The sequence below is a fragment of the Aquimarina gracilis genome (assembly GCF_035285365.1).
Classification (GTDB): Bacteria; Bacteroidota; Bacteroidia; order Flavobacteriales; family Flavobacteriaceae; genus Aquimarina; species Aquimarina gracilis.
Genome location: NZ_JAYKLX010000006.1, coordinates 1 through 115,343, shown reverse-complemented (window position 1 = coordinate 115,343; position 115,343 = coordinate 1). Strand labels below are relative to the sequence as shown.

General features: G+C 34.9%; 100 protein-coding genes and 1 pseudogene (1 of these 101 running past the window's edge). 52 read left to right on the top strand and 49 right to left on the bottom strand.

The window, feature by feature from the left end:
- Positions 1–849, top strand: the 3' portion of a protein-coding gene (locus U6A24_RS13315) for an MORN repeat-containing protein (protein WP_324180478.1). Its footprint begins 18 nt before the window's first position; the window shows 849 of its 867 coding nt (coding positions 19–867); the start codon falls outside the window, past its left edge; it ends in the stop codon at positions 847–849.
- Positions 850–910: 61 nt separating this feature from the next.
- On the opposite strand, the gene U6A24_RS13310 is transcribed toward U6A24_RS13315, so the two are convergent.
- Entirely contained in the window at positions 911–2,302 is a 1,392-nt protein-coding gene (locus U6A24_RS13310) for a right-handed parallel beta-helix repeat-containing protein (protein WP_324180477.1), read from the bottom strand.
- A gap of 184 nt (positions 2,303–2,486) precedes the next feature.
- Positions 2,487–2,639: a winged helix-turn-helix transcriptional regulator gene (locus U6A24_RS13305; RefSeq protein WP_324180771.1), complete on the bottom strand. Its 153-nt coding sequence runs from the start codon at positions 2,637–2,639 to the stop codon at positions 2,487–2,489.
- A gap of 368 nt (positions 2,640–3,007) precedes the next feature.
- Here U6A24_RS13305 and U6A24_RS13300 point away from each other — a divergent pair, with 368 nt between their 5' ends.
- Together U6A24_RS13300 and U6A24_RS13295 are read left to right on the top strand one after the other, a co-directional pair.
- Complete coding sequence (locus tag U6A24_RS13300; RefSeq protein ID WP_324180476.1) at positions 3,008–3,760, top strand: hypothetical protein; 753 nt, start codon at positions 3,008–3,010, stop codon at positions 3,758–3,760.
- Between the two features lie 15 nt (positions 3,761–3,775).
- On the top strand, positions 3,776–4,612 hold the full coding sequence (locus tag U6A24_RS13295) for a tetratricopeptide repeat protein (RefSeq protein WP_324180475.1): 837 nt from the start codon (positions 3,776–3,778) through the stop codon (positions 4,610–4,612).
- Positions 4,613–4,870: 258 nt separating this feature from the next.
- Here the strand turns inward: U6A24_RS13295 and U6A24_RS13290 are convergent, their stop codons facing one another.
- Positions 4,871–7,921 (bottom strand): T9SS type A sorting domain-containing protein, encoded by a 3,051-nt coding sequence (locus U6A24_RS13290; protein ID WP_324180474.1) that lies wholly within the window; start codon positions 7,919–7,921, stop codon positions 4,871–4,873.
- A gap of 385 nt (positions 7,922–8,306) precedes the next feature.
- Positions 8,307–8,723: a hypothetical protein gene (locus U6A24_RS13285; RefSeq protein ID WP_324180473.1), complete on the bottom strand. Its 417-nt coding sequence runs from the start codon at positions 8,721–8,723 to the stop codon at positions 8,307–8,309.
- A gap of 137 nt (positions 8,724–8,860) precedes the next feature.
- Here U6A24_RS13285 and U6A24_RS13280 point away from each other — a divergent pair, with 137 nt between their 5' ends.
- The 6 genes from U6A24_RS13280 to U6A24_RS13255 all read left to right on the top strand — a co-directional run bounded on the left by U6A24_RS13280 (position 8,861) and on the right by U6A24_RS13255 (position 15,091).
- Positions 8,861–9,988, top strand: coding sequence for a helix-turn-helix domain-containing protein (locus U6A24_RS13280; protein ID WP_324180472.1), 1,128 nt, complete (start codon positions 8,861–8,863; stop codon positions 9,986–9,988).
- Between the two features lie 96 nt (positions 9,989–10,084).
- Complete coding sequence (locus U6A24_RS13275) at positions 10,085–11,617, top strand: amidohydrolase family protein (protein ID WP_324180471.1); 1,533 nt, start codon at positions 10,085–10,087, stop codon at positions 11,615–11,617.
- 169 nt (positions 11,618–11,786) lie between these two features.
- On the top strand, positions 11,787–12,893 hold the full coding sequence (locus tag U6A24_RS13270) for a type 1 glutamine amidotransferase domain-containing protein (protein ID WP_324180470.1): 1,107 nt from the start codon (positions 11,787–11,789) through the stop codon (positions 12,891–12,893).
- A 308-nt stretch (positions 12,894–13,201) separates the two neighbouring features.
- On the top strand, positions 13,202–13,969 hold the full coding sequence (locus tag U6A24_RS13265) for a helix-turn-helix domain-containing protein (protein WP_324180469.1): 768 nt from the start codon (positions 13,202–13,204) through the stop codon (positions 13,967–13,969).
- A 131-nt stretch (positions 13,970–14,100) separates the two neighbouring features.
- Positions 14,101–14,331, top strand: a complete 231-nt coding sequence (locus U6A24_RS13260; protein WP_324180468.1) for a hypothetical protein — start codon at positions 14,101–14,103, stop codon at positions 14,329–14,331.
- Positions 14,332–14,362: 31 nt separating this feature from the next.
- Entirely contained in the window at positions 14,363–15,091 is a 729-nt protein-coding gene (locus tag U6A24_RS13255; protein ID WP_324180467.1) for a trypsin-like serine peptidase, read from the top strand.
- Between the two features lie 109 nt (positions 15,092–15,200).
- Here U6A24_RS13255 and U6A24_RS13250 read toward each other — a convergent pair whose 3' ends face one another.
- Both U6A24_RS13250 and U6A24_RS13245 read right to left on the bottom strand, forming a co-directional pair.
- Positions 15,201–17,438, bottom strand: coding sequence for an NAD(P)-binding protein (locus tag U6A24_RS13250; protein WP_324180466.1), 2,238 nt, complete (start codon positions 17,436–17,438; stop codon positions 15,201–15,203).
- 68 nt (positions 17,439–17,506) lie between these two features.
- Positions 17,507–18,310 (bottom strand): hypothetical protein, encoded by an 804-nt coding sequence (locus U6A24_RS13245; protein ID WP_324180465.1) that lies wholly within the window; start codon positions 18,308–18,310, stop codon positions 17,507–17,509.
- Positions 18,311–18,422: 112 nt separating this feature from the next.
- Between U6A24_RS13245 and U6A24_RS13240 the strand changes: the two genes are divergently transcribed.
- Positions 18,423–20,453 (top strand): sensor histidine kinase, encoded by a 2,031-nt coding sequence (locus U6A24_RS13240; RefSeq protein ID WP_324180464.1) that lies wholly within the window; start codon positions 18,423–18,425, stop codon positions 20,451–20,453.
- A gap of 21 nt (positions 20,454–20,474) precedes the next feature.
- Here U6A24_RS13240 and U6A24_RS13235 read toward each other — a convergent pair whose 3' ends face one another.
- The 3 genes from U6A24_RS13235 to U6A24_RS13225 form a co-directional block, all read right to left on the bottom strand.
- Complete coding sequence (locus U6A24_RS13235) at positions 20,475–21,374, bottom strand: EamA family transporter (protein ID WP_324180463.1); 900 nt, start codon at positions 21,372–21,374, stop codon at positions 20,475–20,477.
- 555 nt (positions 21,375–21,929) lie between these two features.
- Entirely contained in the window at positions 21,930–22,628 is a 699-nt protein-coding gene (locus tag U6A24_RS13230; protein WP_324180462.1) for a LytR/AlgR family response regulator transcription factor, read from the bottom strand.
- Between the two features lie 4 nt (positions 22,629–22,632).
- The gene (locus tag U6A24_RS13225; protein ID WP_324180461.1) at positions 22,633–24,321 is read right to left on the bottom strand and encodes a histidine kinase; all 1,689 of its coding nucleotides are present in this window, start codon (positions 24,319–24,321) and stop codon (positions 22,633–22,635) included.
- 155 nt (positions 24,322–24,476) lie between these two features.
- On the opposite strand from U6A24_RS13225, the gene U6A24_RS13220 reads away from it, so the two are divergent.
- From U6A24_RS13220 to ggt, 6 genes are all read left to right on the top strand, one after another.
- Complete coding sequence (locus U6A24_RS13220; RefSeq protein WP_324180460.1) at positions 24,477–25,469, top strand: TolB-like translocation protein; 993 nt, start codon at positions 24,477–24,479, stop codon at positions 25,467–25,469.
- 24 nt (positions 25,470–25,493) lie between these two features.
- Complete coding sequence (locus U6A24_RS13215; RefSeq protein ID WP_324180459.1) at positions 25,494–26,375, top strand: DUF5050 domain-containing protein; 882 nt, start codon at positions 25,494–25,496, stop codon at positions 26,373–26,375.
- Between the two features lie 24 nt (positions 26,376–26,399).
- Complete coding sequence (locus U6A24_RS13210) at positions 26,400–27,380, top strand: TolB-like translocation protein (protein WP_324180458.1); 981 nt, start codon at positions 26,400–26,402, stop codon at positions 27,378–27,380.
- Between the two features lie 27 nt (positions 27,381–27,407).
- Positions 27,408–28,607, top strand: coding sequence for a serine hydrolase domain-containing protein (locus U6A24_RS13205; protein WP_324180457.1), 1,200 nt, complete (start codon positions 27,408–27,410; stop codon positions 28,605–28,607).
- Positions 28,608–28,633: 26 nt separating this feature from the next.
- Positions 28,634–29,533 (top strand): TolB-like translocation protein, encoded by a 900-nt coding sequence (locus tag U6A24_RS13200; protein ID WP_324180456.1) that lies wholly within the window; start codon positions 28,634–28,636, stop codon positions 29,531–29,533.
- Between the two features lie 87 nt (positions 29,534–29,620).
- A complete protein-coding gene (ggt, locus tag U6A24_RS13195; protein WP_324180455.1) occupies positions 29,621–31,315 on the top strand; it encodes a gamma-glutamyltransferase in 1,695 nt (564 codons plus the stop codon).
- 63 nt (positions 31,316–31,378) lie between these two features.
- Here the strand turns inward: ggt and U6A24_RS13190 are convergent, their stop codons facing one another.
- Positions 31,379–32,710 carry an alkaline phosphatase D family protein gene (locus U6A24_RS13190; protein ID WP_324180454.1) on the bottom strand — a complete coding sequence of 444 codons (1,332 nt, stop codon included), beginning with the start codon at positions 32,708–32,710 and terminating at the stop codon, positions 31,379–31,381.
- 828 nt (positions 32,711–33,538) lie between these two features.
- Between U6A24_RS13190 and U6A24_RS13185 the strand changes: the two genes are divergently transcribed.
- The 3 genes from U6A24_RS13185 (at position 33,539) to U6A24_RS13175 (ending at position 38,680) form a co-directional block, all read left to right on the top strand.
- Positions 33,539–36,829: a VPS10 domain-containing protein gene (locus U6A24_RS13185; RefSeq protein ID WP_324180453.1), complete on the top strand. Its 3,291-nt coding sequence runs from the start codon at positions 33,539–33,541 to the stop codon at positions 36,827–36,829.
- Between the two features lie 246 nt (positions 36,830–37,075).
- The gene (locus tag U6A24_RS13180) at positions 37,076–37,936 is read left to right on the top strand and encodes a LytR/AlgR family response regulator transcription factor (protein WP_324180452.1); all 861 of its coding nucleotides are present in this window, start codon (positions 37,076–37,078) and stop codon (positions 37,934–37,936) included.
- Positions 37,937–38,020: 84 nt separating this feature from the next.
- Complete coding sequence (locus U6A24_RS13175; protein ID WP_324180451.1) at positions 38,021–38,680, top strand: hypothetical protein; 660 nt, start codon at positions 38,021–38,023, stop codon at positions 38,678–38,680.
- Positions 38,681–38,897: 217 nt separating this feature from the next.
- On the opposite strand, the gene U6A24_RS13170 is transcribed toward U6A24_RS13175, so the two are convergent.
- On the bottom strand, positions 38,898–40,106 hold the full coding sequence (locus tag U6A24_RS13170) for an FG-GAP repeat domain-containing protein (RefSeq protein ID WP_324180450.1): 1,209 nt from the start codon (positions 40,104–40,106) through the stop codon (positions 38,898–38,900).
- A 445-nt stretch (positions 40,107–40,551) separates the two neighbouring features.
- On the opposite strand from U6A24_RS13170, the gene U6A24_RS13165 reads away from it, so the two are divergent.
- The 3 genes from U6A24_RS13165 (at position 40,552) to U6A24_RS13155 (ending at position 42,605) form a co-directional block, all read left to right on the top strand.
- Positions 40,552–41,571: a hypothetical protein gene (locus U6A24_RS13165; protein ID WP_324180449.1), complete on the top strand. Its 1,020-nt coding sequence runs from the start codon at positions 40,552–40,554 to the stop codon at positions 41,569–41,571.
- Positions 41,572–41,705: 134 nt separating this feature from the next.
- Entirely contained in the window at positions 41,706–41,924 is a 219-nt protein-coding gene (locus U6A24_RS13160) for a hypothetical protein (RefSeq protein ID WP_324180448.1), read from the top strand.
- Positions 41,925–42,083: 159 nt separating this feature from the next.
- On the top strand, positions 42,084–42,605 hold the full coding sequence (locus U6A24_RS13155) for a Crp/Fnr family transcriptional regulator (protein ID WP_324180447.1): 522 nt from the start codon (positions 42,084–42,086) through the stop codon (positions 42,603–42,605).
- A gap of 721 nt (positions 42,606–43,326) precedes the next feature.
- On the opposite strand, the gene U6A24_RS13150 is transcribed toward U6A24_RS13155, so the two are convergent.
- Genes U6A24_RS13150 through U6A24_RS13140 form a run of 3 tightly spaced genes read right to left on the bottom strand, consistent with a single transcriptional unit; the run spans position 43,327 to position 45,539 of the window.
- Positions 43,327–43,971: a hypothetical protein gene (locus tag U6A24_RS13150; protein WP_324180446.1), complete on the bottom strand. Its 645-nt coding sequence runs from the start codon at positions 43,969–43,971 to the stop codon at positions 43,327–43,329.
- 11 nt (positions 43,972–43,982) lie between these two features.
- Positions 43,983–44,966 (bottom strand): YCF48-related protein, encoded by a 984-nt coding sequence (locus tag U6A24_RS13145; RefSeq protein ID WP_324180445.1) that lies wholly within the window; start codon positions 44,964–44,966, stop codon positions 43,983–43,985.
- Complete coding sequence (locus tag U6A24_RS13140; RefSeq protein WP_324180444.1) at positions 44,967–45,539, bottom strand: DUF4251 domain-containing protein; 573 nt, start codon at positions 45,537–45,539, stop codon at positions 44,967–44,969. It abuts the gene before it with no gap.
- A 169-nt stretch (positions 45,540–45,708) separates the two neighbouring features.
- On the opposite strand from U6A24_RS13140, the gene U6A24_RS13135 reads away from it, so the two are divergent.
- Positions 45,709–46,914, top strand: a complete 1,206-nt coding sequence (locus tag U6A24_RS13135; RefSeq protein ID WP_324180443.1) for a multidrug effflux MFS transporter — start codon at positions 45,709–45,711, stop codon at positions 46,912–46,914.
- Positions 46,915–46,956: 42 nt separating this feature from the next.
- Here U6A24_RS13135 and U6A24_RS13130 read toward each other — a convergent pair whose 3' ends face one another.
- Positions 46,957–47,133, bottom strand: a complete 177-nt coding sequence (locus U6A24_RS13130) for a hypothetical protein (protein ID WP_324180442.1) — start codon at positions 47,131–47,133, stop codon at positions 46,957–46,959.
- A gap of 320 nt (positions 47,134–47,453) precedes the next feature.
- Between U6A24_RS13130 and U6A24_RS13125 the strand changes: the two genes are divergently transcribed.
- Positions 47,454–48,041, top strand: a complete 588-nt coding sequence (locus tag U6A24_RS13125; RefSeq protein WP_324180441.1) for a YceI family protein — start codon at positions 47,454–47,456, stop codon at positions 48,039–48,041.
- A 6-nt stretch (positions 48,042–48,047) separates the two neighbouring features.
- On the opposite strand, the gene U6A24_RS13120 is transcribed toward U6A24_RS13125, so the two are convergent.
- The 14 genes from U6A24_RS13120 to U6A24_RS13055 all read right to left on the bottom strand — a co-directional run bounded on the left by U6A24_RS13120 (position 48,048) and on the right by U6A24_RS13055 (position 59,418).
- Positions 48,048–48,584 (bottom strand): 4'-phosphopantetheinyl transferase family protein, encoded by a 537-nt coding sequence (locus U6A24_RS13120; protein WP_324180440.1) that lies wholly within the window; start codon positions 48,582–48,584, stop codon positions 48,048–48,050.
- Positions 48,581–48,835, bottom strand: a complete 255-nt coding sequence (locus U6A24_RS13115) for an acyl carrier protein (protein ID WP_324180439.1) — start codon at positions 48,833–48,835, stop codon at positions 48,581–48,583. The genes U6A24_RS13120 and U6A24_RS13115 overlap by 4 nt, the downstream gene beginning before the upstream one ends.
- Before the next feature lie 5 nt (positions 48,836–48,840).
- The gene (locus U6A24_RS13110; RefSeq protein ID WP_324180438.1) at positions 48,841–50,121 is read right to left on the bottom strand and encodes a beta-ketoacyl-[acyl-carrier-protein] synthase family protein; all 1,281 of its coding nucleotides are present in this window, start codon (positions 50,119–50,121) and stop codon (positions 48,841–48,843) included.
- Positions 50,111–51,010: an alpha/beta hydrolase gene (locus U6A24_RS13105; protein WP_324180437.1), complete on the bottom strand. Its 900-nt coding sequence runs from the start codon at positions 51,008–51,010 to the stop codon at positions 50,111–50,113. Before U6A24_RS13105 ends, U6A24_RS13110 begins: the two co-directional genes overlap by 11 nt.
- The gene (locus tag U6A24_RS13100) at positions 51,007–51,453 is read right to left on the bottom strand and encodes a 3-hydroxyacyl-ACP dehydratase FabZ family protein (protein WP_324180436.1); all 447 of its coding nucleotides are present in this window, start codon (positions 51,451–51,453) and stop codon (positions 51,007–51,009) included. Before U6A24_RS13100 ends, U6A24_RS13105 begins: the two co-directional genes overlap by 4 nt.
- 12 nt (positions 51,454–51,465) lie before the next feature.
- Positions 51,466–51,951 (bottom strand): hypothetical protein, encoded by a 486-nt coding sequence (locus tag U6A24_RS13095; RefSeq protein WP_324180435.1) that lies wholly within the window; start codon positions 51,949–51,951, stop codon positions 51,466–51,468.
- 11 nt (positions 51,952–51,962) lie between these two features.
- Positions 51,963–52,754: an SDR family oxidoreductase gene (locus U6A24_RS13090; RefSeq protein WP_324180434.1), complete on the bottom strand. Its 792-nt coding sequence runs from the start codon at positions 52,752–52,754 to the stop codon at positions 51,963–51,965.
- Between the two features lie 32 nt (positions 52,755–52,786).
- Positions 52,787–53,839, bottom strand: a complete 1,053-nt coding sequence (locus tag U6A24_RS13085; protein ID WP_407654043.1) for a type III polyketide synthase — start codon at positions 53,837–53,839, stop codon at positions 52,787–52,789.
- Between the two features lie 6 nt (positions 53,840–53,845).
- Complete coding sequence (locus tag U6A24_RS13080) at positions 53,846–54,574, bottom strand: methyltransferase domain-containing protein (RefSeq protein WP_324180432.1); 729 nt, start codon at positions 54,572–54,574, stop codon at positions 53,846–53,848.
- Positions 54,568–55,695 carry an NAD(P)/FAD-dependent oxidoreductase gene (locus tag U6A24_RS13075; protein WP_324180431.1) on the bottom strand — a complete coding sequence of 376 codons (1,128 nt, stop codon included), beginning with the start codon at positions 55,693–55,695 and terminating at the stop codon, positions 54,568–54,570. The genes U6A24_RS13080 and U6A24_RS13075 overlap by 7 nt, the downstream gene beginning before the upstream one ends.
- Before the next feature lie 80 nt (positions 55,696–55,775).
- Positions 55,776–56,468 carry an OmpA family protein gene (locus U6A24_RS13070; RefSeq protein ID WP_324180430.1) on the bottom strand — a complete coding sequence of 231 codons (693 nt, stop codon included), beginning with the start codon at positions 56,466–56,468 and terminating at the stop codon, positions 55,776–55,778.
- Between the two features lie 26 nt (positions 56,469–56,494).
- On the bottom strand, positions 56,495–56,977 hold the full coding sequence (locus U6A24_RS13065) for a lipocalin family protein (RefSeq protein WP_324180429.1): 483 nt from the start codon (positions 56,975–56,977) through the stop codon (positions 56,495–56,497).
- A gap of 195 nt (positions 56,978–57,172) precedes the next feature.
- Positions 57,173–58,510: an MFS transporter gene (locus tag U6A24_RS13060; protein WP_324180428.1), complete on the bottom strand. Its 1,338-nt coding sequence runs from the start codon at positions 58,508–58,510 to the stop codon at positions 57,173–57,175.
- An 89-nt stretch (positions 58,511–58,599) separates the two neighbouring features.
- A complete protein-coding gene (locus tag U6A24_RS13055) occupies positions 58,600–59,418 on the bottom strand; it encodes a M48 family metallopeptidase (RefSeq protein WP_324180427.1) in 819 nt (272 codons plus the stop codon).
- Positions 59,419–59,825: 407 nt separating this feature from the next.
- Here U6A24_RS13055 and U6A24_RS13050 point away from each other — a divergent pair, with 407 nt between their 5' ends.
- Genes U6A24_RS13050 through U6A24_RS13035 form a run of 4 tightly spaced genes read left to right on the top strand, consistent with a single transcriptional unit; the run spans position 59,826 to position 69,192 of the window.
- The gene (locus U6A24_RS13050) at positions 59,826–62,714 is read left to right on the top strand and encodes a caspase family protein (protein WP_324180426.1); all 2,889 of its coding nucleotides are present in this window, start codon (positions 59,826–59,828) and stop codon (positions 62,712–62,714) included.
- The gene (locus U6A24_RS13045) at positions 62,711–63,544 is read left to right on the top strand and encodes a gasdermin (protein ID WP_324180425.1); all 834 of its coding nucleotides are present in this window, start codon (positions 62,711–62,713) and stop codon (positions 63,542–63,544) included. The genes U6A24_RS13050 and U6A24_RS13045 overlap by 4 nt, the downstream gene beginning before the upstream one ends.
- An 18-nt stretch (positions 63,545–63,562) precedes the next feature.
- On the top strand, positions 63,563–65,326 hold the full coding sequence (locus U6A24_RS13040; RefSeq protein WP_324180424.1) for a hypothetical protein: 1,764 nt from the start codon (positions 63,563–63,565) through the stop codon (positions 65,324–65,326).
- A complete protein-coding gene (locus U6A24_RS13035; protein WP_324180423.1) occupies positions 65,323–69,192 on the top strand; it encodes an AAA family ATPase in 3,870 nt (1,289 codons plus the stop codon). The genes U6A24_RS13040 and U6A24_RS13035 overlap by 4 nt, the downstream gene beginning before the upstream one ends.
- 63 nt (positions 69,193–69,255) lie before the next feature.
- On the opposite strand, the gene U6A24_RS13030 is transcribed toward U6A24_RS13035, so the two are convergent.
- From U6A24_RS13030 to U6A24_RS12985, 10 genes are all read right to left on the bottom strand, one after another.
- Positions 69,256–71,658 (bottom strand): glycoside hydrolase family 31 protein, encoded by a 2,403-nt coding sequence (locus tag U6A24_RS13030; protein WP_324180422.1) that lies wholly within the window; start codon positions 71,656–71,658, stop codon positions 69,256–69,258.
- 167 nt (positions 71,659–71,825) lie between these two features.
- Positions 71,826–73,736, bottom strand: a complete 1,911-nt coding sequence (glgB, locus tag U6A24_RS13025; RefSeq protein ID WP_324180421.1) for a 1,4-alpha-glucan branching protein GlgB — start codon at positions 73,734–73,736, stop codon at positions 71,826–71,828.
- A gap of 9 nt (positions 73,737–73,745) precedes the next feature.
- Entirely contained in the window at positions 73,746–75,377 is a 1,632-nt protein-coding gene (locus U6A24_RS13020; RefSeq protein WP_324180420.1) for a phosphotransferase, read from the bottom strand.
- Positions 75,378–75,383: 6 nt separating this feature from the next.
- Positions 75,384–77,324: an alpha-1,4-glucan--maltose-1-phosphate maltosyltransferase gene (locus U6A24_RS13015; RefSeq protein WP_324180419.1), complete on the bottom strand. Its 1,941-nt coding sequence runs from the start codon at positions 77,322–77,324 to the stop codon at positions 75,384–75,386.
- 191 nt (positions 77,325–77,515) lie between these two features.
- On the bottom strand, positions 77,516–78,787 hold the full coding sequence (locus U6A24_RS13010) for a glucose-1-phosphate adenylyltransferase (RefSeq protein ID WP_324180418.1): 1,272 nt from the start codon (positions 78,785–78,787) through the stop codon (positions 77,516–77,518).
- Entirely contained in the window at positions 78,784–80,199 is a 1,416-nt protein-coding gene (locus U6A24_RS13005; RefSeq protein WP_324180417.1) for a glycogen synthase, read from the bottom strand. Before U6A24_RS13005 ends, U6A24_RS13010 begins: the two co-directional genes overlap by 4 nt.
- A gap of 190 nt (positions 80,200–80,389) precedes the next feature.
- On the bottom strand, positions 80,390–81,196 hold the full coding sequence (locus U6A24_RS13000) for a DNA alkylation repair protein (RefSeq protein WP_324180416.1): 807 nt from the start codon (positions 81,194–81,196) through the stop codon (positions 80,390–80,392).
- 124 nt (positions 81,197–81,320) lie between these two features.
- The gene (locus U6A24_RS12995) at positions 81,321–81,635 is read right to left on the bottom strand and encodes a hypothetical protein (RefSeq protein WP_324180415.1); all 315 of its coding nucleotides are present in this window, start codon (positions 81,633–81,635) and stop codon (positions 81,321–81,323) included.
- A gap of 142 nt (positions 81,636–81,777) precedes the next feature.
- Positions 81,778–82,479 carry a helix-turn-helix transcriptional regulator gene (locus U6A24_RS12990; protein WP_324180414.1) on the bottom strand — a complete coding sequence of 234 codons (702 nt, stop codon included), beginning with the start codon at positions 82,477–82,479 and terminating at the stop codon, positions 81,778–81,780.
- Positions 82,479–83,792, bottom strand: a complete 1,314-nt coding sequence (locus U6A24_RS12985; RefSeq protein WP_324180413.1) for a cation:proton antiporter domain-containing protein — start codon at positions 83,790–83,792, stop codon at positions 82,479–82,481. The genes U6A24_RS12990 and U6A24_RS12985 overlap by 1 nt, the downstream gene beginning before the upstream one ends.
- 227 nt (positions 83,793–84,019) lie before the next feature.
- On the opposite strand from U6A24_RS12985, the gene U6A24_RS12980 reads away from it, so the two are divergent.
- Positions 84,020–84,898, top strand: coding sequence for a pirin family protein (locus tag U6A24_RS12980; protein WP_324180412.1), 879 nt, complete (start codon positions 84,020–84,022; stop codon positions 84,896–84,898).
- Positions 84,899–84,906: 8 nt separating this feature from the next.
- Here the strand turns inward: U6A24_RS12980 and U6A24_RS12975 are convergent, their stop codons facing one another.
- Positions 84,907–85,473, bottom strand: a complete 567-nt coding sequence (locus U6A24_RS12975; RefSeq protein ID WP_324180411.1) for a hypothetical protein — start codon at positions 85,471–85,473, stop codon at positions 84,907–84,909.
- 426 nt (positions 85,474–85,899) lie between these two features.
- The gene (locus U6A24_RS12970; RefSeq protein WP_324180410.1) at positions 85,900–86,811 is read right to left on the bottom strand and encodes a DUF6268 family outer membrane beta-barrel protein; all 912 of its coding nucleotides are present in this window, start codon (positions 86,809–86,811) and stop codon (positions 85,900–85,902) included.
- 295 nt (positions 86,812–87,106) lie between these two features.
- On the opposite strand from U6A24_RS12970, the gene U6A24_RS12965 reads away from it, so the two are divergent.
- A complete protein-coding gene (locus tag U6A24_RS12965; protein WP_324180409.1) occupies positions 87,107–87,838 on the top strand; it encodes a hypothetical protein in 732 nt (243 codons plus the stop codon).
- A 74-nt stretch (positions 87,839–87,912) separates the two neighbouring features.
- On the opposite strand, the gene sthA is transcribed toward U6A24_RS12965, so the two are convergent.
- Both sthA and U6A24_RS12955 read right to left on the bottom strand, forming a co-directional pair.
- Positions 87,913–89,337, bottom strand: coding sequence for a Si-specific NAD(P)(+) transhydrogenase (gene sthA, locus U6A24_RS12960; RefSeq protein WP_324180408.1), 1,425 nt, complete (start codon positions 89,335–89,337; stop codon positions 87,913–87,915).
- Positions 89,338–89,389: 52 nt separating this feature from the next.
- A complete protein-coding gene (locus U6A24_RS12955; RefSeq protein ID WP_324180407.1) occupies positions 89,390–91,360 on the bottom strand; it encodes an adenylate/guanylate cyclase domain-containing protein in 1,971 nt (656 codons plus the stop codon).
- A 216-nt stretch (positions 91,361–91,576) separates the two neighbouring features.
- On the opposite strand from U6A24_RS12955, the gene U6A24_RS23220 reads away from it, so the two are divergent.
- Positions 91,577–91,930 carry a DUF3307 domain-containing protein gene (locus tag U6A24_RS23220; protein ID WP_407654040.1) on the top strand — a complete coding sequence of 118 codons (354 nt, stop codon included), beginning with the start codon at positions 91,577–91,579 and terminating at the stop codon, positions 91,928–91,930.
- 45 nt (positions 91,931–91,975) lie between these two features.
- The gene (locus U6A24_RS12950; RefSeq protein WP_324180406.1) at positions 91,976–92,896 is read left to right on the top strand and encodes an alpha/beta fold hydrolase; all 921 of its coding nucleotides are present in this window, start codon (positions 91,976–91,978) and stop codon (positions 92,894–92,896) included.
- A 47-nt stretch (positions 92,897–92,943) separates the two neighbouring features.
- Here the strand turns inward: U6A24_RS12950 and U6A24_RS12945 are convergent, their stop codons facing one another.
- Positions 92,944–93,522, bottom strand: a complete 579-nt coding sequence (locus tag U6A24_RS12945) for a carboxymuconolactone decarboxylase family protein (protein WP_324180405.1) — start codon at positions 93,520–93,522, stop codon at positions 92,944–92,946.
- Between the two features lie 127 nt (positions 93,523–93,649).
- The gene (locus U6A24_RS12940; RefSeq protein WP_324180404.1) at positions 93,650–93,868 is read right to left on the bottom strand and encodes a (4Fe-4S)-binding protein; all 219 of its coding nucleotides are present in this window, start codon (positions 93,866–93,868) and stop codon (positions 93,650–93,652) included.
- Positions 93,869–93,948: 80 nt separating this feature from the next.
- Between U6A24_RS12940 and U6A24_RS12935 the strand changes: the two genes are divergently transcribed.
- From U6A24_RS12935 to U6A24_RS12925, 3 genes and pseudogenes are all read left to right on the top strand, one after another.
- A complete protein-coding gene (locus U6A24_RS12935) occupies positions 93,949–94,821 on the top strand; it encodes a LamG-like jellyroll fold domain-containing protein (protein WP_324180403.1) in 873 nt (290 codons plus the stop codon).
- A 21-nt stretch (positions 94,822–94,842) separates the two neighbouring features.
- Positions 94,843–95,925, top strand: a complete 1,083-nt coding sequence (locus U6A24_RS12930; RefSeq protein ID WP_324180402.1) for an adenylate/guanylate cyclase domain-containing protein — start codon at positions 94,843–94,845, stop codon at positions 95,923–95,925.
- Between the two features lie 210 nt (positions 95,926–96,135).
- A pseudogene (locus tag U6A24_RS12925) lies at positions 96,136–96,672 on the top strand (DUF4494 domain-containing protein); the annotation flags it as partial.
- 186 nt (positions 96,673–96,858) lie between these two features.
- On the opposite strand, the gene U6A24_RS12920 reads toward U6A24_RS12925, so the two are convergent.
- Positions 96,859–98,787 carry a DUF5018 domain-containing protein gene (locus tag U6A24_RS12920; RefSeq protein ID WP_324180401.1) on the bottom strand — a complete coding sequence of 643 codons (1,929 nt, stop codon included), beginning with the start codon at positions 98,785–98,787 and terminating at the stop codon, positions 96,859–96,861.
- A gap of 239 nt (positions 98,788–99,026) precedes the next feature.
- Positions 99,027–99,215, bottom strand: coding sequence for a hypothetical protein (locus tag U6A24_RS12915; protein WP_324180400.1), 189 nt, complete (start codon positions 99,213–99,215; stop codon positions 99,027–99,029).
- A gap of 283 nt (positions 99,216–99,498) precedes the next feature.
- Between U6A24_RS12915 and U6A24_RS12910 the strand changes: the two genes are divergently transcribed.
- The 3 genes from U6A24_RS12910 (at position 99,499) to U6A24_RS12900 (ending at position 102,188) form a co-directional block, all read left to right on the top strand.
- Positions 99,499–99,807, top strand: coding sequence for a hypothetical protein (locus U6A24_RS12910; protein ID WP_324180399.1), 309 nt, complete (start codon positions 99,499–99,501; stop codon positions 99,805–99,807).
- 19 nt (positions 99,808–99,826) lie between these two features.
- Positions 99,827–100,204 (top strand): hypothetical protein, encoded by a 378-nt coding sequence (locus U6A24_RS12905; protein WP_324180398.1) that lies wholly within the window; start codon positions 99,827–99,829, stop codon positions 100,202–100,204.
- A 139-nt stretch (positions 100,205–100,343) separates the two neighbouring features.
- Positions 100,344–102,188 carry a PLP-dependent aminotransferase family protein gene (locus tag U6A24_RS12900; RefSeq protein ID WP_324180397.1) on the top strand — a complete coding sequence of 615 codons (1,845 nt, stop codon included), beginning with the start codon at positions 100,344–100,346 and terminating at the stop codon, positions 102,186–102,188.
- 153 nt (positions 102,189–102,341) lie between these two features.
- Here U6A24_RS12900 and U6A24_RS12895 read toward each other — a convergent pair whose 3' ends face one another.
- Both U6A24_RS12895 and U6A24_RS12890 read right to left on the bottom strand, forming a co-directional pair.
- Positions 102,342–103,031, bottom strand: coding sequence for a uracil-DNA glycosylase family protein (locus tag U6A24_RS12895; RefSeq protein WP_324180396.1), 690 nt, complete (start codon positions 103,029–103,031; stop codon positions 102,342–102,344).
- Between the two features lie 5 nt (positions 103,032–103,036).
- Positions 103,037–103,855, bottom strand: coding sequence for a hypothetical protein (locus U6A24_RS12890; protein WP_324180395.1), 819 nt, complete (start codon positions 103,853–103,855; stop codon positions 103,037–103,039).
- A gap of 364 nt (positions 103,856–104,219) precedes the next feature.
- Between U6A24_RS12890 and U6A24_RS12885 the strand changes: the two genes are divergently transcribed.
- The 14 genes from U6A24_RS12885 to U6A24_RS12825 all read left to right on the top strand — a co-directional run bounded on the left by U6A24_RS12885 (position 104,220) and on the right by U6A24_RS12825 (position 114,571).
- Positions 104,220–104,372, top strand: coding sequence for a hypothetical protein (locus tag U6A24_RS12885; protein WP_324180394.1), 153 nt, complete (start codon positions 104,220–104,222; stop codon positions 104,370–104,372).
- A 40-nt stretch (positions 104,373–104,412) separates the two neighbouring features.
- Positions 104,413–106,221, top strand: coding sequence for an ATP-binding protein (locus U6A24_RS12880; protein WP_324180393.1), 1,809 nt, complete (start codon positions 104,413–104,415; stop codon positions 106,219–106,221).
- 12 nt (positions 106,222–106,233) lie between these two features.
- On the top strand, positions 106,234–106,902 hold the full coding sequence (locus tag U6A24_RS12875; protein WP_324180392.1) for a response regulator: 669 nt from the start codon (positions 106,234–106,236) through the stop codon (positions 106,900–106,902).
- Positions 106,903–106,937: 35 nt separating this feature from the next.
- Positions 106,938–107,201, top strand: a complete 264-nt coding sequence (locus U6A24_RS12870; protein ID WP_324180391.1) for a YegP family protein — start codon at positions 106,938–106,940, stop codon at positions 107,199–107,201.
- Between the two features lie 947 nt (positions 107,202–108,148).
- Positions 108,149–108,355 (top strand): hypothetical protein, encoded by a 207-nt coding sequence (locus U6A24_RS12865; RefSeq protein WP_324180390.1) that lies wholly within the window; start codon positions 108,149–108,151, stop codon positions 108,353–108,355.
- Entirely contained in the window at positions 108,355–108,603 is a 249-nt protein-coding gene (locus U6A24_RS23215) for a DUF4236 domain-containing protein (RefSeq protein ID WP_407654038.1), read from the top strand. The genes U6A24_RS12865 and U6A24_RS23215 overlap by 1 nt, the downstream gene beginning before the upstream one ends.
- 392 nt (positions 108,604–108,995) lie before the next feature.
- Complete coding sequence (locus tag U6A24_RS12860; RefSeq protein WP_324180389.1) at positions 108,996–109,403, top strand: hypothetical protein; 408 nt, start codon at positions 108,996–108,998, stop codon at positions 109,401–109,403.
- A 3-nt stretch (positions 109,404–109,406) separates the two neighbouring features.
- Complete coding sequence (locus tag U6A24_RS12855) at positions 109,407–110,681, top strand: ECF transporter S component family protein (RefSeq protein ID WP_324180388.1); 1,275 nt, start codon at positions 109,407–109,409, stop codon at positions 110,679–110,681.
- Positions 110,681–111,604, top strand: a complete 924-nt coding sequence (locus U6A24_RS12850; RefSeq protein ID WP_324180387.1) for a hypothetical protein — start codon at positions 110,681–110,683, stop codon at positions 111,602–111,604. The genes U6A24_RS12855 and U6A24_RS12850 overlap by 1 nt, the downstream gene beginning before the upstream one ends.
- Positions 111,601–112,257, top strand: a complete 657-nt coding sequence (locus tag U6A24_RS12845; RefSeq protein WP_324180386.1) for an HAD family hydrolase — start codon at positions 111,601–111,603, stop codon at positions 112,255–112,257. Before U6A24_RS12850 ends, U6A24_RS12845 begins: the two co-directional genes overlap by 4 nt.
- Positions 112,258–112,266: 9 nt before the next feature.
- Positions 112,267–113,322 (top strand): type I restriction endonuclease, encoded by a 1,056-nt coding sequence (locus U6A24_RS12840; RefSeq protein WP_324180385.1) that lies wholly within the window; start codon positions 112,267–112,269, stop codon positions 113,320–113,322.
- A gap of 11 nt (positions 113,323–113,333) precedes the next feature.
- Positions 113,334–113,717, top strand: coding sequence for a hypothetical protein (locus U6A24_RS12835; protein WP_324180384.1), 384 nt, complete (start codon positions 113,334–113,336; stop codon positions 113,715–113,717).
- Positions 113,718–113,759: 42 nt separating this feature from the next.
- Complete coding sequence (locus tag U6A24_RS12830) at positions 113,760–114,266, top strand: thermonuclease family protein (protein ID WP_324180383.1); 507 nt, start codon at positions 113,760–113,762, stop codon at positions 114,264–114,266.
- A gap of 32 nt (positions 114,267–114,298) precedes the next feature.
- Positions 114,299–114,571 (top strand): hypothetical protein, encoded by a 273-nt coding sequence (locus tag U6A24_RS12825; RefSeq protein WP_324180382.1) that lies wholly within the window; start codon positions 114,299–114,301, stop codon positions 114,569–114,571.
- Positions 114,572–115,343 lie beyond the last annotated feature (772 nt).

The window sequence follows — 115,343 nt, the reverse complement described above, 5'->3', positions numbered from 1 at the left end:
AATCGTATTTTATATGGTTTACTTACCATAGCAATCATTGGAGCTGTTTTTAGTATGTTCCAAACCAAAAAATTACATAAAAAATTAAAAGAAAGCCAGATTAAAGAAACTCAAGCAGCGAGTAAGATTGCATTTCAAAATAAGCTGCTACAAATAGATTCGATGTTGGTAAAAGGGCAATACAAATCTGCAATTGATGCCTATAAAAAGCAGTTTGATACCGTAGTAGATAATTTTAGTACAGATGTTAAACTTCGAATTGAGCTGGCACAACAATTAATGGATTTCAGTATAGGAACAAGTATCAATGATTCTATTTCGGATGAGCAACAAAAATTGGATTCGATAAATGCCAACTATGCTGCGACTCCTTTTGAAATACGCAGATATGATTCATTGAATTTTGTCTTAGAAAAGACAAGGGTACAACTTAGCCGTATGAAAAAGCAATTGCAAAAAAAATCAGGAGGGCAATATCTCACATTTAAGAATACCAAAAAGCATAAATTGCATTATGTGGGTCAGGTTCGTAACAATAAAGCTAATGGTTATGGAATTGCTCTTTTTGACACAGGTAGTAGGTATGAAGGAGAGTGGCAAGACAATTTAAGACATGGTGAAGGATCTTTTTATTGGCCCGATGGAGAATCTTACCAAGGAGAATATCAAAATGATCGCCGTAATGGGATGGGTACCTATTTTTGGCCTAATGGCGAAAAATATACCGGGCATTGGAAAAATGATCAACGTGATGGAGAAGGAGTGTTTTATGGTAAAGATGGTAAAATTGTAACCCAGGGCGTATGGAAAGATGATAAATTAATTGAAGAGAATAAAGACAAAAAATGAATACAAAAGTTGTTATCGCATTAAAGAAACAAAAAGTAAATAGTAACCCCTTTTTACTTTTTTAAAACCCATCTATCACACACTGCATAGAATAAGGTGTAGTATCGGATAAAGGAATTTCTTCAAGCGTATCTTCTACATAATTTCCACTTGCAAAACCTGTAACATCATTGAAACGATACGTCCAACAAAATCTAAGATTAGGGTGATCTTCAGAATAAGTGACCAGGTTATCTACTAATACTACATCGTCAAATTCGCTAAAGGCCAAAAAGTAACCAAGAAACTTATTACGGCGTACATCGGCATCAGAACTTTTGTACATATACATGCCGCAGCTATTACAAACATTTTCATGTACATAGGTAGCTCGATTATGACCTTTTTCCCCTCCGCTTGAATACTGAATATAACCCAACCTTCCGTTAACCGATCCCGTTACCATTGTAATGGTATTTCTTGCAATAATATTATGGGTGGTATGCCAACTTACAATGGGACCATCGACATAGGTGTTTCCATCACCCTGTTCCATTACATTATCCAAAATATATACATTTTCTCCAGTTGCATTTACAATATCTCCCCCTGTATTGTGATGAAAATAATTGTTCTGTATCAAAATATCTTCATCAATACGGCCGGGACCTTCAATATCTACGCCAAATTGCGGAGTTGTTCCGTTAATATGATGGATTTCATTATCTCTTATTTCTATACGAATACCACCAACAATAGAAATACCTTGTCGTCTATTGTTATAGATGTTATTATTTTTAAAAGTAACGTCTTTTGCATCTACTACCAGAGAACCATCCCCGGTTAAACTATGCATTTTCATGTCTTGAATTAGTACTTGATTACTATCATTCCATACGCAGATACCATGACCTTCATCATGAACTGTACTTCCGTCGGTTTCACGAGGAGTAAAGATATGTGTATCACGATCTCCTATAATGGTACCTCCTCGAATGATAATATTATTTCCGTCTAGGCTGATAACACAATAATTCCATTTGTTATTAGTATCTATTCTCAAAACGGCATTTTCACTGAATACAAATTCTGTATCACCATGAATCTCAATACCGCCTTGGTAGATATCATTCACATCTTCGCCAACCAGGTATTCGCCATTAGGTAGAATAACACGACTATAACCTTCTTGGTGAGCCCAATCAATTGCTGCTTGTAAATTGGCTGTAGTTTTTATTGCATTTGTGCCATTACTGGGGATATCCCATTGAGTTAAATCAATAGTATATTCATTATTGTTTGGTATATTGGGTAATTGGGCTTCAAAGAGCATCTCAGGTAATCCATTGGCGTCGAGGTTCTCTTCATCTGCTCCAGAATTTGAACCACCTGAATCAGAATCCAAATTTTCGTTGCTGCAGGAAATGAATAAAATTCCTAAAAAAAACAATAGATAACAGCTTATATTTTTCATGGGGACTTATATTAAACAAACAATTGTAATATATTAAATAGAAGAATAACGGCAAAACAAATTATGAAGAAGAACTTCAATATATTTTCATGAAGTTATAAAACTACGACCAATAACGGCAGACTTTTTAAGAGATAATTAATAGGGGTAAACGAAGGTTAAAAACAACTAAAATTTAAGACATTCAAGGATTAGCAATGATTTCCCCTTTCTCATTAGTGACCATCATTCCCCATTCTGCAATTGAGATGAGCACCGGAACCAACGTTTGTCCAAAAGAGGTTAACTCATATTCTACTTTTAAAGGAGGCTTCTTTGTATATACTTTTAGGGTAATTAATCCGTACTACTGTTTGTTTATGATTTGATTTTTATTGGAATATTGTGAGGAGAAGGGTTACATTTTATACCCAAGTACTGCTATCTAACTTTTTTCTATTATTCTTTTTGGATTCAGGTACCAATACTTGGTTTACTTATGAAGCGCAAGCAAAAAAGAGAAACCATGTAGTTTTTATTGTGATTAATCTGTTAAGATTTGATAATTAATTAGAAGATTATTTTTTTGGTGGTATCTGAAGGGTTTAAAGTGAAAGAAAAAACAGTCTCCTATCGATTTTAGAATAAAAAATAAAATTATTGTAACACAAGTCATCACTTATTGTCAAATATACTAGTACAACATCAATCAAAATATTTAGTATAATGAAAACAAAATCTTTTATTACGCTCTTATTGAGTATATTTCTTTTATTCAATTTTGAATCTTTTGCTCAAGAAACCATTACTGATTCACAATGGCAAGAAGATCTGAAGTTTTTACAAAAAGAAGTACATAATAATTTTCCCTTTTTATTCAAGAAAATAAAACAAGAAGAATGGGATGCAGAAGTCGAAAAGCTTCATAATCAAATCCCAAACCTTAAAGAACACGAAATAAAAGTTGGCTTATCTCGAATTGTTTCAATGTTTCAATATGGACATACTCAAATTACATTTGGCACTGTAGCCAAATACGGGGTGTTACCTGTAAATCTTTATCATTTTAAAGATGGTGTTTATATCGAGGGTGTGCAAAAAGCTCATCAAAAAGCATTAGGAGCCAAGGTATTAAAGGTAGAGAGAATGGAAATTGAAAAAGCGCTTTCTGCCGTTCGGCCAGTTGTTCCTGTAGAAAATGATCAATATTTTAAAGCCTATGGATTACGATTTTTAACGGTTCCCACAGTACTTCATGCGCAAAGGGTGATTCCTAAACTTTCAGATAAAGTAACATTAACTTTAGAAAAAGAAGGAAACGTTTTTGAGTATACCTTTCCAACAATTCCATTAAAGGATTTGTCTAGAGATTATAATTTAACTATTCCTAATGACATGTGGTTGAGTGCTAGAAAAAATGACAAAACACCTTTGTATCTTAAGCATTTAAATGAAAAGTTTTATTACTATGAGTATTAAGCAGACACCAAAACAGTGTACGTACGCCAAAGTTCTGTTTTCAATCATAACTCAGAAACGCTAGAAGGTTTTTATAAGCGACTTTTTGCATTTATCGATACCAATGAGGTAGAAAAACTAGTGTATGATGTACGCCTTAATGGGGGAGGTAACAATTATAACAATCCTCCTTTAATTAAAGGATTATTGGCGCGACCCAATATAAATAAACGAGGAGCCTTTTATTATATCATTGGTCGCAATACATTTTCGGCCTGTCAAAATCTAACCAATGAGATTGAAAATTATACCGAAGCCATAATGATTGGAGAGGCCACTGCTGAAAACAAAAACTTTTATGGCGATACATCTCCTGTTGTTTTACCCAAATCGAAAATAAAAGCATATTTATCCTTTGCATGGTGGCAGGATATGCCGCAATGGGAAAATAAAGATGCTACAATACCGCATTTCGGAAAAGAAATGACCTTTGACGAATATCGTAATAATGAAGACCCTGTATTAGATCTTGCTATGAAGATGGATATCGATAATGTAATCATTGATCCTATGGATCATTTTACAAAATTATTCATGGCTGGCAAGATGGAACAGTTGGCAAAGGACACAGCCCGAATTGTAAAAGATCCATTATATGCACACATACCCTTTAATAAAGAGTTTAACCGTATAGGCAAGTTATTACTGAAACAAGGACAATATGATGGCGCTTTATATGTATATAATATGACGGCAAAATTATATCCAGATTCTCCAGAAATATGGAAAAGTTTTGGTGAGGCACTACAAGCAGCCGGTAAAGTTGATGATGCCAAAAATGCATTTGCAAAAGCAAAACAATTACATAAATAATATGCGTTCGATATAAAAAAAACATCCGTCAGAGTGATTTTCTCCATGTCGTCTTGAGTAGAGTCGAGAGGCTACTATGAAATACCCCCAAATAGTGTCTAACTTTTTGGGGGCACTTCAAATTAACGGCTTTTTAGAACTAAATTCTTGCATCTAGTTAAATACAACTAACCAGAGTTTGATACAACCAAAAACAAAAAAGCTGTCTAAAAACTTTTAGACAGCTTTTTAATTAGGAAATATATTTAATTTACATATTTATCGTTTGATAAAACGTTTTGTTACTGCCAATCCTTTAGAAACAAATCTAACAAAGTACATTCCAGACGCAAATTCTGATACATCTACAGAAAGTACATCCTGATTAGGGTTAATTTTCTTGGCTATAGCACCGGCAGAGGAGAAGATCGTTATTTCTTCAAAACTTCCTGCTTTAATTTCGATGTTTAGTCGCGTACTTGCTGGGTTTGGATAGAGATTAATAGTTTTAAGAGCATTTTCTGTAAACGTTCGTAATTCGGTTCCGTTCTCTGGTTTTTTTGTTGGTATAGGGTTCTGAAACCTTGCATTATCACCAGAAACTATGATTTGATCAAAATATACTTGATCGTTATTTACACTAGCATCACAACGAATACGGAATCTATTGTTGGCATTAAAATTAAAGTTTGAAGCATTCATCACAATAGTATCTGTAAAAAATGAACCATTATTAAAATCTGTACCAGTAACATATTGACCTATTACTTCATAAGAGGATCCATTAAAGAACTCAACAAAGTAGTCTTCTCCGTTTTCCATACCCACGGCAAACGTATGGAACTCTATTGAAACTTCTGTATTACCAGTTAAATCTAAAGTAGGCGACACAGCATTAGAAGAGGCACTATTATCACGAAGTCTAATCGAGAAATCACCTTCAAAAGCACGAGCACTATTATTAATTCTTGCGCAATCGCTTCCGCCATCGGTCCATCCATCAAAACCTGTTTCAAAGAAGTATGCCGCTATGACACCACCACCGGGTCCACCATTGCCTTCTTGAAGATTAATCGTATAATCTTCAACCTCTCCAAAAGTAAATGTTTCACAAGAGGTAGGTATCCCATTATATTTCATAGAAACTCTCATCCGTACCGAAGTTAAAGAAGTCCCTGTTGGTACCGTAAAAGAACCGGTATTAGTAGCATCAGTAGAAGGAGATTTGGACCATACCAATTCTCCTGAATCTGTAAAAGCTCCATTGTTATTATAATCAATCCAAACCGCATACGCTTCGGCATAGACTGTTCCTGTCCAAGTGGGTGTGACTGTAATACTGTAAGTCTGACCTTCGCTTAAATTCGTAGAAATGTTGCTAAAGTCAGAATAGAATTGAGCTCCAGAAGCGTTATTAATTGTATTTAATTCTACACGACTAATAAACTCATCACTTACATTGGTACTGGCAGAATCACAATAGGTTACACTACTTCCATCTATAGTGGTAAACGAAGTCGTGCCAGCATTAGAGACATTACCAGCAGCATCTTGTGCAGTAATAGAAACATTATACGTGGTTAATGGAGAAAGCCCGGTTAGTGCAAATGAAGTGTTGGTTGATGTACCAGCAGCACTACCATTAACAGATATATTATATTGAGTAACGCCTACATTATCGGTAGAAGCGGTCCAGTTCAATGTAGCACTATTGCTAGTGATAGCACTGGCTACTATATTAGACGGTGCCGAAGGAGCCTGTGTATCAGGAGGCCCAGCTTGTACTTGAAACTTTCCTACCACTCCTTTACGTCCACCATTAAAATATTCATTGATAAACCAAAACGAAGAGTCGTCTGATGGGTCTATATCCATTTTACTATAATCTCCGTAGCGGAAACTTGGTATATTTCCGGTTCCGGCTGCAATCAGTTGTTCAGTTCCGGTCATTACACCTAAGGGGTCGGTACTTAACCTTGACGTATAATAAGAGCTAACTCTTACGGTTGATGATGTGCTTGGACCCGACATAGAAGTATATCCCAAACCTATATTTCCTTGGCTATCCATGGCCATACTTGCGTTCCAGGCATGTCTGCCATCTGGAGCGGTATACGTTCCTTCCTGATATAGAGACCATGGTTGGTTATCACCGCTTTGACGAAATTCATACCAACGAACACCAGCCAATTTACCAGATCCACCATCGGTATCTACAACAAAGTTAAATACGGCAGAATTGTGGGTTGGAAATTTTCTGAATTGCGCCTGATTCATAATGGTAGCTTGCAATGCATCAATAGTGGCTCCTCCACCTGGTTGTGGCAAGTTAGAGAAACTTCCTCCATCAAATACCCCAATAAAAGGTGTTACTGTGATTTCTGTGGGGTTTGATATGGTGGAGTTATTGGTATTATTCCAGTCTACATCTGCAGTCCAAACTTTGATGTGGTCGACAGATACTCCAGACCATGCATTATCCTGCATATATACAATGGTAGCGCCTCCAGGAGCAGGCATATTACCATCGGTTACATTTAATGCTTGTGGGCTAAAAAATCCACTAGTCGCTATCCCAGGAAGATTAAAGCCTATAATTTGTGCGTTAGGATCCCCTGCTAGCATCGCATCTCTTTCTAGCGCCCATAATTTATTACTACTATTCGTGTTATCTGTTATATAGTATCCATCACTCCAAACCGATAATTTTTGATAATCATTGATGGCAGAAATATTATATACAAACCATCCTGCGGTTAACGGGTTAGGACCATCAGATACTGCTACTTGTGCCCCTGATCCCAAAAAGGAAACGACCCATCGGTCTGCCGCATTATCATAAGAAACGGTAAGATCACAACATCCTCCCGAAGGAAATATAGCAGGGTTAGGCGCTGTTTGACCTAAAAGTTGATTCCCTGATTTGTCATAAATAGTAAAACCGGTGTTGAAAACCACAAATACATGATTTGGACCAATAGCTACAGAAGGATCAGTTGGTTGCGATCCCGATGTATATCCATCAAATACAAGACTAGGTGCTTTGGATTGTCTACTTTGTGACTTTTGATTTTTGGTTAGCGTAAAATAATCATTGGTAGTCTGCGGATCTTTACCGGAAACAACAGGATTGCCTTGAGACCGTTTGTCTTTTGCTTCTTTAAACGAATTGTCTGATGGAATAAGATCATTTGGTCTTGAAGACATTGGTGAAACATACTCGACTGATGAAATTTTACCATGATAAAAGGCTTTGTTTTCATTTTTTTGCCCATAGGTCATCACAGTGACCCATAGCAACACGAAGGTCGCTAGATAAGTTGATTTCATTTGTGTTAGTTTTAAAAGTTATATGTTAAAATTAAACAAACACTATGGTAACTCAACGTTCAAATCTGATTTTTTTTGGTATTAGAATCTCATCTTTCTTGTATCGTAAAATATTGTTTTTCAAATGATTAATTGCGTTTTGTGAAAAAACAATAGTAATTTGGAGGTCATCACGTAGTGTGAAAATTAACATTTTAGGAAAATCTGTTAAATAATGATAAACAAAACTTTGGATGTTATTTTTTGCTGAAGGGTGAAGTACTTATTTGTAGTTGTGAAATGAAAAAAAAATTAATATGAGGCGGAATAACTGATAAGAAAACTTACGTAATACATAAGTATGAGGAGAGGTTTACTATCAAACTCCAATGTTATTATTGAAGTTTCATTCCTTCAACTGTAGCGCTTTCAACTCTAAAAAAGTCGCAATAGCTTCTTTCTGCAGATCAGAAATGCTACTTTTATTTTTTGTGCGACTGGTGATTCCTTCAAGATTCTCAAGTGCTAAAGATGTATGCCAATCTACCTTTTTATCAAGATCAAATACCTTGATTGCCCCTGTTTTATGAGACTCCAGCGAGCTTTGATGACAACTACCACAATGGGTGATAAGGACACCTCTGGTGATTTCAGAGCATTCTTCGAATGAACCTGTATCTGCTGTAGAATTATCGATTTTTGAATCTGTTTTTGATGTGATATCTACGATTTCAGAAGTGCCCGTGTCTTTTGTACAAGTTCGCAAAGAGAAAGCGACAAGTACAACAACAAAGGGTAATATTTTAGTATAGTAATTGATCATTTTTTTGTACCTAGTAAATTACAATATTCTTTCTTAAACTCTTCTTAATTAACATCTTGCTAAGTTTATTATGGGTAAATCAAGTGCATTGTAGTGTTAAAAATTTTTACTACTTATATTTGGAGCAAAAATTATAGGTGAAATTAGTCTACGATTTTCTATTCATCGCAGGAATGCTTTTTGCAAGTGTCTATATTTATATTCTTTATAAGTCTAAAGATCGTGGACTACACAAATCAATTTTGATCGCCTTTTTTGGCGCATTAATATTTGTAATATTAGAGTCTTATGCTTCTATACATAAGGTCACCACTTTGTTAAGGGTTAGCATTTTACCCACCCAGGGGATTAAACTTGCCTTGGCGCCACTATTGCTTTTTTATATACAATCTTTGTTTTTAGATGATAAAAAAGTGCTGAAACGCATGATGATCCATTTAGTGCCCTTTGCTCTTTTTATGATTTTTGTGTCGCTTCCATATCTAATAGGAGTGGTTACTGAATCGTATTTTGTGGATTACAAGAATATTATCGAAGAATACTTGTCATTAAAACGTGTATTGCTTGATATCATATTTTTGGTATATATATTTATAAGTTTTAAAACTTTTTACAAGTTCAAGAAAGCTTTAAAGTGCAGCTATTCTTATATTCAACAAAACAATTTTATTTGGGTGCGATATCTTCTAATAGCTTCACTGGTAGTAGTTTCTGCTGATTTCTTTTTTGCCAGTTATAACATGTTTTTTGAGAGGCTGGGATGGAGGACCCAGAACACAATAATGTTATTTACTTCGGTTTCTATATTTTATGGGGCATACTATGGGATAAAGCAATCTAAAGTCCTAGTTCCTTATTTCTTGTTAGAGAATAATACTATTATCAATTCGAATAAAGGGGTAATTACCAAACAACAGGAATCAGAATTTTCTTTGCAGGAAGAGCTATTAATACGTTATATGGAAAAAGAAAAGCCTTATCTGGATGAAGAATTAACACTAAGTAAGCTTGCTAATGGTATTGGAATTACCGACAAAAAATTATCTGCATTATTAAACCAGCATATAGAAACTTCTTTTTATAATTTTGTTAATTCATATCGAATAAAAGAATTTAAAGAACTAATTACTTCACCCATATATAAAGAATATACGATAGAAGGCATTGCTTACCATTGCGGTTTTAAATCAAAGGCGAGTTTCTACAGGATATTCAAAAAGGAAACCGGCCAATCCCCATCAGAGTTTAAAGCAGGTCTTAAATAATGCTGTTTTCTTGTCTCTTTAGAAGCAGTGAGACCCAAAATAGCTTGATTAACTGTTCTTTTGTACGTTTTAATAATCAATCAAATAATTTGTCGTATGAAACGAACATCAATCAAAAAATGGATATTAGGGATAGTGTTGGTATTAATTACTGGTATTGTTATTTCTTACATCTATGTTACATCACAAATCAAACATCATACTGGTAGTAAAACAGAAGTAGTCGATTCTTCAATTTTTAATGTTTCGCAATCTCCGTTGGCAATTACGAATGTAAATGTGCTGTCTTCAGATTTCACCGAAATGAAGGATAGTCTTACCATATTTATAAAAGAGGATAAGATTATTAGCATAAGCAAAGATACTATAGTGACAAACGAGTATAGCATTATAGATGGAACCGGAAAATATTTGATTCCTGGTTTAATTGATGCACATGCGCATTTACATCGTAGTAAAAATGATTTGCTACTGTATCTGGCCAATGGTATAACAAGCATAGCTAATATGAGTTCTCAAGGGGATAATTTATATCTAAAATGGAGAGAAGAGGCTCGTAATGGCTCACTTAGTCCAAAAATTTATGTAGCTGCCGGAGGAATGAGTACCAGAAAAGATTTTAGAGCTAAAATAAATACCATATTTGGTTCTCGGTATTATAATACTCCTAAAGCGGCACGAAAAGCAGTTAAGAAATTTAAAGAACAAGGATATGATGCCATAAAATCATACGCTCCAAGCAAAGAAGTGTATTATGCAATTATAGATGAAGCTCAAAAACAAGATATTCCAGTAACTGGACATTTACCTTTTGATGTTGGTTTAGAGGGATTATATACTTCTGGACAATCTGGATTAGCCCATGTAGAAGAAATTACTAAAAATACCTTTGAAGACTTTGGCGGAATGTCTTCTATTTTTTATGATAATGTAGAATCCTATTTTACATATTTACAAGAACAAGCAAATACTATTGCCACCAACTTAAAAAAGAACCATATTACGGTATGCTCAACCTCAAATTATTATGAGTTGATTCTTGAACAGGATTTGGATTTGAAAGCTTTTCTTAAAAAAATTGAAATAGAATATGCTAATCCTGGTATTATTGAAGGATCAAGATATGCCAGGGGATGGTTTCCTGGAAGCAATCAATTTGAAAATCCGGATAACGAAAATAAGGAAGGTCGAAAGAAAGCCAAGATTTTTTGGGGTGCTTATGCCAAAGCTGTTTTTATTATGACAAAAACCTTAATTGATCATGAAGTGCATGTTGTAACAGGGTCAGATTCTAATGGTTCTGGAACTGTACCCGGTTTTTCTTTTCTTGATCAGTTAGAATCACTTCATAGAATTGGTCTTGATAACTCTCAAATATTAAAAATAGCCACAAAAAATGCTAGTGATTGGATGCAACATAATACGGGTGCTATAGAAATCGGTTTGGCAGCAGATCTTGTTTTATTAAACAAAAATCCTCTTGAGAATATTAGTAACACAAAAACAATCGAAGCTGTGATTACTAATGGAAAACTTCTCGACAGAAATACATTAGATCAGATGCTTCTTGCTGTTAAAAAAGCAAACAATAGAAGTAGAAAAATGAGCATAGACGAATATGTAAAGTAGTTAGGATAAGCTTTAATGAGAAAATCAGTGTTATAAATTGTTTAATTATAACACTGATTTTATGTTTTTCAGAGTTACTGAATAATTTTTACTCTGACGGAATGATCATTTCGACAGCTTTTATAAGGAATAATAGCGTATTTCACACCAAATTATAAAAGCAAATACTATGTTTAAAAAATATAAAGTTCTAAAATGGGCAGGAGTTTCAGTGTTAGGGTTGGTCATAATTTTAATTTCATTTGGGTTGTGGTTTAAAAGCTTAATTCCACCTAAAAACACTCAATTAGAAACTTCTTTAGTAACAGATTTACCATATCTGTCAGAAAATATCATCCCTACAAGAGGCAAAATATTGGCAGTTGTCACCAGTACGTCTAAAATGGGCAATACCGAGAAAAGAACAGGATATGAGTTATCAGAATTGGCACGTGCCTATTATGTCTTTAGAGCTAATGGCTTTGAGGTTGATATAGCAAGCCCATTAGGAGGGAAGCCTCCGGTTATTATTGATGATGAAGACATGGGAGCTTTTGATTATGCTTTTTTAAACGATACTCTTGCGCAATATAAAACAAGTAATACGGTGCCAGTTAAAGACATTATACCCCAAGATTATGTAGCCGTGTTTTTTGCTGGTGGAAAAGGAGCTATGTTTGATTTTCCTGATAATAAAGATATTCAACATATTATAAAAAAATTATATCAATCTAATAAGGTAGTAGGTGCCGTTTGTCATGGTCCTGCCGCTTTGGTTAATGTAATGTTGGATGATGGAAACTATCTTTTGGAAAATAAAATGGTAAGTGGATTTACAAACAAAGAGGAATTGCTTTTAATACCAGAAGCCAAAGAAATATTCCCGTTTCTTTTGCAAGACAAGATGATTGCTCAAGGAGCTAAGTTTAACGAAGGGAGTATGTACCTGGAAAAAATGAGCCATGATGAGAATTTAATTACGGGTCAAAACCCTTGGTCTACTTGGGTGTTGGCCGAAGCTATGGTCAAACAAATGGGATATGTGCCTAAACATCGTGAAATTACCGATGAAGAAAATGCAGAGAAAGTATTATCTGTTTATAAAGCAAAAGGAAAGAAGAAAGCCAAAGAAGTTATTTCTCAGCTAATTTTAAAAGAAAACAAGCCTTTTAAAAGAATATTAATTGCCAAACATGGCATAGTGGCAGCTATGAAAGGTGAAATTGGAAATTTTATCGATATGATAGGTCTAGTCTCTTTTGCAAAACATTGTGAGGCCGAGAAAATGAAAATATAACTAAATTTGAGAAAAATAGATCATTGGTTTTTTTAGATATACTTCTTATAATTGTTAGTAGTGCAGGGCTTTTGCATGGAATTTTGGTTGCAGTTTACGTATGTTTTCTCAAGAAGAAAAAAACTACATCAAACATCTTGTTGGGCTTGATTCTAATCTTTATGGCTTTTAGAATTGGAAAATCTGTATTACTACATTTTGGGGATGATCTAGAACCTATGTTTATTTTTTGGGGCTTAGCTTTTTTATTACTCATAGGTCCACTTTTACGATGGTATGTTTTGTCCATGACCCAATCCAATTTTAAAATGGCAAACCACTACTTTTTAGAACTTCTTCCTTTTTCTTCAGTATTCGTAATTAGTTTTTTTATAACGAAAAACGGGTTTGATACGAATAATAGACAAGCCGTAATCATATTTGGAAGTATCTTAATGTTTATTTATCTACATTTTGCATTCTATATTTTTATTTCATATTGGTCGCTTAAAAAAGTGAAAAGGATGTATAAAGGTAAGGTGCAGACAAAATTTCAAAAAGCCATATTTGAATGGTTATTTACTCTTATTATCGGTTTTGTAATAATTTGGATTTCCTATTGTTTAAATATTATTGAAAATACAATACCCTATATCATTGGACCAATCATGTATTCTATGGTGGTTTACTTTTTAAGCTATAAAGCGTTTCAGTTAAAGGCAACAGACATTGATGGCAGGGTGTTCGAAAATAACGATAATGCATTGCTATTTGATCAAATATCGGCTATGATTACCAAAGAAAAATTATATCTCGAATCAGAGTTGTCACTTTCTTGGTTAAGCAAGTTGATAGGAAAAAGTACGCAAAAGACTTCCGAAGTTATAAACCAATATGCCAAACAAAACTTTAATGATTACATTAATTATTATCGAATACAAGATGCAAAGAAAAAGCTGTTAGACCAGAAAAATAAAAACTACACCATTTCAGCGATTGCCTTTGATACTGGTTTTAGTAGCCTTTCTTCTTTTAATAGTGCCTTTAAGAAATTCGAAGGCATAACACCTTCCGCATATAAAAAAGATAACCTCTAGTTAACAGATAAAATTTATTAATTTGAGGAATACTCTTTACAAATACTTTAAATATACCCTTTAACGGGTATGGTTCTGACTAGTAGTGATTTATACTTTAGTTGCACTATTAATCTATAAAATTTAAAAAGATGTCAGAACTAACATTTGAATCAGTAAACAAAGAAATTGAAAGTTTGAACTTGGATCAATTAGAATCCCATGTACAACAAGAATCATTAGATATTACTTCAAAAATATGTGAGATTTGGAGTAAAATAGGGAGTATAGTTAAGTTAATAGCCAACATTCCTTTAATTCCAAAAAAGTGGCGAGATGCCTTGAAACTACTCATCAACACTCTTGACTCTTTATGTGTTTAGTGCCTTTGTAATAAACTAATTTCTTAGTAAGATGGAAAAACTTGTCTTTCACGAATTAAATGGAAATATCAATGAAATAAACGAATCAGAAATTACAACAGAACCTTGGGTTGAGCCAGAAAATGAACCTACAGCAGAATCCTTATGCGGAATTGATCAACGCCAAAAAGTAGTATCAACAAACCAACTACCATACATTGCAATTTGCAAATTGTATATGAAGGCAACCAATGGAAGAACCTATGTTGGGTCTGGATGGTTGGTTTCTGAAGATAAATTATATACTGCAGGTCATTGTGTTTTTAATCATAGATCCGGAGGATGGAAAGAAAACATAATCGTAATACCTGCCAAATCTGGATTATCTGAACCCTATGGGCGTTATGAAGCTATAAGCCTGGCAGCTACTGAGGGTTGGGTAGATAATAAATCTACTCGTTATGATATGGGGGCTATTAAACTGAATACACCTGTACCTTTTAAAGATTTTATTATACCCTCTATAGAGGATTCCAATTATGGGGAAATCTGTGGATATCCTGGAGATAGGGATAATGGGCTTTTTCAGTACAGAATGACAGATAACTTAATCAAGACGTCGGGAAGGTTTCAATACTATGCAGATACCTTTGGGGGACAAAGTGGCGGAGCATTATTAAAGAATAGGGCTGTGGCTATTGGAATACATAATTATGGAGGATGTCCTAATAAGTCTTCTGATTTGTACGAGAGTTTTATTAAAGAAGTTGCCGATTGGTGATCAAAGAAGAGTAAGGCTTGGATATTTTCTTCAAAGGGAAATCATCAAAATGGGTCGACTACAATTGGTAGTCGACCCATTTTTTTGTTTAATGTATGTATGCTGTTTATTATTTGAGTTTAACCCCACTAAAAATCTCAGTTTCGCTTGGCAGACCAAGTTTATCAAGGACCACCTGTCCAGCTTGAAGACCAGAGACAATTGCCCCTTCATAATATCCTACATTGACACCAAAATTAATCCAATCACCAGTGATGATAAGATTGTCAAAGCCTGATTCATTTGCTTTTAGACGATATTTGTTAGAGCCAGGAAGAGACAATGTATACCTATCTGTGGGGTTTACATTAGCTCTAAAAAACTGTGTTTTTAACCTGGCATAATCTGTTTTTGCAGTTTTAGAGAAATCATAGATAACATCAAGCCTCATCCCTTCGGGATACTCCAATGTTGTGGCTTTTTTGAAAAACCACCCCATTTTATCTCTCAACCATTGTTCCGAAACACGCATAATACGTTCTAATTGCTCATGCGGATAGTTGTGATCTGAAAACGGAGGTATAACTTCTGGATCTAAAAATGATCCGGTGTAGTATATTAACACCCCTGGTTTATTGTCATTCCAGTCTTCATAAGGCAATACTTGTGACATATCAATGAACGAATATTGTGGATCGGCATAGGTGACCAGATTAGGTAAAGCCCCTTCTGGGAATCCCCAGTCTGGTAAATGCATTCCCAATTCTTTTAATGTAGGTTTGATCCACAATTGCATAGACATGGTAGGGATACTTTTTACATGGGCATACATCTCACTCCATGCTTCATTGTTATCAATGATTTCTTTACAAATACCTTCATTACCGCCTAATACGTCGATAGGAATCCCTAAAACAGCATAATCAAAATCTTTTCCTTTTTCTAGAGAAAGCTGGCCTACATTTTCCCATCCACACCAAGCTTCTTCAAGATCATAGTTACCTTGTTTAAGCGCTTTGGCTTGTTGATCGTCTATTTGATCATAAAGGGGTTCTCCCGGCCATACTTCAATGCCTTTCAACTTATAGGTTGGGTTGTATTTGTCATTTTTTAAAGTAACCTGTTCTGCCATCGATATCCTTTCTATAGCTCCAGAATCCGAATAATGAACTTGCTCTACCTTATGAAAGAACTTGAATTTTACACCTCTGTTTTTAAGAACCAAATAAATGGGAGTGATCATCGTATCTGCAGTTCCGGCTTTGAATTTCCATACAAATGATCCTTTGTACCCAGCAGAGTTTGTTAGGAAATGAAGCCCAACTCCAGCCGCTAGACTACCTTGACCATCAGATCCAGTTAGGTTATGGAAAGTTCCTGTATAAAGAAATCTCACCATAGCAGAGCTTAATAATCGTTCGCTAGCTCCATGGTTTTTGAGCCATTCGCGATAATCCAAATCATTAATGCGTTCATAATCCAATTCATGAGTTTCTGGATCATAGACATCGGCAAAGGTTCCTTTCATATTCACAAGTCCAAATTCTACAAATACAGCTAACCAATAGAAATATTCATTATGTTCTGCGATAGAATCAATAAGTTTTGCGGCCCATTTAGAAAGTAGATCCAGCAGTTCATGGATTATAGAATGATGATCTTTGCGTTGTGAATGGTCGTAATTATCATTGGCCAAGTTATGGACCAATTCGGCTACATAATTCAAAAGCTTTTCTCCTTCATGTTTAAAGACTTTGTCTTTTACAAAAGCCTCAAATTTAGATTTAAAATTGGTCCAAAGTGGATGATGCTCAGGTGGCTTTATTTCTTTGGCAGTGGCCGATGCCATTTTAATAAGACTGTCTTTGTTTGGGTCTATACCGAACAAAATTTCGGCAACCAAACCTATGGCTTTGTGAAAAATGGCCGAAAATGGTAATGGTCCTCCCTGGCCAGGTACATATTCGTTGGATGGGAAAATAATATTCTTTTTGATCCATTGATTGGTATTGGGATCAAAATGAGTGAGTAGTGTAGTGTCTTCACGGTCAAAAGCTTCATCCCAGGATTTAAAAGGGCTATCGGGCATGAGATTGTGTTTTTCACATTCTTTATAAGAGTCCTGTATCAGGCGAAAAGCATTTTCATACCATCCTTGAGCAATATGAATACCATGCTCTTGAATTCTTTCATTTGGGCCTCTTCCCGTAGCCGTTTTACCACCTAATCTCCAACCCATTTGATATATGGTGATATCATAATGGTCCTGCCAGTTTGCATAAGAGCTAAGCTCATAAGCAGCAGATAACGATGACATACCACTACCAAGGATTGCTATTTTCTTTTTGTTTTTTTTTGTGTCTTGCATTGGTTTACTAGTTTTAAGGAGTATATTTTTTTGGTTGTTAATTTATTATTGAAATGTACCTAAGGCAACTAAATTTCTGTAATAGGGTAGGTAGGTTTGTTATTTTTGGCATAATTCAGCACTACTGGTGAACTGTTCCATTTAGCCGCTTCAGTATACAATCTGTCCAAATGGGGTAATATGAGGACCTTATCAAAAATATCTTCAATCAATCCCATAAAATTACGGGCACGATGGGTTACATATTTTATATCCTTTTTTGACATGGGGTAGTGGTCGGGGTAAAAAGCGCTTACCTCGGTAATTATAGCAACCGCACATCCTCTTGGGTTGGCAAACAGTTTACCTAAAATTCCGAAGCTTACACCTTCAACCATTGATTGAGCAAATAACAGGCGGTAAAGGACAATATTCATAAAATATTGTTCATAAATAGTTTCTTTATAGGCCAATTTATCGGCTACTGCATATCCTGAAATTATACTTGAGTTATGAGCACGATACCATGAACATTCATTAGGCGTATCTATATATTGAAGCCAAAAATTAACCGGAACAGGTAAATCCAGAAACGCCTCACCAGATTCTTTGATTAATTGGGCAAGGGTAGCTACATAAAGAAAATGACTATTTACTTTTCTCCACCAAAGACTTCCCGGATGATCACTATCCATAGGATTAAGTGTCCCTCTTTTTATTTCCCATTCTATAAATGCCAATTCAGAATTTCCTAGTCCATCATTCCCTTTTGCAAATGGATCACCATATTTTTTATAGAATTCGTAACGCAATTGGTAACGCCCCTTTGGATCATCAGAAACATTATCGACTATTGCTTTAGCCTTTTTCTGAAGTATTTCGAGTTTGTTCATATATTCATGTAAAGGTTCATAAACTTACAAGTTAAATTATTAAATACCATGAATATTTTTAGTAAATTCAAGAAGTATTTTTTTGTAATTTCCCCGACATTAACCAACAAGCATGATTACTTTTTTCAAATACTTCTTAGGGATATTCTCTATTTTATTGTTTCCTCTTCATGTATTCAGTCAAACTACAATTCTTTTAAATAACACGGATGAATTGCAAGATATAGGAAAGCAGACCTATTATCTTGAAGATGCATCTCTTGGATTATCTATAGAGCAGATTATAAATGACAATCTAGATACAATCTTTGTGCCTAATGCACAAGAAACTATTAATTTTTCGAGCACAGCTTCGGCGTATTGGCTAAAATTTAAAGTTACCAAGTCCATAACTGATAATTTTTATCTTAACGTGGGTTCGGCATATATTGACTCTATCTCCCTTTATGAATTTGATGAACAAGGCAAACTTATTTCTACCAGGCATACTGGTGATGATTTACCTTTTAATACCAGAGAAATAGAAGTAGGGAATTATCTATTCGCACTTGATTTTGAAAAAGATGTTACCCGGACTTTTTACTTAAGGGTGAAAAGTGACCAACCCCTATTTTTTCTGTTAAGAGTAGGGACATTGCCCAATTTTGTGGCATATGAGCATGATTTAGATTTTCTTCAGGGAATTTATTTTGGGTTTATGCTTCTTATCTTTCTCTATAATCTATTTTTGTATGTTTCGACCAGAGAAAGAATATACCTATACTATATTGCCTATGTATTTAGTATTACTTGGTTTATGGCTTCGGTGTTTGGTTATTTCTTTGAATACTTTTGGCCAAATACGCCGTTTCTCAATCAATTGGTGGTAATAAGCTCTGGATTGACCATGATTACTGCAACTTTGTTTACTCAAAAGTTCTTGAATACACAAGAAGCCGATCCTAACATGCATAAAGGTTCAATAGCATTTCTGATTCTTGGTTTTTTGATATGTGCACTAGTCATATTTGGGTTCAAAATAGAAGGACTTAAGCTATCACAAGGAGCGCTTCTCCTGATGGCAGTATTCTTTCTTATTCTGGGGATACGATTTAAGTTAAAGGGATATCGTCCGGCTAAATATTATTTATTTGCTTGGGGCGCTCTCATAATCGGTATTTTCTTTGCCATCCTCGAGTCTTTAAATTTAACTTTTGTAATGACATATTTGAATGCCATGCAAATTGGTTCTGCTTTGGAAGTGTTATTACTTTCGTTTGCCCTTGGTGATCGCATAAATATGTATAAAAAACAAAAGGAAGATGCGCAAGTAGAAGCATTACTGGCTGCCAGGGAAAATGAAAGATTAATTCAAGAACAAAATGTAATACTCGAAAAGAAAGTTGAAGAAAGAACTGCTGAAGTAGCTATTCGTAACAAAGAACTTGTGAACCTAAACAAGGAGAAGGATATGTTGGTGAATGTCGTTGCTCATGATCTTAGAACCCCTTTGAGTCATATAAGGGTTTTAATACAATTAATTGATGTTACATCATTGCATTTGACCGAAGATCAAAAATCTTACATTACAGAAATTGATAACTCGGCAGATCGTTTATCGCAAATGATTGGTCGCATCTTAAACATTCATGCTCTAGAAACTAATCGAGTAAAATTAAAAAATCAAGTTATTGATTTGGTAGAGCTAGTGAACTATGTTGTAAAGTGTTTTCGTTTGACTGCCGAGGGAAAAGAGATTGAAATATCAATGATATCGCAACCTGGGAATCACTTTGTAGAAGTAGATAAAAATTATACAATACAAGTATTAGAAAACTTAGTATCAAATGCTATAAAGTTTTCTGATCGCGGAAGTAAAGTTTTCTTGCATGTAAAATCTGAAGAAGGAAAAACCTATGTTACTGTAGAAGACCAGGGGCCTGGTATAAGTGAAGAAGATCAAAAGAAATTATTTGGAAGATTTCAAAGATTGAGTGCGCAACCCACAGAAGGGGAGATGTCTATTGGTTTAGGGCTATCCATCGTTAAAAAATACATAGAAGCCATGAATGGTGAAATTCATTGTGAAAGTGAACTAGGTACCGGAACCAAATTTATTATTTCTTTTGAGTCCAAAGATCAATTGAAAGAAGTCGAGCGTTAATTTTCTTTACGAACTAATAGTTTATGAATACAAAATCAAAAATACGCCCATCATAATACCAAATAAGGGGACTAATTTTTTACGTTTGTTTTTTTCTTTAAAGACAATACCACCAATAACAACGGCAATAAGTATCTGGCTTCGTTTTATAGCAGATAACAGCATAATCAATGCATCAGGGTCCTGCAAAGCTTTAAAATAAAAATAATCGGCTGCTTGTAACAAAATACCTACTGCTATAATGGTCCATCGCCATTTGAATTCTTTACGTTTGTCAGTTTTAGGTAACCAGGTTATAGCTAAAATACCTAGCAATATTATGGTAGTATATGTGCAAAACCAAAACTGTAATGTTTGTGGATTCAATGCTAATCCCTGAATTAAGAATTTATCATATAAACCACTGGAAGCTCCTAAAAATGTTGCTCCAACGATAGCAAATATCCATTTGTTCCTCTTAAAATTGATTCCTTCTCTTTTTCCAATTTTCGAATATAAAACAACAGAGAAAATAATAAGGAAAAAACCGATCCACTGTAAAAAATTAGGTTCTTCTTGGTAAATTAGAATGGCACCAATAAATGTGAAAAAAGGACCTGCCGAGCGTATTGGTGTAACAATAGTAATTGGTAAATGTTTTAAAGCCTGATATGCCAAAACCCACGAAGTTGTCATTATCATGGATTTTATAAAAATACAACCATGAGTTTCCCAGGAAATAGGAGTAATATGGAACCCTATTTGTTTCGTGAATTCTGGATAGTAGTGGGAACCTATAAAAAAGGGGAGAAGTAATAAAAACCCAGAGCAAATCGTACCAAAAAGTACCGGGAAAACCTCGTTTCCCTGTACTGCATGTTTTTTACATAGATTGTGTAACCCCAAGAAAAGTGCCGTCAATAAGCCTAAATACATCCACATGGCGCGAATATAGTTTTTTAAGCTATTTTGTAATTAGAATACCAAAACATTTTTAGCGAATTTTAAGGAAATGTTATATTCGGTACGGAATTACAGAAAGTACTTTTCGCCTTTGTACTGCTATTTATTCTGATTCATAAACATAAGCATTTCCTCTACAAATTGATCGGCTTCACTGGCAAAGGGAGCATGTCCAGACCTTTCAAAGATTACCAGTTTTTTAACTGTAGAACCTCAATTATCATAAGCTTCTTGTGCAAATGATGGAGGAGACTCCTTTCCTTTAGAATTAGCTCAGGTTGTTGTTTACAATTCTTCTGGTCAAGCTGTAAATCCCGATAGTTTAAAAGGGATAAATCGCCTCTCAAAGAGACAAAAAAAGGGGGGGGGTGGGAACTGCCAAGAGGACGTTGGGTAACGCCCAATTCCTAATTAGGGAATTATTTTAAATCAGTTTTTAACTATATCTGAAAAAAAGGTTTAACTTTTTTAGAGTCAAACCCTTGATATATTTTATTTACACATTTTATGAGATAATGTCCGAAATATTCAATTTCAAAGCCACTTCGCTTTTATATCTTTATATTTAGTTCTTCCTATAGGGATACGTTCTCCATTTTTGAGTTCTGCCATATATTTACTTCCAGATGCTACCTTAATTTTCGTTATCTCAGACATCTTTACTAAGTATGATTTGTGGATACGTTCAAAGGAAGACGATAACAGCTGTTCGAGCTTTTCGAGTGATTTATCATGCAACTCTTTTTTTCCATTTGCCAAGAAGAGTTCTGTATATACTCCAGCTCCTTTTATATAAAGTACATCTTCAATAGGTATTAGCTGTACCTTGTGTCGTTTTTTTACCGCTAAAAATTTAATTGCATTCGTTGCGGTTTTTTCTTTTGTACCGGTGCGATACAAAGCTTGTTCCAACCGATTTCTATTAAAGGGTTTTGGTACAAAATCTAGCACTCCATATTCAAAAGCAGTAATAGCCTGATCTTTATAGGCAGAAATAATTATCGTATGAAACGATTCAGAAACTGCGGTAGTAAGTAAGTCAAAACCACTGTTACCGTTAAGGTTTAGGTCTAAAAGAACGAGGTCCAATTCGTTGTTCTCAATAAATGTTACTGCCTCTTGAAGCGTATTAATATGCTTTATTGATTGTAAGACACCTCCAAGAATAGTACGAGTCATTCGTTCAATTCTTTTGGCGATTCTTGATTCATCTTCAACAATTAAAATATTCATCTTCTTAAGCATATATTTTTATGGTATTTTTCCAACCATGATGTATCGGTTCCGAGATGAGTTCCCATTGCTCATGATAACTCTCTGTGAGTCGAGCTTTGATATACTTCAGTCCCGTACCTTCTTTTATTTTATTCGCTTCTTGTTCCACAGAAGCAGCAAATGTTAAAAATGTATAACATTTATAATCACTATTCGATTCAAAAACCAGTTTAAATAGGATACTGTTATCTTCCAGAGGCAAACTATGCGTGATTCCGTTTTCCAATAAAGTATGAAGAATTCCAGGAGGTATTTTTTGCTCGACATCTATACCTTCTTCTTGCCAGGAATAGTTAATTTCTTTTCGATACTCCATAATTTCAAGATGTGTACGGCAAAGCGCTATTTCTTGAGTAATAGGGATCAAGGTTTGATTTTCTATCTGGTTAAAAAGATCAAATTCTTTGGCCAAAGCTTCAATAAACAAAACCCCTTTTTTAGGACTTTCTTCTACCCAATCTATTAATGAGGTGAGAGTGTTCATTAAAAAATGGGGTTGAATATTCTTTTTTAGTAATTCCAGGCGCAGGCGCGTAGATTGCACCAAAGATGTTTCATAAGCGAGTCGTTGTTCTTTGATCCGTATCGAAAGTAAGTACAACATGCTTAACAGCATCAAACTAAAACCTACAAAAAGACTGATGGTAAATGAAACGGAGTAACGGATAATGATGCAAACGAGCAGCGTAAGCAACACTAACAGTGCACCTTTCGCTTTTTTATAGACTCCATAAGCGGCGATACCCAAAGAAAATACCCATAAGCTGACCACCATATTATAAGCCGAAAAATCAAAGGAATGGTTTTTAGCCAGAAAAAAGTATAGTAAAATGACAGCATAGATACCGATGAAAAGTTTCCATCGGGGATAGGGAAACTGTAAAGAGAAATAGAGTGGGATCAAAAAAGAAATACCAAACATGAGACCCGTGATCACTTGCAACCGTATGACATGTAGACTGTAATGGATTGGTAAGGTCGTTCTAACAAAATGTGTCATCGTTAAGCTGAAAAAGAGAAAACAACTGATGCTAAATATAAGCATGGGGTACTCTTTTTTGTTACCTAAGAAAAGGAAGAGAAAATATATGGAAGCAATAAGGAAAGCCCCGGCAAAAATGTGCATATATGAGTTTTGTAGAAGCCGATCAGTTAGTAGCTCATTGTAGTCATCTATCTTCAGGCTATAAATACCGATATGATCCGGATAATAGTAATTACTCAAGCGTAGCGCCAATATATGTCTTCCTTCATTAGTTAAATGAGTCGGAATACTAAAGGTAGTCCACAATTCACCTTCGGGCGACACATCGGCTTCTTTTCCAGGATTTCCATTTTTACCAATCAAAACCCCATCCCAAAATACTTCATATTCTCCATAGACTTCTAATCGAAGACCATATGGGCTTATGGATTTTGATGCTTTTAGAATATCAACCTTAGTTCTGGACCAGAAAACCTGACCATCAGGAACCAATTTCATCCTTTTTTTCCAATTGCTATCGTTCCAATTTTTTGTAGCCCATTCTTGTTGGTCTCCAATTTTGAATACGGTCTGATATCTCTTAAAAACAGGCCTTTCAGAATTTTTAGAACAAGAAGCTACCAATAGCAATACAAATAGAAAACAAGGTAAAAATCTCAAGTTCATGTTAATTATGTTTACCGATGCAAGATACTTAATATAATAGGTCTTCTTTGAGTAGTTCACGAGTATATAGAGCAGTTGACATGATTTTGATTCGATAAATGAAATAAAAAAACATCCTTTGTGAAATAAAAACTAGTAATGAGATACTTTAAAAAATGAAAACTAACAATTTGAAACAAGTTAGAATCGTATTCATTTTAACTTTTCTCCTTGGTGTCATTGCTTCTGGTCAGGATAATAAAAAGTCAAACCTTACTTTACTAAGCAATCAAATTCCTAAGGATACACCTTTGATTTTTGCCCCAGGTATTATTTCAATTGAAGGTCATGTGTCAGGTTCGATTACTTTTAATTCAGCTATGGACGAACTCTTTTTCAATCGTAGAAAACCGGGGGAGAGCCATAATCTATATACTATGAAATTGATAGATGGAAAATGGTCAGCACCGAAACCAGCATCTTTTTCAACCAACAAAGAACATCTGGATTTTCACCCCCGTTTTAGCTTGAAAGGAGATCGTCTTTATTTTGGAAGCACAAGACCGCTTAACAATACTATAACAACATCAACTACACCAAGAGGATTACATCAATGGTATGTTGAAAAAGATGAAAACGGTGTTTGGGGTGAGCCCATTGTTATGACAAAACCGTTTCTAGATATATACATCATGTGTACGACACCCTCAGAGAATGGCAACCTATATTTCACTTCTGGCGAGGGACCTGGTGCTAATAATGAAGGCATTTACTATGCTGTCAATCAGAACGGTCATTATGCTGCTATTGAAAGAATGAATGATGTCATCAATGCCAATGGCAAGTGGATCGCCCATCCATTTGTAGCTCCCGACGAAAGTTATATCCTATATGATTCTCAAAAAACTTCAGAAGACAATAATAGCGATGTATTCATTAGTTTCAATAAGAACGGGATCTGGACAGAGTCCTATAGCTTGGGACCCAAAATAAATACAATAATAAATGAGAGTACTCCCACTGTTACAGCCGATGGGAAGTATCTATTTTTCTCAAGAGGAGAAGAAAAAGTAAGGGAAGATGGAAGTACGTATTGGACATCATATACGTATTGGGTTGATTTTATCCAGTTGAAAAAAGAACTTCTAGAGAAGGTAAAAAGTAACTAGCAATCGAAACTATATAGAAAAAGTATGTCTTTAAAAACTCTTTTATCTACAGTGTTACTAATAATCGTTTTGTCATGTGACGAAACGCCTAAATCAACATTCTATACCATTGCCTATACTTCAAAAGAAACTGGTACTATAGAGATTTATTCAGGTAATGCAGAAGGTAAATCAACGATTAAAAGGACAAATCAGAGTGGCGGTTATGTAGCCTGGTCTCCTAATGGAAAGCAATTTGCATTTTATGCCAAATACGATGACAGAAAGACCTGGTCTATTCATACTATGAATATTGATGGTACGAATAGAAAACGATTAACACACGCAAAAAACAAATGGGATAATGTACCTGATTGGTCTCCAGATGGAAAAAAAATTGTTTTTGCAAGAGCGTATAAAGATTTAAACGGGATTTGGCATCCAGAAATTTGGATTATGAATGCTGATGGTAGTGAACAGAGGCAGATAACCTCACTAAGAGGGAGTAATCCTTATTTTACTCCAGAAGGTAGCATTGTCTTTTCTCAAGAATTCGAAGATAAAAGCAGTGCAATAAGTATAGCTGATATTGATGGAAAAAATAGCATTCGGTTAACACATAATAATGGTGCTAAAGAATGGCATCCAGATGTTTCTCCTGATGGCAAGCAAATCGCTTTTATGTCTGATAAAGATGGAAATTTTGAAATTTATGTGATGGATATAGATGGGTCTAATCAAAAACGATTAACATATAATGATGTTCGTGATTCTATGCCTTCTTGGTCACCTGATGGTTCTCAACTAATTTTTCACTCAAAAACAGATGAAAACAGGGATGTTTATATGATGAATAAAGATGGTACCGAAGTAAAAAAAATAATCTCTAATGTAGGACAAGCTGCATGGTTAAAAAGTATTCAATAAACACACTGTTAAGATCTTATACATATGAAAAATAGTATTACAATTCTCTTTATCCTAATTCTTTTTCAATCATGTGCATCACAGTCAAATACAGATGCTACCATAGATTTAATTAAAAGAGTGGAAACTGACCTCACAACCCGAGTACACATAGAAGGTGATTCAACTTGGTCTATAGAAGAACGTATGAAACACTATGGAATTCCAGGTGTGAGTATTGCTGTGATACATCCTGATTTTCCAATATTAGAAGATCGCTATCTCAATCAAAAACCACCAGGCTTAATTCCCGAGTTGTTTGCGCCTGGTATTGTTTCCACAAAAGAGCATCTTGAAACCGAAGTATTGTTTTTGCCGGATATGACAGAGCTTTCTTTCACTCGGTCCGGCGGACAGTATAAAGAACCTACATGGTTTGTTATGCAGTACAAAAAGAATGGATGGAGTAGGAAATCTATTCCGTTGGCCGATATCGATCAATATAAGGAACGATTCAGCCCTAATGTATCAGAGATAAAAAGCTTTGAACCGTTTAAAGACATTCCTATTGTGGGATTCACGATTTCAGCTAAAGGGACCTATTATTTTTATGTTTTAGATTTCAAAGATGGCAGTGGATATATGAGTTATTCGCGCCTTATAGATGGCAAATATGAAGAACCTCAAAAATTGAGTAAGGCGATTAATAGAGGGAAATACATTGCCCATCCCTTTATCGCTCCCGATGAGTCTTACTTACTATGGGATGCTGAGATAGAGGGTGAAAACACTCCTGATATCTATATTAGTTTCCGAAAGAAAGATGGTTCATGGGGAGAAGCAATTAACATGGGAGATAAGATAAATTCAGCATTCTACGAACAAAGACCTAAAGTGACACCCGATGGAAAATATTTGTTTTTTTGGAAGGGGGATGTAAAGGTTAGAGAAGATGGAAGTAGGTATGTAATAGGAAACCCTTATTGGGTGGATGCGCAGATTATTGAGAATCTCAGACCCCAATAACAACTCATTTACAAACATTTATAAATTATGAAAAACATAACAGGACTACTAGTTTTAATCCTTCCTCTTATAGTAACAAATAGTGGCTTTGCCCAACAAAATAATCATCATGCACCAGAAGCTACAGCAGCCGAATCCAAGCTCACATTTTGGGATATTCCTATACTTCAAGAAGCTTTTATCGACGCAACACCAAAGGATAGAAAAGATGGTATACCCATTGGTAAATTGGGTGCCGATGGCGGTAATAAAGGGATGATTCTTAAGCTAGCACAAGAGATTACCGACACTAGTCAACATGGTAAATTCGACAGTTTTCTTATTGTTCACAAAGGAAAACTACTCTTTGAATCCTATTACTCAAAGGGCCGCATCAACCTTCCACATCCACAAGCATCTGCTACCAAAGCCTATACCAGTTTGGCTCTTGGTCGTGCTATCCAGTTGGGGTATCTCACTATGGATGATTTACATAAACCCTTGATTAGCTTTTTGAAAGATTTGGACCCCACAAAAATGGTTGTTGGTGCAGAAAAAATCACACTTCATAAGGCCTTGACAATGCGCTCCGGCATTCGCATCAACGATGAGCAGCGAGAAGAATTCAAGAATAACCCAAGCGTGTTAAAAGGGCAGAGGCAAGTACAGACTTGGCTTGAGTATAGTACACCAATTACCTCTGCATCTCAAACATTTAAATATGGTGGCGATGCCGCGTTGGTGATGCAAGTCATTGATGCTGTGGTGCCTGGATCTGCCAAAGACTTTATTAAAAACGAACTCCTAGACAAAATGGGTATTACCCATTACGGCTGGCCGACAGCCGAAAATGGCCTTCCACAATCAGGGGGTCGCTCCAGGATCACATCGCGTGATATGGTGAAATTTGGCACCTTGGCTAAGAACAAAGGCAAATGGAATGGTGAACAGCTGGTTCCAGAAGCTTATATCACCAAAGCAACTAGTAGAATCCTCTATACCGGTGATGAAGAAATACACTATGGAGGCAAAGATGTCTCTAAACAAGGGTATGGCTATTTTTGGTGGAGTGCAGACTTAAAATACGATGATAAAAGCTATTTTGCCGTATCTGCACAAGGTGGTTATGGTCAGTTTATCATTTTGATCGAAGAATTAGATCTGATGGTTGTATTTACTGCTCATGATAATGAGGCTAATTACCTGCAAATAACCGCAGAGCGAATTTTACCAGCTTTTGTTAAATAATAATGAATACTATGAAAATCTAAACAATGAGAAAAATATGCTTTATTTTAATGCTTGTAGCGACACTATATTTAAATGCCTGTAATAACAAAAGACATCGACCAAAAGATAGTAATAGTACAGGTACAACAGTCGAAAATTTGTATCTGGGTCAAAAACCGCCAGGTTTACTACCTGAACCATTTGCTCCTGGTATGGTTTCTACACAAGGCTGGGAAGTGAGTGGCGTATTCACCCCAGATCTCAAGGAATTCTATTTTATTAGAGAGAATAATGAAACCAAAAAACGAGAATTAGCTGTTTTTCAATATAAAAATAACCAATGGCAAGAGTCTGTTGTATCCCCCAGAGTAGGTACACCTTTTATCGCTCCTGATGGTAAGACCATGCATTTGGGTAGAAGATATAAGGAGCGTACAGAAGCTGGAGGGTGGTCAGCTATAAAAAGACTTGACTCATCTTTCTTAGCGATAGATATTATGAGACTTACAGCTTCATCAAAGGGTACTTATGTTTTTGATGAAATAGGCATGCCCGATGGAGATGGTGTTATTCGTTACTCGCGATTAATCGATGGAAAACGTGAAGAACCAAAAGCCTTTGGCACAGCCATTAATACAGGAAAAATGAATGCGCACCCTTTTATTGCTCCTGATGAATCGTATTTGATATGGGATGGTGAAAGAGAAGAGGGGTATGGTGATTCTGATATTTATATCAGTTTTAAACAACCAGATGGCTCATGGGGCAAAGCTATAAATATGGGAGATAAAGTAAATACAGGAGCTTGGGAAGCTGTTGCCTGCGTGACGCCAGATGGCAAATACCTTTTTTTTAATAGAAATATGGGCTCAGATCAGTATGAAAATGTAGATATATTCTGGGTAGATGCAAAGATTATCGAATTACTTAGGCCGAAATCATAATTTCAGATATAGTATTTAATAAATACGCCCTTAAAAATTTAGGGTAAAGTAATCCTAATATTTTGTACTTTGAGAAACAAAAACAAAATGCAAAATATCTTCAACTGCGCTCTTATTTTATTACTCTTTCAATACACTTTTGCTCAAGACCGAATCACGGGAGAATCCTTTGCTACGCGCTCTGTAGTTTTAGGTCAAAACGGAATGGTGGCAACAAGCCATCCTCTAGCTACACAAATTGGACTCGATATTCTTAAAAAAGGAGGCAATGCCATAGATGCTGCCATTGCGGCAAATGCAGCATTAGGACTTATGGAGCCTACAGGATGTGGTATAGGAGGTGATCTTTTTGCTATTGTTTGGGACGGAAAAACAAAAAAGCTTTACGGATTAAATGCCAGTGGTCGTTCACCCCAAAAACTCACATTAGAATATTTTGAAAAGCAAAATATGAAGAAAATTCCATCACATGGGCCACTGCCTGTTAGTGTGCCTGGTGCGGTAGATGGATGGTTTGAACTCCACAAAAAATTCGGATCAAAATCGATGTCTGATGTTTTAGCTCCGGCTATCGATTATGCTGAAAAAGGATTTCCTTTAACCGAACTCATTGCCTGGTATTTAAATCGTAGCATTCCTTTTTTTGAATCCAAGGGTTTTCCGAACATCAAAGACACATACATGGCACAAAATGGGGGAAAGCTTCCTAATGAAGGAGAAATCTATAAAAACCCTTATTTGGCAAATACCTATAGAAAAATAGCTGAAGGAGGTCGAGATGCTTTCTATAAAGGAGATATCGCTACAACTATTGGAAAATTTATTGAAGAGCAAGGTGGTTTTCTTTCTGCCAAAGACCTGGCAGACCATAAATCCGAATGGGTAGAACCAGTATCTGTTAATTATAGAGGATATGATGTTTGGGAATTGCCTCCAAACGGTCAAGGCATCGCAGCGCTTCAAATGCTACAAATCCTAAAAGGGTATGATTTTTCTGATATTGAATTTGGAAGTACAGAACACCTTCATTTGTTTACTGAAGCCAAAAAACTAGCTTTTGAAGATCGTGCAAAATACTATGCTGATATGGACTTTTTTGACGTTCCCGTTAAAAAATTACTTTCAGAAGATTATGCTGCAAATAGAAGAAAACAAATTGGAACCCGGGCAGGAACGTATACCGCAGGTAAAATTTCTGCAGGGGAGACTATTTATATGACCGTAGCAGACAACGAGGGTACAATGATATCTTTGATACAAAGTAATTATCGTGGTATGGGTTCTGGTATGGCACCTCCAAAATTAGGATTTATGCTACAAGATCGAGGAGAACTGTTCAGTCTTAAGCGCAATCAGGCGAATACTTACGAACCCGGGAAACGCCCTTTTCATACGATTATTCCGGCCTTCATTACAAAAGAAGGAAAGCCTTATGTTAGCTTTGGAGTAATGGGTGGAGATTTTCAACCTATGGGACATACTCAAATCGTGATGAACCTTATCGACTTTGGTATGAATCTACAAGAAGCAGGTGATGCTCCACGTTGGGATCATACCGGAGGGGCAAGTCCCATGGGTAAAACCACCGAGAACACAGGTATGATTAGAACTGAATCTGGTATACCGTATTCGACACTACGCGGATTGATGGATAAAGGACACAAGATTGGCACAGCTCGCGGGATCTATGGTGGTTACCAAGCCATTTTATGGGACCATAAAAACAAAGTCTATCACGGAGCTTCAGAAAGTCGTAAAGATGGACAAGCTGCGGGATACTAAAGCAAATGATTTAGATATAATTTTTTGATTTTGTTCTATGCGCTACGAGATCTAATTACTAGTTTATTTATATTTTAAATCCTGTGCTTTGATGTCTTTAGTCCATAGTTCATTACCATTTTTATCAAGTATTTTGATATTGAGTACCCGTTCTTTGCGAGGACCGCTAACCGTAAGAATTCCAAAATTATGCTGTCCGACTAATGTTTCTTCCAACTTGTAGACATTCAGTTTTTCTCTATTGTTATTTGATCCCGCGGTTAAGGAAGAACAAGTAAGGTCATATAAAGGATATACATCATTACTTTCCTGCATGCGACTTAATGCGGTATGGTGTCTATCTCCATCAAGAAAAATAACTCCCTCAATTCTGGCTTCTCGTATCTTATTAAGTAAGTACTTTTGTTCCTTCGGAAAAGTGGCATAATTTTCATACATGGCTTCCGAATTTAGTACCTGTCCGCCAACGGCAATAAATTTGAAAGGAGCATTACTTGAAGCCAAAGCATTGATAAGCCAATCTATTTGAGCTTTACCCAGCATTTCGCGTGTACCGGTAAAATTATTATTTGATGTTCTGTAGTAACGATTATCCAATAAGAAAAAATCTAAATCTGCCCACTGAAAATACCCGGTTATCCCTCCTTTGTCTATAACATCATAAGTAGGATTACCCCAAAAAAGTTTGAATATTTCAGAAGCAGTATTCTTTAATGCAAAGCTACTATCTGCATTATTAGGGCCAAAGTCATGATCATCCCAAATCGCATAATGATGCGTAGAAGCCAGTAACGGTTGTAGTTCTGGTAGAGAACGAGTATGTGTATATCGATGAAGGAAACCCGTTCGGGAGTTCCAATCGGCTTCTCTTAAATAAGTGTTGTCTCCTAACCAGAGCATAAAATCTGGCCCTTTTTTAAGAATGGATTTAAAAATATCAAAATCACTTCCATAAGGTTTTCCTGGCCTATCAAAACGTTCTTCATTTACATAAGTACAGCTCCCTATGGCAAAACTCACTTCTGGCGGATCAGTTCGCCATTGCCAAAGTGTCTGTGATTGAAACTCCATAGGATAATCTCTTTGAACTTCTTTTCCATCTACGAATAATCTGTAGCTATATTTCTTTCCAGGTAAAACCTTATTTGCTACCAATTTAGCTACAAAACCATATTTCATTTGGGTAGTGTATTTTTCGGTTTTAAAACGCTGATTAGGGTTTTCTTTTTCAAAATACTCAAAATAAACTTCTGCAGTTTTAGTGGTTTGAACCCAAAGCAGCACTTCACGCATGGTAGAATACCCAACCATAGGTCCCGATTGGACCAAATCTTGAGCAAAAATTACAGAATTAGTAAGTAACAATATGGCAACTAAAAGAAATTTCTTTTTCATGAAAAAATAATAAAGTTCCTAAATGACAACAAAGATAAAAGTACTTTACAAGTTAATGTTTAAAAAACGTAAAGAAAGTATTAAGTCAACTACCTCGGGGCGAGCCTCAGAGCAACTTGCCTGACGGCAGCCAGATTTTCTCAAAGCATGAACACCAATACCTCAGAAGATACGGTTGAATAGCAACAAATTAGCAAAAAAGGTAGGGGCATGGTCAAAAAAGGTGGCCCGAGGTACAAAAATACCCCGATAGCCTACCAAAAAGGCGGGATGAAGTACCAATCTACCCGGCGCACCTACTACTGCAAGTGGGTGAACTGACAAATCTACAGGGATCTTTAACAATTGAAGTACCCCGCTCTACTTAGGGAAGTACCTTACCTGACAACTCTACAGGAACCTTTAACAATTGAAGTACCCCGGGGTACTTATACAAGTAGGAGGGGGTACTTATATAAGTGGGGGGTATGTATATCATTTGACAGGAATTGGGACTAAAGATTGAGGTTTTGATGATGTGAAGCTCCAGACTAAGAATACTATGTAGTACGTCGCCATTGCGATCCGCTTTGGGCAGAGTCAACTACCGGCAAGCACACGAGGCATTCGTTAGGAAAGAACTTAAAAAATCAAGGTAAGCCTCCTGTAGCAACTTGCCTGGCGGCAGTTAGGTTTAAATCTCGCCGTGCCTGCAGCAGGCAGGATTATCGAGTAAAACTACAAATGCTTAGCAAGTCCAGTTAGATGTTATAATAATTATAATGCTTCATAAAACCAATAGAATGTTTTGTATGTTTGGAAACTAAACAACTCATCAAATTAAAACGAATGAAAAAATCACTTATCCTAGTACTTGGCCTTATACTTAGCTTTAGCCATGTTTGTGATGCTCAGAAAAAATCAAAAAAGAAAACCGACGAGAAAACTCCTTTAGAATCAATAAAAATCTCTGGACTTACCTGGAGAAATGTGGGACCGGCTTTAACTTCGGGGCGTATTTCAGATTTTGCTTTCAATCCAAATAATCCCTATGAATATTATGTCGCTACGGCATCTGGTGGAGTCTGGAAAACGGTTAATTCTGGTGTTACTTATACACCTATTTTCGACGCACAGGGCTCGTATTCTATAGGATGTGTTACCATCGATCCAAATAATTCTAATGTTATCTGGGTAGGAACGGGTGAGAATAACAATCAGCGTTCTGTGGCTTATGGAGATGGAGTTTACAAGTCAAAAGATGGGGGTAAATCATGGGAGAATGTAGGTCTTAAGAATTCAGAACATATTGGAAAAATTATAATACATCCAGAAAACTCTGATGTTGCGTATGTAGCTGCTATAGGCCCATTATGGAGTAAAGGAGGAGATAGAGGACTCTATAAAACAGAGGATGGGGGGAAAACCTGGAAAGCTATACTTACGGTCGACGAGCATACCGGTGTTAATGATGTGGTGATGGATCCAAGAGATCCTAATGTGCTTTATGCATCTACTTTACAAAGAAGACGCCATGTTTATACTTATGTAGGTGGAGGACCAGGATCTGCCATGCATAAAAGTGTTGATGGAGGTGTTACCTGGTCAAAAATCAATAAAGGATTGCCTAGTGAAGAATTAGGTCGTATAGGATTAGCTATTTCACCCGCCAATCCAGAAATTATATATGCTATTGTTGAGGCTGCCAATGGTAAAGGTGGTTTTTTTGCATCAACCAACAGGGGCGCTAGTTGGGAGAAAAGAGGCTCTCATGTCACCAGTGGTAATTACTATCAGGAAATTATTGCTGATCCTGTGGATGAAAATACCGTATACTCCATGGACACCTGGATGTCTGTAACTCATGATGGAGGTAAAAGTTTTAAAGTGGTAGGAGAGGATACTAAGCACGTAGATAATCATGCCATGTGGATAAACCCGAAGAACAATAAACATTGGGTTGTGGGTTGTGACGGAGGAATTTATGAAACATTCGATGCAGCAAAAACCTGGGACTTTAAAAAGAATTTACCAGTGACCCAATTTTATAAAGTCGCTGTGGATAATGATTTTCCATTTTATAACATTTACGGAGGAACTCAGGATAATTTTAGCTTAGGTGGCCCTTCTAGAGTATTGACAGAACACGGTATACGAAATTCTGAATGGTTTATTACAAACGGTGGCGATGGATTTGAATCTCAAATAGATCCAAATAATCCAAATATTGTTTATGCCCAATCACAGTATGGAGGATTAGTACGTTATGATAAAAAGAGTGGGGAGAAAGTGGGGATCAAACCTAAAGCAAGAAAAGGAGAAAATGCCTATCGATTTAATTGGGACGCTCCTTTGGTAGTAAGTAGACATACAAAGGGAAGATTATATTTTGCCGCAAACAAGATTTTTAGATCCGATGATTATGGTAATAGTTGGGAGGTTATTAGTGACGATCTATCACAACAAATAGATAGAAATACCTTAAAGGTATATGATCGTGTGGTAAGTATTGATGCTGTAATGAAGAATGGTTCTACATCGCTTTATGGAAGTGTAGTTGCCTTTTCTGAGTCACCACGGAACAAAGATTTACTTGCGGCAGGAACCGATGATGGATTAGTTCATATTTCTGAAGATGGCGGACAAACCTGGAGAAAAATTTCAAACATTCCGGGAGCGCCAAATCAGTCTTATGTCAATAGTATCTTTTTATCAAAACATGATGAAAATGTGATGTATGTAGCTTTTAATCATCATAAATATGGCGACTTTAAACCTTATCTTTTTAAATCTACAAACAAAGGAGCAAGTTGGATAGCAATACAATCTGATCTTCCGGAACGTGGTAGTATCTATGCCATTGAAGAAGATCATATAGATAATAACTTACTCTTTGTAGGTACAGAGTTTGGTGCTTTCTTTTCACCTAATCAAGGTAAAAACTGGAAACAATTAAAGAATGGACTACCTACTATTGCCGTGAGAGATATAGCGATTCAGGAACGCGAAAATGATTTGGTACTGGGAACGTTTGGTCGAGGCTTTTATGTGATGGATGATTATACTGTTTTGAGAGATATTGAAAATTCAAAACCAACCGATGAGGCGAAGATTTACCCTATTAGAACCGCCTTAATTTGGGAACAGAGTAGCCCTTTAGGATTACCAGGAAAATCTTTCCAAGGGGATAATTTTTACACAGCGCCTAATCTGGGGCCAGAAGCGATAATCACCTACTATTATAGTTCAGATTATAAATCAATTAAGGATCAGCGTCAGAAAAAAGAAAAAGAGCTTATTAAATCTGGTGCTAACACCCCTTATCCAAACTACGATACCTTAAAAGCAGAAGTCGACGAAAATAAGGAAGAATTAGTATTCTCTATTAAAGATGCAAGTGGCAAAGTAGTAAAAAAAGAATTTCAACCCGCTAAAAAGGGAGTACAGCGTTTTCATTGGGATTTAAGGTATACCCCACAAGATCCTATTGATCTAAGCAAACCTTCATTTTATAACCCTTTTGCAGGAAAGGATGAGGGTACCTTAGTTGTTCCGGGAATCTATACGGTAGAAATGGGATTGTTAAAAGATGGTGAGTTAAAATCACTAACCGGTCCAGTGACCTTCGAAGTAAAGGCATTAAATAATGTAGAAATGCCAGCGGAAGATCGTGCAGATAAAGTAGCTTTCCAAAAGGATTTGGCCAAACTACAAGCCGATATGGGGATAACCCAAAATTTGATGTCAGAGTCTAGGAATAAACTAAAATATATCAAAGCTGCCATAAAACGTGCAGAACAGCCCTTAGAAAATCTATACAAAGAGGTTTTGGTAATCCAAGATCAACTAGACAAAGTGCAATTGGCTTTGTATGGTGATCCGGTAAAACGTAGACTGGATATAGATCAACCCTTACCTACGGCATACCGCTTGGGGAGTATAGGTTATGAGCAAAAGTACTCGACGGCAACTCCTACGCAAACGCATCGTGATAGTTATGCGATAGCAAAAGAAGAGGTTGCGATACTTAAAACTAAGATGGAGAGCATTTATAATAAGGACCTTAAAACCTTAGAACAAAAATTAATCAATTCTGGTGCACCGTATACACCCGGCCGTGGATATGAGAATAAAAATTAATTATAAAGTATACATACATCTTTAAAAAATCCTCCAATGGAGGATTTTTTATTTATAGCCACGAGAATACAATCTAGAATTGGCACACATACGTATACTAAATTATATTTGCTTTTATATCAAATTACTTATTTTGTGTGTTCCCAAAACTATGAAAGGAGGAGAGTATTGAATATTTAATACACATTGCAGCCCTCTTAAAATCATTATTTTTAAATTTATAATTCTAAAAGTAATCTTGAAATAGTGAATATTATAGTAAATCTTTGGAAAACACCTGTTTCTGTAATAAAAACTAAAAAGGAGAAATGGTATATAATACTTTTTCTGACTTTATATGTTCCTGTTTTTCTACTAATTTTTCAACCTTTTGGTGTAAACAACTATAACCCAACGCATAAGATTAATTTAGATCTTATCATTGGGTGTTTGGGATTTGGTTTAATAAGTGGTATTGTAATATCTATACATGAGTTTTTAGTTGTTCCTTATTTTTTAAAGAAAAAGACTAGATTTTCGATGATCACAAAATGGTCTTTCGTATTTATATCATTACCTTTTCTAATTTATCTTTTCTATAATCTTCTTGGAGGTTTTCATGATTGGAAATGGTCAAGCTTTTTAGGATTTATAAGAGATGTGTTTTTAATGAGCATTCTTCCGATGAGCATAATTATTATGTATAATAACTACATCAGTGTTAAAAAAGCTAATCATGTTTTGTTGAAGGGACCTATAGTCAATAACCCAAAAATGCAATTGATAAACATAGAGTCCAACAATTGTAAAGACTCTATTATATTAAGTCTAGATGCTTTATTGTATGTAAAAGCTCAAGATAACTATGTAGATATATATTACTTAAAAGACAATCAAGTTAAAAAACAACTACTTCGGGTAACAATGAAAGCGTTAGCGTTAAAACTAAAAGAAAAGGCTATAATAAGATGTCATCGCTCTTATTTGGTGAATATGAATAAGGTGATTAAAATCGATAATAATGGTTATCAAATGCAATTACTCTTATCAAATATTAAAAATCCTATTCCGATCTCTAGATCATATATCAATTCTGTAAAAGAGCTTGTTACTACTTACCACAAATAACCAAATTTCGCCACAAAATCCTTCGATATATACAAACAACAAGTCATAAAGACATAATTTGAAATAGTATAAAATTTTGTCATTATGAAAGCACCTATTGCAGTACGTTCAAGAAATAAAGTATTTAATATTTTATCTCTATTTATAGGGTTAACATTTATTACAACATGGCTTCCATTATTAAGAGCTTTGTTTGATGGAGAATCATATTCATGGGCAACTACTTATTATGGTTTTTCATTTTCAGGTAAGGGATTAACCTTCGATTATTTCTTTTTAGTGGTAAATACCTTCTTATACTTTCTTTTGTTTTATTCTTTTAACTGGATTAAAAACCGATTAATCTTCTATATTTTAACAGCCTGGTGGTGGTTTCATAGTTTTGGAAATTTCATATACGATATTATCAAAAACGGAGATGTTATATTCCATGGAGATACGTTAAATATTCATGTCTCCATTCTGGTTATTATAGTTCCTTTAGCTATTATCTCGATACTATTAATAACCACCTTAATTCTAAAAGATAGAAAACTGCCATACACAAGTATTGCCTGGAATCGCTATAACAAAATAAAGGTCCTTATTATTTTAGGACCTTTAGTAGTACAAATGATTTTTTTTAGTATCGGAGAACCACATGGGATCACCGATAAAATCGCAGTAATTATAGCAATTTTACAATGTTTACTTGTTCATACAATTTTTAAACCTTCAAAAGAGAAGGAAGTAATAAGTGTATGAAAATAAAGTTATATCACTGTTTACATGACATAGGAGGGAAGTGAAGTGTATGAGAAACCGTATAAAACTGTCAATAACTTAATAAACAAAAGAATATAGTTTATAATAATTTATTGATGGTTGTATAAGAAATAGCTTCATAAATATTAGCAACACCTAACTTTTCAAAAAGTTTTTTTCTGAAATTTTCATTTATAGAATAGCCTCTAATAGATTTTTATCGCTCATCCCCAAAAAGAAGAAAATCTTGTGAACCCCTATTGCTCAAGAACAAGTCTTTAATACCATCGCCATTTAAATCGATAAAGTCAATATCGAACCCTCTTCCTTTAATAGTTGCGGGCATAAAAGTACCCGTAGCATCAGAAAATGTTCCTTTGCCATTATTGATATAAACACTAAAAAGGCTATCCCCATCAAACCGAGCGCCGCTGGTATTTCCGGTCATAATATCGGCATCTCCATCACGGTCGATATCCAAAAAAGCCACTCCGAAACAACGATGCTCATCTTTGGGTAGATGGGTTTGGGTAATGTCAGAGAAAAATCCTTTCCCGTCGTTCAATAGCAATCTGTTCTGCCGTAGTGCATTAGGTACAAAGGCTTGCACATTTCCATATAAAATGTCTAAGTCCCCATCATTATCAATATCGGCAGTAACTACTTCTCTGGTTTCTTCGGGTTCGTTGCGATAAGGGAGTCTATTAGAAGATTGGTCTTCAAAAAACCCTTTTCCATTATTGACCAGTATCCGATTAGCATCTTCGTTACCCACTAATACATCCTGATCTCCATCATTATCGATATCGCATAAGGTAAGATCTTGTGTCACGTCTATAAATTTACCAAATCGCTCTATGGTCTCATCTTTAAAGTATCCCTTACCGTCATTGATTAATACATTGTTTTGGCCGTTGTTGCCAATCAATACATCTGGGGCGCCATCGTTGTTCACATCATAGACTACCACCGAATTGGAGGTACCTGTCACAGGAATCCTGTTTCCGGCATCTGTAAATGTACCCTCTCCATTATTTAGATATAATTCGTTGGTTTTATCATCTTCACTCACTACAATGATATCTGGATCTCCATCCAGATCAAAGTCTGCAATACCAATATCTTCACTATCGTGAGCGATCTGGGGTATGCGTGTACTCTCATTAGTAAACTTTCCTTTGCCATCATTAATGAGTAAGATATTGGGGCGGTGCTCGTTGGCAATGAGAATATCAGGATCTCCATCCCCGTCCAGATCGTCGATTCCAGCGTCCATAGAAAGCGCTTGTAGATCTTTATAAGGCAAGTGAGTTAGGGTAACATCACTATACAAAGAAGCAACAGCTTTATGGGTAGCATTCTTTTCTTGACCATGCCCAACGAGCATGGTCCCAAACATTAGAAGGAATACATAATTCTTTTTCATTGATTTGCATGGTTTTTTGCTAATGTAAGATATTTTGGAATTAATCTAAAGCAGGGAAATCAGTATAAATGAGAAAGGTATAGTACACCTTTTAAAGTAGGAGCGAGGTGGTGTTTCCAAATATCCCCGTTAATGGGTATTTACTGCTATAGCATATATAAATAGTTTTGTTTATATAAAAAAAGGGGAATAAAACTTTTAAAATGAGAATAGAAACAGGAACATACAAAGGGGAAGTATTTCCAATCACTTACATGTTTAATTAGCTCGTATTTGCGAATCTCCTTTATCGACTTGGTAAAAGAGCAAGGGCAAGCTAGAAACTTCTTAGATTTTTTATTCCCAAAAGCTTTTTTAAAAAGTAGTAATACACTCTACAAAAATGTTTAACCGTTATGGAATACCAATTTTAGGATTGGATGACGTAACTAAAAAATCAAACGTTATGATTAATCAAACCTTAGACGAAAGTTTATTGAAAATGGCAGAAGTGCAAAATAAGCACGAAGATGAATTACTGGGGCTTTCTAATGTAGTTGGAGTGGCCTTAGGTAATAAAGTAAAAGAAGGTGTGGAAACCGAAGAACCAGTTCTTTCGGTGTTAGTAACCCACAAACTGGATAAAAGTCTATTGTCCAGAAAGGACATGGTAAACAAAACCATTGAAGGAATCAAAACCGATGTAGTAGAAGTAGGGGAAGTCTTTGCCGGAAATGCTCTGGCAGAATTGCAAAGAGCCGAAACCGACATGGAAGTGGACACGCATGCTGGTGGATTCAGCCCTATGCTAAACAATAGGATTCGTCCTGCCAAAGGTGGTTACAGCGTGGGACATTATAAGATAAGTGCAGGTACAATTGGCACCTGTTGTTATGACCTTGGACCTTTTCCCAGTAGGCCAAGAAATTATTACATCCTGAGTAACAACCACGTTCTGGCGAACAGCAATAACGCCCGAATAGGGGATCCGATCTTACAGCCCGGACCCTATGATGGTGGGAAATACCCCAGAGATGTTATTGCGCGGTTAAGCAGGTTTATTCCGATCAAATTCATTAACGGCAATAATGCTCCTTGTAATTATGTGGATGCCGCAATTGCAGAAGGTAACCTTAAAGATCTTAACAGAGAGATTTACTGGGGGGGTCATGTGAAGCGACTTTATGCAGCACCTAAGGTGGGTGATATCGTTCAAAAAACAGGACGCACCACCGGATTCACCACAGGTCGGGTTACCAACATTAATGCTACGGTTAATGTTAATTTTGGAGGCGGTAAAATAGCAAAGTTCTGCCGTCAAATTATCACTACCAATATGAGTGCCGGGGGAGATTCTGGTAGCCTAGTGACAGACCGTAATGAAGGAGCCGTAGGCTTGTTGTTTGCCGGTTCATCTACTCGAACCATCATCAATAATATACTTTATGTACAGTCCTTGCTGAAGGTACGGGTGACAGAAATCTGAGTCTAACACTATATAGATGATTAAAGTAAGGTTCAGAGCGCACTTTAGCTAGCTTCTGAAGCTTACTTTTTGCCAATAATTTGTATTTTTAAAGATATTAAATAGCGGTACATTCGCTAAACAAATCGGTTGTTATGAAAATAGAAGAAGCATTAAACGAAATTGAATCCTGGCTGTTTCTGGATGGTGTCGAAGGTATTGCCCAGGGTGAATACGAATCGCGCCCATGTATCACGATTTTTCTTTCTAATCCCGAGGTAAAATTTATGATCCCCTCCGAATACAAGGGTTATAAGGTAGTGATCGATGAGACTGATCAATTTGGGATACAGTCACCATCTGCACCTATGTAAAATAGAACGGAAAAAGTTCTATTCGCCGTTTCTAAAAAACTTCTTTTACCAAAGTTAACGGATCACTTTTTATACAACGATGTAGGAGGGAAGTATACTGTGAGTGGAATTGAATATAATTGATGAAAGACAATCAAAAAGAAAGTTATTTTTGTAATAATGTCAGTCAATAAAAATATTCATAGAACTATAATTTTAAAAAAAGATGATTTCTTTATAGAACAAGGAAAACGTTGTGTTTATATTGGAAAACTTACAAAAGGTGTTTTGAGAGGTTTTGAATATGATATAGATGGAAATGAAATTACAACACATTTTTATCAAGAAAATGATATGGTAGTTGGAAGTTTTATTCCAAATGCGAATATGGCATTTACAATTCAAGCATTAGAAGACAGCGAATTATCCGTTGCTAATTACCAAGAAGTAATGGCAAATGTGAATAAAGATGTAGAAATTACAAAGGTAATTACTGATGAATTTCAGAAATTGAATCATAAATTACAATCACGATTAGTATCACTTTTAAATCGTAATTCGTTAGAAAAATATGAACTTTTTTTAAGTGAATATCCTAGTCTTATCAACCGAATACCAAATTATTATATTGCTAATTTTCTTGGGATTACACCTACACAATTAAGTCGTGCACGCAAACAATTTACTGGAAAAGACAAGTAAGTACTCTTAAAACGTTACAATGTTTTCTAAAATATAGCGAATGAGCCGTGATTGTTTCCAAAGTTTTGTGCAGCCTTGATTTTTTTGTTTCTTTTTGTATCAAGACAAAAAGATATGCAAACTTTAGTAAGTTTAATCTGTGTTCTGCAGTTAGCATGTGTATAGAAATTATCTTGTCAGAGTAATTTTATACTTATGCGGGAACCTTCACGAGAATCACGTAAAAACTTTTTTCACGCACATTTTATCAAATACGTAATTTATAAGCTACCTAAAAGTGTTTGCTTTTTGGCGGCTGGCAAGCGATGGATAATTGTGTGTAGAGAAAAATGCATTAAGCATTTTTATTTACAAAGCAATAAAGCAGTTGGGCGCGGCAATTTTACATAACGGCAATTATAGCTACAAATGAGAGCAGAATGTTTCAACAATGGATTTTTTGGAATTATGATGACCCCAGTAGCTAACATTACTATGAAAATAGAATTATCCTGGGATATTTTACATAGTATTACATTATAGCTACTAATATGGCAGGCGTGTCGCAAAACGGCTTTGACATAATATCTGTCGATATAATTCGCTTACACGAAGTTATATCTGATATTATATCAAATACGCGGTATTCGCCGTTTTGCTACAATAAATACATTTGTACTATAATTTATATTATGTAAAATAGAATATTTTAGTATCTCTTCTATTTTTAGATTCGTTTTCGTTATAGTTTTATCGTTTTCGGTAATTCACCCATGTGTAGATCTAAATTCAGTTTTGGATCTGGTGTAATTTCTTTTTCATTTCCTGGCCCCGTAATTAGTTTTCTTCCATCGCCGTCTTTTAACTGAAACGTTACTCTTAATTTTTTAAAGTCTGTGGCCAGCTTTTTTGAGATGATAAATTCTAATTCTCTAAAACTACCATATGATACTACGCTGCCAACCCAATCAAAGGTTTTATAAAATAATTCTTGATCTTGTATAGCTTCAGGATGCATTTCTTTCCAAAACATGGGATCTCTAAACTGCCAATCCCATTTATCACGATCTTTTATCCATCCTTTATCTGTTAGATTATAATTGGTTTCGCCCATAGCACCTGATACATGCATGATTTTAAATTGTTTGTCGCCTAGATAATATAGATTCGCTATGGTCCACAGATCTGATTGAATACCAACATAGTATGCTTCTTTGTTCTCTTTGATTAACAAGTGATCATCTTTGTATATCTTCTTAAAAGCTAAAGAATCTGTAAGTTCAAAAGCGCTTACCGCGCCATCAAGTTTATAGCCTTCTGGTAAAAACTGGCCTATTGCCCGAGATGCTAAAAACAAACTAAATACCAATATTACTATGTGTTTCATATGCATTGGCTTTATTTAAATGATTCGATGTCTTTAGTCAAGATCAATCCTTGTTTTCCAACAACCCAGAGTTTGCTTTCAGATTTAACGATTCTATGAATATCGGTATAATAATTATGATACATTTCCCAATGTTCTCCGTTATCTTTACTTATATACATGTTTCCCGATGCTCTAAGGGCATCTCCAACAGCGATCCATGTACTATCCTTTACCCAGGTAAGGTTTCGTAACCAATTTTTGGTGATTCTTTGTGTTTTCCAACTGCCATAAATCTGCTTCACTATATGTCCTCTAAAACCAGTAGCTATTATTTTTCCCTGGTCGTTTGTCTGTAGATCTCTAATGCCCCGAACATCCTCAAGTGTATCCAGAAAACTGTATTTCCAATTTTCTTTTTGATCAATATCCTTAATGATCATATAATCACCAGATCCATAAACCGAACCTTGTATTTCTTCCAGATTCAATATCAATCCTTCAATTGTATTCACCAATGTCCAGCTTTTGCCGGCATCTTGGGTAGCATAAATATTGGAAACATAACTTCGGTCTTTTTTCCTATTACCAGCAGCTACATATCCATTTTCTGTATCTCTAAAATACATCCCATAAATCAATATATCTTCGGGTTCTTGTTTTAGTGAATAATCTGTCCAATCTTTTCCACCATTCTCGGTTTTATACAATTTATTAGGGCTACCGCAGATCCAACCCACACTATCATTCAAAAACTGAATTTGTTCAAAAAATATAGAATCAAATTGGTGTATTCTTTTCCAATATACTCCCCCACTTTCAGTTTTGTAAACATTTCCCGTTCCGTAGCTATAAGCAAAAGCAATAGAATCGCTAGGGGCTTCGATGTCATGTAACCCTTCTTTTATTAATGTCTTGGTAAGAATCCAGTCTTTATTTTCTTCAGTATTAATTGGTTGAGTCCTTTGATTACAAGATAATACCAGTATAATTATCAATAGTGAGAGGACTCTCATTTATTGAACGGTTATAGGTTGGTCATTTTTAGGTATTTTAGAAATATTACCTTTATAACTTATGGGTGTTCGATGACTAGAATTCACAGAAATCATACTCGTTAAATTTGGAGTCAATTTGATAAAAACCCTATAAGTTTCACGATCACCTTTAGCTATAAATTGCAATTCGTACGTTTGTTTCTTTTCATTCTTTTCGATCTTGATGTTGTCGGGTTTTCCATCATATTTGATTGCAATAATGGTATTATTATAGGTTGCGGCTAGTTGGCGTTCTCCATAATATGGCAAATACATAGAAATACTATCTCCCATTACTCTAAGGTAGTTGGGATTGCCAAATATATCAATAGCTCCTGCGGTACTTCCTGGTGGTAGTAATCTGCTATTTGCAATACTTGTAATACTATTACTTACCAAGGGATGTGCCCAATTCGATTCGATCTGAAAATCATTTTGAGCCATCAATTGATCCAGAACTTGCATTTTTGCAGCTTCTTCGGCTGGATTTTTTGAAGAATTACAGCTGATGAAAGCACAACAAACGATAAAAATAATTGCTTTAATTTTCATAGGATAAAATGTTAATAAGCAGAAAACAATATAATGCTGTTGCTACTTGGTAATTACTTTGACTATAACAATCATAATATACAACCAAAATGAGGAAAATTAGATATAATTAAGAGCATTATAACATTATTCATTTATTCATTGTAGCTCAAATACGTACTTTTGCCGGATGCAGAAAAAGAAATTTGCGCAATTTGAGTTTATCGCCCTAATGGCTTCTCTTATGTCCATTGTAGCCCTCGCTATAGATGCGCTCTTGCCCGCTTTGGATACTATTGGAGTTACTATTGGTACACGTCAGGTAGCAGACAACCAATTATTAATAACCATGATCTTTCTTGGACTGGGTATTGGACCATTAATTTTTGGCCCGGTATCAGATAGTACAGGCAGAAAACCAGTAGTATACATGGGTTTCTTGCTATTTGCCATCGCAAGTTTTATATGCATTTTTGCTGAAAGCATTTTGATAATGGTTTTAGGAAGAATTTTACAGGGAATTGGGCTTTCCGCTCCAAGGACGATCGCTATTGCCATGATTAGAGATATCTATAGTGGCGATTATATGGCACGTATCATGTCATTTGTTACTGTAGTTTTTATTTTGGTTCCCATCATTGCTCCTGCTTTGGGAAAATCTATTTTGGATCATTATGATTGGCAAGCTATTTTCTATATCCAATTGTTTATAAGTGCCATCGTCGCTTTTTGGTTCTGGAAAAGGCAAAAGGAAACCCTGGAAGTGTCTAATCGAATAAAATTTGCTCCCGACATTTTTACCAATGGTTTAAAAGAAATGATGAAACATAAAACCACCATTGGCTATACCTTAATTTCGGGATTTATCGTTGGATCTTTTATGGTGTATTTAAGTACATCTCAACAAATATTTGAACAACAATATCAATTAAAGGAAGAGTTTCCTTATATATTCGGATTGTTGGCTATAGCGATAGGATCGGCTATTTTCTTAAACGGAACTTTGGTGTTGAAATTTGGTATGGAAAAATTGATCACTACTTCCCTACTTGCCTTTTTTGGTATTTCGTTGCTATATATTGTACTGTTTTATAATACACCTAACCCCAACATATATATGTTATTACTATTCTTCGGAATGCAATTTTTTGCCGTTGGGTTTTTATTCGGAAATTTAAGAGCAATGGCTATGGAACCTATTGGTCATATCGCAGGGATTGGTGCTGCAATTACAGGATTTATTTCAACAATCATGGCGGTGCCTATAAGCACCTATATCGGAAGATTTGTGATAAACACTACATTACCCTTGTTTGTTGGGTTTTTGGTTTGTGCAATACTATCTCTGAGCATTCTTGCATATGTAAAGGTTTCTGCAAGAAAACTTAAATCTTAAAGGGGGTACTATTTTACCATTTTGTGTGACAATGCATCTTGATTACTTCTTGTCCTTCTGATCTTCTTCAGAGAAACTGTCTGGAGCAAATAACTCTCCATTACCGGCGATTGCAAATCGATCTCTTTTTGATCCGTAACCAAAGTTTGATGACCGCCGATATTTAGTCTGGAAATCTGCAAAACGTCTCTTCTTAGCTGGTTTTTCTTTACTACTCATAACTCAACATTTTTAGATTAAATACCTGGCTAACTATCTATTCTATTTCTAATTTATTACTTTTTTTAATTTTAATCTACTCGTTTTTATGACTTTATATTTATTTTATGATCCTTGTAATCCAAAATCCTACAAAGTATAATAGTGAGTTCTTTTTCAGAATCCTTCCAAAATTATATGAGATAAATAGATTATAAAAGCGTTAAAACCCCTATTGTGATTAGGTTAATTTCCCCTGTTCTATTGTCTTAAAATCAATAGAAATCTTGGAATGGTTCTTGAATATTTTTAATTTTAGACAGCATATACTTTTTAACGCCATGAAAATTTATTTAGGTACAGTTATTTTTTTATTGATTTCATTTGGATTTGGTCAGACCAACTTTCCTGTTCCCGATGATGGGTATGTCTCAAATCGCCGAGAATATGCTTTAATTAATGACTATAAAAGTTTGGATATCGATAAATCCAAATCGAAAATCACTTTTAACTTTATTGAAGAAGAAACTTCTGGTACTATAGGAGGACTGGATTTCACTATAGACTTTAACCCTACAGATCCTGATAATGCGTCATTTAAAGGCACGGCTCTGGTAAAAACGTTGGATACTGACAATTTTCTTAGAGACGGACATTTGATGTGGGAAAAGTTTTTTTATAAGAAAAAGCATCCAAAAATCTCCTTCGAAAGTACGCAAGTGGTTTCTTTTGAAGAGAATACGTACAAAGTAATTGGTAATCTAACTATTAAAGGGACTAAAAAAGAAGTAATAATCACCTTTACTCTTGATGATCAGAAACTCTCTGGTGTAACTACGATTTTTACCAGTGATTTTGGAGTCAATATCCATGATGAAAGGGAAAAAAATAAGCTTGATATCCAGTTTTTCTTTCCAATATTAAAATAAAACCATCTAGAATATCACTGTGTAGGCATTATATTTTCCGTGATGTGTGAAAGAAAATGAAATTTCTGAAGGAACATTATTTATACATAGTATAGGGACTCCATTTTTGTCTTTTCGAAAAGAAATTAATGAAGAGTCTCCCAACCGTTGAAGCATTTTATCGGCAAATTGAGCTCTAACACTTATTTCTTGCTCAAATACTTCTGAAAAAGGCTCGGTACCAATGATTTTGGCAATACTGTAGACATACTTTTGTGTTTGGTGGGTACTAGTTTGATATCTGAAACCGTTAATATTTACCGCGTCATTTTGGTTTTCAAAGCTCTTTGGATTAAATTTTGATTTAAAACCGAACCTACGTTGATGAGCTTTATAAGCAGCTTCTTTACGAGACCATAAAACCCAAACCTCTATTTCGGGATATGCTGATGATGAAATACATTGTAGTTCTCGTTCTGTAAATAATTTTTGAAGCCACTTTTCACGTTTCCAATTACTTTGTATTTTTGCAAGTTGCAAATCAACAATATCGTTTCCTATCATTTTTGTGCTAGTTTACCTTCTATTACTTCGATAGAGGCTTTTATAGTAAGCATTTTCTCCATGGCTTCATTGTCGATTTCGATATCAAATTCATCTTCAACATCAAGAACTACATCAACCAAATTGGCAGAATTGATTTCAAGATCTTTAATAAAATCAGTATCCTCAGTTAAATTTTGAAGCCCTTCTTGATTTTGAACATAAGGTGTAATAATTGTTTTTAATTTTGACAGCAATTCTTCTTTTGTCATAGCTTTTAAATCGTGTTATATTTTTTAAAGATAACACATGCATTTACATCTCCAAATCCAAAACTCGCTTTTGCAATAATATTTGCAGAATAATCCAATGTATTTGTTGGGATTTGATCTCTATGTATCATTGAAGCTATTTCAGGATGTAAATCTTCACAATTTATATTTCCAAAAATGAAGTTTTCTTTTAGTTGTAATACTGTAGCAACACTTTCTATACTACCGGAAGCCGCCAAACAATGACCAACAAGACTTTTTAATGAATTTATATAAGGAAAATCTGCTTCTTTTCTACATAATGCTTCACACCAGTTTTGAATCTCAATTGGATCTTTGGTTGTAGCGGTTAAATGACCATTGATGGCATCGATATCATCTGCATGTATTTCAGAATTATCTATGGCCTTTTTTATACATCTTTGTACGGCATCACTATTGGGAGCGGTCATGCTACCTCCATTTCGCTGTCCCCCACTATTCACATGTCCCCCTAATATTTCGGCATAAATAGTAGCCCCTCGTTTTTGTGCGCTTTCCAGACTTTCTATTACCAAGGCCCCTGCTCCACTCCCGGGCACAAACCCACTAGCCGATGCACTCATGGGTCTTGACGCTTTTGCTGGGTTATCATTGTATTTATAAGGCAAAATACGCATAGCATCAAAACCTCCCCATACATAAGGACCACTATCACTGGTACTTCCTGCCAAAATAATCTCTGCTTTACCGCTAACAATACGATCATATGCCATAAGAACAGCTTCTGCACCAGTGCTGCAAGCAGAAGAATTGGTGGTCACAAGGTTTCCGCAGCCAAGCATACCTCCCAAGAAAGCGCTAATACCGCTTGCCATGGTCTGAATTACCGTATTACTACCCAAACGTCTTACCTTGCCTTCATCAACTTTATGAATGGCTTCGCGAAATTTATCAACTCCCAAAATCCCGGTACCGAAAATAACTCCACTATCCCATAATGGAGTATCTGATTTCTCAAGAGATAAACCCGCATCTTTCCAGGCATCTATTCCTGCAATGACACCATATTCAAGTCCGGAAGCATGTAATCCTTTAAGTTGAACAGAGTTAAAGTATTTGTTTAAATAATCTTTTTTATATAAAGGTTTACCAGCGATTTGGCATGAAAAATTAAGATATTTTAATTGCTCAATGTGTTGAATGCCAGATATACCTTCGCGAATTGCTTTTTTGAATACTGAAACATTCGTTCCATTTGGTGCGACTACACCCAAACCTGTTACAACAACCCTTCTATCCTTCACCTTTTAATTCCTTTGTGATTGTTACAATTCTGCGAATAGCTTCTTTGGCTTCTTTCATTATAGGCAGAATGGGCCAAACATGTGGTAATCCTTTTCCGGTAATTACCTCTATGTTTCCGTTTACCTTTCGAATCTTTTCTATAAATAGCTCCTGATCTGGAGTTAAGATATCATCTGTAGCCATAAATAAATAGATTGGTGGCAGTTTATCAATATCTCCATAAAGAGGAGAGATTAATGGATCTTCCAAAGAAAGATCACCTACACACATTTTATTTGCCGATAATACACCTTTTAGGCTTAAAATGGGATCTATTTTATCTATTTCCTTGATTTTAGGGTTACTTACACTAGCATCCACTATAGGCGTTATAGGTATTAGTTGTTTTGGCAATTCTTTTGCTTCTTTTACTAATCGCTGAGTTAGTGTAAGTATAAGACTCCCACCGGCAGAATCTCCCATTAATCCAATATTTGACGGGTTATATGTTTTGGTAGCTTCTTGGTAAGCTTGATAAACGCTTTGTGTTATGGTATCGATGGTATTTTCTGGCGCTTTGGGGTAATCAATCATCCAGGCTCTTGTTCTGGACTGCTTGGCAATTTTGGCAAGGGCAACCCAATTTTCTCGGGTTGGTCCATAAACAAATGCTCCCCCATGACAATAGATTAATAAACCACTCCCTTGTTCATTCTTTGGAATGATTTGCGTAACTCTATTTTTACCAATATCCTTTTGGTCAAATGTACATCCTTGTAAAAGCCATCTATTAGGAACTCGTATATTTTGTTTTCTCTTCTTTTTATAGTTAATTGGATCTTCGGACCAGGATTGCTTCTCCCCTTTTAATTTCAAAACTAATTTCACTAGAAAATACCCAAAACTCATAGTTGTTGTTTTTTAAAAGCCATACCGGCTACTACACCTTTTGCTACGATAAGTTCTTCAGAGTTAAACATAGTTACAGTGCATTTCAGTTTATTAAACCTAAAATACACCTTCTCTCCAATTACTGTTACTTTTTCTCCCGGAAAAACAGGTTTCTGAAAATGAATATCACTATTAGTCATAGCTACGCTCCATTGCTCTTGATCCCAAGCGTCTTTTAATAAATATATTCCAAAGCACGCCATTCCTATTTGGGCCATACATTCGGTTAAAATTACCCCTGGAGTAACGGGATTATTTTTAAAGTGGCCCTCATAAAAATACTCATCCTTCAAAAACGTATAGGTACCTTTTATATGATCTTGGTCAAGCTCCAAAATCTCATCAACAAACAAAAACGGTTTGCTGTAGGGTAATTTTTGTATAATATCCTCTCTAATCAATGTTTTATATTTTTAAAAAGCGCATCCGCTAGGCAAAGGATCTGTCGTTTCTAATGGATTGGCAAAAGTTTTATCCAGACTATTTTTTGTAAAACCTGCCTCAACACTCCCCTTAAATACGATTTCGCCATATCCTGAAGTATTCATATGTGCTCGTATATACACCATTTGATTTTTAGTGATGTTAACGGGACCTCCGGATCTTATAAAAGGTTGCTCATTCACATGACTATGTGCCAAAATTCTTCTGTACAATAATTTTCCATCTTCTGAAATTACTTCCCACCAATCTGAATATTGATTACAGCCTGTATCCGGACTTTTGATTCCTACATTAAAAGTATACCCATTTTCGCCTCCCGTAACAGAAACGCTTACAATTTCTGCTTGTGCGCCATTATTTACATCTGGAGACTCATTACTTGCCATTGAATTATCTTCTTTACAAGAAGAAGTGTTCAATAAAAAAGGTAGTAGTAGCAAAAACAAATTTTTCATTATTAATAGTTTTAGTTTAGATGCTCCCCTCCGTTTACAGGCAATACACAACCATTTATCCATGCGGCCTCATCTTTGCACAATAAATATACTACATTCGCTACATCTTCGGGGATTGTAATTCGATTAAATGGATTCCTTTCGAGGCTATGGGTTATAATTTGTTCGTATCCGGGGATCATTCTTAACGATTGGGTATCTACTGCTCCTGGCTGAAGGCAGTTGGCTTTGATACCGTAGGGAGCAAACTCGAGTGCTATACTTCTAGTAATAGCCTCAAGAGCTACCTTGGCTGCCGATACAGCTGCATAGTTCTTCCATGCTTTGGTATTGCCCTCACTTGTGAAAGAAATGACCCGACTATCCCTGGCAAATACTCCTGAATCATAGATTGACTTTACCCAATCATAAAGGCTAATAGCCATGGCATCGATAGTAAGATGAAAATCATCATTTTTTAAGACGCTTTCTGCATTTATCATTGGTTTTAGATTTCCTTTGGCGACACTATGGATAAGTGCTTTTATTTTTCCGCCAGAAATAGCCTTCATTATTTCATGAACCACTTCTTTTCTCTTTTCCTGTTTTGTCAAATCAATATTATACGAAAGAAAGTCTACTCCTGTTTTCTTAATTTCTGTAAAATCATTTTCGATTTGAGGTAGCTCTGCTTTGCGATTTCGATGAACAATAATAATATTCATGCCATGAATGGCCAGCTTTTTTGCCGAAGCCATCCCCAATCCTGTACTTCCGCCTAAAATTAGGGCCCATTCATTTTTATTTTGAAATTCTTTAATCATACGCTCCTTTAATGCATTTTAAGTTTTATACATTACCATTCTAACACTATGCGCTGAGCCGAAAACCCCGGACCAAAACTTAACATAAGACCCGTTTCTCCTTTTGATGGTTTTCTGTTCATAAAACGCTCAAGAACGTATAAAACGGTTACGCTACTCATGTTGCCATACTCTTTTAGAACTGCCTTAGTATCCTCGATGTTTTTTCCTAAATCTTCGAAAAGCTCTTCTACAGTTTGTATTATTTTTTTACCTCCAGGATGAAAAATAAGATGGTCAATACTACTAATTGTCAGGTCATATTTTTTCAGAAAAGGGTGTATTATATCAGGAAAATGATCAGCTATTTTTTGTGGCACTTCGGGATCCAATACCATTTGCAATCCTGCATTGGTTAGATTAAAACCCATCATAGTTGTAGCGTCATAAAAATGATACATTTCCTCGCCTCTTATTTTAGGACCTTCAACTCCTTCTTCCGAAGATAGTAAGGCACAAGCAGCACCGTCACCAAATATAGCCGCACTTACCATATTTGTCATGCTATAATCCTCTAATTGAAAAGTAGCTGTTGGTGATTCGATGGCAATCACTGCTGCTCTTTTTCCTGGGTTGGCCTGTAAAAAACTCTTGGCATAGATTATACCGGATACCCCGGCTGCACAACCCATTTCGGTTACCGGAAGCCGCACAATATCATGTCGTAAACCAAGGTCGTTAATAATGTATGCATCTAGAGAAGGTATCATAATACCCGTACAGCTTACGGTAATGATATAGTCTAATGATTTTGCTTCCCAATTGGATTCGTTTAATGCTTTTTGCAAAACCTGAGTACCTAGTTTCTTTACTTCTCTACTATAAATTTGATTTTTTTCTTCAAACGAGGTAGCGGTAAAGACTTCCTCGATACTCATGATGCCGTATCTTTTATCGACCGCAGCGTTTTCGAATATTTTAAGGACTTTACGCCTAAAACGATCCTCTTTATGAGACAACCATTGAGAAACGAAAGGAAGTATTTCTTTGGTTTCCCTCATATATTTTGGTAATTCTTTTGTTATTTTAGTTATTCTAACGTCCAAATTTTCTTACTTTTTGTTTGATGTATGATTTGTTTTAATTATCCAACGATATCGAAAGGCCCATTTCCAGTCAATGTGATACTTTTTTAACTTTATTGTTGTGGCATAGCCTATTAATTCTCTTTTTGTAAATCCTCTCTTTATAGAAACCAATCCATCATTTTTTGCAATGTATCCTTTAATAAAAAAGAAACTAAATAACCTAAAAAGGTAATATGCCAAAGCACTACGCTGAAGATCATTAATTACTATTCCTATCGAGGCAAGTTTGACTGATTTTAATAGTACTTTTTTTATTTCTTCGCAAGTTAAGTGATGTAGTGTTAAGGTGCAGACAATAATATCGCAACCAAATTTTTCTTTGTCGACTTCCAGAATATCCTGTTTATAGAATGTAATTTCAGGAAAATTCACGCTCAACTCTTTTGCATATTCTAGACTTTGTCCATTAAGATCTATTCCAATTAGTTTTACTTTTCTTTTTTGTTTTCTAAAAGATTTGGCTATATTTCTTAGCATTTCCCCATCACCACAGCCTAAATCTAGTATTACAAACTCGTTCTTCGAACTTTTTTTTATAAGTTTACGAATGGCATTTATTGTAATGCTATTACCCCCTAACATAGTATTTACTCTAGAAATATCTGTCAAAGCTATCTTAAGTTCATTTTCTGCTATTGATAGACTATCCATAAGCTCTTTCTCCTGGCTTCTATGTTTTAGATCAACTAGCATACTAATGATTCCCCATGCGTTTGTTTAATTATTTTTGGAACAACCCAGGGCATGGTCTTTGCAATATGATACGATATAGTTTGGGCATTCTTGTTTAATAAAACATGTTGCAACACCCTACCAGCTAATAATCTTTTTGAAAAACTAGCATTCCATTTTTTTACATATAATTTTTCAATTTGTTTTCTAGGTACTGGGGTTTGGCTAGAATAGTCTTTTTTTAATAAATCACTAATTATTTGTGCACCTTGTATAGCCATCGCCATACCATTACCGCATAAAGGATGAATCAAACCAGCGGCATCTCCCAACATAAAAATATGATTCTCGACAGGTTGTTTTTTATCAAAATTTACTTGACTTATCGTAATTGGTTTCTCAAATAACAACTCGGTATTATTAAAAAAATGATACAAATACTTGTTTTTGCTCATTACTTTTTCTTGAAATATCTTCAGGCTTTTATGTTTCCTGAAACTCTCATACGAAACCAAATAACAGGCATTTATGACATCGTTTTCGACTTTAGAAAGACCGCAATAACCTCCTTCAAAATTATGAAGTTGTACCTTGTTTTCTTCCAAATCACCCTTGTAATGTGCTTTTACAGCCAACCAAGGAGACTTTTTTAGCATGAATTTTCTGTTTAATGTCTTATCTACCAGCGAACGCTTTCCATAGGCTCCAATTACATATTTTGACGTAAAGGTATTAGTATCAGTTTTTACAACAAACTGATTTTGATCATATTGAACATCTACTACTTGGTCATTAATCAATTGTACGTTTAAAGATTTGGCTTTTTGCCATAGATAATGATCCAAAGTAAATCTGCTAATCCCAAAACCACCCAATGGTAACTTACTATGAATTGTATTTCCGTTTGTTGTGCTTATCATAAATTCAGATATCTGCACTGGTCTAAGTTCTTCAAGATTAATATGTAAAGACTTAAAATATGGCAGTACTTCATTCGAGATATACTCTCCACATACTTTATGCCTGGGATAGCTGTTTTTTTCGATTAGTGTAACCGGTATATTTTCTGTTGCAAGATCAATTGCACAGGTCAATCCAGCTAATCCACCCCCTATGATTAGTATGTGAGAATATGTATTCATTATATGAAGATACATAAAATTAAAGCATAAAAAAATCCCAACTTAATAGTTGGGATTTTTTTAATTTTCGTTTAGGCAGATTACTGCTTTACTTGGTTTTGTGCATCTTGTTTCATTTTCTCATTTGCAACAATACCAAGTTCTACTCTTCTGTTTTTTGCTCTTCCTTCGGGAGTACCGTTATCATACTTTGGAAGCGTTTCTCCATGCGCATATGTAGTAAGTCGGCTTTTACTGATTCCCTGAGAAACCAAGTAATCTGTTACTGCATTTGCTCTTTTCTGTGATAGGGTCATGTTATAAGCATCATCTCCAGTACTATCGGTATGTCCTTCAACAATAATATTAGTATCTGGATATTCTTTAAATATACCTGCTAATTTATTAAGGTTGGCCTTTGATTTTGCATTAATATTCGACTTGTTAGTATCAAAGTATACTCCACTATTTTCATCGAATACAACATCAATACCTTCACCTACTCTGGTTACTTCGGCTCCTGGTATTTCTGATTCAATTTTTTGCGCTTGCTTATCCATTTGTTTACCAATCACACCACCGGCAACTCCTCCTACAACTCCACCAAGAACGGCTCCAAGTGCAGAATTTTTCTTTTTTACATTGTTACCAATAATTCCACCGATAACAGCCCCGGCTGCTGTACCTATAACAGCACCTTTCTGAGTGTTATTTGCATTCTGAACGGCATCGCAACCTGTTAAAACCGCAGCTGCCATCATTGCAACACCTATTTTCTTAAGATTATTCCTCATTGCGTATATTATTTGATTTGAGTTATTTACTGTTGTAATTTGTTAAAATTCATCGTGATTACGAACGGTTTTCCCTCTAGACTTACTGTCATCGCCCAAGTCATTGTAGCATCATCAAGGTGTTTTAAAGCCATTCTATATCCTGCATTATTATTTGTGCTCTTCTTTTTTTCATTAATTGGTTTAAATAAGAAGTAGTATTCGCCATCACCTTCTGGTTTTGGGATTGTAAATCTAAAGTTGCGTGCTCCGGTAGAGGTACAACTACTTTGATTTACTTCATATTTACCGGTATTGTTATTTGGTATAAATTTCCAAACACTACCTGTAAAGCATTCTGCAGTGGCATCATTATATAGTTTTACATCAAATATACCTGATCGATCATATGAAATATTATCAAGAGACCATTCTCCTTTTAAAGTTTTTTTGGCAGCGATTACTGTTTTTTGAGGCGCGCTGCAAGAAGCTAACACTACAACGGCTAGCAATAACATGAGTTTTTTCATAGTTTGTATGGTTTTATTATATAAAAGTAGCTATAAACGATAACGTTTCCAATATTATTATATTTCAAAATGATATTTTATTCCTTTCACATATTATGTTATTGAAATTAGACCAAGTGCATAAAAAATAGATAAACGTTAAGTTCCTATCTAGAGATCACTGATTTACATTTATAAACATATTTTAGAAGTCGACTATTTGTCTCTAGGCACTCTAAATAAAAGTAGTAAACCCACCGCAAAAAATAATATCAAAAATAATATGGAATATCGGATGCTTCCGGTTAATTGCGCTACAATACCATAGGAAAACATCCCGATTACAATTCCTATTTTTTCTGAAACATCATAAAAACTAAAATAAGAAGCTGTATCTACTGCGTCTTTCGGTAAAAATTTTGAATATGTTGATCTTGAAAGCGCTTGTATTCCACCCATTACCAGTCCAACTATAGCAGCTGCAATATAAAACTGAAATGGTGTTGTTATCGTATAGGCATAAATGCATATCCCAATCCAAACAAAGTTTACGGCAATGAGCGTTTTTATGTTTCCAAATTTCGATGAAGCCCGAGAAGTAAGAATGGCACCTGCTACAGCCACTAATTGTATAAGTAAGATACTTATGATCAAACCAGTTGTTGGGTCCTGTTCTCCCCAATCTAGTTCTTCGATACCAAAATAAGTGGCAATAAGCATAATAGTTTGTACTGCCATACTATATACAAAGAAAGCACTAAGATATCTTCGAAGCTTGATGTCTTTTTTTAATGCTTGCCAAATCATTTTAAGCTCTTTAAAGCCATTAAAGATTACTGCTTTGGTAAGTGTGTCTTTTTTGTTTCCTTTGGGTAAATAATAATATGTATATTGACTAAACCCTATCCACCATACCCCTACCATCACAAATGATAATTTGGTTGGGGTGCCACTATTTTCAAAACCAAACCATTCATATTTTAAAATCATTACAAGATTGATAATCAAAAGAATCACACTTCCAATATATCCTAACGAATATCCCTTTGCACTAATGGCATCTTGCTGTTCTGGAAAAGCTATATCAGGTAAATATGAATTATAAAATACTAAACTGGCCCAAAAACCTATAAGTGCAAGGAAATAACATAATAAACCAAACCATAGGTAGTCAAAATCATCGTGAAGGTTATCATCAAAAAAGTAAAGCCCTATACATGATAATGCTCCCAAATAACAAAAAAACTTCAAAAAGTTCTTTTTATTACCAACATAATCTGCAATTCCCGAAAGTAATGGACTAATAAATGAAACAACCAAAAAAGCTAATGCAGTGACATAACTGATTAAAGAGTCATTGTTAAAATCATATCCCAGGAACCGTACCGTATCATTAACGATAGTGCCTTCATCATCTTTAATAATTGTTATTGCTCCCCAAAATATGGGAAAAATGGCAGAAGAGATTGTGAGATTATAAACAGAATTGGCCCAATCATAGAAAGCCCAGGCATTTAAAAGTTTTTTGTGCCCCTTTGGTAATACTTTACTCATATATGTATGATATTAAAAAAGCTGCTCAGATTTTCTCAGAACAGCTTCTAAAATAGGTATAATCTTTTTAATGCATATAAACTTTACAATTATTTAAATGTTGTCACACCAAATTTTCTTGCTTCAGCTTTGGCTGCCGGAGCCCATTCGGTTAGGTTTCTGATACGTGTATCACTTGATGGGTGCGTACTCATAAATTCTGGTGGAGCCTGTCCCCCACTATTGGCTTTCATGCGTCTCCATAAATTTGCTGCTTCGTCAGGATTATATCCCGCTATTGCCATAAGTTGTAATCCAATACGATCGGCTTCAGTTTCATGACTCCTGCTAAAAGGAAGCATAACACCAAATTGACTCCCCAAACCAAAGGCTGTACCAATAATTTGTTGTGTTTCCTGACTTTTGTTTTGAATTGCTACCGCAGTAGCAACACCTGCTACTTGCTGTATCTGTGCTGCACTCATGCGTTGTTGCCCGTGATTTGCAAGAGCATGAGCCACTTCATGTCCCATAACAGCGGCAATACCAGTTTCGTCTTTTGCTATCGGTAAAATCCCTGTGTAAAATACTATTTTCCCTCCTGGCATACACCAAGCATTAACAGCTTTATCTTCAACAAGGTTATATTCCCATTGATAATCTTTAAGGTATCCTGCATAACCATTGGCATTTAACCAACGCTCAGATGCTTTTGCAATTTTTTGTCCTACTCTCTTTATCATTTCTGCATCAGAAGTGCCTTTTACAACCTTATTTTCTCCCAAAAACTGATTATATTGCTGAAAAGCCATAGGTAATATCTGTGAATTTGGTACCAAGGCCAATGTTTGCTTACCCGTAAACGGATTGGTAGCACAAGAAATAAACAAAATAGCTGTAGCCCAGACTAAATATTTTCTAATTTTCATAATTGATATCTGTAATTTTTTTTGGTAATTTAAAAGTACTAAAAAAACCTATCTTTTTAAATATATCCTTTACTTAATAACGCATAACTTTTCGATAAAAGTATAAATTATTCGACAACTGACTTTTATAGGTTCATGTTGTGATCATTTAAAAACGAAAAGGGTAAAAACCCCTATAGGTTTGGGGTGATTCCTTACACATAAGTTAATAAATATAAGTACCTTCACGTCTACATTTTTTTAATAAAGAACAAGATTACAAAATAGATGTATCTTGTTTTACATAGAATAAAAAGGTATATTTAAGTACCCCGTTTTCCTTAAATATACTATTTACCAGCCGTATTCACAGTTAATGGTTTTTAATTGCATTATTTATATTTTTCATTTAAAAAAAGTATACGATTATGAACCTGCATGCAGTACTTATTGGAATCAATGAATACGAATTAAATCCCTTGCAGCAATGTGTAAACGATGTGGGTAAAATTGAAAATTACCTGAATTCGTTAAAGGATTCTTTTCAAACTATATCTATAAAAAAGCTTATCGACAAAGACGCTACCAAAGCCAATATTGTTGAATCTATTACAGGTTTTCTAACAAATGCAAATGATGATGATGTAGCTTTTATGTACTACAGCGGGCATGGAGCCCTCGAAGAGGCTTCTGGCAGGTTTAGTGACGCACACTCTGGAACTATAGAATCCTTGGTATGCTATAATAAAAATAAAGAAAATCAAGAGATTCCTTTTTTACTGGCAGACAAAGAATTGCGATACGCTTTTTCGACCTTTATTAATGACCCTCATTTGATCACTGTTTTTGATTGCTGCCATTCTGGAGATATTGTACGATCGGTAGCTGCTCCTCATGAAGATGCTAGAAAACGAAAATTGAGTACTATTTTCCCCTCAAGAACATATGATCAATTTATTTTTTCAGATAAAATTAGCGAGGAAGACATTAAGACCAAAAAACTAGCTTCTTTGATTCCATTTAAAAATTCACTAAACGTTTCGGCCTGTCTTTCCTCAGAATCTTCATGGGAGGACTCAAAAGGAGGTGTTTTTACGAGATATTTATTACAACTTCTCTCTGCAAAAAACAATAATATAAGTTATGTTGATATAGTGAAATGGGCCAAAATAAGTTTACGGGATATCACAAATAAAAAGCAAACTCCAACAATAAGTGTACAAGGGCAAGGAAAAATAGATCATTATTGTTCCTGGCTTAATATCAACCCAAAACATACACAAACAGACAAGGGATATATTTACTTCAATAATAAGAATGGTTGGTATTACGACAAGGGAAAGTTGTTTGGTATAAAAGAAGGATCGGAGATAGAAATTAGGGTTGATCAATCCAAAACAATCACAACAAAAATCACCAAGGCTTATCTTGAAAACGCTTTAATCGAAGATCCATTTGAAATGGGCGTTTCATTGGATCCTAAAAAATCTTATCCGGTCGCAACAGCTACTATATATGCACCATTATTAATCTATATTCAAAATTTGGATAATGATTCATTGGCATCAGAGCAGATAAAAACAATAATTAACAATACTCAGGGAGTAACCTTATGCAAACCTGAAACGGCTTCGTATTTTATTACGATTTTTAATCAAACCGCTTATATAACATTACCAAATGAAAGTTATAAACCGTTGGCAGTTCAAATCGATCTTTTAGAAAACTCTGAAGCAGATATAGGAAAAAGGCTTTCAAATCAGTTAAACTTTCTTATAAAATGGAACCACTATCATACACTTTCGAATCCAGAAGAAAATTTTAGTCAAACTGCAATAAAAGTTGAAATTCGAGTGGGTCATGATCAAAGTTGGCAAGATATTACTAATTCAGACTTTGATCTTGTTCCTATTGAAAATCAATTGACCAGGAATGATGAATATTTTCAAAAATATCAAGTAAAAGTTTCTAATGTTTCTAATGAAGAGGTTTATGTAACTGCTCTTCTATTAAGTTCAGATTTGGCCATAATAACAGATCCCTTTGATCATAAAACCAAACACTTAAAACCAGGAGAGTCGATTATGTTTTACGAGCACACCAGTACTCCTTATGCTGGTTGGTCTTTGGATTCTTATAAAGAGATATACAATTGGAAACACGATTATTTACACTACAAGTTCATTATAAACAATACTGAAGATATAACGGCGACAATCCCTGAAATGGCACAAACTGCCTTGCCTGCCCCGATTACTCATTATGGCAATATGATGGGACATGGAGCAATCTCAGATTTTCTTCCACATGCAACAAAATGGGGAGTCTATACTTCTTCATTGCGATTAGCTAATCCAAACTATAACATCATAAGTAATAAAATAATTGATAATTGGGAATGGTATTCTAGTAACGAAATGGTTGCTCCTTTTATAAATTGCCTATACTCAAAGCAAGAACAGAATGGTTTCTTATCAGAATATAACGTTAATTTACCAAATGCCACAGAAGATCTCGAAATAAACAGTAAAGGCCTAATGGACCTGGTTGTGAAGTTTGGCAATCACTTAGATGATAAACGCAGATATCGTCGTTTCAAAAAATCCAAAAAGCTGTTTCCTGGGCTTCCGGTTATTGTAGCCGAAGGTGATTCCTGGTTTTTGTTTCCATTTTTGGTTAAAGATACTTTGGATTATGTCATGGAAAAATATCCTTTACGTAGCTTGGCGGCTGCAGGTGATGAAATTCAAAACTATAGAAAAAGTGGTCAGCTTTTGAAAGAAATTAAAAAAGTACGCCCAAAATACGTTTTAATAAGTGGTGGTGGCAACGATATAATTGGTCCCGAAATTGTTAACATACTTAAAGAAGGGATGCCACCCGGGCTTGAACCTGCCAAATATCTTAATGAAGCATATGTCCAAAAGACAAAAGATATTGAGAGTACCTATAACTATTTTTTTAATAGAATTTACGAGTTTGATTTTGTAGAACAAGTTTTTGTACACGGATACGATTATGTACGGGCCGATCATAATAGTGAAACTATTAAAAATGGTTGGGTAAATAGGTATTTAATTCAAAAAGGAATTACTAACTTAGAAGATAGAACAAAAGTGCTTACCTATCTCATTGATGAATTTAATGAGTTATTAAGTAATCTTACTGCTCGACATAAAAATGCGACCTACCTTAATATGCGTTCTTTGGTAGAGAAAACTGAATGGCATGATGAAATTCATCCTAATGATGAGGGATTTGCAAAAGTAGCGGGAAGATTTATTGAAGCAATTAACCAGTTAGAATATATAACATGATGAGAATTTGTAAAAACAATATAACAGATCAGATTCGGGATTTGTTTGATGCAAACCCTTTAAAAGTACCAGAAGCAAGAATACAGCCTTTATGCATGCTGGAAGTTAAAGAACAAAAACCAAAGTATTTAGGTGAATTCAGGTTTTTGGTGAAAGATGGATTTCAACATAATATTGAAATAAAAACTTCTCCTGTTTCTCAAGTGTCTAATGTTAAAACCAAAAAGATAGATTTCAAAATAGGATTTGATATTCTTGGTAATTTTATCAAAGCTTTTGGATTGGATCCTGCTGCGGTTGGAGCTTCTATAAAGGGAACCAAAAAGTTATCTTTTTCTTTCGGAAATGTAATAAGAAAGTATATCGATACGTTGGAATTGGGGCATATTTTGGTTTCGAATGATATAACTGGTGACCCCGATAATATGTTTATCGAGGAAATTACACAAAACAAAGATGTCAAATTAGCTTTAATAACCGATGTCCTTACAAGTACTGATTTTTCACTTTCGACATATAGGGACAATACCACAGGAACTGAAATAAACATTCCTCTTATACAACAATATTTGGCCAATATAGATACCAATCTAACTGTAGAGAAAGTATCTGAAAATGAAATAAAGTTTAAAGGAGAAACTCCGCTTACGTATGCCTTTACCTGTGTTGAAATTACTATTGATCCAGAAACTGGTAAATTTTCTCGTGGCCAATGGTTGGATAATATTCGTTCTGCGCAAGCCCCGGGATTTGGAGGAACGGAGACCGTGGATATACCAAAATTATTACTAGACGAAAATCAAGCCAATCCGCTATTGATAGACTTTTAGAACCTAAACATATTTGCAATGAAAGAATATTTTGTTGGAATATTTGAAAATGATAAACAAGTGCCTCTTGACAGTCTGGATGATGAGAGAAAGGCTATTGATGTTTTATTGTTAAAACATAATGACATTTTTAGAAAAGAAATCATCCCTAACGAAGGAATTGATGGCTTTATTAATAAGCTTCAATTGCTGACTAATGAAATGACGGTATTTCACTTTAGTGGTCATCATAATGATGGGGATCAGGCCATTCAATTAAGTGATGAAATTTTTAATAACAAAGGGTTAATTGAAATCCTTAACAATGCACCAAAGTTAAAAATGGTGTTTATTAATGGGTGCTCTACGCAACAGATCGTTGAAGCTTTACATAATGTACCTGTCGTAATTGGAACAACTACACCAGTTTATGATCATTTTGCATATACAATATCAACCAGATTTTATGAAATATTATTGAATCAAAAAGATAATATCAATAATGCCGATAAAATTAGAGATGTGTTTAGCCAGGCAAAAGGTTTTCTTCAGGGACATTATGCACCTGTTGGAACAGAAAGAGGACCCGGAGCTCTGGACGATGTAGATAAAAAAATAAACAATTATCTATTTAAGGTTAATAAGGAAATAGAACAATGGCATACTAACCCGGATACATTTCCTGTAAAGAAACGCTTTAGGGCTTTAATCGATGAAATTAAAAAAGAGGAAGGGTTACGTGAAGACTTATACAAATATTATCCATATTTTCTGTGTATTCACCTAGAAATACTATCAGATTTTAATGATATAAATAATAGTGTATATCAAGAATTGACCAAGGAACGATATTGGGTAATTAGAAGTATGTACAAAGAGTTTCTAAATTTCCTCAAATTTTCGGCTTATTCGATAATATGGTCAATTTCTAAAGAAAACCCTGAATTCAGGGATAAATTGAGCCTAGAATTAAAAGATATCCTAAGAGAGAACCTTGAAATTGGTTGGGAGTCCCACGTGCAGGATAAAATTTCTGAGGATTTATTCTTCATTTATTCAAATATACCAGACAATTATTTGGATAAAAATCAATTTTGGAAAGAGTTAAAAACCTGTGTGATAGAAAATCGACAATTGTTTAAAGAGATTTCAGATTTTTTCTCGCAACATCTTGAATATAATGATAATAGTAAACAAGAGTATATTAAAACAGAGGACTACCTTGAAAAGTTTTTGAGAAACTTCAAGTTTCTTCGCACCTTAGGAATAGAATCTATTTATGATGTCTTTTATAATCAGTTTAAATATGATAATCAACGTTCTTATGTTATCAATAGGTCATTCTACCCCATAAGTAAAAGACCTACTGCTATAGATGATAAAAAGAATATCATTTTTAAAGTAAAAGACGACGAATCCATGCTTGATATCGATGTGCATTCTGTATACATATGCACCATCAACACTAGAGATGGGTTGCCAAAAAGAGAGTTAAACCTATCCCCTTTTTACCTTGATGTAAATTCGACATCTATTGCAAAAGATAAAATAAAGCTATACTACCTGGATCGGTATTCTGAAGCCACCGACAAATTAATCTATAAAGAAGTCATAAATGCTCGCGTAGATAAGGCTGGAAGAACCGATAGAAGAAAATTGGGAGAAGAAATTGAGGTTCCACTTGATGAAGATATGATACTAGCACTTTATAAAGAAGGAAAAGAAGATATCATCGAAATTGAAGAAAAGAAAAAGATACGAGATCATTTTGAGTATATAAAGAACTTAATCTCGCATTCATGATCGCATTCGATACAAAAATACAATCCCCATTTAAGTTTCTTGAATCGTATAAAAAGAAAGATGTTAATACTTATTTTGGTAGAGATCATGAAAGTCAAGAGCTTTTTGAACTCTATAAAGATTCTAGTATAATGATTTTGCATGGTCCTTCAGGTTCAGGAAAGACCAGCCTTATTTATTGCGGATTATTAAACAAAATAAGAAAAGACAAAGAAGTCATAAGTATACGACGAGATGACAATCTAATTAGCTCTATAAAAAAACGACTTTTTGTAGACAACATTCACAAAAATGATATTAACCCTAAGCCATCAGAGTTAATAGAAGTTTTTTTCTCTCATCATACTGATCTAAATAAAATATTGGTATCCCTGGATCATACAGAAAGTATGATGTTGGACATAGAGGAAGAAGTAATTCGTCTTAAAAGAAATAAAAGAACGTTTCCTATAGTTAAATCCAAAATAAATGATGAAACTTCGCAAGAAATTGAAGAGACCGAAACTTTAATTAAAAAAAATAAAGAAAGATTGTCTCAATTTATCGAGGAACGAAAAAAGCTTTTAGAAAAATTAAGACAAAAGAATAAAGAAGTAAGTCTTATTTCCAGTAAAATACATGATTATTTTATGTATGTAAGGAATGAGGATTCTGGTTCTCCATTTAATCCCCTGGTAATTTTTGATCAGTTTGAAGAGCTTTTTGTTTATGGAAGCAAAGAAGAAATAGATAAATTCGGATTGTTTTTAAAGCTTATCTTCGATTATAAAATTCCGTTTAACGTTATTATTTCTCTTAGAGAAGAATATTTCGGCTATTTAGATCAATTGCAATCCTATATTCCTTATATTTTCTATAAGAAATTGAGGTTGGCTCATCCCAATGAGTTAATTGTAAAAAGTATAATAGAAAAATCCTTTAGACAGTTCAACATCAATCAAATCAGTGAAATCTCCAAAGAAGAACTTCCAGATAGCGAAAAGGAAAAAAGAATAGAACTTATTCTTGACCAAATCAAGATTGTAGACAATGAAAATGTAAACTACCATCTCCCCTTTCTACAAGTATATCTTGATAGCATTTATAAAGTGGATTACGGTAGAACATATGGAGAAACTCCTCATCAGGAAGGCTATTTACCACTTGAATTTAAAGAAGATGAGATTAAAGAATTTGGTTCTATAGAACAGGTTCTGGAAAATTACATACGCGAAGTAAACAATAAGATTATTCGTAATACCAGCAACAAGCTTAATAGTAGAACGCAACATAGAGATAGTGTAATTAAATTTCTTAGGCATTTTAAAACCAAAGATGATCTTAAAAAACGAATCCCGGTAAAGGTCGAAAGAGAAAATTATTACGTTATTGGCAACCGTAAGCTATTGGATAAAATGCAAACCGATATCTGGGGAAATGTAAGTGATGCCGATTATAATGATACCATATCTGAAATTATTTATGAATTAAAACAAAATGGGATTCTGCATTTAAGTAGTGATAAAAAAATAGGAGAAGATTATGCCGAGTTAAGTCACGATATTATTGCAAAAATTATTAGTAACCTTAGAACAGAAGATGATTTTAGATCTCTAATTAAAAAAGACTTTATTTCTTCCTTTGATATATATGACGACACCAAACAAAAGGCAGATTTACTTTCGGCGCAACAAGTACAGCGAATGCAACAGTGCCTTGACTACATCATGGATGATGATAATGATGAAAGGTTAGAACGAAAACAACAGTTTTTTGAAGCGAGTATCGAAGAAAGCCAAAAAGAAGAACGAGAGAATAAAAGATTAAAACGAAGACTGCGACTCTTTTTCTATTACCCATTCATAATTACCTGCCTTCTAGGGTTATCTGGAGCATTGTATTTTCAGAATAATAAATCAAGTTCCTTGAATAAACAGTTGTCAGAAGAACTTGAAACCAACGAATTATCAATAAAAATTCATAAGGGAATTGGTTATGCCCTTAGAGATTATAATGTAGATAAGACCAGCTCATTTAATTACATTATGACATGCGAATGGATTCTATGGAAAAATGAAAAATCATCAGAGTCTGATTCAACGTTTAATCTTTTGTCTGAATTTAAAAATGATCTATATAAAGATTATAATAAAACCCCATTTTATCAAAGTAGTATACAACTACCCGGTGACAACTCTATTATTGCAACAAAAACACGTAGATCTGTAACCAATGATTCCATTCTTTATGTATTTGCTTTAACCAAATCAAAAAGTCTAATTCTTAATTCGTTAAAGTATAAGAAAAGGAATGCTACCAGCACAAAAATATTTGAACAAGAAGATGTAATTGCATTTGAACCCTTTCTGGATCATGAAGGGGATTTGACTATTCTTGTAGCGAAGCATTTTGATAAAGATAGCCTCAAATTTGTATTCTACGATCGTTATGGGAAACAAAAAGAAGGTTTTAAAACAATAACTATTGCTGGAAAACCCACGGTAGATATAGAACATCAAAAAGCATATTCTTTTATTGTAGGAATAGATAATATGCTCAAAAAATTAGAAATTAATATTAATAGCAAAAGGTATAGTTTCAAAGATGTACAAGAACTTGATGGAAGAATTAGGAAGATAAAGACCTTTAAACACGACAGCGATAATTATTTGGTGCTTTATGGAAGTAATAATCTACATTTTAGCAATAGCTCACCTTTGAAACATTATTATTACCGGGACGCATTAAAACTCTCGCCTTCAGATAGCATACACACATTCAAAATTAAAAGCAGAGATTCAATATTATTAGGATTAAAAGGAAGAATAAAGGTATTTAACCCTGATTCTATACTTGCCTATGATAATTTTATACACGATGAACGTATAAATACAATTGATGTTAATGATAAAGGAGAAATGTTGGTAGGAAGCCGAGATAATGGAGCAAACTTATGGAGTCCAGATAATATTTTATTGAAACAATTTATAGGACATAATAAACCCATACAAAATGTTTCTTTTGTAAATAAAGATGAAGATTATATCATAACCAGCAGTGAAGATCAAACCATTAAAATATGGAACATTAAACCTATTGCTATTGAAAAGAAAAATCTAAATGATGAAATTTTAAAAATTGAGTATCAAAATGATACGCTTATTAAAATTATAGTTAATCATAAGAAGGATAGCATCCGGTTCTTAACGGCAGACTTCAAAGAAACCGCAATCTATAGTGAAAGGAGAAGTAAAAAGAAGGAAGAAAAAGGACGTATTTTGTTAGGCAATCTTATAGAACCTCGTAATAGATTAATGAATAAAAAAAATAAAACAGTCCTATTGCCGCCAAACGACAGTATAGACGTAGTTACTTATAGCAAACCCAAGGATAAATTGGCGGTAGCTGCCAGAAATAATATTTACTTGTACGATGTTAATGATCTAAAAACAGATACTATATCTACAAAACATGATGACAGGATTACACAGGTTGAGTTTTCTTCGAATAGTGATCATTTGGTGTCGGGAAGTATGGATAATAAAGCACGAATTTGGAAATTAGATGAAGAAACAGACTCCTATGCTCTGTTACAAACCATTACCTCACATACAGGAGATATTGAAGACGTTAAATTTTATAAAGATAGCCTACTGCTTACTGCCAGTAGTGATCATACGGTACAGATTTATAGAAAAAACAAAGATCGTTTTATCCAGATCCCAAGTGTTATTCGCCATGATTACCCTATTAAAGCTGCAACTTTCTCTACCGATGGCAAGTATATAATCTCAGGTGATGAAAAAGGCGTTATAAAAAAGTGGGATTTTAATGAGTTTGATGAGGAAATCGAAAAAAGAGCTATGAAAATGGACCTTAAATACTAATAAATCTTTACTTCTAAGGTATAAAAGATCCCTGCTTATTCTAAACAGGGATCTATATTGTTGTTAAGCAACGATATGCAGTTCAGTAAAGCCTTTCGGGACCACCAAGGTATTTTCCTTTTTGTTGAATTTGATACTTTCTAGTGGTACCGTAACATTATCAATTTCAACTTCTTTTATTTCAAAAGGAAGACCAATTAATTCGATTTTCATGGTTTCATATTCGGTGATATAACTTCCGTTTTTATGTTGCTGAATAATCACTTCATTTTCTTTACCTGTAAACGAAAAACTCCTTAAACTATATCTGCCTTTCATGTAATCATAGCCGTCTTGGGCATCTTCAAATACTTTAGAAACTTCTTTATTACCTTGCTTATAGTATACTTCAAGTTTTAACTCTTCAATTTTCTTTTCACCCACATATTGCTGAACGGGATATTTAGGAATTATGGCACCTTCTTTTACAAATAGTGGTATAATATCCAAATCGGCATCTACCCACTGCTCCATTCCTCCTTTTACATATTCTCTTGTCCAGTAGTTATACCAATTTCCTCTAGGAATATACATTCTCCTTCCTTTGGCATTGGGTTCTTGTACAGGACATACAAGAATTTGATTACCAAATATAAATTCATCGGTTCGATAATGGGTTTGTGGATCTAATTGATCATATAACACCAGTGGTTTTAACATTGGAATTCCTTCTTCGGCATATTCCCAAAACATCGTGTATAAATATGGTAATAATTGATATCGAAGTTCTACGAATTTACGAGTAACATCAACCACTTCATCTCCAAAGGTCCAGGGTTCTTGGTTTCCATGATCTCCAGAAGAATGTGTTCTGCAGAACGGATGAAAAACACCAAGTTGTATCCATCGTGCATACAACTCACCTGTAGGATGTTCTGCAAATCCACCAATATCACTACCGGTAAATGACATCCCGCTCATACTCATTCGTTGCGCCTGAATATTTGCTATCCACAAGTGCTCCCATGTTGCTACATTATCGCCAGTCCACGATGAAGTATAACGTTGTGCACCAGAGTAAGCAGAACGTGTAATTATAAATGGTCGTTTTGGATAAGCAAAACGTTTAACGCCTTCATAGGTAGCTCTGGCCATTTGCGTACCGTAGATATTATGTGCTTTTCTATGACTACATGGGTTTCCGTCATAGTTGTGACGAACATCATCTGGGAACGTTTTTCCAGGAACCTCCATCACGGCTGGCTCATTCATATCGTTCCAAACTCCTTTCACTCCTATCTCATCAATAATCTCCTGAAACAAGCCTGACCACCACTCACGTACTTCGGGATTCGTGAAATCCGGGAAGTAACATTCTCCGGGCCAAACTTTACCACGCATATAGGGGCCATCTGCCCGTTTACAGAAGTAATCCTTGTCCATGGCTTCTTTATACACCCAATATTGATCGTCGATTTTGATACCAGGATCTATAATTACCACTGTTTTGTAACCATCTTCAGCCAATTCGGCCACCATTCGTTTCGGATCAGGGAAGTATTCTTTACTCCATGTAAAGCATCTGAATCCTTCCATATAATCTATATCCAAATAAATGGCATCACATGGTATTTGAAGCTCTCTAAATTTGCCAGTAATTTCCTTTACTTTACTTTCGGGATAGTAACTCCATTTACATTGATGGTATCCCAGAGCCCACAAGGGTGGTAATTCAGGCTTTCCTGTTAAATCTGTATAGCGTGTAATTACATCCTGCATATTTGGGCCATAGAAAAAATAGTAGTTCATTTCACCACCTTGTGCCCAAAAGCTAGTAACATTACGTCTCTCATTACAAAAATCAAAAAATGTTCTAAAAGTATTATCAAAAAAGATTCCGTAAGCTCTTTCTTCATACATTCCTATATAAAAAGGAACACTTTTGTATAACGGATCCTGATCTTTTCCGAAAGCATATTGATCTGTTGCCCAATTTTCTATACGTTTTCCTTTTAGGTTTAGATGCATTGGTTTATCACCAAGCCCATAATAACATTCACCTTGAGGGGCAGATTTACTCATTTTAACAATGTTTCCGCCATATTCATAACTCTGTTCCCAATGAAATCCCCAATCATCTTTACAGATTACGTTTCCATCGAGATCATAAATGGTGGTATTTAGATCATTCTTACCAATAGTAATTTGTACGCGAGAAGTTAAAATAGAATATACCTCTTCTTGCTCTTCTACTTCTAATTTGCTATACCCTCTTGCTCCGTCCTCGCTAATAGCATAAGAAAAATCTTTTTCAAAGTTATTATCTGTTGCGTATCGAAATCGGATAACACTACCTCTAAGGATAGTGACCTGAAGAATTACACCATTTTCTGTTGTGAAGTTTATTTTGTCTACATTCTGAGAAAAGGAAGTGATTTTACCTGGAAACAGGTTCCCTTTTTGCTCGAGTTCTGTATTTATTATCATATTTTTTTCTTTTTCATTAGGACTTGGGATTGTAAAAAAACGATATCTAAATGACTTTATAAATGATTTTACCTACTATTTATTAAGAAAAATTAACGAAAACGTTTGAGGTAACCATGAATTAACAATTGTTTAGTTGTCAACAACTTAAAACATTAAAATTGATCTTATTTTCTTATAGCAAACACTACAGCACCAAGTGGTGGAATAGTAATCTCTACAGAATTGGAACGATGGTTCCAATCTAGATTCTCTATTTTTATTGCTTCCCCGTTTGAAACACCACTACCACCATATTTTTTATCATCACTATTAAATATTTGCACCAATTCTCCTTGATTTGGTAATCCCAATCGATAGTCGGTTCTTGGTACTGGCGTAAAATTGCATGCAATTATTAATGAGTCTTCCTCTTTGTTCCCTTTTCGGATATAAGTAATTACAGAATTTTCATGATCATCATAGCTAATCCATTCGAAACCTGACGCGCTAAACTGTTGTTCATAGAGGGCAGGATTGTTTTTATACAGCGAATTAAGGTCTGTGATCAACGTTTTTATTCCATTATGGTAATCGTATTGTAATAGATGCCAATCCAGACTTTGTTGAAAACTCCATTCTTCCCGTTGCCCAAATTCGGCACCCATAAACAATAAGTTCGTCCCAGGATGTGTAAACATATAGCTGTATAACAATCTTAGGTTAGCAAACTGTTGCCATTCATCGCCAGGCATTCTACCTATTATACTGCGTTTACCATATACTACTTCATCATGTGACAATGGTAGCATAAAATTTTCAGTAAATGCGTAGGTCATACTAAATGTTAAATCATTTTGGTGATGTTTTCGATAAACAGGTTCTTTGGCGATATACTGCAATGTATCATGCATCCAACCCATCATCCATTTCATTCCAAAACCTAAACCTCCTAAATATGTTGGTTTTGAGACCATAGGAAATGAAGTAGATTCTTCTGCGATAGTTTGTACATCGGGAAAGCTAGCATATACTTCTTCATTCAATTCTTTCATAAAAGCAATAGCCTCAAGATTTTCTCTACCTCCAAACATATTAGGCTCCCATTCACCATCTTCTCTGGAATAATCAAGAAATAACATAGACGCTACAGCATCGACACGCAATCCGTCGGCATGATATTGATCTAACCAGAATATGGCATTACTTATCAAGAAACTTTTTACCTCGTTTCGGCCATAGTTAAAAATCAAGCTTTTCCAGTCTGGATGATACCCCTTTCTTTTATCGGGGTGTTCGTATAGATGTGTGCCATCAAAGTATCCCAGGCCATGTGCGTCTTCAGGGAAATGTGAAGGGACCCAATCTAAAATTATTCCTATCTCGTTTTGATGTAGTTTGTCTACCAATAATTTAAACTCTTCTGGATATCCAAATCGCGAAGTTGGCGCAAAATATCCTGTAAGTTGGTATCCCCAAGATGGATCATAAGGGTATTCCATAATGGGCATTAATTCTACATGCGTAAAATTCATTTCTTTCACATAACTCACCAATTCGTCTGCAAGTTCTGTATATGATAATGATCGGTTCTCCTCAACCCTTTTTTTCCAGGATCCAAGATGTACCTCATAAACCGAAAAAGGTGCATCGATTGCATTGTTCTTTTTGCGATTTTTCATCCATTGAGCATCCTGCCAATCATACTGATCATCCCAAACTACAGATGCTGTTTTTGGTGGATGTTCACAGCGTCTTGCATAGGGATCTGCTTTTTCGGTTTTTATATCGTTATGATGTGAGTGAATTTTGTACTTATAGACGTTTCCTTTACCAGCTCCCGGGACAAAACCTTCCCAAATCCCCGATTCATCCCAACGTACATTTAATTGATGCTCTCCTTCTACCCAAAAATTAAAATCTCCAATAACTGAAACCGATTTTGCTGAAGGCGCCCAAACGGCAAAATATGTACCTTCTACTCCATCTACCGTGGTAATATGAGATCCAAATTTCTCGTATAATCGATAATGCTTACCTGCTTTAAAAAGATTAATATCAAATTCTGAAAAGAAACTGTGTGCAATTACTTTACTCATATTTTGGGTTTAGCTATTTATAATTCTTGAAATTCCTTTTAAAGGGATTACTGCCCATCTGGGTCTACTATTTAGTTCATAACCTAATTCATATACTGCTTTTTCCAGCAAGCAATAATTAAGCATAAACTTGATTTCTTTCTTGTATCCGATGCTCAAATTGTGAGATTGTACATACTTAACGTACCTTCTTAAGAAAACAGTGACCATATAACTATATAACACTTCGGCAAAATGAAACAACTCTTCTTTGGTATATCTGAAGTCTTCCATATTATTGAAGATGGTAGAATACACGGCATAATTAAAAGATCTAAATATTCCGGCTACATCTTTGAGAGGTGGTTGTTTTACTTTTCGATCTCTAATGGTGCTTTCGGGTTCCCCTTCAAAGTCAATGATGTAAAAATCATGATCACTTACTAATACTTGACCCAGATGATAATCCCCATGAATACGTATGCGTTCTCCTTTCAATTTACTTTCATCAAAATCGAGCAAACGTTTACGAATTTCTTTCTTTTTATCCAGAAACTCTTGTGCCAACTCTAATCTAAGTCCTTCGAGTTTATGAAGGTTATTTTCTACTAGATTCACTCTGTTTTCAAACTGATAAATTAGCCTGTTTTTGAGCCATACTGAATAGTCATTGCTATAGGTTTGTGGTGTAAATTGTGTGTTTATACGCTCTAACCCCAAAGCTACATGCATTTGAGCGGTTCGCAGTGCCAACTGATCTATATCTTCAAAAAATGACATTGGACAATAGTTCATAATCTCATCTGGGATTATACTTAGATCAATCTTATCAAACATCCCAATGGGTTGAATCTTTGTTACATCAGGGTGTATTTCACTTAGTTTCTTGAAAATACCTTTAAGTTGATCTAGAAAATACTCCCAAGCATCACCTTGATTTTTCACCAAGCGTTGCATTAGTGCAATGGTTATCACATTTTTATCAGAAAACCGTAGTGTAATGCTTCCGCTATACTTGGGTGTGTTTTTGAAGACTCCTTTTTCAGTAAGATATTTATTTATCTCATAATCTGGGTTTTGGTCCACAAATATTCTTCTAAAAATCTTTAGAATGTATTTGTCATTAAATATGATAGAAGTGTTGCTTTGTTCGGCTCCCAGAAAGCGAGAAGAAATGTATTCTGTATCCTTGCAGCCTCTGCCCCTTCTAAATTCTAATCCCTTATACTTTGTCTTTGCTCCTTCAAGAATTTTTTCGAAGATTTGTTTTCTAAACGACTCTAATAGGGTTGCATCTACCAAAAAACCATGAACATCATTAAGTTGAATCTTGGTAATAATATCTTCTTGAGGGAAACTTTGGTCGGTCACCAATGCTATAGGAATAAAATAATTTTGCACAAAGGCTTCTCTAAAATTCACCTCAAGCACCAATCCATAAAACGCATCATTGTTGTCCTGAATCTTGAAATGATCAATCAATTCGATATATTTAAGGGCGCTGGCTTTACCGCCATACCATCGTTTTGTAATGATATATGGTTCTAAAATATCTTCACACAATTCTTCAATAAATTGAGGATTTTCAAACAATTCTGGCCAATCAGACTTGTATACATACTCGTCGTTTAGGTCCTTTTTGGGCTTGGTCTCTGTCGTCATACTACATCATTTTTTTATTTTAAAAATGTGCATAGGCAAAGCAGGATGTAGTTCTATGTAGTTCCATTCACTGTTCCAATGGTAACTACTTTTGGTAATAAGGTCGTGCACTTGGATATTATGACCGGCATGCACTTCTAGTTCATTTAGGGGGAGTTGGATATGTCCTTGTTGCGAATAATGAGGATCTAAACTGATTATAATGAGCAATTCATTAGTCTTTTCTTGATCATATTTATAAAATCCTAATAGTTGGTCATTTTCAATATGACAGAATTTTATATTATTGGTTTGTTGAAGTGCCTTGTTTTCTTTTCTAATATGATTAATTGTAGTTATTATCGTAGTTAATTTATTTTTTACTTCCCAGTCCCAATATCTCAACTGGTATTTTTCACTGTCCAAATACTCTTCTTTACCCGGAATCGAAGCTGAAACCATTTGTTCAAATATAGGCCCGTAAATACCTGTACTAGAGCTAAGTGTAGATGCAAGGGTATATCGTATTAGATGCATTGCTTCATTGGCTCCTTGAAGGTGATACGGGTTTATATCGGGTGTATTGGGCCAAAAATTAGGGCGAAAATAATCCTTCTGGTCAGTTTTGGTAAGTTCTTCTATATATTCTACAAGTTCATGTTTACTATTACGCCAGGTAAAATAGGTATACGATTGCGTGAACCCTTGTTTGGCAAGTTGTTGCATTACCTTTGGTTTGGTAAATGCTTCAGACAAGAATAACACATCAGGATACTTGTTTTTAATTTCACCGATTAACCAACCCCAAAAGTGAAATGGTTTTGTATGCGGGTTATCCACTCTAAAAATTCTGATATCACATTGTTCTACCCAAAACATGGCTGCATCAAGTAATTCTTTCCACATAGGTTTCCACTCGGTCGTATCAAAATATATAGGTTGAATATCTTGATATTTCTTAGGTGGATTTTCTGCATATTGTACAGTCCCATCAGGTCTCCATTTAAAAAACTCGGGATGTTCTTTCACCCAAGGATGATCTGGTGCTGCCTGTAACGCATAATCCATAGCGACTTCGATGCCCAGTTCTTTTGCTTTTTTAACCAAAATCTTAAAGTCTTCGAGAGTTCCCAGGTCTAAGTGAATACTGGTATGGCCCCCATCTTTGGATCCAATACCCCATGGAGAACCTACATCATCTGGTGTAGCTTTGGTAGTATTATTTTTTCCTTTACGATTTACTTCTCCAATAGGATGAATTGGCGGAAAATATAGTACATCGAATCCCATTTCTGCAATTCGCGGAAGTAGACGTTCACAATCTTTAAACGTTCCATGTTTTCCTTCTACTTCTGAAGCACTTCTGGGAAAAAATTCATACCAGGTACTAAATCTTGCTTTTTCTCGGTCTACATATACTTTTAATTCCTTATACGTTGCCATTAATCCCCTTGAAGGGTACTTATAAAACAAATCATGAAGTTTGTCACTTTTGGCTTCTGCTATGGCTTCATTATATGTACTTTTTTCTTTGAAGAGCTTAGAAAGGTTTTTTATATATTCCTTTTCTTCAGCTTCTACGGTACTACTAATAGCTTCAAGGTATTCTCGTCCTTCCAATAATTCTGAGGAAACATGTTGCCCATCATCAATCTTTCGAACTGTTCCATGCTGCCAATTTAAAGCATAATCAATCCAACCTTGTATTTTATAGGTATAATACCCTTGTTTTTCAACTGTAAAATCTCCTTGCCAAGAATCATTTTCAATAGGATTCATTCTATTCTCTTTCCACTTAGTCTCTTTTTCGTGCTTAAATAAAATACTGGCTTGTACAATGTCATGCCCGTCACCAATAATATCTGCGGTAACAAAGACTTTTTCCCCTACCACTCTTTTAATAAAAAAAACTCCGTTATTTAATTCTGGTGTTACATTTTCTATAACAACGCGTTCTTGATTAAGCATGAAAAATTATAAATTAAAATGAACTGTTTTTGATTTTTTTGCAAATGCATTCCCAATTTATTACTTATTTCTGAAAGCTAAGAGGGTAATTTGTAAGATTTTGACAAGAAATGTGAGAATTTATAAACAATAACGTTTTCGGAAATCATATTGATGATTTCCCTTATATAAAAAATCAAAAAAACCAAAAATTACAGCTTAAAACCGTCTGGGATAATAGATCGACTTTTAATTACAACGATCCCATCTTTTATAACATAAGATTCTTGTTCGGTATCTTCTAGATGTTCACCGCCATGGATGGTTACATCATTACCAATTCTGGCATCTTTGTCAATTATAGTATTGTTTATCGAACATCGTTCTCCTACTCCAAACGAAGGAATACCATCGTGGCTATTTTGTTCTAACTCTTCAATGTCTTCATAGGAGTTACTACCAATCATATAGGTATTTTTGATTACGGTATCTTTTCCTATTCTGGATCGTATGCCTATTACAGAATGTTCTATTTCTTTGGCACTAATGATACACCCTTCGGCAACCATCGATTTGTTAAGTTTTGTTCCCGATATTTTTGAAGGAGGTAAAATTCGCGGCCGAGTAAGTACTGTACTAGTTTTGCTAAACAAATCGAACTGAGGAATATCATCGGTCAAGCTGATATTTGCATCAAAAAATGCCGAAATATTTCCGATATCTGTCCAATACCCTTCATATTGATATGCCAACACTTTATGATTATCTATAGATTGCGGTATAATCTCTTTTCCGAAGTCTATTGTTGTTGGATCAGATAATATATCAATCAACAACTGTTTATTAAAGATATAAATACCCATAGAAGCTAGATAATTTCTATTTTCCTTTTCCATTTCCTCTCCAACTTTGGATTCTAGACCATTTAGTTCACTAGAACTTGGTTTTTCTACAAAAGTAGAGATAAAACTATCAGAATCGGTTTTAAGAATACCAAATTGTGTTGCTTCCTTGGCTGTGACTGGAAGCGTGGCAATCGATATCTCTGCTCCTTTTTGGATATGCTCATCAAGCATTTCGGTGAAATTCATCTTATACAATTGATCTCCAGAGAGAATTAATGCATATTCGAATTCATGATTTAATAAATGATACATTGATTGACGCACGGCGTCTGCAGTTCCCTGAAACCATGTTTTATTATTGGGAGTTTGTTCTGCCGCCAAAATATCTACAAATGCATCACTAAAAGAACTAAAAATATAGGTGTTTTTGATATGACGATTTAAGGACGCCGAATTAAACTGAGTTAAAACGAACATTCTTTTAATATCACAATGAATACAATTGGAGATAGGAATGTCTACCAATCTATATTTTCCAGCTATAGAGACCGCCGGTTTGGATCTTTTTTCGGTAAGAGGATACAATCGAGTACCTTGCCCGCCTCCTAGGATAATTGCTAAGACTTTTTTGTTGATCATTTTAGTTGTATAAGGGAATTATATAAATCTAAGTATTCTTGCGCCGATCTGTTCCACGAATGATCGATCTTCATAATTTGTCTTTGTAGCCTTTTATAAGCTGTTTGATCTTGATACAAAGCAATAGCTCTTTTGATCGAATAACAAACATCCCATACCAATGACTGATCATGACAAATTCCAAAACCTCCGTCTCCTATATCTATAACAGTATCTTTCAACCCTCCTGTTCTCCGAACTATAGGAATGGTGCCATAACGTAACGCATACATTTGGTTGAGCCCGCAAGGTTCGACTCTCGAGGGCATTAATAAAAAATCTGCACCACCATAGATGATATGAGATAGTTGTTCATCATACCCTATATGAACATGATATCTATCCATAAACCGCTCCCTTAACGATCTAAGTTTTTCCTCTGTTTCTTGATTTCCTGATCCCAAAATCAGGAAATTGATATCTGTATTTCCAAGTGATTCTTCAATTATATCAGGAAGTAAATCTGCTCCCTTTTCACCTACCAGCCTTCCTATAAATGCAAAAAGTGGTTTTTCGATAGACAAATCAAAATTATCACATAACCATTTCTTATTTGCTTTTCTTCCAGAGACAAGTGTACTAATCTTATAGTTCTTTATAAGCATAGGGTCTGTTTCTGGATCCCAGGTTTCAGTGTCTATACCGTTAAGAATACCAACACACTTTTTGTTCTCATTACGCAACAAATTTTCTAATCCATTGGCACTTTCCTGTAGCTCTTTCATATAATTAGGAGAAACGGTAGTAACTTTCCAGGCATTTTTAATTCCCGTTGCCAGCGGATTGATTCGATGATCCCAATCGATTAAGCCTATTTTTTTACGATCAAATGATGGTAAATAATACAAATTATCATAGGATATTTGACCTTGATATTGAGCATTATGTATGGTAAAAACTGTTGGAGTATTTTGAAGATCTATATACGCTTCAGTATGAGTTGTCATAAATGGAATTAACCCGGTGTGATGATCATGGCAATGAATAATGTCCATTTTGATCTTTTCAGAACTCAACCAATTCAAAACCACTTTCTGAAATGTTACAAATCGTTCTGTTTCGTCTTGATGGCCATAAACCATTGTTCTATCCAATAGTCTTGGTATGCGAACCATATATACTGTAAAGCCTAAATAAGGAGTAATCAGTTTATGGATGCTGTAAGAATGAATACAATCTCCTAATTGAACATTACCTTTATATATTTTTTCAAGACTTGCACTTTCTGTGAATTCATTATCATGAAAAGGTAGAATCACACTTACATCATGGCCCAAGCTCGTTTGGTATTTTGGTAAAGCGCCCACCACATCTGCAAGTCCACCAACTTTTGCAATGGGATAACACTCGACACTAATATGAAGAATATTCATTGAAACAGCCTGTTTTAAGTAATAAATACCATGAATTAATAAAAATCACTTAAAACTATGAAAAAGCAAGTAAATAGAAGGCGTTATTATCTTAAAAAGAAACGATTTTAATAATTATATCATAAAAATTTAACTCAAAAATTCAACATTTAATAGTACGCAAACGATTTCCAGTACATTAAATGTTCTGTTATACTAATTTATTAATAGAGCGTAAGGCCTTTTTAAGAATGTATTGAGTTTCTTTCGAAGAAGATTCTTTTTCCCATTTGTCACAAATTTTTGTAACCCAATCGGGCCTGGTTTTACTAGCATCGTTTAACCAATTGCCTACAGAATCTCTAACATATTTAGACGAGTCAGACTTAAGAGGTTCAAGAATAGAAATACCTTGTTCGGGCTTTTCTTTTAATGCATCTATCTTTTTTGTCCATACTCCGATAGGACGCGTCACTTCGGCAGCAAATCGTCGGATTTTTTCATCACTACTTTTGGTCCAATTGGTTAATTTTTCAATTGAAGTATCCAAATCTTCAATGATATCCTGTTTGGTTGCAAAAATAGCAACTTCGCGAACTCCAAAATGATTGTCGGCAGCATATTGCTTGATTGTATCAAGTTTTTTAGTGATTTCAGTTTCTTTTATTCCTGCCCAATATGCAGCCCAACATCGCGGCACATCTGAGGTATGTTTAGAAAGATAATCTAATGTTTCCACACCATCTGTGAGTTGTAAAAATGTAGTTCCAATTATTTTTGTTGTTGTATTGGCAGAAGGTTTTTTTTGTGAAGAGACAGCTTCATAGAAATTGTCATACCATTCGGATTTATTGATATCGCTTAAGGTTCCTTTTAATAATTTTAATTGATCGACGGCCAGCCATTCCATTAGATTAGCCGTTTCAATAAGTCCCTTATTAAGATATTCAAGAACTTCTGGATTTAAATCTTTAAGGCTTCTGGCTCCTTTTCTTGTGCGAATATGTTCTGGAATCATACTAAACTGATTTATACTTTCTTCAAATGTAAAGAAAATGAAACAACAAAACCTTCATCTTTTTAACCCCCTCCAAGGGAAAAGCATGGCCTTTTACCCAAGATAAAGGTCTTGTTATTACTTTTTACTCTTCAAATTGATTGAAGGTGTCAAAATGATACATTTGTAAAGATTCTTGTTTTATTACTTCAAAAGCTTTAAGAGCCTGTTGATCTTTCATTAGTTCTTCTGCAGCTTCTTTTGCAGATTTTATATCCAACCAATAAACAATATCAATATATCTACCGTCATCAGTACTGGCCGTAGTTCTTTCTAAAAACCCATAATACATCTTGACAATTTCATTAAGTGAAGCCATAGCGTTTTGGACTTCTTGTTTTGAATACATTGGATTTGCTTCGAATAATACAACTTCTACTACGGTGTCATTGGTTTTCATGTGCGATAGTTTTTGATCAGGTTTAGTGGTACAATTAAATAATAGATTTACCATGATGATTAAAATTAATTTGTACGTGAGTATTAATGTTAATCAAAATTAAACCTGGTCTGTGACAACCCTATGTCAGTAGATTTTTATTTTATGAAGAAATATTTGTTCGGTACAGGTGTGCCCTTCTGTTATAATAATCTTCGAGCGTGAATTGTTGTGTTTGAAAAAGCTCTTGAGTTTCTAATATTTTGTGAATACGATCGGTTCTGAATTCTCGATAATCTTTTCGTAGTCTACAATATGCGATCATAATCCAAGTATTATTGGTAAAGTAGACCCCCAAGGGTTCTACCAATCGTTTGCTAAACTCATTGGTTACCTTGGTATATTGAATTTCAAGAACTCTTAAATCGGTTATTGCCTGTTGTATAATAGATAATGAATTACTAGGGTGTTTTGCATTTCTGTTGTAGGTAAAAATGCGTTGATCCAGAATTTCTAATTTCTTTTTTTGTGAAGTCTTAAGAACTGCTATTACTTTTTCAATAGCTTCGTGATACTCATTAATAAGCGATTGATCGTTATTTGTTTCAATAATTTTTGAAGCTGTAAGCAATGCATTGGCTTCTTTTTCGGTAAACATAACAGGCGGTAATGAATATCCATCGACGAGATAATATCCTGTACCTGCTTCGGCGCCTATAGGTACTCCAGCATCGGTGAGTGCTTGCATGTCTCTGTAAATGGTACGAAGACTCACATCGAATTTATTGGCTAACTCTGAAGCCTGGACAACTTTTTTAGATTGTAGTTTTACTAATATGGCTGTTAATCGATGTAATCGTTTCATTATTCTGCGTCATGTTCTCCTCCACTGCCTGGAGTATCTAATTCACTTAAATCTGTGGTGTTATTAATAAAATATTCAGTTTCTTCTATATTTATTTCTTCTTCGGTTGCCTCCTCTATTCGTTGCGGATTCATTTTTTTATCTCTTATCATTCCACCGGTCATAACCAAACTGGTTCCAATAATTACAAATAATAATATTCCTGGTTCAAAACCTTCTACTATAGCTTCAGCAGGAATGGCATAAAACAAAAGTACAGTAATCAAGCCTCTTGGTGCAATAAATAACTGCGGAAAAATATCTTTCCCCATAAATAATCTCAACAAACCATACCTGATAGCATATATAGAAATTAAGATTAAGATACTTATCAGTGTAACTTTTAAGCTTAATAGGGATGAAAGCACAATGGTAATTCCAAATATCACAAAGAATAAGGTACGAACAACAAAGGCCGTTTCTGCGGTAATCACGTGTAATTCATGATAAATATGTTTAGCTTTTTCAAGATCCAGATATTGTCTTAGTTGCCCTTGAAAAAACAATTTCATATTGGCTATAACCAATCCAAAAATCAAAATAATAATCAATGAGGATAAATGCATCTTCTTTCCAAGCGCATAAAGTAATAATAAAACAGCTATAAGAAGAAATAATTTAACCTGGCTCTTAATCTTTTGGAATATCAATATAATAGCATAACTCGCCACCAAAGAAATTACAATGGTAAGAATCAGGTTTAAAAAGAATCCCCCTACTCCAGAATCTTCAGCTGGGTTCAACCTTCCTGTAAGGAAATAAAACAACATGATCCCCAGAATATCAGAAAATGTACTTTCATAAATATGAAACTCTTTTTTTGATTCGACCAATCCACTTACACTCGGGATTATAATGGCACTAGAAAGTATCGATAATGGAGTGGCATATAGCCAAGCAGACTGCATCGACATATCTTTTACCAAGGCCTTTAAAATTACTGCGGCTATAAATGCCGAGGCTACTAGCCCTATAAGTGCAATTGCCATAGATTTTAGAATAGGCATTAGCTTATCACTTTTAAGCTCTAATTCTAGAGCTGCTTCAAGCACTATCATAATTAGCCCAACAATACCTAACACCTCGAGCATGGATAAAAATTGATTTGGATCGGCCCCAAATGCTTTGAGAATATATTGTAAAACAACACCAAGTATGATTAATAATAATACAGCAGGTACATTGGTTTTTTTTGCTACGCCATTAAAAATAAAAGATAAAATAATGGTTAGCGAGATTCCTATAATTACATTGTAAGAAGAAAAAATTTCCATGAGTAGGTTTGAAGGTTGATTTTATTTAGTTGATTGTTTATAAACGAACGAAAAGATAGTAAATTATTTCAAAGAAAAGAGTTTCTACTATGAACAATGTATTTCTTTCAAACTATCTGGTAGAAAATTAGGTTTGTGATCCCTATAACGATGGATTAATATATGTTTAACGGAGTCTATATACAAAAAACTTTATCTTTAAATTATGTATTAATTTTTACCATTTTATGTCAAATAAAGGATTAATTATAGAAGAACGAAGTAGAGATATTGGAGATTTTTTGGTAGGTCGTCTTATTCCCTTCAGAAAAAAAAGAATGGTGGGACCATTTATATTTATTGACCATATGGGGCCAACAACTATCAAAAATGGGCGCTATATGGATGTAGACCAACACCCCCATATTGGTTTGTCGACGCTTACCTATATGCTCGAAGGCGAATTACTGCATAAAGATAGTATAGGCACCAATCAACGTATTTCCCCAGCATCGGTAAACTGGATGGTTGCCGGTAAGGGAGTTACACATACCGAACGCACTCCAGATGACCTTAGAAATGGTATTGAATTCACTGCTCATGGGTATCAGATATGGGTCGCCCTACCAAGAGAGCTAGAAGATATAGAACCAGAATTTCATCATATTGGCGAAGAGAATTTACCCACATGGCATGATGACAGCGCAAAATTTAAATTAATTGCCGGTAAAGGTTATGGGTATGAATCTCCACTACCTGTACATTCTGATTTGTTTATGATCGAAATAAAAACTGTAGAAGAATATGAGCTTAAAATACAAGGCGAATTACAAGGCGAAATTGGGATCTGCATTGTCGAAGGATCTATTGAAGCATGTGAAAATTCAATTGGACAAGGAAATATGTTGGTTTCTAAAACAGAAGATAGTTGCCATATAAAACTAAAGGCCAATGCTCATGTATTATTATTTGGCGGACAACCATTTCCTGAGGAGCGATACATCTATTGGAACTTTGTTTCTACAAGTAAAGAAAAACTAGAAAATGCTAAAGAGTTATGGAGAACTAAAATGTTTCCCAAGGTTGCAGGAGATCATACATATGTACCCCTACCCGTAACATCTTAGTATTACACCTAAACCAATTCTCTTCTCAATTCATTTAGAGAAATGTTGCTGTTGATTAATCGTGTGATCACTTCTTCTCTAAACTCGTCGAGATCATCATAATCATAATATTTTGCCCATTTATGAGTTTCAAGTAGGTTCTTAATCTGTTTGATTAGCTTTCTGGTGGCATCTGCAGAACGTAAAACTGCTATCTGATCGTATTCCGGGTTATCCTTATGTTTATAGCTTACTTTCTTAGTTTCAAAATCTACAGAAATGTAATACGCATCAACTTCGGGATCAAGATTCTCCCTAAAGTCAATCCAGTCTGCATAACCTAATCGTAAATCATCAATTTCTGCAGGAAAATCTGAAATTAATCTCCATTGGCATTTGGCCGCCCTCCCCCAGTGGTTCGAAAGCCGATAAACACCATGTTTGGTATAATAATAGGTACTCCCCGACTCACTGCGGTAATTTGGTTTTCTTCTAGAGATTTCCCGAAGCGGTACGCCTCTAAATACACAATATGTCTTATTAAAAAAGTTATATCGTGTAAATACTTTTTTCTGTTCTTTTTCTTCGTTTTCCAATTGCAAAATTTTTCCCAAATGCAAATAAATCACAATTTGTTGAAAAAGTAAAAACAAGTTCTTAACATATTATCACAAGAAAATAGAAAAGTAATGATCCTAAGAATTTAACGGTAGTAAAACGGGGTTTTTACCTATTGAGAACCAGTTGTTAAGCTCTTTATAAAATAAGACATTCCTAATATCTTTGAAAAATACAATTCATCTTAAACCTAATAACAGCGTAAAGGTTTAAAATATTTGAATTAGCCATTTATAACCACAAAGGGGCATCTACAGAATTTGTATTCACAATCTGTCATATTGAGTGTGTTTGTAAAGCAGACTTAAAAGAGCAGGAAAAGAAAGGTTTAAGGTGCTCCTTTTTTACTAATAATGCTACAGAGAACCTATATTTTTTTATAAAATTCTATTAGCGTTTCTTTTTTACTTACCAGTTAAATTGAAACGATATGTAGCTCCAACCCTAACAAAAAGGTTACCGGTCATTTCTGGATTTATGAGATTACGATCATTCCCGAATTCGAAGGCAGAAACCCGTATCGGTAATGTATCTCCTTCTTCATATACTTCATAAGAAGCTGTAGAATATCCTGCTTGTAATCTTACTAAAATACTATTATCTGCAAAACCATGTTGAAAATATGGTGCAAACTCAATATTCGCTACTTGGGTGTATAATTCGGGTAAAGACTCTGCCCGCTCTAAGCTATATGACCTAACAAAAGCCTGAAAACCTAACCCGGCACTTATAGCATCATTAAAACTATAATTTAGATCAGCATTTATTGGTAATGTCGCAGTAAATTCCCAAGTATTATCTTCACTGGTATAGTACATTCCTAGTATTGGTGTCATAAATGTTCCAAAACCTTCGGTACTTACATAAGCTCCGAAACGATACTGCATTCGTTCACTTTTTTGATATTTTAATAAAGCCAATCCTCCAAAGAAAAGATGGTCTCCATCAGTATGAAGATCCTGACTAGCAATTTTCGGCAAAAACACGTATGTGCCTGACCATTTATCATTATGCTTAATATTTAAACCTGCCTTCAGGGTAATATTCTTTAATGAAACACTTTCTGCATTAGGAAAGAGATCCAGATCCTGTTGATTATAATCTATTCCTGTAATAATTGCTGTCTTTTCTGAAAGCTTTATAGGATAGGTAAGAGACAAATCCAGTAAACCTACATTTGTTTCGGCATCGCTATCCTCAAAACCAGCATTTAAGATATTGGCATAATTAATTTTCAAAATATCAACATAATCCTGAGCTACAAGAGGTTGAATACAGAATGCTAAAGCAATGAGTAGATAATAAGAGTATTTCACAGGTACATTTTTGATTTAACAAGTTTCAAATATATAATTATCTATTTGAATGCCTAAAAATCCAATATTTTTATTTGCTTTTTTACGTATACGGAAAAACCTTTTTTATTGCAGGTTTGTAAACCCTAAAGCATCGGGGTAAAATAAACACAAACAGGGTTTTTTAACTGTTTTACAGACTTCATAAACACAATACATTTGTCTCAGAAAGTTGTTCGAGTAACTATAGATGTCGACATGAAATGGGGAGAAACAACTAACTGATTAAATAAGTAATTATTAAAAATTAAAACAAATGAAAAAATTTGGAAATCTTAAAACCGTTGCATTTCTAATTTTAGGGGTGCTATTTATTGTATCATGTGAGAAGTCTGACGTAGAAACAGAAACCAATCAAATTTTGGAAACCGAAAAATCTGAAGGGTTTAAAAGTAAGACAGGAAATGATGGCGAGATACTAAACATTAAAGAAACCGTAGCACCAGTATTAAAAATGCATTTTGATGAGGGAGTACCAAAAAATGAGGCAATGCTTCAGTTTAATGCTGTGGTTGAAGAATATATTAGCAAACAACCAAAACAAGCTAATAAGGGTTTTAGTACAGAGTGGTTCTATCGCGTTTGGGTAAAAACAGGAACGCAAACCAATAATCAAACAAATGGTGATGTGGGAACATACGTTCGATTCACTACTAGTGTTGGTGGATATACACCTGCGTTTAACTGGATGGATGATGCTGGAGATAGTCTTGACGGAGGTTGGGACGGATACTTGTTCAGAGCAGCATTTCCTGGTCAGGCTATCGAATGGGTAGAAGTAGACTATGGGCACCTGTACTTAAAGGGAACCGATGGATGGTTTGTTAAAGAATATGTATGCCAATTATGGGATAGTGACCAAACCGTAGCTGCAACTGGATTTTCTGGATTCTGGAGTCACCCAAATGTATGGTTAGATAACGATACGTCTGCCGGTTGGGATTCATACTATTCTGGTAATACAGGCAGCGGAAGAATAAACTTCTAATGTGAGTTTGATTCTTAATTAGATGATGATAACGGTCTATTATGTTGGTATAATAGACCGTTATTTTATATTTATCAAATAAGTTCTCCTGCTTTTTTAACTTTTTTACCGGCCAGATTGCCTAGCCCGTCATAACTGGCATATTTGTATAGATCATGCAATGTAGGATAATTAAACACAGTGGCGATTAATCCATCCAGCGTTTTCTTTTCTTGAACCAGTTGCATACCAAAATGAATAAGCTCTGTTGCGAAATGTCCCATGATATGTACTCCAAGAATAGCTTTGGTGTTTTTATCAAAAATCAACTTCAAATACCCATTATCGGTATCTCCCATGATCATACCACGAGCAGTATCTCGATAATAGCTATACCCTACTCCATAATCAATTTTTTGGGCCTTTGCTTCTTCTTCAGTAATACCTACCATCGACACTTCGGGAACAGTATAAATACCATACGGAAAGATGTCGGCCAATGATTTTAAATCTGCAGTATTAAACATATGCGTGACCGCTATACGTCCTTGCTCCATACTTGTGCTAGCCAATGCCGGAAATCCGATCACATCACCCACGGCATAAATATTAGGGATGTTGGTTTGAAACTTTTCATTGACCAAAACGGTTTCACGTTTCCCTGTTTTAAGTCCAATTCCTTCACAATTCAAGCCTTTAATACTTCCACTTCGGCCTGCAGCAAACAAAAACATATCAACGTTTAGGATTTGCCCTGATTTCAATGTGATTTTTAATGGTTTGACATCATTTTCCGGGATTTCAAAACTAGTTACCGAATTATTAAATAAGATTTTGATTTCATTCTTTTTCATCTGTGACACCAGGGCTTCAGATACTTCAGAATCGAGAAACCCTAAAATCTTATCCCGATCGTTAACTACAAAGGTTTTTACACCCATGGCACCAAAAATTGTAGCATATTCACAACCAATTACTCCGGCTCCCAGTACACATATTGAAGATGGAAACTTCTTGATGCTTAAAATAGTATCAGAATCTAAGACTCTTTTGTTGTCAAAGGGAATGTTTTCTGGGTGATATGGGTAAGATCCCGTGGCAATTAACACATACTTGCCATAAATAGTTTGTTCTAATTCTCCAGAGATTTTTATATGGTTTGGATCAATAAAACTTGCAAAACCTTCGTATAATTCAATCCCATGTTTCTCTAGGTTGTATTTTACTATTTTATTCATGTGATTGGTAACTACATTTTTGCGGTATAGAAAATCATGAACTCCCGTTTCTCTTCCGATCTCTTTATCAACACCAAAAACTCCTTTTTGATAAATTCCTGATAAGTATAACGCTGTTTCTTTTAATGTTTTTGAAGGTAATGTACCTGTTTGCACTCCCGCTCCTCCAAACTTTCGTTCTTTTTCTATAAGCGCTACTTTATAACCAAAATATGCTGCTTTTGCTGCTGCCTTTTCGCCAGCAGGTCCCGAACCAATAACAATAAGATCGTATTTCTTCACAAGTTTTATGTTTTAATTTAACCTTTACGCTATATGTTTTTCAAAAGAATAATTATTTATTTACCATTTGCGTTATTTCATCCCATGATGAGGCTTTCTTTTCGATATAATTGCGGCATCGGTCAAGGAAAATCTTTACAGCCATATCTTCAGGATATAAATTGTGTAACTCTGAAAAAAGCTTAATTCCTTCGGTTACATTCTCTTCTTTAATAAAGTTCACCCCTTTATTGTAATCATCCAGATATCCCAACTTTCTTGTTTCTTTTGGGGATAAAAACTCATATACTGAAAGCGTTTTACTTTTCCCCTTTACTTGAACTTTATCCAGAAATCTATAATTAAATGCTTCTTTGTTTTTTAATTTTACCAAAGTAGCTTCGGTACAAATTGTTTTTGCTCTGTAATATTTGGTAAGACCTTCTACCCTAGAAGATGTATTTACAGCATCAGAGATTACTGTTGTTTCTAACCGTTGATCATGTCCAATAGTACCCAAAATAAGACTTCCTGTATGTACTCCGGTACCTATCTCTATAGGCCTTCGGTTACTAGCCTTGAGCTTTTTATTAAAAGACTCAAGAAAATCTTCAAACTCGAATATAGTTTGTATTGCGGTATCGGGGCTTTTTGGAAATAGCGCCATAACAGAATCACCGATAAACTTGTCAATAAACCCACCATTTCGTTTTATTATTGGCACTATCCCGCTTAGATATTCATTGATGAAATCAAAATTCTCCTGTGGGCTTAATAACTCTGATAACTTGGTGAACTCTCTAATATCAGAAAATATTACCGTCATTTCGCGCTCTACCTGATCTCCTAGTTCTACATCTTCGATACTCTTTCTTCCCAGGTTTTGTAAAAACTCCTGTGGCACAAAGCGGCTGTTGGCCTCACTGAGGCGGAGTAATCTTTTATTGGCAGTGGCTAGTTCGGCGGTTCGCTCGTCAACTTTCTGTTTAAAAAACTTAAGACGGGATATTACTTCATCCTTCAAAAAAGAAAAGTTTCGGGTTAAGCTTCCAATCTCATCTTTTGTTCGTGCAACGGGATGCTCGGTTTCTAATGTAAAATTGCTATCCACAAAACGTGTAATATGTAGTGTAAGATCAGTAAGTGGTTTGGTAATTTTACTTGCAATCAAAGAGCTAATCCAAATACTAACTATCATTAGCAGTACAGCGATTACAGAAAAATATATCGTGAGCCCTCTAAATTCTTCCTGAGCCCATTCTTCAGACTTTAAAACAACATCGCTAAAACCAGCCTCACAAATGGTAATACGATCTTCTAGTTTTTGTTTGAGCCCAGAATTATCTTTAATCCCTATGCGTTGATCCAATTCGACCAGTTGCGCAAATTTGTTTTCATAACCTTTCAGATAAAAAATAATATTATCTTTTCGGGTTTTAGAAATTCTATTATTCTGCTCAATTTTCTTTCTTATGGTGGTTATTCTTCGATTAAATCGAGTAACATAACTACGTTCATTTCTTATGATATAATCTTTTTCGTATCGTCGTAAGGTTAAAATATCTGCTGCAGGAATCTCTTTAGCCTTTTCGAGCCAGTGCGCATCTTTTCGCATAGAGCCTTCAAGGTTATAGTTCTTATATCCTCTGGCTTGTATTTGTTCTATAAGTTCAAGAAAAACGGCATCTATTTCTGTGATATCCATTTTAATGGTATCAATGCTACCAGAAAGTACTTTTTCTTTTTCAAAATCTATTTGCATTAAATGGGAACGGGTACTGTCCAAAAGTTTAAGATATATATCCAGGTATTTACTATCTCCTGTTCTGAAGAAATGTTGATCCTTGGTAGCATAGCTAAAAAAATCCTGTTGTGCTTTAACGCTTTTCAGCAACATGATGTAGGATTGCTCTATTGCCTCTGTTCGTTGTAATATATGTTCACGTTTTTTGATATGAGTATAAGAAAGTCCAATAATCACAATACTAAAACTGATAAACACCAGAAACCAAAATAATAATCTATTGCGAAATGTGCGAAACATCTGATATCATTAAGTTTGGATATATTCCCTCCAGTACCTCCTAAGTACAGGTCCATCTCAAAAAATAAGCAGTATTATGTCGATTTGAAGAAACTCATATGTTTACACTATACAATATACTCAAGTTTATGCTATATTCTTACATTTTTACTTACTATTATAAAAACTTTATGCGGTGTATTAGGTTATAAGCCCTTGAATTGATATCTTTTAGGTATGATGTTCATCTGGATACTTGTTGCACATTGGATTGGGGACTATGTTTTTCAGACCTCAAAAATGGCTATGGGTAAAAGCCGACATTTAAAATGGTTAGCAATACATGTGGGTACGTATACTCTTGTTATTTCCATTTGTTGTCTGTTCTTATTCCCTATAAAAATTGCAATTAGCTACTTTTTAATAAATGGAATTTTGCATGGTATCACAGACTTTTTTACTAGTAGACTATCTGCAAAGTATCAAAAAACACCTAGGATATTCTTCCCGATATTAGGTTTTGATCAGCTCATTCACATGATAACACTGTATCTTACTTTTATACATAAGAATGCCTTGGTCTTTTTTTAATTTCATATCTATTTTATTAAAACAAATGTCGTTCTAACTCGTAAAATGAAAAGAAAACCAATACTAATAAGTATCTTGATTTTATTATCTGTAGTACTATTCAGTTTAATTCATTGGGATATTCCCGTTCAGGATTTAAAAGTCAAGTACACCAATACATCATCCAAGTTTATGGATATTGATGGCATACAGGTACATTATCGTGATGAAGGAAAGGGAATGCCATTGGTGTTGATTCATGGAACCGGAGCCTCATTACATACCTGGGATAATTGGACCGAAATACTAAAGTCTAATCATCGCGTGATTAGAATGGATCTCCCTGCTTTTGGTCTTACGGGTCCGCACCCCAAGAAAAACTACAGTATCAATAGTTATACAAATTTTCTAACCAAGTTCTTTTCAAAATTGCAAATAGACAGCTTGTATCTGGCAGGAAACTCATTAGGCGGTAATATAGCGTGGAATTATGCCGCTGACCATCAAAACAACGTAAAAAAACTGATCTTAATTGATCCAAGCGGATATCCCACTGGTAAGAAGCCTTCTTTTATATTTAGAATCGCAAAAACCCCAATTTTAAATAGTATAGTGCGATATATTACTCCAAAATCAATTATTAGAAAGAACTTGAAACAGGTATATTTTGATGATCAAAAAGTTACTGAAGAACTTGTAGATAGATACCACGAATTGGCTCTAAGAGAAGGAAACCGTCAGGCTTTTATTGATCGCGTTAAGACCTCTTTTAAAAATAACACTAAAAAACTAAAGACACTGTATGTTGAAACCTTAGTTTTATGGGGCGCCGAAGATCAATGGATACCCGTGCATCTGGGAGATAATTTTGTGCAAGATATTCCATCGTCCAATTTGGTGGTAGTACCCAATACAGGACATGTTCCTATGGAAGAAAGCCCCAAGGAAAGTATAAAACCAGTAATTGATTTCTTAAAAAAGGAATAGTAATGATATACGTATAGGCTTTGTATTTTTACTCTAGATGATGAAAATTATTTAACCGTTTGTTTAGAAAGTGCTTCCTTAAAACCTGGATCGATTTTAATTTTTGTAGCAGAAGCAAGGTGACTATAAAAAACTGCCATACCAGACATACCAATAATTTCAAGAATCTCTGGTTTCGAATATCCAAGGGACTCTAACTTCGAAAAATCTTCTTGATTAGAAGAATTTGGATCCTTTGCCAACTTTATTGCAAAATCTATGGCTGCCTTTTCCTTTGGATCATCAGATTCACGTAGTGTGTGCCTGTTCATTAAATGTTCTATCTGCTCGGGTAAAGCACCCATACTAGAACAAAAAACCTGATGTGCAGCTTCACAATAATTGCAATGTTTAAAAGAAGACACTGCAATCATGATCATTTCTTTAAGCCTGCGTTCCAGCATACCACTTCCCAGGATATGTTTCATAGCAGGAACGATACCTTGTAATGCATGTGGAGCGTTTCCCCATACCTGGAAAAAATTAGGAACAAAAGGAGCACCTAGTTCTTGCTTAATAGTTTCAAAAGTATTTTCTAACTCGGGGGTAGTAATAGGGTCTTCAAGAATAGTACTGATAGTCTTCATGGGGAGATATATTTTATGTTGGTTACTTATTTAAAATTACTAAATGATTTAGTCGTGCGCAACTTATCTGAAATAAAGTTGCAAGTAACCCCCTCTTCAGGTTAAAAACACATAACAGGATTACGTGTTAGCCTTTAATATAACTTAACGCTCCCGATGGACACCTGTCAATTTGATCAATGAGTGCTTTTGTAGTAGCATTTTCTGGAGTAATCCATGGTTTTGCTTTTGGATCATAAACGTTGGGCAATGTCTTTACGCAAACTCCCGCATGGATACATTTTCCGGGCTTCCAAACCACAGTAATTTCTCTATTACTATATTCTTTTCTTATCTCGTTGGACATAATAAATTATTTGAATGATTCATGTTGTATAAATGTACGCTATTTTTGCAGTATATTAGTACTTAACAAAACTTAAAACCATGCTAAAAAACACATCACTTATCTTTACTATGGGGCTATTTTGTGTATTAACTTTATCTTCTTGTAAAAAAGATACAACAAAAGAAGACTTAAAAAATGCCCTTACCTTTTATGCTTCATTTGATCAAGGAATTAATGCAGACTTTGCTTTGGGAGATAAACAATTATATACGGTTCCAAATAGAAAAGCGAGAGACTCTGCGCAAGTAGGGTTACACAAACCTGATATCAAACTTGCTGAAAACAAAGGCCTCTTTGGTAACGGATTATTATTTACAGAACGCAGTAAAGGGTACATCTACTACCCTAGTAAGAATAATATTTCATATAATACTTCAGACTGGAGCGGTGCTATTTCGTTTTGGCTACAACTAGACCCCGCCACAGATTTAGAACCTGGATATTGTGATCCCATTCAGATTACCGATGTAAGTTACAATGATGCCTCAATTTGGGTTGATTTCACCAAAGAAAATCCAAGGGATTTCAGGTTAGGAGTTATTGGCGATCGTAGCGTTTGGAACCCAAATCCAGAAGGGCCCGATAATGAAAATCCGATATTCATCAAAAAATTAACAGGAGTAAAAAACCCGCCTTTCGGAAAAGATCAATGGACCCATATTCTAATTAATTTCACAAACTTAAACACCAAAAATGGTCAGGCTAGTTTATACCTTAATGGAGCGTTAAAAGGTACAAGAACCAATATTGACACCCCGTTTACCTGGGATCTTGAGTTATCAAATATTTATCTTGGATTGGGCTATATTGGATTATTTGATGAGCTTTCTCTTTTCAACAGGGCATTAACCGATCAAGAAATCAGTTATTTCTATTCGTTGGAGAATGGTGGTCATGCATTGCTTAAGTAAACCATATTTTACATTCGTTTGATGAATCATAATCTGAAACAATATTTACAGTTGTTATGGCAGTCTGTTTTATTTTGGGCGGTAGTCATGGGTTTGTATGGTATATTCAGATACTATGGAATGGATGAAGAGTATGGGATTACTGTTATTGAAGACTTCCAGGGAGTGCAGGGAACAATAAAAGCCTTGCAAGGATTTATGGCTATAGGCGTTTTGGTGGGGTTTTTATATACAACCATAGATTTTCTTTTTGATAAATATACTTCTAATAGATTGTCCCTGGCTTTAGATATTATACTACGAACAGTCTTGTATTTCATCACAACCGTTTCTGTGTTTACTTGGGTTGCCAGGACTTTTTCTGAAGCATATGATCTTCCTTTGGATACAGGACGTGGCTGGTGGGCAGATGATAAGGCCTTTTGGACCGCGATTTTGTATATCATACTGGTATCATTTGTTTTTTCGTTTATAAAAATTGCCACAGAAAAGTTTGGGAAAGGGGTTTTTTTAAAAATGTTATTGGGTAAATATAAAAAACCACAAGAAGAGAAACGTATTTTTATGTTCCTGGATCTTAAAGATTCAACCACCATAGCCGAAAACCTTGGGCATTTTAAATACAGCCAGTTTATACAAGATTGTTTTTATGATCTTAACGAAGTGGTCCCCAAATATGATGCAGAAATTTATCAATATGTTGGCGACGAAGCTGTATTAAGTTGGCCCTATAAAAAGGGATTGGCCAATAACAATTGTGTTGCACTGTTTTTTGCTTTTCAGCAACTAAAACAAAGTAAATCAAAGTACTATCTCGATAAATATGGTGTAGTGCCCGAATTTAAAGCAGGACTGCACGGCGGACTTTTAATGGTTACCGAAGTGGGTGTGATCAAGAAAGAAATTGCCTATCACGGTGATGTGATTAATACTTCTGCCAGAATACAAGCCGAATGTAACAAGCATCATGTATTATTGCTTATCTCAGAAAAACTGCTGAAAGACTTACAAACAAGTAAAAGTTTAACGACCAAGTTTTTGGGGAGTGTTTTGCTAAAGGGAAAACAGAAGGAAGTGAATATACACACTATAGAAAAGGTATAATTTAGGATTCGTAACCCTTCGACTACGCTAGGATTCGATATTCAATTTACGACATAGGGAAGTCTAAGTTCAAGGGGTATAAACCAATAAACAATTGATCCCTAAATCAATACAAATACTCTTAAAAAATTGTGAATATCTATTTGTAATAATTGTCACAATAGCCTTCTATAACCTCTATATTTGGCGCCCAATAAAACCAAAAATATTATGAGCGCAACCTGGTACGAATGCAAAGTAAAATACAGAAAAGTTGATGAGTCTGGAGCACAGAAAATGACAACAGAGCCTTATTTGGTAGATGCTATATCATATACTGAAGCTGAGTCTCGAATTAATGAAGAAATGTCGGCCTATGTGAGTGAAGAATTCAAAATCACCAATATCAAAGTCGCCAATTATGCCGAAATTCATCCTTTTGAAAATTCAGACCGATGGTTTAAGTCAAAAGTATCCCTTATTGCCTATGACGAAGAAAGTGGCAAAGAGCGAAAATCAAACATGTACTTACTGGTACAGGGCAATGATGTAAAAGAAGCTTTTGATAATACCAACGAAGCCATGAAAAACACTATGGGTGACTATACCATCCCCGCTGTTGCCGAATCTCCGATTATGGATGTGTTTCCATATTTTTCTGGTGAAGAAGGTGATCTGGAAAAAATTGAACGATTTAACGCCGTAAAAGATTCTGTCCCCGTTCAAGAAGAAGTTGAAGAAATAGAGTCTATTACAGAAGAATCAGAAATTGCAACACCAGAAGAGATCACAGATTTTTCTATTACCGAAGAAACTACAGAAGTTTTGGATACTAAAGAGGTAACCGAAGATTTCGTTTTCGATACCTTTGAAGAGGAAGAATAACAACAGTATTTAACAATAAAAAAGAGGGCCTAATATGCCCTCTTTTTTATGTACTCTAAACTTTACAAATTAATTTTCAACGGTCAGAGTAAAATACATTTTGTAGCCATCTACAACAATAGAACCATCACTAAAATTGGATACTCTATTCGCTTTCTCATCAGACAATTGCCCTGACAATACCGAAGATGGATTGATTATATAATTTGATACTTCATATGCTCCACTTTCTAATACAAAGTCTTCAGTAGTAGAAGATTCTATGGTATTACTAAACGAAACAAGTACCTGTTTATGAAGTGGCTTAGCATCATTTAAATACAACACTGCCTTGGTAATGGATAATGTAGGATGTTCTGATGCTGGTTGATTCACGGTTAACGTCTGCACCATCGGGTCTACTGATACAGTTTCACCTAAATTATTTTGATAAGAAATAGTATAGGTCTCGCTTTGTACACTTTCAGGTATTGTAAATGTTATTTGGTTACTGGATGTGCTCGTTCCCGCGATAGAAAATGTTAACCAGGCATTACTAGGATGACGTAAACTTAAATAACTAACGTGTGCAGTACCATCGTAATTTGACGTTTCAAAATGCAAGTTTTCACCAGAAATAGTAATAGTTTCTCCTTTTGTAACTGCGTTTTTATTGATACTAGTAATAACCGGAGGACCCGCCGGAATTACTTCTATAGCTTCCTTTTTATCATTAATAAATGGAAATTCATATTTCATTCCATCGATTTCAATTACAAACTGATAGTTTGACCCGGTAGACGCCCCTTGAGCGGCCAAATCACTTATCATATTAAAGTAAATTTCTGGAAAATGAGCACTATGCCCTCTATGATCTAAAAGATACTCATTACCATTTTGCTTCAAGTAAAACTTGTACATGTCGATTCTTGACTTCTCTATATATATAGCGGCATCAAAACCATTTCCAGGTGAAAGTAGGTTTTCAACGCTAACATATTCCGGGTTTTTAAAATCTGCATTCACATGCACAAAATTTGGTATCCCCTTATCCAATAGAAACCCATCACTCTCATCGCTATTATCGTGCTCTATTGAAACATCCAATCGATAATTACTATTTGTATACGTATCTGGTAATTGGGCAGTAATCGTATTGGTTCTAAAATCTATGTTTTCAATACTCTGAACTTGTAATGAAACTTTACTTTGTGCTACATAATCAAATAAACTTACCTTAACACTATCCTGAATAGGATTAACTACATTGACATTAAAAGAAATGAAGTCTCCTGGCTTCTTATCTATAAAAGAATCACCGGTAAACCCTTCAATCTTTACTTCTTCGAGATCATTTTCTACAAAAATCAAATATTCCTTTTGATCTCCATTTTGGGCAGTAACGGTGTATTTTACGGGTTGCCTATAATCCAAAGTCTCTCCAGATGCAGGTGCTATAGTTGCACCATCCGGGATAAAAATATCACTTGTCAGTTCCTTCAATGGAGATAAATAAGGCACATCATATACCAATGAGTCTATATCGGTAGGATCTCTATTATACGTAGTGTAAGAGGCCTGGCCTTCGGCTAGATTGGTAAAGGAAAAAGAAATGATTTCATTACTAGCACTTGGGTCCTGTAAGGATACAGTGACCAGATAGTCTTTTGTTGTACCATCTTCGGCCGTAACAGTATAGGTAACCGTATTTGTAAAATCCTGAAAAACTCCAACTTCAGGTTTTATAGTTGCTTTATCAGAGATAGTAATTTCTGGAGCTAGTTCGGTAACATCCGTTAAAGCAGGTAATTCTACGGTTAACATATTACCCTCGTAGTTCACTATATATTCCTCCCCTTCTACTATAAAATTAAAGGCAAGGATTTCTTTGTTACTACTTAATGATCCATCTTGGCCCGAATCCGGGTTTCCAGCTTCACCACCATCATCACTAGCACAAGAATTGAATAACCATACAAGAGCACATAGGCATAATAACGAATAAATAATTTTTTTCATGAACTGTATATTTTAGAGCTTAACAAAAAATTAATATTTCTTTAAGAAGCTGCAAATATATACAATTCGCAATTAACCATAATTTATATATGTGAAAACCATACTTTATAAGGGTTTTTAAAAGATACTATTCACCCTTCGAGAGCCTCAGGGTTCCCTCCTAATTCGAGGATTGAGATTCCTGAGGCTCTCGAAGGATCGAAGTCCCTGTCAAGATAGCTAAAACAGAAGTTGATGCACTAGTAAATACTATGCTTAAAAGAAGTAAGTTTCTGTCTCACCTCGGTCATGTTGCCTTTGGCAAGCATATACTCCTGCCCCATCACATTAATTTTACAATGACCATCAACTTCGGTAAGTGCCGATATGTGGCCGGGATTTACAAAGTGTAATTGCCCATTACTATCAATAATTTCCATGAATTCCATACTATGTTTTGTTTAAGGGTTATACCTATTAAATATAGTGAATATACCGCATCTCTACAATGGGAATACTGATAAATATCAGTTTTTAGTTATTCTAATATAGCTACTTTCGATATTTATTTTGATAAAGGGCCTAACCCCTATTTGCATTAAGAAAATATCCCATATTCTTCCTTAGAAATTGTTAATATAGTAAGGTTACCCATCGGTATTATTTATCTTTTCAAATTAATAGTTTACATCCTATGCATAATCCTATTTTTAGATAAAAAGATCCATAACCATGAGTGATGTGTACAGAAAATGTCCCGAATGTGGTATCATGAATTTAAATCGAGACTATTGTGAACAGTGTGGCGTACTTGTCAACACAAACATGAGACGCCAAAAAGAACGGCAACAGCGTATCAAAAAGAAAAAAGCAGTTGCAGCAGCCAAAAAACCAAATAGAATAACGTTGTTTTTTGAAAAAGCAAAAACACATCCTAATCCTATAATACGATTTGTAGTGTTGTTTTTTTATTCAATCTGGATCGTCGTATTGGCTATTGGATCATTTTTGGCACTTATTATTGGGTATATCACCGCATAATCAAACAAGGCTGTAGTATATGCATCTTTTGGTCTCTTATATACGTCAATGGTACTTCCCTGTTTTTACCGTCATTGCCACGGTTATCTATGGGATGCAGCAGCTTGGTTTTACCTTGACGGCGATCCTACAAAACTATACAAACGATTTCCTGTGTATGCCCATCGTGTTTTATGTATGTCAGTACGTGGTGCGATTTATCAAGAGTGACGATCATGTACAATTACCAATATCATTACTTTTTGTTGTAACACTTCTATATTCTTGGTATTTCGAATGGTATTTGCCCTTGTGCCACAATCGTTATACTGCAGATCCTATAGATGTTGTTTTGTACTTTGCAGGGATGTTATTTTTTTATGGGATCGAATACAGAAGAAGTGCTCGTTTTGACTAACTTTCTTTTTCTTCTTCACCTTTCAACTACGCGGTTACCCATTGCCAAGCCTTTCCTAAAAATTTCAAAAAATAGCTTGTAACATTTTTAAAATAAATCTAATTAATGTATACTAGCGGCCCATCAAAAGGTGATCGTAATGCAAGACAATAAAATGCTCAAGTATATTAAAGAGGTATTAGAAAATATGCCCAATGACTGGTTGAATTTAACCACCCATCGACTGGATATTTATGATGAAAAATTGGCTAAGGTTCAATTCTTAGAGCAGTTTGAAAACTTATTTAATACCAATACTACTGAAGCATCAGCATTATGCGAATTGCCGACAGCTTTTGACTATATTCGATTAGGACATCCATTATCTTGCGTGCTAGAATGGGTCATTGCTCGTCTAAACAACTTACAACCCGATAATGTAATCAGTTTTGGATCCAAAACGGTTCCTATCCTGGCAGTGCTACGAAAAAATTCATTAGATCATAAAAACACCCGTATTCTTTATCCCAAAGAATTACCAGAAGCTTTTGATGCCGAAATGCTAAGAAGTGTTTATGGGTATACCTTTGAATTGCAACATATTGAAGAAACCACTGCCATTTCAGCGTTTGAAGGAAGTACCATTTTCGTTTCACAACAGGATGAAATTCATAGTATTGATCGCAACCCAAATATTGACTTTTACGTTAATGTTCATGAGGATTTAGGAAGCGTTATCGTAGTGAATGGTAAGCAAAACGAAAGTTATATTTCAGAAATTCAGCATGTACGTAGAAGAGAGACCATTGCCATGACGCCCGCCAATTGTTTTACTGCCTTAAAACGTCTTACAGACAAGTCTTATACTGATATGCAGAAAAGTGATCTCAAGACCAACAAAGTGCAGGTTTTGGATGCAATTGCAGCCGTTACGGGCACAAATACAAAAGCATTGGTAGGGTCTAGTGGACTATCGATTCAATATGCCATTTTAATGGGGCTGGTCGACTATGCCCTGGAAAACCATACTGGAAAAGATATTAAAATTATAGTTCCCCCGAATTGTTACGGCGGAACCAATGACCAGGCCAGACGCGTTGCCGCTTGTATCGATAATGTTGAAATCGTGGATTTACCCGTAGATGATGGTAATGATATGGTCGAAAGTATCGATAGGGTGTTAACCAAAATTGCTCACGAAGATGCTGTCCCTTATATCATTGCCGAAATCCCAACCAACCCCAGAGTCGAAGTTCCCGATCTTATACAATTAAAAGAGGTGTTACGTGCAGTGCGTAAAACGGCAAGCGGTACAACTGCTGTGGATCCGGTATTTCTATTAGATCAAACCTTTTGTCCTAATGTACAGTTTTTAGGAGAAGGTGAAATACTCTCTACCGTAAGGACCATTTCTTTTGCCAGTGGATCCAAATTTCCAAGTGGTGGACTTTGTACTGCCGGCTACTGTGTCGGGAACACAAAAACAGACGCTTTGATGCAAAAGATAGACATGCATCTCACCCTTTGTGATAACGAGGCTACAGGGCTACAATATGAAATATTGGCAAAACAATTGCCTTCAATGAAACAACGCATTCATGAGGCGTATAAAAACACACGCGAATTTGTAAACTTTATCCAGGATACCTTACCCGAAGCGAAAATCAATTTTGTTTCAGAGAAACTGGCGAGCAAAGGCTTTACGCCCTCTGTGTTTTCGTTAGACCTTCCTACCAAAGGTGCCACTGACGAAGAAAAAGAGATGTATAAAAGAGCGCTTAATCATAAACTAATCCATCTAATGATTACAGAAATCCCTAACGAAAGTAAGTACTGTGTAAGCTACGGACAGTTAAAAGGGTGTTACTGGACGATACCCGCTACATCGACCCAAGGAACGACCAAAGAAGGCGACAAAGATTATATTGCTCGTGTAGCCCTCTCTCCTAATATGGACCTTGAACGTCATAAAGAGGTGTTTTTAAGTTTTGTAGAGAGCATTTGATTGTTGGAAGTCAGGAGTCAGGAGTTAAGAATTCAGAATTTAAGGTTGGGGACTTAGCTGTCACATTGAGCCTGTCGAAGTGCTCAGGGTTCGGTTAACAATTGAAGGCTGAGCGTAATCGAAGCCCAGGTCAACTATACAAATCTTATTTCCTCAACAACCCAACGCCTTCAGATACCTATCAATATATCGCTTCTTGTCATTGTTTTTATATTGAATGATATACCGGGGATGGGTTAGCGCAACGATCTCATCAAACAAACGATGTTCTTTATTTAAGTTTTTAAGATACTGGTAGTTTTCTGTAGTACCCAGGCAAAAGACTTTGCTGGTATCAATACCAAAACCAATTTGTGCTTTTAGGCTTTCTAGTATAAAAGGTGTAGTAGACGTTAACAACTCGATCATATCATAATAATTGATATTGACGGTTCTCCCCTTATCCGATCGTTTGGTAAACCCTAGCGGACACACATTACTGATAAAGAAATCTTGATAAAACTTTGTAGAACCTTTATTGTATTCTTCTATCAAATCATAAATAAACCTTGAAGAAGGCTCATACGACTTTTCTTTTGCCCAGCTTATCCCACATTCTTTTAAATTCTCGGTATCGGTAAACGGAACCCCCGTCACCCCTGCCCCTGATTTACCGGGATTGATGCCTAAAATCAATTTTCGTTTACGGGTATCATCAAAATATTGGTTATAAAACGCAGAAGAAACCTTGAGCACATACGGATCTTGATATGGATTCATCACAGTAATCGACGTTGCCAGCCCGGCTATGGTTTTATGTGCCAGGGATTTGTTGAAGGTGATGATTTTTGTGGCGAAGGTCATAATACTTATTCTTCTCCAAATACATATTTACGAACTATGGTTTGTGTAACGGGTCTAAGCACTTTATTATTAATTGGGTGCCTCCCTCCGGAATTAAAAAACTCAATTGTACCATCTGCTTTATAATACCATACTAATACCTCCCCATTATTATTAAAAAAAGTAAAATTTGTATCTACTTCAATCTTTCTAAACTCTTTTAATAGCTTTTCATCTATAGGGATAATGTTTGGGTTATTACTTTTAGGACAGGAAGCTAATTCATAATGATCCTTTTTCCATGTCATGCAATCTTTTTGTTGCCAATTGATACTGAAATAAAGTAAGGTTATAGATGTTATGGTTATGCTAATAGTGATCGCTATTCTAGCTTTTTTCCAAATTGGTAGAAGATCTGGTGGCGGAATCCCTGCACTCAATTTCTCAATTGTTTCTTCTTCTGGTTGTCCATTTTCTAAATCTTTTTTTCTAAATTGAGAATAAGGTCTCGGCTTAAAATCTACAAGCCAAGCAGCATATTCAACAATTCTCTTATCAGGATTTTTAGTTACACCTTCGATAAAGTTTTTTGTGGTAAGGAAGAACTCAGCATTAATTGTATTCAAATAGGAATAAAAATCACGTTGTCTAGGGATTCCGAAAAAAATAGATAAAATTTGAAGATCATTATTTTCATTTCTCTTATAAAAAACATCCCTACTAGCTGATCTAATTTGTCCAGGAGTCAAATTTTCAAAATGCCAAAATAATTCATTAGATGTATCATTTTTTATATCTAAACATTTATTTAAGATCCCCTTTTTATAATCTTCAAAAGTATTCACAGGCATAACTTTTAATAAAATTTAAAACGAATTTGACCGAATAACCCGAATTCATCCGAATGATCCGAATTACTTGCCTGTAGTGGGGTAACGTGATTATATCTTTGTCTCAGAATTAGTTAAAGTCATGACTAGATATCAAGACAAATGTATACAATCTAATTCAAAACTGGAAATACAAGACAGGATCAGGTAACTGAAACTGGGAAGTACAATTAGCTTTTTCTGTCTTCGACTTTCCAAAACATACTTCCCAAACGAAGAGGCGCCTCTTCTCATTTCGCGTGTTGCTGAATGGCAATTTATCCTCTGGGCTCAAACCCCAGGCAGCTCACGCTATTACTAATTTTTAATACGTAATACGATGAGAAGAGTATTTTTAATTTTGACTATAATTATGACTAATGTAACTTTATTTTCTTGTACAACCTCAGACCTTACCGAAGAAATCGGTATTGAAGAATTCGCTACCGAAGGTGAAGAGGCAGAAGTAAATGAAGTTCCTGATGAAGATTAAATTATAATTATTTATCAGAATCATTTTTTAAATTAGAGGAATGAAGCAAAAGCTAACATTCCTCTTTTTATTTGTTTGTGGGTTTACAAACATATCGTGGTCATATCAAAAAGATACACCAATCATAGAAACTTGGAAAGATAGTTGTAAATATTATGGTAAGATCAGAAAATATGATAGTGCAGTTTTCTATTCGCAAAAAATACTAAATTCTCTACACGGTTCTAATGATAGTATATCAATTGCAAAAGCTTTATTTAGACTAGGGTATTATCAAAGAGCTAACTTGGATATTGTTAATGCTTTTGAAAACTATAATAAATCATATCAGGCTTTTGTTGACTTAAAAGACAGCGTCAATATTGGAAAAAAAGCTCTTAATATTTCAAATCTTCAAAACTCTATTGGAGACTTCTCAGGAGCTGAAATAACTGCTATTAATGGATTAAAGCATCTAAAAAATACAAAAGAAAACAAATATATATCTGGTTTATATAACAGTTTGGCAATATCTTCCTCTAGAAAGAAAGATTATGCCGATGCTATATCTTGGTATGAAAAAGCAGTTTCAATAACATCCGATTCAATTTCATTATTGAAATATCACAACAACATTGCTGTAGCTCTTATTCATCAAGCTAAGTATAAAACAGCTCAAAAAAAATTGGTTACAATAATTTCTAGTTCTATTCTGGGGCAGGATTCTATTTTATTGTCTAAAGTCAAAGATAATCTTGCATATACAAAGTCCTTACTTAATGAACCAACCGCTGAGAAAGAATTATTGCAAGCTCTGGAAATTAGAAAAAAAATAAAAGACTATTCAGGGCAATTTGCAAGTTGTATCCATCTTACGGAATATTATCAAAATCGTAATCAAGATAATATTGCGTTAGATTACGCAAACAAAGCTTATCATATTGCAAATCAAATAAAAAGTACTGAATCTAAATTAAAAACTCTTTCGCTTTTGATTGACTTAGAAAATAATCCAAAAAAAGTAGCAAAAGAATACAGAAAATTGAATGACAGTATTAATGATTATAGAAGTAAAATTAAGAATCAATTTGCCAAAATTATCTATGGAGTCGAGGAAAAACAAAAAGAGAATTTATTACTAAAAACTGAGGCTATTGTAAAAGACTTAAAGCTTTCTAAAGAAACCTCAAGGAGAAATGTTCTCGTTCTGGTCTCTTTTACATTAGCTATCGCTATAATATCAATTGTTTTAATTTGGAAACAGCGCATTAAAACAGCCCGTATTGAAGAACGACATAAAACCAATGCCCGATTATCCAAAAAACTCCACGATGAAGTAGGTAACGATCTCTACTACCTTCTACTCCAATTACAAAAGGTATCTGGTTTCGATAATAATCACGAAAATCTAAAGATCCTAAAGGGCTTTGATAGCGTATACAACAAAATCAGGGACTTCTCACGAGATCATAAGATTGAAACAGGCGAAGAATATGGTGACGAACTCCTATCGCTGCTGGATTCTTATGGAGACGAAGAAACTAAAGTAATTACTAGTGAACTTGAACCTGGTTTTTGGAATGAAATAGCTCCATTAAAAAAAGAAGAGTTGTATTTCGTATTGAAAGAGCTTCTTACCAATATGAAAAGGCATAGTAAAGCTAATGTAGTAGCCATTACCTTTACCAAAGAAAATAAAAAGGTTATTGTAACCTATGTTGACAATGGCATCGGTACCGATCTCAACAAAACGATTTCAAAAAATGGCCTTAGCAATGTGGAAATCCGCATGAAAGACATAGGCGGAACCATTACTTTTGACTCAAAACCAGAAGAAGGTTTCAAGGCCACGATGGTTTTTAGTACCTAATTGGAATAGTTTATGTTTAGAAAAATTTTGATTGCAGAAGATGTAGATAATGAAAACCTCGGAATTGTTTCTGCGGTAAAAAAGTTTACTAATGCAAATGTGGATACTGCTCAGTTTTGCGACAAAACATTGCTTAAGGTCAAAGAAGCATTGCAGAAAAATATACCTTACGACTTATTGATTAGTGATCTTTCTTTTGCCTTAGATTATAAAAAATATAAAATAACTTCTGGAAAACAACTTATTGAAGAAGTAAAAAAAGTACAACCTGATATTGGGATCATCGTTTTTACCGGAGAAAAGAAACCTGCCATCATTAAATCTTTTTTTGCAAACCAAAGGATCAATGCCTATGTCTGTAAAGGGCTTTATGGGTTATCTGAACTAACAAAAGCTATTACAGCGGTTGATCAAGGCAATACGTATACTTGCCCGGTATCCAGAGATGCATTGCACCAAAAGAATATATTACAACTAGATAAATACGAGGTACAACTTCTAAAACTTTTGGCAAAAGGATATAAACAAGATGAGATAAGTCAGCATTTTATAGAAAACAATATTACCCCTAATAGTAGACGATCTATAGAAGATAAAATACGAAAACTGCGCGACGATTTTAACGCCAAAACCAATATACAGCTTGTATATACGGTTAATCAATTGGGATTAATTGATTAAATCATAAAAAAATTCTAGATTAAATCTTATCCCTTGTGAATTTCCACAAGGGATTCTTTTTTGATCAAAGTAATTTTGAACCAATATTAATTTTAAAATCAAATGATATAATGGCAGATCCAAAGTTTAAAATTCATAAAAGTAATAATGGTCAATATTATTTCAACTTGCATGCTCCAAATGGTCAAATAATTGCTACTAGTGAAACTTATACAACCAAACAAAACTGTAAAAATGGTATTGAATCTGTAAAAACCAATGCACCAATTGCCGAAATTGAAGATGTAACAAACGAATAAGAATTGGGAATATCACTATGCTTGTTAGGGGTAACAAGTATTACAGACCCCAAAGGTTTCGAAACCTTTGGGGTCTTTTCTTTCGTTAAATAATTATGTGACTGTGAAAATCCACAAGGGATTGGTTATCAATAGTGGTAGGTCTAGATTGAATTCATCTTAAAACTTAAATATCATGAACAAACCATTACTTACGATCTCAAATTAAATCTACTAGAACGGCTTATTTAGTCTACTTTCTACTTTTCGGAACCCATTATCGATACTTAGAAAACATGGGGGTTGCAATTCTTACTCTGGTTTGCATATATAGGTCTGCGCATATTGAAGAAAATTATAAAAATGGGAAATGATAGAAGGACAAAAAGCAAAAAATGCAGGACTTTGATTAATAGAAATACATTGAACTTGTTAGGGGTAACAAGTATTACAGACCCCAAAGGTTTCGAAACCTTTGGGGTCTTTTCTTTCGTTAAATAATTATGTGACTGTGAAAATCCATAAGGGATTGGTTATCAATAGTGGTAGGTCTAGATTGAATTCATCTTAAAACTTAAATATCATGAACAAACCATTACTTACGATCTCAAATTAAATCTACTGGAACGGCTTATTTAGTCTACTTTCTACTTTTCGGAACCCATTATCGATACTTAGAAAACATGGGGGTTGCAATTCTTACCCTGGTTTGCATATATAGGTCTGGGCATATTGAAGAAAATTATAAAAATGGGAAATGATAGAAGGACAAAAAGCAAAAAATGCAGGACTTTGATTAATAGAAATACATTGAACTTGTTTGGGGTAACAAGTATTACAGACCTGACAGGTTTCGAAACCTGTCAGGTCTTTTCTTTCGTTAAATAATTATGGGCTGTGGAAATCCACAAGGGATTGACTATCAATGGTGGTAAGTTTGGAATGCATTAATCTTAAACTTTCGAATTATGGCAAGATATTATGTTAATAAATATTCTCAAGCTAATGGAGATCATGAAGTTCATAAGCAAGGTTGTTCATTCATGCCTTTGTCAGAAAATAGAATTTATTTAGGAGATTTCTCTAGCTGTAAACCAGCAGTTAGAAAAGCAAAAGAATATTACCAAAAAGTAAACGGTTGCTATTACTGCTCTAATGATTGTCATACTAGGTAATGGGATTCAAATACAATAAAAGAATAAAACTAGGTAAAGGGTTTGGATTAAATATAAGTAAATCAGGTGTATCCCCAAGTTACCGAACCAAAAGAGGATCTCTAAGTTCTAGAGGATACTCTATAAGAACAGGAATTCCTGGGTTAACCTACAGGAAATCTTTTAAAAAGTCTAAAGGAAATGGGTGCCTTATTCTATTATTAATATTGTTGTCCTCAACCTCTTTCCTAATAACTATAGTAAACTAATTAAACAATAAATGAAAAATATCAAAATAATAGCCTATGGTTTTCTATTTATAACAATCTTAATTTCTTGCTCCGAAAGTGAAGATGTGCCTATAGATAATACTTGTGCTACCACATCAAATTGCGGCTGTTCTAATAAAAGAAAAGCTGAATGTGAAAATGATCCGTGTTGTAAGTGGGTCGTAGGTACAGGGTGCAGGTGTAATTAATCAAAAATCAAAGAAAATGGGATATCGCAGAGGGTATTACAGAAAGGATGGCACTTATGTGCGAGGACATTATACAAATTTGGGAAGAAGATCAATCAGATCAAATAATAAAAACAAAAGTGGATGTGCTTCATCAGTCATTCTTTTCATCGTAATTATAATCATTCTAATAGTCAACTAAATATGGAAAATTATATAGTATCAGCAGAGTTAAAAAGCCATTTTTTAAGGCTTTACAAAATGGCCTTGTCCGATGATACATTTGGTATACCAGAGCTTCAAATGTTATATCATTTTGCCGAAGAACGAGGTATTCAAAAAGAAGAGCTCGAAAAATTATTACTTAACCCTATTGATCACGAATCTATCATCCCCGAAAGTTTGGATGAACGCATTGAATACCTGTATGATCTAGCCAGAATGATTTGGGCAGATGAAAAGATCACAGAAGACGAAAGGACGACTCTTAAAAAATACTGCCGAAAATTTCAATTCCTGGAGGAAAATATTGAAGAGCTCTCAGAATATCTTCTGGAATGTGTTCAAAAAGGAGTTCATAAAGAAGAAATTATAAACCAAATAAAATCTTAATCTATGGAATCTGTAAAGAAACTTTTTACACTTAAAAAAGTAGAATCTAAGCCTAAATCTCCTAATTATACTGACGAAAACCATGGAGAACAAGTAAGGATCACTTATTATCAAAGTGGTTATGGTGCCTCTAAAAAAGCCTCAGGAAGTCCAATTACTCTCCGTACTGGTCTCCATAATCTTTATAACAGTTTTGAGGATCAATGTAGAAAACAATTGGCGGAACAACAACGTCTAAAACAACCTTATAGAGAAGAACAGGAAAGACAAAGGACAGAGTTAAAAAAAAGGGAAACAGCCATAGTTATATATGAAGAACAGGAAAACAATATTAATAGGGATATTGAGATCAAAAAACATGAAATGGTTGATGTAAAACAAAACCCTGATCATTTTGGCATTGATGCTGACAAGAGACCAAAGGCTCAATTTTACATCGGGCTTTTTATTTTACTACCAATTTCTATTTACTTATTGGTTTTTTATATTTCTGCATCCTATTCTGCATTTTTTAAAGAGTTTTCTAACACAAGTTTAACTGCAGCTATCTTTGACCCAAATGCACTTACCAATGCCATAAAAGCAAGTTGGCTAGAAGGGCTATTAGTGATCACTATTCCCTTTGTTTTTATGGGATTAGGGTATGTTATTCATATGGTTCAAAAGAGAAAAGGACTGGCTAGTTATTTAAAGATTGGGCTTTTATTTCTTGTTACATTTCTTTTTGATGGCCTATTAGCATATATCATTGAAAAGAAGATCTATGATTTCAACAGAACTCCAAGTTCTGAACCTTATGGTCTCACAGTTGCTCTTGAGGAAGCAGAATTCTGGATGATCATATTTGCAGGATTTGTGGTCTATATCATTTGGGGATTGGTATTCGATTTTGTGATGAAAGAGTATGAAAATGTTGATAAAATAAAGGCATTCATCAGGGCCAAAAAAGAGGAACTTCGCAATCTACTGGATAATAAGACCGAATTACTCCAGAATATAGATAAAATAAAACATGAGATAACCTCGATTACAGGAAAAATATCAGAATTACAATCCCAAATCGATGGGTTTGTTTTCCCTGTCAAAGAATACCTGCATTATCATTATCAGTATAAAGAAGGATGGTATCAATTTATAAATTCAGAACTAGCTATGACCCACGACAAGAAACAACAATTATTAGATGAATGCGAAATGGTTTCTGCTGCACATTTAAATGAACATCAATTGAATCAAATGGATCATCAGCATTTATTATTTACTAAAAAACAACTATAATGAAACAACTATCCATGTATTTTATCATAACGACAATACTTTTCTCGTGTGGTGAAGATGAACCCAAAAAAGAAATAACATCTTGTTTTGCCGATAAGGCAATACCTAAAGTATTTACTGCTAATAAAAATCAGAAAGAAAACTTAAACATAAGTATACTTCTAGATCTATCGGATAGAATCGATCCAAAAAAATTCCCAAAAGAATCAATGGAATACTATGAAAGAGATGTTAAATACATACAATCCATAGCCGAAGCTTTCAACTTTCACCTAAGGACAAAAAGAATTAATCAAATGAATGATAAAATTCAACTTTTTTTTGATCCAGAACCCAAATCAAAACAAATAAGTAACATATCCCAGAGATTAAAGTTCCAGATAGATAAAACAAGTATTACAAATGAATTGCTTTGTGAGATAGATTCTGCATATGCCACTTTACCTGTTGAGATATATAATCAGGCAATATCAGATAATGATTATATAGGGTCCAATACGTGGGGATTTTTTAAGAGTAAGGTAAAAGATTACTGCATTGAAGAAGAGTTTCGAAATATTCTGATCATACTAACTGATGGTTATATTTATCACGAAGATATTAAACGACAAGAAGGTAATCTTACATCTTATCTAATACCACAATATATTAGATCAAAAAGACTAAACACCTTCGATTGGAGTACAAAGATTCAGGAAAAAAAGCATGGTTTTATCCCTGCCACCCAGAATCTCTCTAATCTCGAGGTCCTAGTTTTGGGCTTACATCCAGATAAGGATAACCCTTATGAAGAAGATGTCATTAGGACATACTGGAACAATTGGTTAACCGCTATGCAAGCAAAGCGATTTGCAATCAAAAATGCAGATCTTCCTCCACATATGGACAAAATTATTAAGGACTTTATTCTATTAAAAAAATGAAAAAACTAGTACTTATTATTTCAATAGCAATCCTCAATACTTTCTGTACTTCTCCCAAAGAAGAAAATAAAATAGATCTTAATATAAAAGAGATTATTGATCAGAAAGAAAGAATAGATACTCTTCAAGTAAAAAAACTAGAAACTAAAACACAGAAAGAGTTTAGTGATAGGGAAAATGATGTAAAATCAGAAAAGGCATACTATGTTATAAAGAATGTAAATACGTTCAAAAACAGATTTAATAATTATTGTAGAAAGTCAAGTTCATCCTTAAGAATAAGAAACATAACCGTTCAAATTGGAGAAGTTAATAATACATTTCAATATATGTTTAATAGTCATATAGGACTTATCGGTACATTAAACAAGAAAGATGGTTCATTAAAAGAAGTAACAATGGTTGGTCAAGGTGATGGTAGTCTTAACTCTGCAACAAATATACTTGTTACTATGGGAGGGATAATAAATGGCGTTAATCCTAGCTTAACACCTAATGAAAGAGGTCAAATACTAAAAGAAATAGGGTTTTTAAACGATAATGTTGATATAAATAATTTGGAAGCCAATACAAAAAGAGGCGAAATAAAGTATTGGATTAATTCAAGTAAATACTTAGGAATAATGTTCGGGGCATCCAATGTAAATAACTAATAAAATAATATGGAACTAAACAATCAACTCAAAGCCCTTGCTGATAAAATTGAGCAACTTAAAGATCAAATAGAAACCGAAGAATCTACCAAACATGCATTTGTACTACCCTTTATCAACCTATTGGGATACGATAGCTTTAACCCTACTGAAGTTGTACCAGAGTTTACGGCTGATGTAGGTCTTAAAAAAGGTGAAAAAGTAGATTATGCCATCTTTCATGATGAAGAACCCGTGATGATTATAGAATGTAAAAACTGGAAAGAAGATCTTAATCTTCATAATTCGCAATTAGCAAGATATTTTCATGTGACCCATACTCGATTTGCTTTGCTAACCAATGGAATAGAATACAGGTTTTATATGGATCTGGAAGAAACGAATATCATGGATGAAAAACCTTTTCTGGAGTTTGATATTACAAACCTAAAGGAAAATGTGATTCATGAAATATCCAAATTCCATAAATCAAATTTCGATATAGATAAGATTGTTAATAATGCGAGTTCCTTAAAATACACAAAGGAGATTAAAAAACTAATCAATGGTGAGTTACAAGAACCTTCTTATAACTTCGTAAGATTATTCGCAGGACAAGTATATTCTGGCCGTTTAACCGAACGTATAATGGAAGAATTTACTGAATTAGTAAAAAGAGCTTTCAACCAGACTATAAGTGAGCGGGTAAGTGACCGCCTTAACTCTGCCCTTAATAAAGAAGTAGAAAAACAGCAAGAAGAGGAATTTGAAGAGGAAGAAGAAATCAGCAAAATAGTGACTACAGAAGAAGAATTAGAAGCATTTCGCGTTGTTGTTGCTATTCTGCGCCGTAAAGTATCAAAAGATCGAATTTTTCATAGAGATACTCAATCCTACTTTGGAGTTTTACTTGATGATAACAATCGAAAGCCTATTTGCAGGCTACATTTGGATGGTAACAAAAAGTATATAAGCCTTTTTGATCAACACAAAAATACACAGCGTGAGCAGATCCAAGCTATAGATGATATTTATGAGTATGAAGAACAACTACTGCAAACTATAGATTATTACGAACAAGAATAAAATATACTCCCATGAAAAAACTAATACTCCTATTCTTACTAATCATTGCATCATATCAATGCAACTCTCAAAGCACCGAAACTAGCCTTTATTTGAGAGAAGAACTAGTAAAACAAAGAGATGATTTATTAAAAAAGGCACAAGAACTACAAGCCCGAATTGATGCTATTGATAAAAAAATAGGTAATAAACCCGCATCTACCCATACGGTTCAATACCTGACCAAAAATGCTGCCTATAACGATGGCAGTTATACAAGATCTATAGAAACGCAAAGTAGTAAACAGTATAAATCCAGGTCCACGAGAACCTACCATCGCGGTCCCCGTGGTGGTTGCTATTATATAAACTCTAATGGCAATAAAACTTATGTAGCCAGAAGTATGTGTAACTAATCACTTAAAATCAATACCTTTAACTGTCAGAAAATTAACTATATGACCAAAAACTACTTTATCTATTTATTAATTCTAGCAACATGTTTATCCTTTACCTCTAGCGATAAATTACCCAATGAATTCTTTGCCAAAGTTATCGGGGTAAAAGATGGAGATACTATAGAGATTTTATTTAAGAAAGACCCCATTATCATTAGATTAGAGCATATCGATTGCCCAGAAAAAAAACAACCATTTGGTCAAAAGGCTAAGCAGTTTACTTCAGATTTTTGTTTTGGTAAAAAAGTAAAAGTGATTAACAAGGGTAAGTATGATCGATATAGACGACTCATTGCTACTATAGAATATGAAGGTAAATCGTTAAACAAAGAATTAGTTCGAAATGGGTATGGGTTACACTTTAAAAAATACTCAAAAGATTCCTCCTATACAATTCTTGAAGAACAAGCGAAGCTTCAAAAAAAAGGAATGTGGTCGCAAGAGAAGTTGATAGAACCTTGGTTATTCAGAAAAAGAAAAACATCAAAAAGTAAGAAAACAAATTAATCATCTATATATGATCATAAAACTACACCAACATGAAAACAATAGTACTAATTCTATTAATGCTTTTATCCTACTCGATGTATAGTCAAGAACAAAAAAAAGAAAAGAAAAAAGATGATATAAGGGTATTTATCTGTAATACTATGACGAGCAAAAAATATCATTACAAAGAAGACTGTAAAGGACTAACTAAATGTAATGATACTATAGTAAAAGTAACACGCCGAAAAGCTAAAAACACCTTTGGTAGAAAAGTCTGTGGTTACGAGACTTATATTGAAAGTTCAGGTAAGTATAAAAACTAAACGTACACAACATTCCTCGACCAACACCACCCCAAACTCCGACTACACACCTTGGCGACTCTCCCCCACACATTTTTATCGACCAACGGCACTCGGTAGCTGCTCCGCACAGGGTGGTGACCTTTCCGCGCACTAGTTTTATCGACCAACGGTACTCGGCAGTTGCTCCGCACAGATAGGTGACCTCTCCGCGCACTGGTTTTATCGACCAACGGTACCCGGCAGTTGCTCCGCACAGGGTGGTGACCTTCCCCCGCACTGGTTTTATCGATCAGCGGTATAGGGTGACCCGTCCGCGCAGGGTAAAAAGCAACCCGCGCACCAGTGTGAGGCGTCCCCGCGGCGCGGAGACCCCAACCCAGTGCGCGGGCCAGTTATAATGGGGGTTTTGTTAAACTAACATGAGTTTGAAATAAGAAAAATGCCTGAAACAAACTAAATGTTTGATACTTAGCTCTTTTCAATTTTCTCCCCCTCTTCAAAGGAAAGGAGTTAAGAAGTCTCTCTTTTGAAGGGAGATTTAGAGGGATGTTTCAGGCTCTGTTCGATCATAATAATATCTGTGTGCACCTCTATTGAATTGTACCTTTCCTGTAAAAAACATCCATCCCCGATCCTTTCCAAAGGAGAGGAGTTAAGAAGTCTCCCTTTTGAAGGGAGATTTAGAGGGATGTTTCAGGCTCTGTGTTCTATCATAATAATATCTGTGTGCACCTCTCTTGAATTGTACCTTTCCTGTAAAAAACATCCATCCCCGACCCTTCCTTCAAAG

What these genes read in the sequence shown, in the direction of transcription:
- U6A24_RS13310 (WP_324180477.1), bottom strand. Translation starts at nt 2,302, where the DNA reads ATGAAAAATATAAGCTGTTATCTATTGTTTTTTTTAGGAATTTTATTC.
- U6A24_RS13300 (WP_324180476.1), top strand. Translation starts at nt 3,008, where the DNA reads ATGAAAACAAAATCTTTTATTACGCTCTTATTGAGTATATTTCTTTTA.
- U6A24_RS13290 (WP_324180474.1), bottom strand. Translation starts at nt 7,921, where the DNA reads ATGAAATCAACTTATCTAGCGACCTTCGTGTTGCTATGGGTCACTGTG.
- U6A24_RS13285 (WP_324180473.1), bottom strand. Translation starts at nt 8,723, where the DNA reads ATGATCAATTACTATACTAAAATATTACCCTTTGTTGTTGTACTTGTC.
- U6A24_RS13275 (WP_324180471.1), top strand. Translation starts at nt 10,085, where the DNA reads ATGAAACGAACATCAATCAAAAAATGGATATTAGGGATAGTGTTGGTA.
- U6A24_RS13270 (WP_324180470.1), top strand. Translation starts at nt 11,787, where the DNA reads ATGTTTAAAAAATATAAAGTTCTAAAATGGGCAGGAGTTTCAGTGTTA.
- U6A24_RS13265 (WP_324180469.1), top strand. Translation starts at nt 13,202, where the DNA reads ATGGCAAACCACTACTTTTTAGAACTTCTTCCTTTTTCTTCAGTATTC.
- U6A24_RS13260 (WP_324180468.1), top strand. Translation starts at nt 14,101, where the DNA reads ATGTCAGAACTAACATTTGAATCAGTAAACAAAGAAATTGAAAGTTTG.
- U6A24_RS13255 (WP_324180467.1), top strand. Translation starts at nt 14,363, where the DNA reads ATGGAAAAACTTGTCTTTCACGAATTAAATGGAAATATCAATGAAATA.
- U6A24_RS13250 (WP_324180466.1), bottom strand. Translation starts at nt 17,438, where the DNA reads ATGCAAGACACAAAAAAAAACAAAAAGAAAATAGCAATCCTTGGTAGT.
- U6A24_RS13245 (WP_324180465.1), bottom strand. Translation starts at nt 18,310, where the DNA reads ATGAACAAACTCGAAATACTTCAGAAAAAGGCTAAAGCAATAGTCGAT.
- U6A24_RS13240 (WP_324180464.1), top strand. Translation starts at nt 18,423, where the DNA reads ATGATTACTTTTTTCAAATACTTCTTAGGGATATTCTCTATTTTATTG.
- U6A24_RS13235 (WP_324180463.1), bottom strand. Translation starts at nt 21,374, where the DNA reads ATGTGGATGTATTTAGGCTTATTGACGGCACTTTTCTTGGGGTTACAC.
- U6A24_RS13230 (WP_324180462.1), bottom strand. Translation starts at nt 22,628, where the DNA reads ATGAATATTTTAATTGTTGAAGATGAATCAAGAATCGCCAAAAGAATT.
- U6A24_RS13225 (WP_324180461.1), bottom strand. Translation starts at nt 24,321, where the DNA reads ATGAACTTGAGATTTTTACCTTGTTTTCTATTTGTATTGCTATTGGTA.
- U6A24_RS13220 (WP_324180460.1), top strand. Translation starts at nt 24,477, where the DNA reads ATGAAAACTAACAATTTGAAACAAGTTAGAATCGTATTCATTTTAACT.
- U6A24_RS13215 (WP_324180459.1), top strand. Translation starts at nt 25,494, where the DNA reads ATGTCTTTAAAAACTCTTTTATCTACAGTGTTACTAATAATCGTTTTG.
- U6A24_RS13210 (WP_324180458.1), top strand. Translation starts at nt 26,400, where the DNA reads ATGAAAAATAGTATTACAATTCTCTTTATCCTAATTCTTTTTCAATCA.
- U6A24_RS13205 (WP_324180457.1), top strand. Translation starts at nt 27,408, where the DNA reads ATGAAAAACATAACAGGACTACTAGTTTTAATCCTTCCTCTTATAGTA.
- U6A24_RS13200 (WP_324180456.1), top strand. Translation starts at nt 28,634, where the DNA reads ATGAGAAAAATATGCTTTATTTTAATGCTTGTAGCGACACTATATTTA.
- ggt (WP_324180455.1), top strand. Translation starts at nt 29,621, where the DNA reads ATGCAAAATATCTTCAACTGCGCTCTTATTTTATTACTCTTTCAATAC.
- U6A24_RS13190 (WP_324180454.1), bottom strand. Translation starts at nt 32,710, where the DNA reads ATGAAAAAGAAATTTCTTTTAGTTGCCATATTGTTACTTACTAATTCT.
- U6A24_RS13185 (WP_324180453.1), top strand. Translation starts at nt 33,539, where the DNA reads ATGAAAAAATCACTTATCCTAGTACTTGGCCTTATACTTAGCTTTAGC.
- U6A24_RS13175 (WP_324180451.1), top strand. Translation starts at nt 38,021, where the DNA reads ATGAAAGCACCTATTGCAGTACGTTCAAGAAATAAAGTATTTAATATT.
- U6A24_RS13170 (WP_324180450.1), bottom strand. Translation starts at nt 40,106, where the DNA reads ATGAAAAAGAATTATGTATTCCTTCTAATGTTTGGGACCATGCTCGTT.
- U6A24_RS13165 (WP_324180449.1), top strand. Translation starts at nt 40,552, where the DNA reads ATGATTAATCAAACCTTAGACGAAAGTTTATTGAAAATGGCAGAAGTG.
- U6A24_RS13160 (WP_324180448.1), top strand. Translation starts at nt 41,706, where the DNA reads ATGAAAATAGAAGAAGCATTAAACGAAATTGAATCCTGGCTGTTTCTG.
- U6A24_RS13155 (WP_324180447.1), top strand. Translation starts at nt 42,084, where the DNA reads ATGTCAGTCAATAAAAATATTCATAGAACTATAATTTTAAAAAAAGAT.
- U6A24_RS13150 (WP_324180446.1), bottom strand. Translation starts at nt 43,971, where the DNA reads ATGAAACACATAGTAATATTGGTATTTAGTTTGTTTTTAGCATCTCGG.
- U6A24_RS13145 (WP_324180445.1), bottom strand. Translation starts at nt 44,966, where the DNA reads ATGAGAGTCCTCTCACTATTGATAATTATACTGGTATTATCTTGTAAT.
- U6A24_RS13140 (WP_324180444.1), bottom strand. Translation starts at nt 45,539, where the DNA reads ATGAAAATTAAAGCAATTATTTTTATCGTTTGTTGTGCTTTCATCAGC.
- U6A24_RS13135 (WP_324180443.1), top strand. Translation starts at nt 45,709, where the DNA reads ATGCAGAAAAAGAAATTTGCGCAATTTGAGTTTATCGCCCTAATGGCT.
- U6A24_RS13130 (WP_324180442.1), bottom strand. Translation starts at nt 47,133, where the DNA reads ATGAGTAGTAAAGAAAAACCAGCTAAGAAGAGACGTTTTGCAGATTTC.
- U6A24_RS13125 (WP_324180441.1), top strand. Translation starts at nt 47,454, where the DNA reads ATGAAAATTTATTTAGGTACAGTTATTTTTTTATTGATTTCATTTGGA.
- U6A24_RS13120 (WP_324180440.1), bottom strand. Translation starts at nt 48,584, where the DNA reads ATGATAGGAAACGATATTGTTGATTTGCAACTTGCAAAAATACAAAGT.
- U6A24_RS13115 (WP_324180439.1), bottom strand. Translation starts at nt 48,835, where the DNA reads ATGACAAAAGAAGAATTGCTGTCAAAATTAAAAACAATTATTACACCT.
- U6A24_RS13105 (WP_324180437.1), bottom strand. Translation starts at nt 51,010, where the DNA reads ATGAGTTTTGGGTATTTTCTAGTGAAATTAGTTTTGAAATTAAAAGGG.
- U6A24_RS13095 (WP_324180435.1), bottom strand. Translation starts at nt 51,951, where the DNA reads ATGAAAAATTTGTTTTTGCTACTACTACCTTTTTTATTGAACACTTCT.
- U6A24_RS13090 (WP_324180434.1), bottom strand. Translation starts at nt 52,754, where the DNA reads ATGATTAAAGAATTTCAAAATAAAAATGAATGGGCCCTAATTTTAGGC.
- U6A24_RS13080 (WP_324180432.1), bottom strand. Translation starts at nt 54,574, where the DNA reads ATGCTAGTTGATCTAAAACATAGAAGCCAGGAGAAAGAGCTTATGGAT.
- U6A24_RS13075 (WP_324180431.1), bottom strand. Translation starts at nt 55,695, where the DNA reads ATGAATACATATTCTCACATACTAATCATAGGGGGTGGATTAGCTGGA.
- U6A24_RS13070 (WP_324180430.1), bottom strand. Translation starts at nt 56,468, where the DNA reads ATGAGGAATAATCTTAAGAAAATAGGTGTTGCAATGATGGCAGCTGCG.
- U6A24_RS13065 (WP_324180429.1), bottom strand. Translation starts at nt 56,977, where the DNA reads ATGAAAAAACTCATGTTATTGCTAGCCGTTGTAGTGTTAGCTTCTTGC.
- U6A24_RS13060 (WP_324180428.1), bottom strand. Translation starts at nt 58,510, where the DNA reads ATGAGTAAAGTATTACCAAAGGGGCACAAAAAACTTTTAAATGCCTGG.
- U6A24_RS13055 (WP_324180427.1), bottom strand. Translation starts at nt 59,418, where the DNA reads ATGAAAATTAGAAAATATTTAGTCTGGGCTACAGCTATTTTGTTTATT.
- U6A24_RS13050 (WP_324180426.1), top strand. Translation starts at nt 59,826, where the DNA reads ATGAACCTGCATGCAGTACTTATTGGAATCAATGAATACGAATTAAAT.
- U6A24_RS13045 (WP_324180425.1), top strand. Translation starts at nt 62,711, where the DNA reads ATGATGAGAATTTGTAAAAACAATATAACAGATCAGATTCGGGATTTG.
- U6A24_RS13040 (WP_324180424.1), top strand. Translation starts at nt 63,563, where the DNA reads ATGAAAGAATATTTTGTTGGAATATTTGAAAATGATAAACAAGTGCCT.
- U6A24_RS13035 (WP_324180423.1), top strand. Translation starts at nt 65,323, where the DNA reads ATGATCGCATTCGATACAAAAATACAATCCCCATTTAAGTTTCTTGAA.
- U6A24_RS13030 (WP_324180422.1), bottom strand. Translation starts at nt 71,658, where the DNA reads ATGATAATAAATACAGAACTCGAGCAAAAAGGGAACCTGTTTCCAGGT.
- glgB (WP_324180421.1), bottom strand. Translation starts at nt 73,736, where the DNA reads ATGAGTAAAGTAATTGCACACAGTTTCTTTTCAGAATTTGATATTAAT.
- U6A24_RS13020 (WP_324180420.1), bottom strand. Translation starts at nt 75,377, where the DNA reads ATGACGACAGAGACCAAGCCCAAAAAGGACCTAAACGACGAGTATGTA.
- U6A24_RS13015 (WP_324180419.1), bottom strand. Translation starts at nt 77,324, where the DNA reads ATGCTTAATCAAGAACGCGTTGTTATAGAAAATGTAACACCAGAATTA.
- U6A24_RS13010 (WP_324180418.1), bottom strand. Translation starts at nt 78,787, where the DNA reads ATGATCAACAAAAAAGTCTTAGCAATTATCCTAGGAGGCGGGCAAGGT.
- U6A24_RS13005 (WP_324180417.1), bottom strand. Translation starts at nt 80,199, where the DNA reads ATGAATATTCTTCATATTAGTGTCGAGTGTTATCCCATTGCAAAAGTT.
- U6A24_RS13000 (WP_324180416.1), bottom strand. Translation starts at nt 81,196, where the DNA reads ATGATTCCAGAACATATTCGCACAAGAAAAGGAGCCAGAAGCCTTAAA.
- U6A24_RS12995 (WP_324180415.1), bottom strand. Translation starts at nt 81,635, where the DNA reads ATGAAAACCAATGACACCGTAGTAGAAGTTGTATTATTCGAAGCAAAT.
- U6A24_RS12990 (WP_324180414.1), bottom strand. Translation starts at nt 82,479, where the DNA reads ATGAAACGATTACATCGATTAACAGCCATATTAGTAAAACTACAATCT.
- U6A24_RS12985 (WP_324180413.1), bottom strand. Translation starts at nt 83,792, where the DNA reads ATGGAAATTTTTTCTTCTTACAATGTAATTATAGGAATCTCGCTAACC.
- U6A24_RS12980 (WP_324180412.1), top strand. Translation starts at nt 84,020, where the DNA reads ATGTCAAATAAAGGATTAATTATAGAAGAACGAAGTAGAGATATTGGA.
- U6A24_RS12965 (WP_324180409.1), top strand. Translation starts at nt 87,107, where the DNA reads ATGAAAAAATTTGGAAATCTTAAAACCGTTGCATTTCTAATTTTAGGG.
- U6A24_RS12955 (WP_324180407.1), bottom strand. Translation starts at nt 91,360, where the DNA reads ATGTTTCGCACATTTCGCAATAGATTATTATTTTGGTTTCTGGTGTTT.
- U6A24_RS23220 (WP_407654040.1), top strand. Translation starts at nt 91,577, where the DNA reads ATGATGTTCATCTGGATACTTGTTGCACATTGGATTGGGGACTATGTT.
- U6A24_RS12950 (WP_324180406.1), top strand. Translation starts at nt 91,976, where the DNA reads ATGAAAAGAAAACCAATACTAATAAGTATCTTGATTTTATTATCTGTA.
- U6A24_RS12945 (WP_324180405.1), bottom strand. Translation starts at nt 93,522, where the DNA reads ATGAAGACTATCAGTACTATTCTTGAAGACCCTATTACTACCCCCGAG.
- U6A24_RS12940 (WP_324180404.1), bottom strand. Translation starts at nt 93,868, where the DNA reads ATGTCCAACGAGATAAGAAAAGAATATAGTAATAGAGAAATTACTGTG.
- U6A24_RS12935 (WP_324180403.1), top strand. Translation starts at nt 93,949, where the DNA reads ATGCTAAAAAACACATCACTTATCTTTACTATGGGGCTATTTTGTGTA.
- U6A24_RS12930 (WP_324180402.1), top strand. Translation starts at nt 94,843, where the DNA reads ATGAATCATAATCTGAAACAATATTTACAGTTGTTATGGCAGTCTGTT.
- U6A24_RS12920 (WP_324180401.1), bottom strand. Translation starts at nt 98,787, where the DNA reads ATGAAAAAAATTATTTATTCGTTATTATGCCTATGTGCTCTTGTATGG.
- U6A24_RS12915 (WP_324180400.1), bottom strand. Translation starts at nt 99,215, where the DNA reads ATGGAATTCATGGAAATTATTGATAGTAATGGGCAATTACACTTTGTA.
- U6A24_RS12910 (WP_324180399.1), top strand. Translation starts at nt 99,499, where the DNA reads ATGAGTGATGTGTACAGAAAATGTCCCGAATGTGGTATCATGAATTTA.
- U6A24_RS12905 (WP_324180398.1), top strand. Translation starts at nt 99,827, where the DNA reads ATGCATCTTTTGGTCTCTTATATACGTCAATGGTACTTCCCTGTTTTT.
- U6A24_RS12900 (WP_324180397.1), top strand. Translation starts at nt 100,344, where the DNA reads ATGCAAGACAATAAAATGCTCAAGTATATTAAAGAGGTATTAGAAAAT.
- U6A24_RS12895 (WP_324180396.1), bottom strand. Translation starts at nt 103,031, where the DNA reads ATGACCTTCGCCACAAAAATCATCACCTTCAACAAATCCCTGGCACAT.
- U6A24_RS12885 (WP_324180394.1), top strand. Translation starts at nt 104,220, where the DNA reads ATGAGAAGAGTATTTTTAATTTTGACTATAATTATGACTAATGTAACT.
- U6A24_RS12880 (WP_324180393.1), top strand. Translation starts at nt 104,413, where the DNA reads ATGAAGCAAAAGCTAACATTCCTCTTTTTATTTGTTTGTGGGTTTACA.
- U6A24_RS12875 (WP_324180392.1), top strand. Translation starts at nt 106,234, where the DNA reads ATGTTTAGAAAAATTTTGATTGCAGAAGATGTAGATAATGAAAACCTC.
- U6A24_RS12865 (WP_324180390.1), top strand. Translation starts at nt 108,149, where the DNA reads ATGGCAAGATATTATGTTAATAAATATTCTCAAGCTAATGGAGATCAT.
- U6A24_RS23215 (WP_407654038.1), top strand. Translation starts at nt 108,355, where the DNA reads ATGGGATTCAAATACAATAAAAGAATAAAACTAGGTAAAGGGTTTGGA.
- U6A24_RS12860 (WP_324180389.1), top strand. Translation starts at nt 108,996, where the DNA reads ATGGAAAATTATATAGTATCAGCAGAGTTAAAAAGCCATTTTTTAAGG.
- U6A24_RS12855 (WP_324180388.1), top strand. Translation starts at nt 109,407, where the DNA reads ATGGAATCTGTAAAGAAACTTTTTACACTTAAAAAAGTAGAATCTAAG.
- U6A24_RS12850 (WP_324180387.1), top strand. Translation starts at nt 110,681, where the DNA reads ATGAAACAACTATCCATGTATTTTATCATAACGACAATACTTTTCTCG.
- U6A24_RS12845 (WP_324180386.1), top strand. Translation starts at nt 111,601, where the DNA reads ATGAAAAAACTAGTACTTATTATTTCAATAGCAATCCTCAATACTTTC.
- U6A24_RS12840 (WP_324180385.1), top strand. Translation starts at nt 112,267, where the DNA reads ATGGAACTAAACAATCAACTCAAAGCCCTTGCTGATAAAATTGAGCAA.
- U6A24_RS12835 (WP_324180384.1), top strand. Translation starts at nt 113,334, where the DNA reads ATGAAAAAACTAATACTCCTATTCTTACTAATCATTGCATCATATCAA.
- U6A24_RS12830 (WP_324180383.1), top strand. Translation starts at nt 113,760, where the DNA reads ATGACCAAAAACTACTTTATCTATTTATTAATTCTAGCAACATGTTTA.
- U6A24_RS12825 (WP_324180382.1), top strand. Translation starts at nt 114,299, where the DNA reads ATGAAAACAATAGTACTAATTCTATTAATGCTTTTATCCTACTCGATG.